Raw genomic sequence first — 107,330 nt, forward strand, 5'->3', positions numbered from 1 at the left:
AGGCGGCAGGCGCAATCACCTGCAATGCCTGCAATACGTCTTCCATACATTCTTTCAGCTACCCTATGAGTTTGAAGCACCGCAACGCTTGCCCGACCTGTTCCTCTTCCATCCGGAACGGGGGATTATTCTTTCGGGGGAAGAACATACCATCGCGCCACAACATGCGTCGGGGAACGCGGTAATCCTTGTATATCAAACCCATTACCTGGCGGATAATCTGGAGCCGGTATATTACCTGGCCACGGCGCTTGAACAACAGGGTATCAATCCGGTTATTGCCTTCGCCAGCAATCTCCGCGATCAGGCCACCTGTGATGAGCTATTCAACCTGTTACAGAGGATAGGGACCAGCATAGACGTGATCCTCAATACCACCAGCTTTTCTATTAAATCACTGCTGGATACAACAGACGATCAGTTCATTTTCCGAAAGATGAATGTGCCTGTCATACAGGCCATCTTCGCGTCCTGCACAAAAGAGATCTGGCAGGAGAACCTCTTCGGCCTGACCCCCACAGATGTCGCCATGAACATCGCGCTGCCGGAGATAGATGGAAGGATTATTACTACTGCCGTCTCGTTTAAGTCTTCCTTAGGAAGGGATGCACTGACGGATTCAGACATCCTCAAATACACCACGCATGAAGAAGGTTGCGACTTCGTAGTGGCATTCGCCAGACACTGGATAGCTATCAGGAATAAAGAAAATAAGGACAAGCGCATCGCACTCATCATGCCGAACTATCCGAACAAGGATAGTCGTCTGGCCAATGGTGTAGGTCTCGATACGCCTGCCAGCATGATAGAGATACTGCATGCACTAAAAACATATGACTATCATGTAGGAGAATTCGTTCCGGCAGATAGTGCAGAGCTGATAGAACTGATCACACATTATATCACTAACGATACGGATACTGCCTTATACAGACCTTACCAGGTGAGTTTGAAACTGCCACAGTTCTATCAATACTATAATGCACTTTCTTCCGTGCTGAGAGAGAAGATTGAACAGCAATGGGGACAGCCTGAAGATTCTCCTAACTATCATGCGGATGAATTTATTATCCCCGGCTTCCTGCTGGGGAATATCTTTGTAAGTATCCAGCCTGCCCGTGGTTATAATCAGGACATTAAAGCGATCTATCATTCTCCTGACCTGCCACCTACCTATGCTTACCTGGCTTATTATTGCTGGGTGAACAACGTATTCAATGCGGATGCAGTAGTACATGTTGGCAAACACGGTAACCTCGAATGGCTGCCAGGCAAGAGTGTGGCACTGAGCAAAGAGACCTGTTTCCCGGCGGTGTTGTTAAACCCCATCCCACATTTTTATCCATTTATCATCAATGATCCCGGTGAAGGCACACAGGCCAAACGCAGGAATCATGCTATTATCATCGATCACCTGATACCGCCTATGACAAGAGCGGAGAGTTATGGTATACTGACCAAACTGGAACATCTCATCGATGAATATTACGACGCCTACAGCATAGATCCCAAACGAACAGCAGTGATCAAAACACAGATCACACAACTGGTAGCGGAAGCAAATCTGGAAGCTGATCTGCAATCGTCTGTGAAAGACATAGATGAATTGCTGCTAAAACTGGATGGCTATCTCTGTGAATTGAAAGAAGCACAGATCAGGGATGGCCTGCACATCCTGGGTAAGGTACCGGAAGGAGAACAGCTCACCGATCTACTCGTAGCCTTACATCGTGTGCCTGTAGCTGGAAAAATGGGGATCACACAAGTGCTGGCCCAGGACCTGGGTCTGGCGCTGGACCCTTTGAATTGCGACTATCAAGCCGCTTTCATAGCAAATAACCCACATACCGCATTTTCATCATGCCGGATCAATGGAGATGTAATAGCTGTGCTTGAAGGACTGGCGAAGACACTGATCAGTGAGGCGCTTACCGGAACTCATAGCCCGATTGCTGCCCTGTACCCGCTTACCCGCAAATACTGTCAGTTTATTATCGACAATACATTACCTAAGATACAGGCTACCAACGAGGAGATCACCAATCTGCTACAGGGGCTGAACGGTCATTATGTGCCTTCAGGTAGTTCAGGTGCGCCAACCAGAGGGCGACTGGATGTATTACCTACGGGACGCAATTTCTATTCCGTAGATGTTCGTGCCATCCCCACACAAACTGCCTATAACCTGGGTGTGAAGAGCGCCAACCTGATCATCGACAGGTATCTGCAGGAGCATGGAGATTATCCGGAATCGATCGGACTGTCTGTATGGGGCACTTCCACGATGCGTACCGGTGGTGATGATATTGCACAGGCACTGGCGCTGATGGGCGTAAAACCTGTATGGCAGACTGCTAACAGGCGGGTAAGCGATTTTGAGATCATTCCGCTGATCACTTTACGGCGTCCAAGAGTAGATGTGATGCTGCGCATTTCCGGCTTTTTCAGGGATGCTTTCCCCGATGTGATTTCACTCTTTAATGCAGCAGTAGAGAAAGTAGCACAGCTGGATGAGCCTTTTGAGCAGAATCCCGTCAGAAAGCGTTTTCTGAAAGAAAAAGAAGAATGGCAATCAAAAGGGCTCAACGAGGAAAAGGCCCATAAACGTGCGCTATTCAGGGTGTTCGGTTCCAAGCCAGGTGCCTACGGGGCCGGCCTGCAGGCAGTCATCGATGAGAAGAACTGGCAATCAAGAGAAGACCTGGCAAAAGTCTACATCAACTGGAGTGGTTATGCCTATGGCGCAGACCGCATCGGCGAATCAGCCCACGAGGTATTTGAAAAACGGTTGTCTGATATACAGATCGTCATGCACAACCAGGACAACAGGGAACATGATATCCTGGATTCCGACGACTACTACCAATTTCAGGGAGGATTAGCCAATGCCGTACAGACCATTACGGGTACACAGCCTTCTATCTATTTTGGGGATCATGCCCGCCCGGAACATCCGCAGGTAAAGACATTAAAACAAGAGCTGTTAAAAGTATACCGTTCCCGTGTGATCAATCCTAAATGGATTGCGGGCGTAAAACGACACGGGTACAAAGGCGCTTTTGAAATGGCGGCTACGATGGATTATCTGTTTGCTTACGACGCCACCACCGACCTGATAGATGACTTCATGTATGAAGGTATCACCCGGGCATATCTCTTCGATGAAGAGAACAGGCAATTCATAGAACAGGTAAATCCATGGGCATTGAAAGACATGACGGAACGTATGCTGGAAGCTATTCAGCGGGGAATGTGGAAACACCCGGAAAAAGAAACATTGGAACGCCTGCAGCAGCTGTTTGTAGACCAGGAATGATCTTAGTCATGTACATCACTGTCGGTGAGATCTTTTGATTTTTCTTTTCCCTGTCCATTCTCCGATATGCCTGGGTTTCCCGTTTTGCCAATGGTGAAGACTTTAGGCTGACCGGGGCTATTTAAGTTTAAAAAACTCCTTGGATTCGCTCTTGCCACCTGGTCAAAATCTTCAACCGACAGTCCGCCCATCATATCAGCCAGCATATTCTTGTCTGATTTATGATTGCGTACCACAAAGAAATCAGTACCATACAAGACCTTCCCTCTCAGGTCCTTGTTCTGTAAGGTCTCTTTCAATAAAGGCAGGATGCCGGCGTCATTGTGGAGTATATAGCTGATGTCCGCATATACATTGTCATACTGCAGCATCATACTGGAGATAATGGAATACCAGTCAGTATAACGCCAGATCTGTTCCGGCTTGCCTGGTGATGGCGTCCCGTCCTTCTTTCTGAGGAACTCAATACCGCTGTGAGGATGTTTAGTCAGCTGACTACTATAATTGTTCCTGTCCTTCTCAAAGTAACGGAGCCATTCATCATCTCCCCCGAAATGTCCCAGGCAGATCTTTAGTTTGCTCAGGTCACGGGTTAATCCGGTATCACTATATCCGAAGAGTTCCTTCACCCGCTTAATGTCCTTTTCACTGGCTATCTTCCTTGATGCTTCACCACCGATCACCTTATGTAACAGCCCTTTGTCCAACAGGCAAAGGAAGTTCATAGGATGTGTAAAGTTGGTAGTAAAATCAATGTTCTTCGTTTCCGGCAGGTCCAGCGGTACATAGTCCGTTTTCAGACTGTCTTTGTTTTCTTTCTCTTCATCTGTTTCATAACCATCATACCCATTTTTCCCGTTCTGCTGTTTGCTCATAGGTTGCTCAAATATCGGATGCTGATACCACGCTGTTTGCTTCCGCCCCCTGTAAAAAATAGTTCCCTTGATACAATGTGTCAGTATGGGGATATTATTATCCGCCGCATACTTCCATAAAGGCAGCAGCCTGATATCAAAAGGGAAGTAACCCAATGCCGGATAGATCTTGATCCCGCTGAATTGTTTGTCTTCCAGGTAATCCTTAATGAAACAATCTTCCAGGATAACCTTAACTCCCACCTGCTTCCATACAAAGAAAGGTTTATCTCCTTCCATGGCCCGTTTTTCCTCTCCTACAGGCACACATCTCCTGGGGTCCACAAATACAAAGGGAAAAAGGGTTTCTTTATTTTCCTCTTTCAAGGCGGCCAGTTCCTTCATCTGATCGCGATACCTCGTTCTACTCTTACCGGCGTCCATATAGTCCATATCCATCGGTAGCACCACAAAGCCAGTCCCAGTAGGATACTGGGATTTCAGCTTTGAGAAGATAGTACGCTGATGCCGGTGAAACGCATAACGACCGATATTCAGATAACGGGCGAACATCTCTTTCGTCTGCTTGCCGGGCAACATCACCAGCAACTTCTTTAAGCCACTGCTCATCCATGACAGGAAATTCCTGATAGTTGGGAATAACAACAACACAAAGATGACAAAGCATCCCTGTAGGAACTTGCCATGAATGGGCAACATATAGGGCGAAAGCCATGCGATAAAGTTGCTGGTTACTTTTGACAACCAGTTCTCCTTCGGCAGCACAGCAGGTAATAATTTATTCAATAGAAAAAAGGTCTGGAAGAAAAGATAATATTCCAGGATCGTTGTGAACGGCCAGCATTTATTATAGACCAGGTTCACATGCGTGAACCATCTGCGTAGTCTTTTAAACCAGAGCCTATACGGTATCCTGGCCGGCCATCTATACCACCAGCGAAAAATACTGACCAATACATTGAGTGAAATAAGATAATGGAATGGTTCGGGCACAAAAGTGCGCGCCAGATAAGGAGGCACATGATCACCTGTAAATACATGCGTATGACAGTTGATAATGGGGGCTTTTTCTTCCGCCATGACAATCATTTTAATGGGGTTCCCTGATGTATGCAATGTAACTGTATTTTCGCCGATAGGAAATACAAACTAGTTGGTATTTTCAAATGGAGAAGATGCATGGGAAAGGATATATATGTTTTCTTCTCAATTCAAAAATCATTTTGATACCTACGGAAAAAGTCTTTATCTTTAAAAGACCTCGAATTGACCGGCTCATTCTAAGTACATTTACTAATAGACAAAATAACTATTACAAACAAGTCATGTGAACCGCAGTATTGCAGGTTAAGATCTCTATTGTTTCATTCCACTCCGACTCACTAAAATTCTAAACATCTACTCATCATGCAACGTAATTTTGAACGTTACCTGGGACCCGTATTTAAAAGAGCGCAACTCAACCGTCTGCGGACAGAAGCCCTGAAGTCCGTCCAGTTTACAGGAAAAGGCATTCAGCCCATGGAATACTCCACTTTTGAAACTGATGAAGCGCCGATTTCCATTCCTCCTGAATTCAATGGCAAAGACTATGTTTCATTCCTCTTATGCATCGATGCAGAGATTGAACACGGCCTGATGCTGCAATACCTGTATGCTGCCTATAGTCTTGGCGGTTCCCAGGTACCACCGGAACATCAGCAAGATATACGTAATGCGCAGGAGGTGATCCTGGGTATTGCCAAAGAAGAAATGGGACATTTCATTTCTGTACAGAATGTCCTGAAGCTGATCGGTGCCCCCCTGCATTTCGAAAGACAGGACTATCCATGGGATACACCCTTTTATCCGTTTCCCTTCAAACTGGAACCACTGACTTTAAACTCACTGGCAAAATATGTATATGCGGAAGCCCCTCAGAGCTGGCTGGACAGCACCGATCCGGACGCTGAGGAAATAGTCGCCATCGTTAAAAAAGAAGTACCACACCCCAATACAGTCGGAGCATTGTTTGAGGTGCTGCTCAAGTTGATCAAAGATCCTGACGTTATTCCTGATGAAGCCTTCCAGGCAGAAACATATCCATTCCAGGCCAAGTTTGATGAATGGGGCCGCGGCTACCAGGGCGGACAGCGGGGCAATACCATGTCTGGCGTACCCGGTACTCCGGATGTACTCGTGATGCCACTTGCCAGCAGGGATGATGCCTATAATGCTATCAATGAAATAGCGGAACAAGGCGAAGCCACCTCGCCTGAAAACAATCAGGATTCACACTTTGTACGCTTCCTGAACTTATATAAGACCCTTAAACAGATAGATAGCGATGGAAGCTGGTCATTCTCCCGCAACCTGGCGGTCAACCCCGAGATACCTACCAGCGCTGATAGTCCTGAGTCATCACCTTCCGAAGGACAGATCTCCGATCCTACTGATGAGCAACTTGATTACATCACCAACATAGAGGCGCAGAACTGGGGACATCTGTTCAATATCCGTTACCGGATGTTACTGAATTTCCTTACACACAGTTTTGTACTGGACAATGGCTACAACAATGCCGGCGCCATCTCCCCACGCGGTATGATCATCAATTCCACTTTCGGGGAAATGTACAATCTGCGCAGTATTGCCACTGTCATGGTGCAATTACCACTACTGCAGGATCCCGGGACCATTAATGCAAATACCAAATATGCCGGTCCGCCTTTCCTCGTGCCTTACACCTTATCATTACCTACAGGTGAGCATAACAGGTGGCGTGCACACAAAGATCTCATTCTGGCATCAGGACCAATTATCCAGACCCTGCTGAACCAATCCAAAGAACACAATCATCGCTACCTCTACTCCCTGCTCGAAGCAGATGCAAAATTATTACAGGTAATAGAAGAGCTCACAAGCATCTGCAGCTGTTAAGTAACCAGTAAAAACAAACGTTATGCAAATAAAAGAAATCCGTATCCTACCACCCATCGCAATAGGGCGTCTGGGCGCTTCTCCGCTTCCTGTAGACGCATATGACCTCGTTATTCCGGATAACAAACCGCTTGATTTCAGACAAATAAAACCTGCACCAACATTCACTGTAGATAATCTTTATCATACTGTCACCGCCAGTGTGCCCGACAGGATCGAATTCAAGGACCCTGCGCAAAACGACGGCTACATTCGTCCGGTAGCACCTTTCCTCGAACTCTTTGCTATTACTTCTGATAATCCGGATATGCTCGTTCCCCTTACAGAAGCATTGTTGAAGAGTGCTGGTCTCTCCCTTGACAATATCAGCTGGTCAGTGACTGTAGGCAACCTGAAACTATTCCGCAGAACAGGTAATGTCAAAGACCAGATCATCGCTACCGTGGAGAACATCAAAGATTCTTATGTATACAAGCTGATTGGAGAGTGCACAAACTTCAAGGACGGCAGAACATTGCCTCTCGGTTCTGTACAATTCATCAAACCATCAGACGACTTTCCGGGCTTACGGTTCCGCTTCACGCCAGCTGCTGGTAACGTATATGGCTCCGCGACCAAAAGAATAGAAAGCGAAGGTGCGCCACCAACTGACGATCCGGTTATCACCAGCGATCACCAGGTACTGTATGATCCGACTAAAGGCGGTTGGCAGGGGTATACGGAGAAGGCTGACTTCAATCCCAACTATACGATGCCTGCACAGATATTTGCAGGTTACAGCACAAAGGATGGCGACCAGGTAAGCTGGGGCTACCTCGATGATGAGTGTGATGGTATTGTAACCGCCACCTTGCAACCAACTGATAACAGTATTGCGCCACTCAGCGCTACCGCACATATAGTGGCAGGGCCGCCGGCATTCGCTCCGGACATCCTGCCTATCCGCGCCGTGTCTGATGAACTGGAACAGATCATCAAAGGCACAGCACCTGATACAGAAGTGCCTATTGAAGTGGCTGAAGAAGTAGTCCGCCGCGCCTTTGAATCCATTACGCTCATGAACACCGCTGTCATGAACGGCAACCCCATTAATGGCAGGGAGAATGTGGCCAGCACCATGGTAAGACAGGATACCAACGACTTTGGCCGCCTGTTTGAACCTATCATGGCAAGTTCTATCGTAGACAACCTGGCCCTTCGCACCCTGCATGAAAGAGTGTTTAACGGTCTGAGCACCGGAGCAGCCACCTGGTTTGCTTCTGCTCTCCGCAAACCGCATAAGATCGGCGACCTCTCGGACTCAGAGCGCCGTAAGATGCCCGGTCTTATGAGGGGCGCCGACGGAAGAGCCCTGACACTTACTCACCGGATGATCAATAACGTGATACAGGCAGCAGCCAATGCTATGTTCCAGTCCAGTGACAACGCTACGCCGGCGCCATCAGCACCTCCTGTTCCCGGGCAACCGCTGAAAGCTGATGACCTCATTGCGCAATTACACTACCGCGGTGAAGGTAACCCATACAGCGTATTACCCAGGGCTGCGATCTCTAACTGCTTTCCCGGACTGGAGTTCGACTTCAGGAACTTATGGCGGCATACTTTCCAGAATGTGACCATGAGTGAAAATGATAACTATGTGCTTGATGATACTACCGGCTTTAACTTAAAAGGCCGGCGCCTGGTAGCCGTAGAGGGACAACCTACTATGGTGCCCGGAGAAGGACCAGTATTCCCCGGAGGAGACAATGTCCATCTGACCACGACAGACAATCCGAATGGTGCTGCGTTTATGGAATGGTCTAATCTCATTGCCGGTTTTAATCTGAAACCCGGACAAACTGTGCGGGTACAATTCACCGCAGGTGAAGCAACCCTGCCGGTGCTAGTCAAACCAGGAGAACTAAACGACAAGGTAAAATATCCGGAGTTCACGCTGACGGTAAACAGCTATATGACGCCTAATACAGCGGCATTATCGCCCACTATCGTTGCTCCCGGAGAACTGACACATGGCCTCTGTGCCCCCTGGCAGAACGACTACCGGGAATGTGCCTGCTATTACTGGGCCGCCAGCCGGCCTGACTATGTGAACGTGGAACCGGGTGAAGATGGCCTCAGTCATGGCGATATGTGGCTGGCTAAAAGACGCACAGGAGAATATATCCCAGACAATCGTACAGACTCCCGCCTTTTCTCTTACGATGATCTTTTCAAAGACTGGCAGGGAGAGCTCAGTTTTATTATCAACGGCCGTGATGCAGTAGCCTCTCCGTCTACCTCCGGAACATCAGGAGATACCAGCGGACAAAGTGATAAAACCGCCAAACCTAGTACACAGGTGCATCCAAACCCTTCACTAATCGATAAATAAATGTCTCCTGCTATTACACAACAATCAGGGGCTGATTCACTGGCAGTGATTGCCAGTGAATTGGCTTCGCTGATCAACATAAAATCAGTCCCACGCTCTCCACAGATTCACCTGGTGCCCACCGCGCACAATACCCAGCTGTTTGTTGTGAATGGCAGCCGTTTACACAATATCTCTTCTACCGTTGAAGCCCGTATAGAACAACTGCTGCAGCAACGGGATGAAGCAGGTATTGCCAATGAACTGATCGCCCTCGGACTGGACATGCCGGTCCTCATCAACGACGAGCCACTGCAAAGCCCTAAGATCTATGCACTGTCGCTGGCCATTGCCCAGAAATGTAACATGGGCTGTACTTATTGTTACGCTGACCAGGGCGACTTTGGAGGTCCTATGAAGAATATGACGACTGATACTGCCCGGCAATCAATAAACCTTTTATTGAAAGACTGTGAGCCTGGCAGCAAGGTACAGGTCACCTTTCTGGGTGGCGAACCACTCATTAACAGGAAAGCATTAAGGGATACTACTGTATATGCGTTTGAGGAAGGCCGCCGGAAGAATGTACAGGTCAATTTCTCCCTGACCTCTAACGGTACCCTGCTGAAGGAAGACGATGCCGCTTTTTTTGAGGAATATGGCTTCGCCGTCACCATTAGTTTAGACGGCATCGGCGAACAGCATGACCAGCTACGTCCCATGAAGAATGGCGCCGGCACTTACCAGCAGATCATTGAAAAGATCCGCCCATTACTGGCCACCCAGCGTAGGATGCAGGTCTCTGCCCGGGTAACGGTCACACCAGCCAATATGGACCTGACAAAGACACTGCAGGAGTTTGTGGACATGGGCTTTCACAGCGTAGGCTTTTCCCCCTTGCTGCGTTCCAGCAGTGGGAAAGGCGAAATGTCAAAAGAAGACCTGGACCAGATGTTGCAGGGCATGATAGCCTGCGGACTGCTCTTTGAACAGCATGTCATCATGGGAAAGCGTTTCCCTTTTCTGAATATGGTGAACGCCTTGAAAGAGATCGCCAAAGGTACACACAGGCCCTATCCCTGTGGCGCCGGCGCCGGTTATATGGGCGTATCTGCCGATGGTGAGTTAGCTGCCTGTCACCGTTTCGTGAATGAACCCGCGGGCCATATGGGTGATCTTATTAATGGAATAAATCCTACCTTACAAAACGACTGGCTTGCATCAAGACACGTGCATCACCAGGAACCCTGTCACCAGTGCTGGGCCAGGTATCTCTGTGGCGGCGGTTGCCATCACGAAGTACTGGAAAGAGGCCGTACTGCCTGTGACTATATACGTGGCTGGCTGCATTATACGATGCAGGCCCACGAAAGGCTCGCCAGACTGGCGCCCCATTGGTACAAGTAGCTATTCAATACATATTATGACCCCGGAACAAACAACTGACGTGCTTATCATTGGAGCTGGCCCCGCAGGTACCTGCGCAGCATTACGCCTGCTCGCCCTCGGCCACAAAGTGGCGCTGGCAGAAAGTGAACCCTTTCCCCGCCCGCAGATCGGCGAATCCTTGTCGCCCGGTATACAGAACATTTTCGACTACCTCGATGCGACAGACCTCCTTAGCACCCGGAACTACCTCCATCAGCTAAACGCACAGGTAATATGGGATACCACCTCTCCTCAAACGGTCAGCGCCGCACAACGGGGTTCCGGTGTAATGGTAGACAGGGCACAACTCGACAAGGACCTGCTCGATCTGGCCGTCCAACGCGGCCTGCAGCTCTACCAGCCTGCCCGCTTTGAAAGCTGCAAACAGGTAGATGGCAGCTGGCAATCCCAACTCCGCCAGGATACCCGGACTATCATTGTCAACAGCAGGTTCATACTCGATGCCCGCGGGCGCCGCGGTAACAATATGCAGAACAGGGTACTTACAGCTCCCCCTACTATCGCAATATGGGGCCATTTACCGGCACATCTCATGCCGGCTGACACTTTGGTCGAAGCAGGCAAAAAAGGCTGGATTTGGGGCTCTCCCACCCCGAACAGGCAATTCAGGATCATTACCTTTACAGACCCCAGGGAATTAAGAGGTAATATCGTTGCCGGCGTATTCCATGACCTGCTCTCCGAAACGCAATTATTCCAGCAAGCAGCGGGAAGCTGGGAAATCGATGAACTGCAGACCTGCACTGTCTTTACCTACGCACATACGGCCCCCTGGCAGGACAACTACCTCCGGCTGGGTGAAGCGGCCTTTTCCCTGGATCCCCTTTCATCTACCGGCGTAGAGAAAGCCATGCGCTTCTCCCTACAGGCGGCCATAGCGGTCAATACCATTCTCAAAACCGGTCATACCGACATGGCGCGGACGTTCTTTGAAGACCGTATGATCGAATCCATCAGCAATCATACCCACTGGACCAGCGGCTACTATGCACAGGCCTGGCCTGGACAGCAGCACGCCTTCTGGAAAGAAAGGTCTGTCCCGTTCATCGATCAGCTACCATCACCAACGGCGTTCTATGAAAAACTCAGCCACAAATTCACCGCCCCCCGTGAGAAAAGTCCCGAACAACTGATCAATGTACAACAGGAACTGCAACGTCTGTGGCATGAACCCGTACATCTTTCGGCTGAACTGATATTCAAAGAAACACCCTGTGTAATTGATGATATACTGGAGTTCCGCACAGCGATCCAACACCCTAACCTCGAACGCGAAATGGCCTACCTGGAGGCAGTTGAGATATCTCCTTTGCTCTCTGCAGCCCCAAAGGAGGCCACTTTTGGCAGTATTGTACAGCAATGGAGCACAGTACTGCCGTTCGAACAGGCTGTCCGTATTGCCTTCTTTTTGTGGGATAAGGACATTCTGTGTACCATTGCATAGTAAAAGCGTCCGGAAACGGACGGAACTCATGCCGAAAGCGGACAATTAAACAGCCTTGTAAACATACATTCCATTGACTATAAGCTTATTGTAAGGTGGCATTGGCTTTGATCCCTATCGGGACATCCTCCACCTAAACGTAACCTATATGTTCAGGAACTACTTTGTTCTCGCAATCAGGCATCTGAAACGCAATCTTAACTATGCCACACTGAATATCATTGGGCTCACCCTGAGTATTGCCGCCTGCCTGATCATCTTTCTGATCACTAAAAATGAACTGACCTTTGATACCTATCACCGTAAGGCTGACAGGACCTACAGGGTTACGATGAATGCGCTGGACTTTAACCCAAGTGTATCTCTCGCCATTGCGCCCGCCATGCGTAACGCTTTTCCTGAACTGGAAACTGTCTCGCAGTACTGGCACCGTACCGATGGTCTTGTGAAAGTAGGCAACGACCGTTACATGGAGAAAGAATATGCGTTTGCAGATGGATCTTTTACGAACATCTTCGACTATGAATGGTTGTCCGGTAATCCGCACACCGCACTGTCAGCGCCCAATACGGTCGTTCTGACGGAAAGTATCGCCCGTAAATATTTCGGCGACCAGTATGCCCTGGGCAAGACATTCCAGCTTGACAACAACTACCTGCTGACAGTCACCGGTGTTATCAAAGACCTTCCTCCCAATACTGGTATGACCTTCGGATTCCTGGCATCCTTTGCTACTATTGAAAAAGAGATGAAGGAGGCCATGACCGAGTTCTATGCCATCACAGGCGGCAATACATTCATTGTTGTTCCTCCTCACTACGATATCAGAAAGATCGAAAGCCGCATGCCGGGTTTCATTAAGCAGAACTGGGGGGCTCAGATAGCGGCGGAAGCTAAACTGCTGATGCAGCCTCTGAAAGAGGTACACTTTGATCAACGTTACATACAGAGCGCCACTACTTCCCGCAATACTTATCGGGCATTGATTGCCATTGCGATCTTTATCATTGTGACCGCCTGTATCAACTTCATCAACCTGGCTACAGCACAGGCCATGAAACGCGCCAGGGAAACCAGCGTCAGAAAAGTACTGGGCGCTCACCGCTTTCAACTCATCCGGCAGTTCCTCGGAGAAACAAGTGTGCTGGTGCTCGCTACGGTAGTATTCGGCCTAGGCATCGCCTACCTGGCATTACCACAGGTGGCATCCTGGCTGGATGTAAACATCGGTATAGCACAGCTAAATCAGCCGCTGGTATATGCTCTGCTGGCAGCCCTCACCCTTATCATCATTTTACTGGCAGGTCTGTATCCTGCTTTCGTACAATCTTCTTTTCAGCCTGCCCTCAGTCTGAAAAGTACCACCGGTCAATCATCCCGTGGCTTAACCCTCCGCAAATCACTGGTATTTGTTCAATTCCTGGTATCACAGGTGCTGATCATCGGCACATTGGTGGTAGCCAAACAAATGGACTTTTTCAAAAACCAGGATCTGGGATTTAACAAGGAAGCAGTGATCTCTTTTGGTATTCCCGACAGAGCCAAGCGGGAAGTACTGGAGCAACAACTGAAGGAGAATATCGGTATCAAAGAGATGTCTTTTTCAACCGGCGCGCCCTCCTACAATCAGAATTTCGCTCCCTTCTCCTGCCCGGCAAGAGGTATCACAAAGGATGATGTAGTGGAGCTGAAATTCGTCGATGAACAGTTCATGAAGATGTTTGACATGAAAATGCTTACAGGCGAAGGCATTACCCCCTCAACACGTAAAGACTCTGTCCCCCGCGTGGTTGTGAACGAAGCCTTGCTCCGGAAACTGAGCATTACCCGCCCGGAAGATGCTCTAGGCCTGACCATTATGCAGGGCCAGGCGAAACTGGAGATCAAGGGCGTAGTGAAGGACTTTCAGAGTGAATCCAAACACAAGGAAAAAAGACCCTGCATCCTCTTTAACAATCCGCGCGCGTTTAATACTGTCAGTGTAAGACTGTATCCACAACATATGCCTGCTACCATTGCCCACATAAAGAAAGACTGGTCAGCACTTTTCCCGGAAGATCTCTTTGCATATGAATTCCTGGACGACCATATTGCAACCATGTACAAACAGGAACAGAAGCTCTACACGGCATACAGACTATTCTCAGGACTGGCCATTATAATCGGTTGCCTGGGATTATATGGACTGGTAGCCTTCGCAGCTGTTCAGCGCAATAAGGAAATAGGGATCAGGAAAGTATTGGGCGCCTCTATTCCTGATATTGTTGTGCTATTCGGTAAAGAATTTATGTTGCTGATCGCATTGGCATTCCTGGTAGCTACACCACTATCTTATTACCTGATGTACAACTGGCTGGGCAACTTTGCTTATCATATTTCACTCAGTGCGGGCATCTTTATTGTTGCAATTGTACTATCAGTGCTCATAGCAGCAGTGACGATCGCTCATCAATCTATCAGAGCAGCATTGTCCAGTCCTTTAAAGAGCCTGAGAACAGAGTAAAAACAACAGACCATCAATAACAAAAGGAGGCGCATCACTAAGAAATGATGCGCCTCCTTTTGTTATGCTCAGCCATTTACTGCCATCCAGGCGTCTGCCTGAATATCTTATTCCCATACGCAGCCGCTATATCCATTTCAGACTGTGGTACCGGCCACAAGGTATCGCGCAGCGGAAACTTTCTCGGAGAACCACTGGGATCTATCAGGGTAGGAATAATTGTCCTGTCAGTCCCCCAGCGCTTCAGATCAAAATACCGCTGTCCTTCCATTGCCAGTTCAATCCTTCTCTCATGACGAATAGCAATACGCATGGCATCCTGAGAAAGTCCCGCAGGTAGTACCGGCATTCCCACGCTCGCCCGGGTACGTACAGCTTTCACCGCTTCATATACACTGGCATCAGCACCGGCAATTTCGTTCTGTGCTTCTGCATACATCAGCAGTACATCTGCATAACGCAGGTAAACCCAATCCTGGTCACTCTGAGTACCAATAACAGTTGCCCGGGTAGAATCAACACCTTTCTTATTCAGGAAGCCAGATGAAGCAGTAATGGCTGCAGGATCAAACGCAATCCCTCCTTTGTACAATACACCTGGCACCAGTATAGTGGCCAGTAGTCGCGGATCCCTGTTATTATATGGGTTCGCCGGATCATATAGCGGTGAAGTGGTAATAGGTTGTCCGTCGATGCATTCATAGTCATTTACCAGGTACCCCATCGGCTGGAAGCTGGCACTGTAAGTATACAGGTAATCCGCAGGACTATAAGCATTCGGCACCTGGTAGCGGCCCGAGAACATAATCTCAGGATTGTTATCCTGCCCCGACTTCAGGAACAATTTACGGTACCCCCCTGTATACAAACTAAAACGGCCTTCCGTCATGATCGTTCTGGCCGTAGCAGCAGCTTCCTGGAAGTTATGGACAGTGAGGAATACTTTCGTGATATATCCCAGGGCAGTGCCTCTTACTACATGTCCCTTGTAAGCGGTATTCGGAAGGTTAGCAGCCGCAAACCGGAAGTCGCCCAATACTGAGTCCAGTACCACTGCTTTCGGCGATCTTCCCAGCTGATAGGATGCAGCTTCCTTTCCTAACGGCTGAAAGGTCAGTACCACATCTCCATACAACTGTGCCAGCAGAAAGTAATAGTACCCACGTATGAACCGGACCTCTGCTATATAGGTATTCCTTTCTGTATTATCCATCGTCACATTGCCAATGTTAGCCATGAATACATTACAGGCTTCTATAGCCCTGTATGCAGTGTTGTACGCATCTGACTGAATAGTGCCGGTAGTTGGTTCTATAGAGCCATTAGCAACATTTGAAAAAGCGCCGCTGTATGCATTGTCTGACAGCGTTTCCCAATACGGCGTACCTGCACCCCAGCCCTGCCCCGTATTGTTGGCATTGGTGTAATTGTATCCCTGTATCAGGTAACTGTAAATAGCCGTCAATGCCTGGTCTGCATCTGCTTTCGTTTTCCAGAAAGTGCCCGAAGACTGCTGATCGAGCGGATTACGGTTCAGAAAGTCTTTCCCGCAACTATCAAAGAGGATGATCATTACTGGCAACAGGATGATCCAATATTTTATGTTGTATTTCATTTTTCGTAAGATTAAACTGTTTTAGAAAGCTGCTTTAATACCAAAAGCAAATACCTGGTTCTGTGGATGCGACACAAATCTTGTATTGTTTGAAACCCTTTCCGGATCGAGCCCTTTAAACCCGGTAATGGTGAACAGGTTATCACCCGCAAAGAATATACGTAAACTGCTTAGCGACACACGTTTTACCAGGGAAGCGGGTAATGTATATCCCAGTTGTACATTCTTGAGTCGTAAAAAAGAAGCGCCTTTCAGATAGTAGGTAGATGCAGTACTGATATTACTACTGGCATCTCCCTGTCCGGTAATATAAATCAGCGGCATAGTAGTGCTCGGGTGTTCCGGCGTCCATGCGTTCAGCCAATCTGTTGTAGGCGGAGATCCCTGGTTGAAGGGCTGTACGCCCCAACCATTCACAAACAGTTTCTGCCCATAAGAACCATACAGGAAAACAGAGACATCGAAATTCTTCCAGGAGGTGCTGGCATTGAACCCATAATCAAACTTTGGAAAAACACCCGGTACGATCACCCGGTCACTGGCATTCACCGTATCATTACCAGTTACATCTTTGAATTTCAGATAGCCTGGTTTAGGATTATACTGTTGAATGGGAGACCGGGCCACCTCATCGGCCGACTGGAAGATGCCGGCATACTCATACATGTAAAAGCTACCATAGGGCTGTCCTTCCTGGATAATAGTATTATTACCGGTATTGATGGAGGCTGCGCCAAACCTGATCACCCTGTTTTTATTTGTCTGAAAAGTACCACCCACAGAAAATCGTACACTGCCGATCTTGTCCGTATACTGAAAGGAAGCTTCCAGGCCCGTGTTCTTCATTTTACCCTGGTTAAGAGTAGGAGCGTTCAAACCCAGGTACGCAGGGATCAAAGGCGTATACAGGATATCATAGGTCAGTTTATTGTACCAGTCGACGGTGACGTCCAGTTTATTGAACAGGGCAACATCTGCACCGAAATCAAAGATGCGGGTGGTTTCCCATTTGATGTTTCGGTCTACCAACCCGTTCTGTCCCACGCCTGAGTTCAACGTATTGCCAGAAAATGAATAGGCGTAACCTGTATTTGGATTATATGCGTTCGAAGTGGTGTACACATCCTGATAAGGGTAGTTACCAATATTCTGATTACCTAATTTACCCCATGATCCACGCAGCTTCAGGTTATTCAGCCATGCAATGTTGTGAAGGAATTGCTCACGTGTAAGCACCCAGCCGGCGGAGACAGAAGGGAAAAGTCCCCAGCGATTGTCAGGAGGAAAACGGGAAGAAGCATCGTAGCGGGCATTGACTTCCAGCAGGTATTTTTCATCATAATCGTAATTCAGTCTACCATAGTAAGAGCGCAAAGCCCATTCTGACGTAGTACCAGTCGCAATCTGGGAGCCTGCAGGGCCTGCATTCAATTCATGCAGACTGTTGCTGGGGAAAGGGGTATTACGACTGGCTACAAGTCGCTGCGCTTTGTTATACTCTGCCTGGGTACCAGCCAGTAACTTAAAATTATGTTTGTTGATTGCTTTGGAATACGTAAGCTGGGTATATCCCACCGGGTAAACCATGTTACTGTCCGTCACCACAAGCCCCTGCCCATTTACGTCCAGCGTACGTTCGAAAGGATCGTTCAGTTTGGCGAACCAGTTATACTGGTTGATCACAGGCTTGAAGTCATACACCTTGTTGAAATTGAAATTAAGCCCTCCGCTTGTTCTCCATTCCAGCCCTTTCAGGAGACGGATATTCAGGAAGAGGCTACTTTGCAGAAAGTAGTCATTGCTGTTCACAAGCGCATTCTCTGCAATAGCGACAGGGTTCTTATTAGGCGTTTGCACACTCGGATATACCGAGTTCACATAACGGCCGCTGCCATCAGGCAATTTAGGTCCGTACATGGGCGATTGAGAGAGCGTAGACAGAAACATATCCTGGCTGCCCCTGGAGGCATATGTTCTCTTCCCATAGTTGAGTGTGACGCTGGACCCAAAAGTAGCCCAGTCATTGATCTTTGAGTTCAGGTTAAACTGCAGGTTATACTTTTTATAAGAAAATCCGATCATGATATCCGGCTGATCTACATAACCAATGCCTATGTTATACACCGTTCCGTTACTCCCGCCCGTCATGCCAATATGATGTGTATGTACCTGTACGGTTCTCATAACGGCATCCAGCCAGTTGAAATCAGGATAACGCTCAGGATCGGAAGGATTAGTATAGGCAGCGATCATCTCAGGAGTAAATAGGTTCTTATAACCGGAATTGGCGGCGGCTACATTCCACATCTGCATATACTTTGCAGAGTTATAGATCAGGTTATCAGGTAATGCCGTAGGTTTGGTGATGCCAAAACTGTAATCGTACGACAACTGAAATTTCCCGCTTTTCCCCTGCCTGGTAGTTACCAGTATCACCCCGTTGGCAGCCCTCGTACCATAGATCGCAGCGGATGCGGCATCTTTCAGCAATGTAACCGATTCTATATTCTGTGGATCGAGCACAGTAAGACTTCCCGGTAAACCATCTACGATCACCAGCGGACTGCTTCCTGCAGAACTGTAGGTGCCCAGTCCTCTTACCCGCAGTACGGAGCCTTCGTTACCAGCTTCGCCAGAGCCCTGTGTGAGGGACAAGCCGGGTAGTTTTCCCTGTAACAACTGTACAGGATCTGTTGCTATCCTTCTGTTCAGTTCAGCACCATTCACTGAGGCAATGGCGCCTGTCAGGTCACCCTTCTTCTGTGTACCATAACCTACTACCAGCACCTCGTTCAATCCTTTACTGCTTTCAGCCAGTGAAATATTTATCTGCTGACGGCCATTTACGGGCAGCTCCTGTGTCTGAAACCCAATGGCTGTAAATACCAGCGTGGCATTGGCGGGTACGTTTGCGAGGGAATAACGCCCCTTATCATCTGTAGATGTACCGGTGTTAGCGCCTTTTACTCTTATGGTAACACCAGGAACAGGTTGTTTATCGCTATCGCGGATGATTAATCCGTTGATTGTTCTCACCTGGGCAGGTACTGCCGTCCAGGCAAAGATCAGTGTAAAGCACAGGAATAATAGCCTGAAGCGGGGAATGTAAGCATTAGTCATAACGTATGGATTTAGATGAAGAAAAACATGTTTAACGGATCAACAGCTGCCAAAAGAAGGCAGTCTCAGGGTCATATTCACCAGGCGTGCAAACGTTTGCATACAGGTAGCTGGATTTTGACGTGGGAAATGGGTAACGTGCCGTAAAGTCTGTGATTGATATTACTGACGAGCTATAATTATGGTGCCAGATACGAAAGAACCAGATATTGGGTTAAATAGCTCTCATGATTTTCTCCAATACATGTACTTTTTTCGCTTTTTTAAAGGAAGTTGTCGGGCGGGCCTAAATAAAATAAAATAAAAAAGGCGCCTCATTCATTATGAGACGCCCCTTCATGGTTGGTATCTGTCAGAATCTTAGTTCTTTCTCTCCCATCTTTCTGATCTTCACATTCAGCTCTTTCAGGTGGCGCTGGGTTTCTTTATCCATACGCGGATCAGCCTGATACCTGGCAATCAGTTGCTGTTCCTTCAACAGCACTGCCTTCACAATATCACTCATATCTGTCAGGTAGTAAGAATACATCTGGTTCATCGCACTAAACATCTGGTCCATATTATCATTAGGATATACCATATCCAGCAGTTTGTTGATATAGATCTTCTGTAAGTTGCGCTTGTAAAAGCTTACACTTTTGCCTGCATACAGCTCTTTAAAGATCATCTTATCCAGGTCTTCCAGCATTTCCTCCACTGTATATGTCTTTGCCACCTTATCATCATACTGTGCCGCCAGCATGGAAGTGAGGCGCATACGGTTCAGCAGTCCGTTCATGGCGGAGCTGTACATTTCGGTCATGTCGATGCCAAACTTATCAGGTATCCGCTCCATCAGCGATCTTTCGTTCAACCATTCAGGTACGGTAAAGAGTTCCCTCCCCAGGAATGCCATGGCTTCCTTCTGACGATTATACTCGACCTGCTGGTATACAGGCCCCGGCTGACTACCCACCTTTTCATTGTGATACTGTCCGCCGATATTCTTTATCACATGCCCTACGTAAGTCACATACTGGTTATACACGGCCGACAGCATTTCCCGCATATCGGTAGCATCCTTTTCCGGTTCATAGGTCCATTCTCCCAGATGTTTAATGATCCGTTTCAGGTTCATGATACCATAGGTACTAGCCTTCACGGCATCATCTCCCAGATCTTCATTCTGACTGCGGGGGTCCAATGGTTCCATCTCATTACCAAACCAGAGCCGCCTGTTCTTCAGGCTATCTGTTACTATAGCAGTCAACGCTTTTTGCTCTTCCCACTCATCTTTAAAACCAGGACGCCATTTGTATCCCCATTCGATAGCCCACTTATCGTAGTCATTGATGCGTGGATACAATCCTGCACGACTGATATTATCTTCCGGCTGCGCCACATAGTTGAAACGTGCATAGTCCATGATGGAAGGCGTATGCCCATATTTCTCTACCCAGGCTTTGTTGCGCAGGTTCTCTACCGGCACCGTAGAACTGGAGCCAAAATTATGCGCCAGACCAAGTGCATGTCCTACTTCATGGGAAGACACAAAACGGATCAGTTCTCCCATTAGTTTGTCATCAAACACCAGTTTCCTGGCGCCGGTATCTACGGCAGCACACTGTACAAAATACCATTTCTGCAAAAGCGACATCACGTTATGATACCAGAACACATGGCTTTCCAGGATCTCTCCCGAGCGGGGATCAGTTACACTGGGGCCCATCGCATTCGCAATAATGGAAGGACGGTACACAATAGCAGAGTGTCTTGCATCTTCCAGGCTCCAGGTGCTGTCTTCCTCGTGGGAAGGCGCTTCCCTTGCATAAATAGCGTTTTTGAAGCCAGCTTTCTCAAAGGCGGCACTCCAGTCGTTTACCCCTTGTATCAGGTAAGGCACCCATTTCTTAGGCGTTACAGGATCTATGTAGAATACAATCGGCTTGACAGGTTCTACCAGCTCACCTCTTTTATATTTCTCCATATCTTCCGGCTTAGGTTCCAGTCGCCAGCGGATAGAATAAGCGGCATTTGTCACACCCTGTGGATGCGCGTCAAAGTCTCTGTGTGTCACCGAGAAAAACCCAACACGTTTATCCTGTAAACGGGGTCTCAGCGGTGTTTCGGGCAGTAATACCATGGACGAGTTCAACTCCACACTATAATTGGAAGACGTAGGATTTCTTCCCGCGCTGAATGTTTTAAAGGCACGCACTTCCAGGTTGGTCGTATAAGGATGTACATACTTGATATAACTGCGGTCATTCTGTTGCGCGCCCATACCTGCACGGTCTTTGAATGCCTGTTTGGAGAAGTAGAGCACATCATTGTCACTATTGAGGAACTCTCCCATATTCAGTACAGCAGCCGTCGAATCAGGACTGTAAGCCACAACAGGGAAAACAGCCGCAATTGCCTGTACATTGTTCTTTTGTACACTGGCATACATAGCCTTCGTACTATCGCCTGTGTATTCTGTAAAGGAGATCCTGCGCAGGTAGATTTTATTACCCCTCCCTCTTTCAAAACGGTATACGCCCTGTCCAATATCATCGCCTACCAGGCCCCATATCCCATTACGCATGTCCACTGAGGCCTCGGCCACACGGTTTACGATCAGGATGTCTTTCCCCATCAGCGAAAACGGCACTTCAAAGTAATAGTCATCTTCTTTGGAATGCACAGTAATGAAACCTTTGGATGTAACCATGTCCTTAGTGATCACCTCACTGTATTTCTTCAGTTTGGGAGGTTCCGGCTTCTTGTTGGTGCTATCAGCTTTCACTTCGGCTGAAGGTGCAGCATGGTCCTTTTTGTCTTTCTTCCTTTGTGCTGTAACATGTACAGACGCGGCCAGCATGGTGCATGACAACAGCCATGCACCCGGGCTAAATTTTAGTTTTAACATATGTAGTCCCTAGTGTTTTTTACCTTGGATTTTGTGAGATTTCAGGATTGAATTGAATATATGTTGTGGCTATTGGAAATACGTACCGGTTGCTGTTAGGTTCCAGCGTATAGGTCTTACCCATATAGGTGCGCGTAACCGTTATGGCGAAAGCCGGCTCCAGGTTCAGTCGCTTCTGATCAAACCAGCGAAGCCCTGTGCCCATCAACTCCCGGCGGCGTTCATTCAGCACCAGGCGTAACGCATCTTCTGGCGTTGCAGCAGTCAGGTCTGCATAAGCTTCTGCGGTAAAACGCTTTACACGTAAGGCATTCAACAACGATAAAGCATCCGCTGTCTTACCGCTGCGGGCCTCACATTCTGCCTTTATCAGCATCATTTCGGCCACACCGGGACCTGTCCATGCCCCTGTATTGGTGAGCATAGGACGCCAGAATCCCCTGCCATTGAAAGGTGCCCACCCATAGTTTGATCCATCAGCAGTGAATATCGTATAACGGAGATCTCCCGTAGTAAAGAGCTGTACCAACGCAGGATTCAGCGCATACACCTGCGTCATGCCACGTACTTCCTTTGCCAGCATCACCTCCGGGTCCTGGTACAACAGAGGTAACGTGGCCACATTGTCAACATACTTCCGCAGGTCAAGCAGGGTTGACTGCCTTGTCAGCGCACTATCCGCATATCTTGCTGCATTGGTATAGTCTGCCATATAAAGAGACGCACGCGCCAGTAAACCATACGCCGCCGTAGCAGACGGCACCATGTTGATGATGGCATGATCCGGCAATGCGGGGATTGCGGCTTCCAGATCGGCTATTACCTGTTCATATACCGCCTGTACAGAGGCCCTGTTCAGCGTTGCATACAGGTCTGGGCGCAGCAATACCGGCACGCCGGGGTCAGTGGCGGCAGTTGTTTTGTTATAATGCTTAGCATAGCTATTTACCAGTATCAGGTAGGCATAGGCGCGATGCACCTGCGCTTCTGCACGTATAAGGTCTTTTTGTACCGCGGTACCACCCGCGCTGCCAGGCACTCCCTCAATAATCTGGTTACAGACATAGATCTGTTTGTAAAACCTCTCCCAGTCCTGGTCATCCCCGTCTCCCACAAATGTGACCGCCCAGCTATATGCCGCTCCCAGTATCTTATTCATATTCGTCTCAAAGTTTGTGTCACTGATACCGTAGTCGTCGGACGTATAAGCGGGAAACGATGCCGACGGCTGGAAGTCGTTTGCATTATATAAGAGCTGCTGATAATCGCTTGTATTTACCAGTGCCCGCTTCCCAATGGGTGTGACCTCTACATAGTCCCTGCATCCTGTACTCCAGCACAGCAATACACTACCCAGTGAGAAATATATTAACCTGTTTATGATAGACATGATCTGTAAAGATTAAAATGAAACATTGAAGTTGAAGGTATAAGTAGGTGATGGCTTCAGACTACCGAAGCTGTTTTCCAGCACATACATAGGGTCAATACCTTCTTTATTCTTACGCCATATAATGCCAAGATTGCTCACAGTGGCACCCATATTCATACTCTTAATGAACGGCCATTTTTTAAATATACGGGGGCCTGCCATATAATTCAGCGAGAGCTGTTCCAGGCGCGCATGTGAGGCACTAATCACGTTGATGTCTGCATCTCTGTAGCGGGCAAGACTAGTGAAATTGGAATGGATAATCCCGGGAATATTGGTAATAGCTTCATCACCGGGTTTCCGCCAGCGGTGCACCAATGCTTTTGATGTACCAGCAAATCCCGGTGCATTACCACTCTCCGGATAAAGACCCGGCACCACATCCTGCTTCATCATACTATGTCCCATATAGAAAACCATCCTTGCAGAAAAACTCAGTTGTCTGTATCGTATTGAATGCATAAAGCCTCCGAATACCGGCGGATTTAAACGCCCTTTAAACACCCTGTCTTCAGGTTTCAATATTTCCCCGTCTTTTGATGTCAGGATCTTACCGGCATTGTTGTAGATCAGTGACTGTCCCTCCTGGTCCAGGCCTGCCCATCTTAACGTTGTCAGGTAATCGACCGGGTGCCCAACCACTGGCATGCCGCTTTCCAGTGTACCTGCACTCATATTAAACCGTGTGTCCGTAACCTTATTGGTATTGAAAGCCAGGTTGAAATTTGTGTTATATCCCCAGTTCTTCGTACGTATGATATTGGCATTGATGCCCAACTCAAAACCATGACTGTTCATTGAAGCTGTATTATATAACAGTGTACTCCAGCCATAGGTGGCATTGAAAGGTAGGGACGCCAATATACCGGAAGAGTGTTTGCGATAAATATCAAATGTGATACCCAGCAAACCGTGCAGGATATCTGCATCAACACCTCCATTCAGAGTGGCAGTTGTTTCCCAGCCCAGGTTCTGATTGCCGGGAGAGCCAATACTGGAATATGTCAGTCCCGTCATGGGGTCGGCGGGCATCACATTTACCACAGGGAAATTTGCGCCACCGTTAGGAGCAGTACCTGCTGTACCATAGGTAAGACGCAGGGCCAGTCCTGTCAGCCATCTCTTAGCCGGCATGAAACGTTCGCTTCTTATATCCCATTTCAGCCCTGTCGACCATAAAGGAATAGCCCTGTTACGGCGATCTATACCCAACATGCTGAAATCATCAAATCGCACACTACCAGATATGAAGTACTTATCATACAGGGAATAGTTGACATTGGAAAAATAAGAGAGAAAACGTTGTATATCCGACATCAGCGCTCCATCGGCATATCCCAGCGTACGCGTCCCATAGAAGAATGTCCTGTAAGGCACCGTCGGATTCCAGGCCTGCGCAGAACCTGTATTAGGATCGTACCCATAGTGGGTTTGCCTATAGCCTTTTGACTTCGTCTCACGGATATCTGTGCCAGCAAGGAAGTTGATATGATGGATCAGCTTCCATTGCTTATCTATATTCAATTGCGCCCTGAGGCCATAATCGGTTGACCAGGTATTGGTGTGTTTCATAACAGCACCTATCGGAATGCCATATACCAGCTTACCATTCTGGATAGAGGTCGCGGTATTCAGCAGGTCTCTGGTATTATAGCTGTTCAGTTCATCCAGCATCTCCATCTCCTGTGAACTACGCTGGTACATACCTGACAACTGCAGATCAGCCCAGGGCCTCAAACGGGCGGTCAATGATATCTGTATGCGCGTGGTCTGTTTGAGGAAGCGGGTGTCGGAATAATTCAATTGATCAATGGCGTTATAAGTCCAGGGTAGCAGGCCTAATCTCCGGAGGCTGTCTTCCACGCCCGGTTTGAATACAACACTGTAGTTCTTTGGCTGCCCATGTTCATCTACCAGAAGATCGTAAGGACGCAGGCCGAAGGCGCCAGGATTCAATGCGGTCAATGCAGCTGAATTCACCACACTGTTTGAATAATTGTGGTTGATCCCGGTAGACAGTTTCATTATTCCATCCAACAGGTCGGTATTGAAATTACTGTTCACAAAATAGGCGCTGGTCTTGTTCCCTTTGGACACCGGTAGGTTTTGGGAATAGTTACCGGACACATAGTAGCTGGAATTCTTTCCGCCACCGGTAACAGACAGATTATATTGTTGTGTCACCGCCTGGCGTAACAGATATTCTCTTATCTGGGATTGATTGTTTGTATTAGCCAGCCTTTCCAGGGCCTCATCGCGCTGCTGTGGCGTAATATCGCCACGTTTGCCCTGGAACATATATTTCACCGCCTCACTGGGATTAGTATAACGCCAATGTGTAAAAGGGTCCTGGTAAAAGTTCGCATCAAACATCTCCCGTTCAAAGTCAATATACTCGCGACTGTTCATAGCATTCATGTTCTTCATGTTTGCAGGTGCCGCAATACTGAGCGTTCCTCCAATGTTAAGGGTTGTCCTGTCCCCCTTCCTTCCCTTCTTTGTTTCTACCACGATCACACCGTTGGCTGCACTGGACCCCCAGATGGAAGTGGCAGCAGCATCTTTCAGGAAAGTGATACTTTCAATATCTGCAGGGTTAAACGCATTTAACACATCATTGCTTGTTCCCGCCTGATCGCCGAGGAGTGGTGTATATCCCGGACGTAAGGCCAGGTTCTGATCGATGGCGGGGAACCCGTCAATGATAATCAACGGAGCACTCGTACCGAAATTATTCACTCCTCTTATCTGGATACGGTTGTTACGAACGTCGAAACGAACGCCGGGCACCTTTCCTTCCAGTCGCTTCATAATATTAATATCAGGTGTCTCTTCCAGCTCTCTTGCCGTAATTAAAGAATAAGAACCCGTTGTAGCTCCCTTTTCGATCTTCTGAAAGCCCGTACTGATCACTACCCCCTTCAGCTCCCGCTGCTGTGGTGTGAGGGAGATCGTGACCTTCACGTCCTTATCGGCAACCACGATCTTCTTCTGTGCCGGCAGGAAACTCAGGTGCCTTACTTCCAGCGTATAGCTACCCGGTGGTACTGCTGCCATCATAAAGGAGCCATCTTCTTCAGTAAGTGTGCCTCTGTCTTCGGTAGGCAGCAGGCGTACTACCGCTCTTGCCACCGGCCTGCCTTTTTCGTCTGTCACAATACCCGATACCAGCGGTATCTTCATTGGCATTACATATGGCACTTTATCCGGCACTGCCTTCCTCGATATAATGATCGTTTTATTCTCGATAGAGTAATCCAGTGGCTGATCGTCCAGCGCTTTCCTGAGGAAAGGTTCCAGTGCCAGGTCTTTGACATTGAGCGTGACATGTCTGGTCTTCAATAGCATGTCCTGGTCATAGAACACGACAAACCCGGTTTGCTGTTTAATGACTTTAAATACCTGTTCAAGCGGCGCATCTTTACAGGTATAGGTGATACTTTGTGAATAGCTGTTCCTGGCACTTGCCTGCAGGACGCAGACCAGCAAGATAATGGTTGATAATCGCATAACTCGTAGCGTTTGGATCAATAACCGGTAGTCCTTCCGGACGGGCATAGGCTTCCCCTGCCGGTTACAAGAAGCTTGAAAAATCATACTTTTGTACTGGTTGTGGTTGATGAAATAAATAAGCGTCTGACGAAGACTGTTTGTTTGCCGGCCACGGCTGTCGTCGTTCTACGGGGGTAGAACGACTTTTATTTTGGTTGATATTCCTGCTACATTACAATTAGTCTGTTCCCATTTTCAATCCTGCATTTTACATCCATCCTTTCCAATATGCGTAGTACCTGCTGCAGGGAAAGGTCACGCTGCATTTCGCCACCGAATTTCCTGGTAGGGATCTTTCCTTCGTATACGATCTCCACATCGTACCACCTTGCTAACTGCCGAAGTACGGAAGGCAGGTCCATTCCTTCGAAGTTGAACATCCCATTCTTCCAGGCCATTACCTGGTCCATGTTCACCTGTTTACTGAGTATCAATTGTTCTTTATCTGCTACTGCCTGCTGACCGGGATCCAGCACAACGCGCCGGAGTGTTGCGTTACTCTTGGTCATCACTACTTTACCTTCCAGCAACGTTGTACTGATCTGGTTTTCATCGGAATAGGCATGGATATTAAAGTGAGTACCGAGCACCTCTACCGCAGTGTGTTCATCTATCTGCACGCGGAAAGGTTTGGCGGTATTTTTAGCCACTTCAAAGTAGGCTTCCCCGCGTAACATCACCACCCTTTCATTGCCATTAAAGGCGGTGGGATAACGTAAGGAAGTGGCAGCATTCAACCAAACGGCAGTACCATCCGGTAATACCACCCGGAATTGTCCGCCACGGGGAGTACTGAGCGTATTAAAGCCAGCTGCATGTACATCAGCGCTGTATTTTAACAGACCCCCCTGTTGCTGTATGGCTGTATTTCCCTGCACGACTTGTCCTTTACCGGCGCTGTCCAGCGTCACCACCTGTCCATCTGCCAGTGTCAACAAAGCCTTATCTGTACCCGGCGCCTTATCGTCAACAGCCAGCATCGTTTCATGCCGCTGCTGACGGCTCATGAAGAACCATGTACCCGATACCAGCAGGAAGAGAATAGCAGCAGCGGCCGCCCACCGGTAGCGCAGGAAAGAGAATATTCCACGGAATCCCTGCTGCTGCTCCAAATCATCCGTCAGGAATGAAAGGTTGCTAAATACCTTATCAACAGCCGGTTGGTGCAGGGCATACAATTCCCCGGCAGTTCCTTCCACCTCCACTGTTTCCAGCAATTCCTCCCATACAGGCTTCAACCGCCCTACATCAGCATAGGCTATTAACCTTTTTACTTCCGCTTCTGAGCACTCTTTTCGCAGGAATTTACCGAACAGGCTACGCAGTTCCTCCTCATGAAAAATATCTTCCATAATAGCTATTACGAACAAGCTTGAATAAATAACTACTCCGGGGAAAAAATTTATTTAAATAAAAAATAGAGCAGGAGCATCCCGGTAATATCCGGACGACCGGCCAGGTATTCCCGCAGGAATTGGGTAGCCTTAACTACGTGATTATTAACGGTAGATGTAGAAATACCTAATAACCGGCTTACTTCATCATGACTCTTGCCCTCCAGTTTACAGAGGGTAAATACCAGTTTACGTTGCGGGGGTAAGGCGTCAATGGCTGTCTGGAGCAGGAATGCATTCTCTTTTTGCTCCAGCCGTTCTTCCGTATGTGTATAGTGATCAATACTGGCCTCCAGCAGGCGGTTGATCAGCTGTGTGCTACGATTGGCCTTCCGAAAAAGATCTATAGCCAGGTTATCTGCTATTTTAAACAGATAGGACCGGAACGAACGCCCGGGGTCGATCAGCGCATGTTTTTGCCAGACGATAATAAATACCTCCTGTAGCAGCTCTGCGGCCAGATCTTCGGAATGTAACAGTTTCAGCAGCTTGCCGTATATTCTTGGGGCATAATGATAATAGATTACCTGAAAGGCATCTTTATCACCCTTCGCCATTCTTTCGAGTAATGCTGTTTCATTGTCTAGGATCTCCGGCATGCGACCTCCATTCCCTCACTTTTTGGTTGAATTTGGGGGCTAATGTAATAAAAAATGCTGCTTTGTTATAATAGAACAAAAAAGCCGCTCCCCGGAAGAGGAACGACCTTATAATAATATGATCGTTAGTGCAAGACTGGCTAATGCTGTTCTGACAGCTCTTTCACTTTTTCCAGCGCCTTCGGCCAGGTGTTGACAAAATAGTCCTTATACTCATCCACAATATCCATGTCTACCACCAGTTCTGTATGTCCGCCCACACTTTTCAGTGTATAGTTCTCATGTGCGCCGGTCCATTTCTTCACCTCCTCACTTTCCCGGTCTTCCACACCATTCTTTACGTATCCGAGATGTTCTATTGACATATACTCATTAGGAATATTCTCTTCTATTCTTGATAACATACCGTCATTCTTTTCATCGAGAAACCGGACTTCACTGCCTTTCTTCCAGTCTGTTTTAGCGCATGATCCGGGGGCGAAGACGGATGTCCATTCACGATAGGAAGCATCGTCCCAGAGTGTCTTCCACACCTTTTCGCGGGGTCCGTTGATAGTGATCTTGAATTCATGTTTTTCCATAACATGTGTTTTAAGTGTTTGTAAACGTATGAGTAATGGAAAGCTTTGTTCGCACAACAAAGATGAAATTCTTTTCACTTCAACAAGCGGTGCAATTACGACATTTTAAAGGGGCAAACCAGTCACCTGGAATGCCCCTTAGTCCGCTATAGATAGAACAGGCTGTTCCTTATTTTCCCGTTGTCTGTACCACTTTCTGGATGGTACCGTCTTCATTATAGAAGAGTTTATCTACACAGATCGACCTCAGCCAGTCGTGATGTGACAATGCACTGTTATGATAGAATGCATACCATTGACCTTTGTATTCGACAATAGACCCATGGTTGGTGTAGCTGTCTGTAGGGTCCATATAAATTCCCTTGTACGTCCAGGGGCCTAGCGGACTGTCACTGGTAGCATAACGCATCTGGTTATGTTTACCATCCTTGTCATTATTATCGGAATAAGATAAATAATAGACTCCGTCCCGCTTATGCACCCAGGTGGCTTCATGAAAATCTACCAGTCCTTCCATTGGCTGCAGGGTGCCGTCTATTTCCATCATGTTGTCCATCAGCTTACCGCCTTTACAAACGCCGCCACCGCCATAGTAGAAGTAGGCAAGACCGTCATCGTCAATGAATACACAGGGATCGATCATCGGTTCAAGATCAGGTAGATATCCCTGTACTTTGAAACCACCCGCCGGACTGTTGCTGGTGGCCACGCCTATTTTCCAGGTCTTATTCCATTCGTCTCCGCTGGGATGAGGGAAGTAAAAATAATAGACGCCTTTCCTGAACACACAGTCAGGCGCCCACATAAAACCGCCGTCTTTTCTGCCCCAGGGTACCTGACTGGCGCGCAGTATCTCGCCATGGTCTTTCCAGTGGACCATATCATCAGTAGAGAACACATGATACTGGTCCATCAGGTCGCAACCTCTTGGTGGGGCAATATCATGAGAAGCATATACATACAATCGTCCGTCTGACCATACATGTGCCGATGGATCAGCCGTGTACATTTCTGTAATAAAGGGGTTTTTCTGTGCCGTGGATGAAAAGGCCGACAGTAGAATTAAGAAAAATAAACGCGCACGCATGCTGTTGATCTTTTGCATAGTCCTGAAACTTTGTGACTTATATTATGGTACTTTAACTTCAATGACCTGTGAATAATTAAACTGCTTAAAACTATCATCCACCCTCACCCCCACTCTTGCATAGAACGTTCTGGCCGTCTTCAGATTGGGTACCCGTAGTTCATAGGTCTTCGCAGCAATATCGGCCGACCAGCTGCTGTTGATATCAACCTTGTTAGCATCTGTATACTGACTGATGGTGGCGCCGCTGCCTACATAGTCACTCGTATTCACGAAAGGCTTGACATCCAGTATCCTGGGGAGACCTGTTTCCACCGGTGCAGACAGCTTAAACCGCATGATCAGCGTGGTACCTTCCAACTCATGCGTGAACTGGGTAATGCGCAGGTAAGGTGTCAACGTGAAATCGTGTGTAGTGGTACCATTGATGTCCATCTCAACACCTTCTACCGGCCAGAAAGCACCATTGACTGGCGTTACACGGTAATGACCGCTGAACAGCTTTGTATCTTCAAAGGTGCCATCAATTTTGGAAGGAATATACTGAGGTGTAGGTGTAGCGCTCCAGCTCAGTTCTTCCAGTTTGATCTGCACGCCACCTGTTTCGGTCAGGAAGTTCTCTTTCGAATCATTGTCTAACAGTCTACCCTTAAAAGCGGCATCAGGGCCGTCGAAATTATCTTCCTTACTACAGGAAGATACCATTACGACAGTAAGTAAGATAAACAATCCTTTTATGATCTTTTGCATGGTAGTCGATTTAATTTAGTGGTTAGGGTTATTAGGATAAAGGTTTGGGTTCTTACCCAGTTCTCCCCCTGGGATAGGCTCGTAGTAATACTTCTTCTCAAAGTTGTAGGAACGCTGGAAGGGCTCAAGCTCTCTGAGGAAAATGTATTTCTGCTCATCAGCAATATAGTATGGCATCATTGCGTGATATTTGGTATTATCCAGCAACCTGTCTGCTATACGCCACCTCCTGAGATCCCACCAGTATTGTTTTTCGAAGGCCAGTTCTTTACAGCGCTCATTACGCACGGTGTCTATTGTAAATGCACCGGTCAACAAAGGCGCCCCCGCACGGTCTCTGATATCATTGATCATATTTCGGGCATCAGCGAGGTTATTCAGTTCAAAAGCCGCCTCTGCCCTGTTCAGCAACACTTCCGCATAACGCATATCTATCCAGCTCTGGGTGCTCATATATAGTCCGCATTGGGATTGGACACGGTTATAATCTATGTATTTCCGTATATAGAAGCCGGTACGGGTAAAATCATCACCATCGGTACTGATACCAGTGAATCCTATGATACGCATACCATTGAATAAGGTCTCTGTTTTACCTGCCAGGTGTCTGAATGGCCTGTTCGGAGGGTTCTGTCCCAATTCATCCGCAGCAGTACCTGCAAAGTGTTCATAAATACCGCGCTGCATATCGAACTGCTTACCCCTCAGTGTAGCCCCCGGGAAGTATATGGTTGCCAACAGGCGCGGCTCCAGGCCTTGCGCCAGCTGGCTGGTATTATCAAAACGGCGGGGCGTACCATCGGCATTCACTACCGGCAGCAGTCCTGTAAAACGTTCTACCAGCTCCAGGGTCGGATATGCGCGGGAAAGACCATCCGCAGTCATAAAACGGCAGGTCATGGTAGCGTCCCAGCTGTGTGCTGTACCGGTGGTCAGTGAATAATCTCTCACGAGGATATTCTCTGTGCTTTCCTTATCCAGGAAAAGGTCTACATAGTTCTGTTCTTTATCCGTCTTCTTACGGTACAGACTATAATGCCCTTCCAGGAGTTTGGCCGCATCCCAGGCCCTTTGGAAGAAACCGGGTGCCGCTGATGCCGGAATACCGGCATATCCCAGGTCACGCGCTTCACCGGCTACAAAGTTCTCCGAACCATACCTGGCAATACTACCTGCGTATACCATCGCCCTCGATTTCAGCGCCGCCGCCACATAACGGTTAGCACGCCCTCTTTCATTGTTTGCCGGCATTTTATTGTAAGCGCTGTCCAGGTCATCTGATATAAAATTCCATACATCCACTTCCTTATCCCGGTGCACCTGCAGCTCTTCCAGGCTTTGCTCAGGATAATGCTGCACTTTCCTGATAATAGGGATCCCACCGTAACGTTTCACCAGCGCGAAGTAGAAGTACGCCCTGCAGAAGTAGGCCTCTCCTAACCAGGCATCGATCTGCTCCTTTGAAAAGCCGGTACCGAAAACAGGCAGGTTCTCGATAAAATAATTGACCGTACGGATATCCCCATAGGGCCAGTAACCGAAACCACCAGCACCGTCGTAGGTACTACCGTAAGGCCCTACCAGCTCTCCGCAAAGCGCACCGGGATGATAAAAGTGTTCCCACTGCCTGTTAAAACCGGAACCTTCCTGGCGATAGTAGAAATCTTCTATTGGCAAAGTCCTGTATACAGTAGCCAGGTATCCCTTTACACCTGCCTCCGTACCGAAAACGTCCTTGTCCTGGATCACGTTCAGCGGATCAATATTCAGGTCCCTGCAGGAAGGCTGTAACAGTACTGCCAGTATAGCGATGATGCTTATATATATCTTGTTCTTCATGTTGTTTTCAGTTTAAAAAGTAACACTGGCTCCTACACTGAATGTCCTGTTCATAGGATATTTATATCCCCCCTGGGAATAGTTCCAGTCAGCACCATTGGCCACAGAACCGGGATGCTCAGGATCGCTGTTCTTTAAACCGGTGAAAGTGGCCAGGTTGTAACTGTTGATGTATGCTCTCAGATTGCTGATACCGATATGGCTGAGCAGTTTCCTGGGAATAGTATAACCAATCTCCAGGCTTTTAATCCTCAGGTAACTGGCATCCTGCACAGCCTTGGTGCCTTCTGCCACCGGCGAACCCATAGCAGGATATTTACCGGGTATCCACTGCGTATTAGGGTCAAATACATCTGCATTGGGATCAGCTGTATGCCATCTGTCCAGGAAGGGCGTGAGCGCACTACGGCCATACATCAGTGGCTCCGCCATCTGCTCGGCATACTGTACATAGAAATCGGTAGCGCCTTGCAGGAGCATATTGAAGTCAATACCTTTCCATGCGGCTCCAAGGGTCATCCCGAAGTTGATCAGCGGAAGATCTCTGACTGCGATCGGCGATTCATCTTTGCCGTCAATCACGCCATCATTATTCCAGTCCTGGTAATAGTAATCGCCCGGCACCACGTTCTGGTTACCACCACCGGTATTGACATTGTACTGGTAGATCTGGTCATAGGAAGTAAACTGACCACCATATTGTTTTCCCCACCAGATATTGGTGTAGCGGTTTTGCTGGGAGTTCTTCCAGTTCTCATAGGAGTTACCTGCACGGGTTTGCTGCACAGTGCGCAGCATCGTGCGTGTGGAAGCTACATTCGCGCTGATATTGTAACTGAAATCACCGACAGTATTACGATGTGTAAGCACAATCTCAATCCCCCTTGTCCGGTCGCTGTTCAGGTTTTCCTGTGGCAGATTGGTCCCCACAGTACCCGGCAGCGTAGTGGTTCTCGTAGCCAGCAGACCATCTCTGTTCCTGATGAAATAATCCACAGAACCACCGATCATTCCTTTCAGGAGATCGAAGTCGATACCCATATTGAGGGTCTTCGCCGTATACCAGGTCAGGTCCGGATTCACCACACCCCGGGAAGCCATGCCGTTCACATAGTTACCGCCGAAGAAATAACCCGGAGAAGGGTAATTATACCCGGATATGTACTGGAAGCCGGTAGCGCCATCATCCCCCGTCTTGCCATAGGAAGCGCGTAGTTTCAGGTTGCTCAGAATATTGGGAGACACCAACCGCTGGAAGAAAGGCTCTTCAGTCAAACGCCAGCCGCCCGATATTGCCGGAAAAAAGCCCCATTGCGCCCCTGGTTTGAACTTACTGGACCCGTCATACCTAAAACTGAAATCAAGCAGGTATTTGCCTTTAAAATCGTAATTCACCTTACCCACGATGCCCTTATTCACCGTCTCCCACAGGCCATTGCCATCCATGCTACCCAGCTGATTGCCTGCATCGCCGGCAAACAGGTAAGGAAGGCCCAGGGAGAACTCGCGCTGTGCGTAGAAGTTATCCGCCGTGGAATGACTTTCTTCATACAACACCAAGCCGGTCACATTATGTCTGCCGGCGAATTTCCTTGTATAGTTCAGTGATAACTGGTATAGCGTAGAAGTGTTGTTACCATAAGTGCGGTTAACAGTGGATGGAGCATTGACCAGCGTTCCGATGTATTTATCATTCTGCCGGTCGTATTCAAAGAGTGAGTAAGACTTCTTCACCATCGTATTGTCTACAATATTGAAACCGTAGTTACACATTCCCCTGGCCATCAGACCTTCAATAGCCGGTATATCATACTCCAATGCCAGCTGTCCCTGGAAGTTCTTGTTTTTAAATGCCTGGCTGCCTACATAGTTCGCGTTTGTCATTATCACCGGATTGGCATTGTCAGGCATCAGGTGAGGATACTGAGGATTGTTATTCGCATAGATCTGGTCGGTCGGCAGCTGGTTCCAGGTATATTTAAACATCTCCCATATACCCCTGCCACCCGGCTGGTTTTTGGTATCGGTATACCCTGAGAGCAGCAACTGTGCCCGCATTCTATCCGTGATCTTCGCGTTGATGTTCGAACGGAAGTTCCAGCGGTCGTAATTCATATCCCCGCTGCGGAATAAACCATCCTGGTTGAAATAACCCAGGTTAAAGAAGTAGTTGGCCTTATCGTTACCACCATTCACGCTCAGAGTGTGCTGTATCTCCGGCGCAAACTCCTTCATAGTAGCACCTACCCAATCGGACGATTTTAGTGTACCATTGCGGTACAATTCCATATCCGCATCAGAGAAGGCAGGCGGCATCTGGTTATAGAAGTTGTTGCCGAAGTCACGCTTCTGTTTTTCGTTCTTCAGCATCATATACTGCAGTGCATCCACCCCTTGTGGTACATTGAGGAATTGCTGCCAGCTCTGGTTCACGGCATAGGTGATGTCAAACTTACCCGTCTGACTACGGGTGCCTTTTTTGCTGGTCACCAGGATCACGCCGTTTGCAGCCCGCACCCCATAAACAGCCGCCGAGGCGTCCTTCAGGATAGAGATACTCTCTATCTCATTGGGGTCCATCCTGGAAAGGTCGCCGCTACTCCGTGGTACCCCATCTATGACCACCAGGGGATTGCCCATCCCGCGGATGTCAAACACATTGTCATAGGCACCCGGCTCACTGCTTTTTTGCACCACACGCAGGCCAGGCAGTTTACCCGTCATCATGTTGATGACGTTCTCATTCTTGGTCACGACCAGCTCACTGGCCCTGATCACAGAAACGGCGCCCGTTACTGTCGCCTTTCGCTGGGTACCATATCCTGTTACGATCACCTGGTTCAGACCAGCAGCCGTAGCAGGCAGGCGTACCACTACATTCCCGGAGCCAGTATAGGGTATTCTCAGCTCCCGGTAGCCCACCAGGCGAACGTATAGGGATATGGGTGCCCCCTCCGGCACTTTGACCGTAAAGCGACCTTCCCTGTCGGAAATAGCCCCTAATTGTGTACCGGCAATACCGATGGTCACCCCCTGCAGGACATTCCCGTTAGCCGAATCGACGACCTGGCCGGTAATGGTCCTGGACAATACCTGGCCGGCGTTATCCCTTTTTTGTGCGGCGCCCTTCTCCACCCCGGATAAAATGAGGGCGCCGATAAACAGTAACCGAAACAACAGGCTCTTTCTGCCCGTATTTTTCATAACATGGACGCATGCGTCAAACGTGGGTCTTTTCATATTTGCAAGCTTTGCTTTTAACAAGGAGGTCTGTAGATCTCTGATTTCATAACAGGAATAAACTCTTTATGCGATTCAAATACTATTAATGCTGATCCAGGAAGACAAAGACATGACATAGATTAATAAAGTCCCCTTCAAAGAGAACTGATAATCAGACCTTACGCAACTGAGTGTAATAAACTATCCGGGAGATTAAAAAAGGCTTAACAAAAGGGTTAATGCGCGGATTAATTGTGAAATTCTTTAAAAAAAACTTTCATCGGAAACGGGATCCGGGGAATCCGGTAACTATAACAAAACGCCAATTAACCCCGTTAGGGGATGTTTTGTTTGTAGCCCAGGTTTCCAACCCCGGGGGAATTCGAGAAACCCCGGGATATCCCGCGTATAAATTCGGTACGTATTCGGTGGAGATTCGGTAGAAGCTATATCCTATAGGCCCTCTACTATAGCATTATAGGCACTTCCTATAGCGATCGCTATAGAATAGTGCCTATAATGTAGGACTAGAGAGCCTATAGGTGGGAACCGGTAGGATACTCGCACCGAATCCCTATCGAATACCAACCGGACTAAAAAACTACCTGATCACATCATTAAACGACTTATAAAACTCATCCCCATAAATATCCCTGTAATCTTTTACGAATTTTTCGTAGGTATTATTCGCTAATGAATACCGCTTTAACTGTATCAGACTCTTACACTTATACTCCAGCGCCTCCTCATTCAGGCGATCAAAAAGGAAGACAGCATTCGTCACCCGTATCACAAATTCCGGGTCTTCCCCCACCTGTGTGTCTTCGTTCAGGTATCCCAGGCTAAGGTCAATAACAGCATTGCTCACTTCCGCTTTGATATCATCCAGCCAGTCGTATTCCGTCTTAGCCAGAAAAGCCCCTGTTTCAACCACCTTCAACAACTCGGCTATAAACGGCCTGTCTATCGCAGCCTTTCTTCTGGTCAGGCTGACAAATCGTTCATAATCAAGATAAAAGTTATCCTCTGTATATTGGAACTGCCAGTATACTGACTTCTTATTGACCATACAGTTTCCGATCTTCTCCAGGATGCTTTTCAGCTTGGCGAGGTTCACCGATCGGTTATTCTTGGCATCCTTGGCCGACTTCCCATTCCAAAGGATCTCATTCAGCTCATCAGCAGTGATACCCTGACCAGTCCTTACCGTGTAAATCAGGATCAGGAGCAACAGTTCTTTCATCAGTGGGGTAAATAGTCCGGTCAGCTCCTCTCCCTCGCTATTAAAGGCTTGAAAAGGGCCAAAAAGGCGTATACATGACCTGAGAGCTTCCGGTACTTCCGAAGGCTCGTTTTCAGGTGTTGTCAACTCTTCTGAATAGGGGGCTTCTGCTAAAGGTGCTGTAACCGTTTGCGGGAGTTCCGCTTCCGATTCTCCTTCCACCTTTTCCACCTTATTAGCGACGTCGGTTTCCCTGCCCTTCTGCAAAACAACTTTCCTGAACCGCCACCATAAAGCACCTATGGCAAGCACAAAAAACAACAGTATGAAAATGAGCCACTTAGACAAAAGCTCCTTGCTGCCGCTTGTTTTCTCTTCTACCGGTCCAAGATCGAGCGGCGGGAAATCAATCGTATAAACGTTCACATTTGTTTTCCGCTGGCGGAGTTCCTGATCATCATACAACAGGGTCACGGCGATCAGCTTACCGACACCGGGAGCATAATACAAGTCGGCGAAAGACTGCACATCATAAAAGGAATAAGGAATAGTCGTAGCAGTCAGTTTATATACCGGCCTGTCTAGTGATCCCTGGATGAGTTGTAAACGGGAATTAAAGCTATCCTTGGAAAATACCAGCCCGTAATATTGTCTTCTCTTCGCATCTATTATCAGGCTATTGGCAAACGTGAAGCTGCCATACACAGAATCCAGGCTAAAGCGCTTCCTGAACGTCCGGCTGCGTACGTCAAAAGCAAAAAGGTCATAATACCCGCGGGGGTCCAACATCTGATCGCCAGTCATACTGCCATAGCCGCCGAGAATAAAAGCCGTGTCGCCACTGGCATTCAGCCCTAAGCCCGCCAGATAACGTGGCGGGAAAAAGTTGCCACCGGCAGACAATAGCTCCCATTTACCCGTACGCGGTTGCCATCGTTGTACAACGTTTTTATATTTCAACTGCCCATATCCACCAACGATGTACAAGGCAGTATCTACCGGAGAAATGAATTTATTGGCATGCCAGAATTCGGTAAGTATGGTATCGGGGAAAGTGGTTGTCCACTGCGGATGTTCGGGGCTGTACACCGCCACCTTCTTCTGGTCGATGTAGACATTATACAACTGGTTACTGAGCGTATCGTAGATGCTCTGGCACCCTATCAGGATATTCTCCTGCCCTGCAGCCTTTGCCGTTCTGGCATGCTGTTGCTGGCGCAAATCATAAGTGACAATGGAATCAATCCCTGTGAGGAGCAGCTGTTCGTTTCGTTGATCAAACGCTACCACTGCGTTCCCGTTCATCTGAAAAGAACCAATTGTCTTCCAGTATTGATGACCCGGTTTCAGCCATACACCGTTCTTCACCTTCGCAGGCTCCTGGCGGACATCGTCATAACAGAGCGTATCAGCTACTTCCTCCAGTGGCCAGTGACAGTTAAGCTGTTCATCCTGAAAGATCCGGATATCCTTGATGCGCATAGGTGGAATATCCCGGGTATGAAATCTCTCGTCGTCATTCGCCCCATACAGAAATTTGAAACAATTCCCTTTGAACGAGAAGGTGGAGCTGCCTACGCTCTTATTATTAACAGCCAGCGATATCTGCTTCTTTTCCAGGTCCATGGTAATTGATACCCTGTTCCATTCATTGTACAACTTCCAGGCATCACAGGAGAAGGATATATTGAAAAAATGCTGACCGGAAATCACCCGGAATAGGGAAGTCTTCTGATCATAGATCAGGTCAATATTCTGGTTGTCATTAATAATACGAAGTATGTAACCAAAATAGATATGATTGTAGGATACGAAGTTCAGATCAAATTCAAGCCGTATGGTACCGGAGAAACAGAGCGGTTTTTCAGTAGCAATTTCAAACGCGGTCCTTTTCTCGGCAACAGCCTCATGTCCATTGAACGCCAGTCCATAGGATAAATAAGATTGTGCCTGTCCTATGGTATTAAAAATGAGTAACAAAAATAGTGTAAGGAGGGATCGATACATACTTAAGCAAAAAAACAATATTAAGTTGTATTGCGCAACCTCACACGTATTTTTTTATCACCCGGCTTAATAGACGACAAGTACTGCCCCTTTCTCCTGAACAGGATGCCCCAGGATATCAATTCCCTGCAACATCCAAACATAGCCACCCGCTTCTACTTTCTTACCACGATAAGTACCATCCCATCCTGTGTCAATATTTTTAGTAGTGAACACGACATTACCCCAGCGATCCATCACACTAAAGTTAGTGTAGGCCGCTACACCATACCCTTTCGGTTTGAATATATCATTATGGCCGTCTCCATTGGGTGAAAAGGCTGTCGGCGCAACCACTTTAATGGCATCAATCACATATACCTTGACGGTGGATGTCGGGCTTATGCAATCCCCGAACTGATAATTCATTCCGAAAGTCGTGGTTTCAGTAATACCGGATATCCTGAACAGACCCGTATCATTGGTTTCCGACCACTCTGTACCAGGCTTGAATAATGTATAGTTACCGACACGTTTGTCGTTGACTTTGATCTCTGCTGTCATTCCTTTTAAGATAGTCACATCTTTAGGCGCGGGAGCCAGTAAGAGGATGTCTACCATCAGCACAGGAAAAGGACGGCTGTAAACAATACATCCGTAACCATCCGTTACCTGCAATGTATAGTCGCCACCCGGCAGACCATCTGCCCGCAGGAAAGTCGAAATGACAGTGCTGTCGGCATTCAACCAGGCATACGAGAGTGGTAGTTTTCCCGCCACGCTGATACCGGTTATCATGCCGGAGGTCGTGTTACACACATCATCGATCACGTACGCGGATTTATCATCTATTACAGGCAGATTGGGCGTCTTCAGATTGACAGTTGTCACCAGCTGCTCACATTGTTCTATATCAGTAATATATACCCTGTAGGTACCATCCCCTACATTTATCAGGTCTTTATTCTGACTGAGCAGCGTACCGCTCTGGTCAAACCATTTGTAACTGGCGGGAGTCCCACCTACAACAACCAGGCCGGTCACGCTACCGTTCTGCAGATTACAAACCGGATTCTGTGTGTTGATCTGGGCAACGTTCATCGGCAATGGCTTGTGTTTGGGAACCGTGAAATCAGCCGTTGCAGCACATCCTATGGTATTGCTGATCTGTAAAGTATATATACCTGCCGGCATATTGGTCAGATCAAGACTGTTGCCTACGGTTACACCGCTCTGATCTACCCAACGCACAGTCTCCGCATTAGTGGCTTGCAGGCCGGTCACGCCACCATCATCTGCCGCGCATGACGCTTCTTTTATCACGACCCTGCTCTGGTCAATGGTGATCACACCAGGCGCATTAACAGTAAACGCCGCTGAAGGTAAGGCCGGACAATTAGATTCATCCGTAAAAGACAAAGTGTATACACCTGCCGGCATATTGGTCAGGTCAGGGCTTGTCCCCACTACCTGCTGATTGGCATCTTTCCAGGTATATGTAATAACGCCTGTACCGGTCACTTTCAATCCTGTAATACCACCGGTAGGCTGACTGCATATCGCATCTTTTACCACTGCACCAGTGGCATCCAACACCGGGGCGGATACTCCCTTGATCACAAACGGTCCTCCGACGGCGGTACATCCGTTAACGGTATCTGTAATAGTCAGTGTATAGCTATCAGGCGCGAGATTGTTAATGGTCGGCCCAGTCCCCACTACAACGTTTGCGGCATTGCGCCATGCGAATTTCAGATTAATCCCCTGTAACTGTAATCCGTTAATACTCCCGTTGTTGGTTCCACAAGTAGCAGGTGAGATCACAGCTGTAGTTGCGTTTACAAGTGGGGTTTCATCCTTTACTTCAAAGTAAGGAGAATAGACGATACACTCAGGTTTGTTACACCCGCCTCCGTACATGACCAGCCTGTATTTACCGGCAGGGACATTCTTCAGTGCCGTATCTGTTCCGACAGTATTGCCGGCAGCATCTTCCCAATGGAAAGGTGTGGCATTGTAGAGTAATTTATTGGGGATGCTACCTGTGCTTTTACCACAGGCAGTATGCGTAATACTACGTTCGAGTGCAATTGTCTCACTCCATACAGGATTACTATAATCCGAGGTCGCTCCCGCCGCATCGGTGGCAGATAGGATGACACCGTCCCTGCCTTTCAGTGCATATGTCCACTTGCCATCTGCTCCTGCAAAAAAGGTCTCGATATAGTTCCTGCCATCACACTTCTGTGATCCGCTGCATCTGTAAGGAATGAACGCTTCCATCTTCGCATTAGGCGTCGCTGTTCCGCTTAATGTGGTAGCAGTACAGGCAGTGACATGTACAAACGGCATTGGTCGGCCATCCGATGGATTCCAGTTCCCCATCCGGATGCTGTTTGCAGGATTCTGATTAAGGGAAGTAACACTGTTACAGAACATTTCATTCTGTGATACCGTTACGCGATAAGCATTAACAACAGTAACCGGTGCATCATAACATCCGGCAATGATATTCTTGTCGGCCAACGAACCGCCTATAATCCCCTGATTACAGTCAGTGATCAATATCCCTGAGGAGCGTTGTCCCAACACACTCTGACCTGTCACCTCTGTTCCTATCTTGTTTCTTAATATCCTGAAAGAAGCGTTCTGCAAGCCCACTATTCCGATACCGTGGATGCTGACACCTGCTATCTGGTTATCAGTGATCTGCACATTGCTGGTGGTACTGCCATATATCCCCAACATATCATCAGTGATACTGAAATTCATTACACCGGTACCGTTGACATCAGTACCGATCTTATTAAAAGATACCACCACATCACCTGTCTCGGTTCTTAATGACACCCCATAAAAGTTCCCCATGATCACATTGCCCAGGCCAGGCAGATTGCCACCCAGCGTTACACCATTCAAATGCGTCAACAGGATAGGCTGATAGCTGGATAACTGCGCAGTGGCCGTTACACCATCCTCTTCAAAACCAATGATATTACTTTGTATGAGAAGGTTGCTGATAGTTTTTGGATCGAAATTCCCTGAATCACCGTAAATGCAATACTTATAACCGTTGATGATATTTCCTTTCCCGGAGCTGCCGATAATAATATCTGAACAGGTCCCGACCAGTTCAATACCATGGCCTTCTATATTGGCATTCAATGTATTCTTGATAGCCAGTCCGTATATCTCCACCTGCTGTGCATTGTCGATACGGAGGGCATAATAGGTTGCGGGCGCACCCGTTACCTGCCGATACAGGATGACCCTGGCCCCACTGACGCCCAATAAAGGAGCCGCCTGTGTAGAGGCATCAACAGCAATATTGCTGCTTAGTCCTGGCAGATCGGTAAGCAATGTAATAGTCACATCAGCCGGCTGAATGCCGGGAAGATTAAAATAAATATAGTCTTTTGTAGCAGTACCGTTACTGTTAGCTTTAGTGATTGCATCTCTTAAAGTTCCTGGTCCGCTGTCCGCATTGGAAGTGACGATGAAATTGGCGGCCATGGTTGGAGTAAGCACACAAAAACAAGATATGGTAACGAGCAGGAGTAATACACCTGTTGTAGGTTTCATGTTAATCGATATTCGGGATATACTAGGTAGGGTCTTTTGTCTACCTGGCCGAAAAATACATATATTTATTAAGAATATAATATAGAAAGCGGATTCTGCAGACAAAATAACATTAAAAGACCTGCAACAAGCCCAAAACGTTGATTTGGATAGCACAAAAGTGTTATACCCCTATACAGAAAGCGGACATACGTCATGTCCGTATGCCCGCTTTCCGGTATTTATCCTGTAGTTTACAGGGGCCTGAAACACCCATATTCATTTTCATACCAGGACAGATCACATTCCAGCGACTTACGGTCCCAGTGGCCTGTATTCGCAGCAGCATCATAGGTAGATTGCAAAAAGGCCAGTAAGGTCCTTTCCGGATCTTTCGCCTGTTGAACAATATCGTAGTGGAGGAAGAACTCGCCCATCTCCTTGCTGTAAAAAGCACCTTCCGGTTTGACAGGCTGTTCCCCAAATGCCTCATTCACCGGGTAACAATAAGAGTAAAAGACTATGTGCGGATATTGTTCATTACCTGGCCAGAAACCACAGGAGCTTACTTCCTTAGAATAAGCCTCCTTCATTACGTCAGCCGGCATGTTAGGCGCCTGGCCTGTGTGCGGAGGTGCATCCCTGCCAGAAAACCGGGTAACTACCAGGTCTAAAGCGCCCCAGAAAAGATGTACGGGACTGCATTTGCCGGTAAAGCTTGACCTGAAACGTGTAAATACATTATGGACCCTGACAAGCGCCTGCCAGTAGTCTTCCATCTTCTGCCGGTCATAGGCACGCGGAGCATGGTCTTCCTCAAAAGGAACAGCATTTTCCATTTCACTGGGAGTTGTATAGATGGTAACGTCTACGCCTGATGCATCTAATTTCTCAAACACCTCCCCGTAGAAGTCTGCTATTGTCCGGGGCTTCAATTCAACCGTTTCTCTTTTACCAGTGCTGGTGACGATCACCAACTGATGACGCTGGAAATCAAAGTCTATCTGGAAAACACCATGCTCATAAGGCATGCTTTCCGTGCTCAGACCATAAGGCGTAACATATAGTGTAACATGCCAGGAATGGTTCAACCAGGGCATCTTCCTGAGGCGGATCTTGCCTACTATCTGCGTCCACAGATGAACCGCTGCCAATGTATCTTTGAGTTCACCATAATTTAACACTGGCCATGTGTCTTGTTTTAAAGCAACATCTTGCATAACGAACTATTGAAAATGAAGAGAGTAATCTTTCTACAGTAATTTAAAGAAATAATCAGTACCGCATTCTTTCCCCGAAGAAGTAATTTTATGACACCATAACGAATAATAATCAATTTTCGTTATATCATTTTGTTTGTACATTTGTCCCGAACAATGAGCACCTGATAACCTAAACAACTTCACGGGCCCTTCACATACAGTGAACATTTAATCAAGTCAACATTAAAGAAAAACCAAGTATCCATGAAAACCAATTACCTGCGCAACTTAGGCATAACTGTTTTAATGACATTTATTTTCGCCGGTTGCCAAAAAAACGAAACAACAGACACAGGCATAGCAAATACTGATACCGCCAGCGCTACAGCCGAAGTAGCTGCCGCTGCAACAACATGTACTGCACAGGCATGGGCATCTGTTAATGGAGGCACCAAAGGTGGTGACACGGCAAAACCTACCGTAGTTGCTACATATGATGCGTTAAAAGCTGCTATTCAGAACACGGCCATTAAAGTAATACAGGTAAATGGCACCATTACCATCCCGTCCGGCGGCAGGATCTCCTTCCAGGACCAGACAGGCAAGACCATCTTTGGCAGCCCGGGCGCTACGCTGGTATCGACCGACCAGACCAAGGATAAGTCAGGCATTATCTACATCAAGAGATGTAAAGACATCATTATCCGCAACCTGATCTTTGATGGTCCGGGTGCATATGATGTAGATGGCTGGGATAACGCCACATTAGATGCATGCACCAACGTATGGGTAGACCATTGCGAATTCAGAGATGGTGTAGATGGCAACTTTGACATTAAAAACACTTCAGATTACATTACCGTTTCTTACTGCAAATTCAACTACCTGAAAGCGCCAAAGGCAGGCGGTCCTGGTGGCGCAGATGACCACAGGTTCTCTGACCTGATCGGCTCCAGCGATGGCGCTACCGCAGACAGAGGTCATTTCCGCATCACTTTTGTAAGATGCTGGTGGGCACAGGGCTGCGTTGCGAGAATGCCACGCGTACGTTTTGGCCAGGTACATGTTGTCAACAATTATTTCAGCAGTACTGTCAGCAAGAGCTGCATACAGGCTGGTTTCGAAGCAAATCTGTTAGTGGAGTCCAACATCTTTGAGAACGTTAAAAATCCGATCGATCTGATGGATAAAAATGCTACTGCTGTGCAGCTGAAGAACAATGTATTTACAAATACTTCAGGTACAGCTGCAGGCAATGGTGTTACAGCATTTACACCGCCTTACAGCATTGCAGTACTTGATACTGCTGTTGTAAAATCAACTATAACAGGAACAAACGGTGCCGGCGCTACTTTAGCAGGCAATAGCTGCTCATCTTTATAGTGATAGAAGGGTCCGGAAGTTATTTAAAAAAAGCAGGGATACAGTTAACTGTATCCCTGCCACCAAAACCACAGCAAGGGCTGATTATTCCACTACTAACTTCTTCGTCTCAATCGACACATTGGAAATAGTTTTTACTAAGTAAACACCCGGTGACAGATTACCCGTAGCTACGGATATACGTTGTTCTCCCGCCGCAATATGTTGTCTTAAAGTCTTTACCAGCACGCCATTTGAATTGTAAATCTCTATCACTGCATCTGTTGCCGCTGGCAACTGGTACTGCAATGTTACCTGCTCTCTTGCAGGGTTGGGATAAAGCTTCAAACCGGCCTTTGTCACTTTGTTCGCCGTCTCCACAAGCGCCAATCTCGCTGCAGCGGTAGTTCCCCATCTGAACGTTTCCCATCCGCCAATAGCCGCACGGTTACAATTCATCGGTTTAGTACCATTCTCAGAAGAAATATACTGGCCCTTCAAACTCTGGAAAGCCACAGTATTGCTGCTCAACACGATCCATTTAAATCTGGTGGTGCTGTCAAGGGTCGTGCCTGTGCAGTACATCGGGCTGGTAGCAGTTACATAAAGGCCGTTATTACCTTTCAGGGCAATAGTGCTATTACCTGCATCCACCACTACAAATTTCTCCCATGGTCCTAAGCCAGTGCGGTTACAGTTCATGGCCTGTGTACCATTCTCTGAACACACCAATAGCGTATCATTATACAGGTAAATAGTACTGCCTATTGGCGCTGGCGACGGCGGATTGGTGATGGTAGTATCTTTTGCATCCTCAATGATGATATCATCAAAATAAGCCGTAAAGTTGCCACTCAACGCTGCATTATCATAAGCAATACTGATACCCGTGATCTCATCCCCTATCAGTTCTCCCCTACCAATTTGGCAGGAAAACTTTTCCCAGCTGCCTACAGTACCGCGCCCTGCATTCGGATGCATGGCATTACCGTTGTTGTCCTTATAGGCTGTCAGATTACGCAGTACTTTACCCGATTTGAATGTCAGGTCTACAGAAGTATACCTGCCGGGATTATTCACCGTATATTTCCAGAAGCTCAGTTGCATATTGGCTTTCACTGCAATCTTTGTTTCTGATATTTTATAATAGTAAGAGGATGCTCCTGCAGCCGTACCATTGATCCTTACAGTATATACGCCACTTTTCGAGAAGGCGGCTGCATTGTCAATAGTTACCGTTGTATTGCTCACACCCGCAGACGACAACACGGCATTCTTATAGAAGCAGGCATCAATCGGTGAAACAATATCCTGCGGCACATTGTTAATTAAACAATTCGCTACCCTGCTTTCAAAGCTGTTCCGGTAGTAAATGGGTCCCAGAGAATAAGGGATCGGTATTTCCGCAGGTGTCTCTGTACTTGTCAGTAAACGGGCTGCTTGTCCAGCGAGACGCAGGTAATAGTCAGACGAGGTCCAGACACCATCCATCGACAGTGTACCAAAATACTGGTCCGTCGGGATATCAAAATAATCCACCGCTGAACTGATAATATTCGTCGACTCCTCGAACTCATCCAGCATTGCGTAATACATAGACTTCACACCTACACTCTTAATATTACGGGCCTGTTTCCAGAGGAACTTACCCCCCAGTCTGCGGGTATCGTTCGGATACCCTGATACATGCTGCGACCAGGCACTTCCCGGGAATATCACCGGATAGAATCCCATACCGTTCTGATCACAATACTGTTTGTCAGGGATCAGGGATTGCGTCCTGAAATTATCTGCGCCTGTTGTATCGCTGTACACGCCTACTGTCCAGGGAGAGATCATGTTATATGCCTTGTACACATCCTCGAAATCAGGACGGGAGCCCGCATCTCTTAATCTCCAGTCCCTTGGTACGCCCGCAATCACATAACAACCGCGGTCTTTGAAGAACTGCGCCAATTCCAGTGCCTGGGCCTTATCGACGAGAATGGTTGAGTAGCCTAATCCCCAGAGCTCTACGACCGGCTTGCCATTTACCGTAGCATAAGCGCCGGACTTAGTCAGTTCGTAGATCTGTTCCATCTGGTACACCCAATCACGTTTAATGCCTTCCACCAGGTCAATGGAATTCACTTCTCCATTGTTCTGATCAGGCATACAATACATCACATAGAACAACCTGCCATTAGCTTCACAGGCGTTTTTGATATGCACATAATAATCATCCGTAGAAGTATATTTCATATTCCTGCCAACTGGTGCATTGCGCTGAATAGCCACACCATCAAAACCTGTTCTCTTCAGCAGCGCCATCTGCACGTCTATGACACCTTTATCAGTAGAATTATACAGCTTCGCCGGCTTCCCATTACCGAGATTCGCGAAGTTGGTAGCATACATTGGCACATTGGGATTATTCTCATAATCCGCCAGCAGGGGGAATGTCTCCGTATTGTGATTACCTCTTCCGGCAGCCGGTACTTTATCATACGCCCAGTGGCTCCAGTCCTCCGCCTTAGGACCTGCTTCATGCCATAACTGGTAGCCTGCGAAGGACTTACCGACAAACTCAGAAGCTGGATTATTAGGTCTGGCAGGAACAGGCTGCGCATCCGGGTTCAGTGATCCGACATAAAACGTGATGTCTTTCACGTAAGTATCCTCCGAGCCATAGCCCAGGCGGATATCGCCACCATATCCCATGCTACCGTCTAAGCCCGCATCTTCCAGAAATACCAGTCGGGTTACCCACTTCCCGGTATTAGACTTCTTAAAATCTGCGCCACCCCAGCCGGTACCGGAACGAGTGTAGTTCAGCCAAACGAAATTCATACTGTTGTCATAATAGGTGACAGACATGATCACCTTTTTAGCCGTGGTGGGAACAGCGGCTCTGTCGCAACGTACATACATAAACTTTCCCGCAGGGATCTTTCGGCAGGGTACACCATCCACAGTAGCGATTTCCGTGTAGCCTTCACCGCTCTGGTTATTTTCAATGCCATAGGATAAGCTGCCAGATTGTACGGGATTTGTGAACTTAATCCAGGCAGATACCGGTGGCAGGACAATATCACCTGCCTTGAGGATGCATGCGCATAACAGGCATGCAAATAGTAATAGAGAGTGTTTCATATATAGTATTTAAGTGGGAAAAGATACTGGGCGTTGATGGGTTTACTACAGATTGAACTGTAAATCAACAGGTATGGAATCAGGTAATGGGTTTACAGAGTTTAAAAGAATATGGTTTCGGGATAAAGATACGATTTCAGCGAATTTCTCAAAGTCATAATGGCTGGATAAGCTTTTTCAGGGTCATTGCTTATATAGCAAATTGTCAAAATGTATTTATCTTCGTTTTGTATTTCAATGAAGAACATTCCTGCTACTGCAATATTATGAAGACACTAACCGGATATGAACTAAGTCAGTTTTTGAGCCTCATCTTAAGACACAAACCTGAAACGATCAATATTGCTTTAGACGCCTATGGATATGCAAAAATTGACGAAATAACACAAAACGCAAAGAACATTGATCTGGTAATTACTGAAGACGCGATAAGGAATGTTGTCTTATATAGCGACAAAAAGCGATTTAAGGTAACTGGAAACAGTATCAAAGCTATACAAGGACACTCCTTCGAAGTTAATATTGATGAACAAAGTCAAAAGCCCCCTGACATCCTTTATCATGGAATAAGATTCAAGCTGAAAGAAACTGTTACACAGCAGGGATTGTTGGGGACTACAGGAAAGTTGATTCCTTTATACCCAAACTACTATTCTGCTTTCATAGTAGAAAACACTAATAAAAAAGGACCCGTGGTTTTCGAAATAAATGCAGGAGAGATGTATAACGACGGGTATGAATTTTATTTAACGGACAACAATGTTTGGCAAACAAAAACTGTTCCTGTCAAATACATGGTAATTAAGTCACTTAATGAAATAGATCGTTTAAAGAAAATAATAATAACAATAAGCAGCTTCTTTACTAAAATCACAAATGCCGACATTGTATTAGATCCAGGATTCAATCGAGATCCATCCATTTATGTTGAAAACTGCTATTTATGTAACAGTAAAAGAGCATTGTACTGGTTTTATGACGGAAGATTAATATGCAACGAACTAACCTATGAGCGACCTGCAAAAAGCCATAGATTGCTGGGAAGAAAAACAGGCTTTGAACAAATCCAGAACGAGAAAGAAATTATTCTCAGATCTGCTTTTGAAATAGAAATCCGGGAAGATGCTGAACTACAGATCAGCAAAAATTCGCTGTCCCATGGAATAGGAATCAGGTTTCATTGCCCTCATTGTAATGAACTAAATATGGCCGCAAATGGGAAAAAAACTGGAGAAGAGATAAATTGTATAGTTTGTAACACTCCTATTTTCAAAATTGATAAGCTAACGGAAATACATCAGGTAGCTGTGCCGTTGTAGTGCCAGTTGCACGCCCCTATGTTACCTGCAGTTAGTTCAGTTTTGCTTTTAGCATTTTTAGATAGCCGACACTTGACTCCAGGAATTCGCTGGCATCCTCTTGTTTTGTGCTTTCATGTCTTACGCCACTAATGATGGCATCAATCAGTTTCCCATTACTAAAATAATATCGTCCATTAAAAGTCTTGTCTAACTTTGAATAGTCAAAACTTTGTGTGCTATCATTAAACCGGTATCTGCTTTCGGTTGAGTATACAAAAAACAATTTGTTCTGCTCAAAGTAGTACTCGCTTTGAATAACCCTGTTAGAAAGTCCAACCCATTCTACAACTTTTTTCAAAGTGTCTCCTTTATAGTAACCAGTCAAACTGCCACCATTGTCTGTAGCATGTCCCAAAAACTCTTCGGCATCGTCAATAGTGATGGTCTTGTAGTTTTTATAGCTATTGATTTGCTGATATAAATTTCTGATTTCCAAAAGTGTATTACTTTTACCATCCCGTCTTTGCCCGAAGGTCGTTGTCAAGGTAATCAAAGCAACAAATGTCAATGATAGATGGTAGCAGCGAAGTCTCATTTTATACTTTTTAGGTCAGCGGTATGGGAGTATATGTAAGTTAACGTCACCCCAATTTACAGCGTCAAACTCAGATGTCAAAATAGATTTAATAACACATTCGGCTCTCTCCCTATTATATCTCTTTGGAAGGGGCCAATAGACACCATGTACGTTATATAAACTTTAACATATACATTTTAAATATTTGCCCAATTTTGCAGCATTAAAATACCTATATCTATGTTTAAGAAGCTTATTCTGACTAAGCTCTGTTGCTTTCTTATGCTTTTTATCGCAACAGCGCAGTCAGACGCCCCCTCCTACACCCGTAGTTCAGGATTTGAGGAACCTGAAAGCGGTTCGAGCAGAATTATACTCATGAAAAATGGCAACACCCTGTTTTTTCATTTTACACCCAAAAAAGGAATCGATGTTACCGTTTATGACCAGAAGCATCGCGACAAAGGAATCGTAAACAACAAAGTAGACTCCTGGAAACAGAAAAAAATGAGAACCGCCCTTCTCAAAGGCATATATGAAATCAACGGCCAGGCAGTGGTTTTCATAGAGCAGTTTATCAAAAAACGCCCTACCCTGTATCGTATGGTGTTTGACGCTAAGTCCGGTAGGAAAATAAAAGAAGACATCGTCGCCTCCATGCAGCGTATTACCATAGGAAGAGCTTATGGAATGGCATTCGGAGGACTTCCCGTACCTGATTTTTCTGTAAGTAAAGATCCCTACTCCGACTATTATGCTGTGGGCGTCTTTAACACCATGACTTCTGACCGTAATGCCAGATTAGAAGTGATACATTATAGTCCGGAGCATAAAGAGATCAATCGCTCATACTTTGAATCCCCGGAAAATAAATATAAGTACCTCAGTCTTACGGACATGTATGTCAATAAGGACGAATTTGTATTCATCAGCAGCTACGCATTTAATACGAAATCATCCGGTGGCGAAGATTCCCGCATTCTCATCGGCCGTATGCAGAATGGTACAAAAGGCTTCCAGTATAAGATACTGGACTATACTGACGACTACAAACAAGTAGAGACCGTAATGAAATACAGTCAGGCGAACAAGCAATTGTACATGCTCACTGCAATCGGTGCTGAAAGCGTGAAACGTATGCCGACCATGGACAAAGGCAAAAGATCTACAGGTTTCGTACTGCAGATGAACATCTTCGATCCGGTTTCACTGGAGCTGAAGATTAAATACTTCGTAGAACATCCGAAGTTAACTGCCTATGCAGATGAACACCTGAAGACGAAACGTAAATACCTTGGCATCATCCAGGACTTTAAGTTGAATGAAGATAATACCATCACATATATGTTTGAAGAGATGGATAACTACAGTGTCACAAATACCTCTACATCATGGACTAATGGTCATATGAGCACCCATACATCTACCCGTTACTATACAGACCTGGGCGCTATGGGCATCGTAAATACGGACCAGGGTGGTAAGGAACTACGTAGCTACGCCATTGCCAAAGACCAGACTGCTGAAGCAACACTATACATGTTTGACATTTACAGCCGTAAAATGTCAAACTGGAACTTCAGGGGCCGCGGATCCAGTTACAACAACCTGTCCGGCTTCTACTCATATGACTACATGTTTGTAAATGACAAAGAATACGTCATCTATAACGACAATGTAAAGAATACTGAAAGTGAAAAGGAAACTACCAAAGACAATAAAAGTATGGGACGTATCAGTCTTACCAACACGGTTTACGCGTACTTTGATGGTTCAAAGGTGGTTAAATCATACCTCTTCGGAGATCCGAAGAATAAAGATGAAAACAGGTTCTGCCAGCTGGAGATGAACACTGCATCTGAAGATGGTAAATCTTTTGCAACAATGATGATCGAAAGAAAAGGTAGAGATAAACAAGCGTATGTCGTATGGGTTAACTTCTAAGGAGTTGGCATTATATACATAAAATGAAAAGAGGTGTGGCATTCATTATACTACACCTCTTTTCGTTTTTATGCACAACGAAAAAGATGAGGCGCATCAAAGATGCGTGCTGACGCTTCAAAATTGATAAGCTAACAGAAATACAGCAGGTAGCGGTGCGGTTAAAGCCACCTACACAAAGTCTAAAATACTTCTAACCGCTTCTATGTTCATCATTCCCCCATAAATAGCTAAGCTGCGCTACCCAACACATATGAAATATTTTATTAATTTTGCGTAATGAAAAAATACTTACTCTTAAGTACTATTGTAGCTTTTATAGGATTTTACTCCTGTACCAAAAATGGTGACAACGTCAAAAGATCTTCTCCTGATTCTTTAGCAAGAATAAATCCCGATGTATTGACTGCAGGCATTAAAGTTGCCTACGGAACCAATATCGTAAATGCAGTTTTTCCGACTACATCCAATTTATCCTCAGCTCCGGTATTAGACACCCCATTCACAAAGATTTATGGAGTGTTTAAAGGCGGCTATCTGACTATAATTCCTCATAATTTATCTGGTAATGTAGCTGGTTATTATGTACAGATCGCAGGTGCAGCATCTTATTTTAAAGTTGATTATACAAAGGCCAGCGGCTTTAGGAGAGCCGGCGTAGATGATAGAAATACAGCCCGTGGCTTGGGAACAGGTTTTATCGATTCAGCCATCGTAATAAAACTACCAGCTTCTATTGAATCGGGTACTTTCCATTTAATATACGCCGCTTATGATACATTAAATCATGTCAGCAACGTAACCACAGTACAGGTCATCGTGCTTGACGGGGAAAACAATGCCGTAAATGATTCATTAGTAGGCACATGGAGATATTTATATGGCAGTTGCAATCCTGATGAAAAATTGCCGTGTAGTTGGTCACCAGATACAGGTTATAGGGTAAGTTATTATTACGAATGTGTAAACGGCTTGCTCGTTCATAACAATACTTCGACCGCTATGGCCATTCCTTATGAGGTTGGCCATTTCGATGACAGAATCACTTTCCGCAAAGATGGCTTTACGGCAGATTACAAGGAATACGTGAAAGTGCTGAACGTGGAAAATTCAACCTGCAGTAACTATGTTTATGATTACGAAAATAGTGATAACGATACAACGCTGACTATAGGAGCGCTATCATTTGATGCTGCCAGTAGAAAGCTGACACTTATTTTCAAGTCACATAGCAGCGTTGGCCTTACATACAAAACTTTTACTTTAGCTGAATTGACAGATTCCTCGTTTACATTCCTTTACGGTTCACGTGCCCTTAAATACATCAGACTATAACTTATCATAGGAACACTGTGCCGGAGACAATCCCTCACAGTGCGTCAGTAATATAACTCGCTGCAGAAAACGCTAAAGCCTTCAGACTATTCATCTGAAGGCTTCTTTCGAGAATATCTATCTTAAAGTTTTGCCAGTTTAGGCCTCTCTGTCTATTGGGAACGCTTTATTTTCAACCAATTACCTTACTTCTAACCAGTACTGATAATATTCCATAGCAATGCGATTTCGAGGAGCGTTCCCGGAAGCTTTCACAATATTAAGTAAAACTGAAAAATACTCCTCGAGCGCTATCCTGGCTGCAGATTTCCAGGCTACCTTATTAATTGCGATTCCCTCAAAAAAGCGATCACCTCTCCTTCTCGCATAAGACATCTCACGATGTTTATAACTAAGCAAAAGCGTATCTCCGTTCAAATTTTCGAGCCGTAGCGAGTGACCGGCTGTACTTTTAACTACCACATCATTAGGAAAATCCTCATCAATAGAAAATATACCAAACGAATCCTTTCCATTTAGCAGGTATAGGCTATGAAGTAAAAAGTCAATGATTTTAAATAAATGGTGAAAGTCTACAGAATCGAAAATAATACGATACTTATCAAACACAATACGAATTCCACCGCAAGCACCCCAAAAGCTCTCTATTTCGTAGTCTTCTACATCCATTATATCCCTATTCCCGATTAAATCCACGAAAGGAACTACTGCGCCGCCTCGTCTTTCATACAAAACGAAAATCTCAAGTTCATTCATATTATCTCCTATTATCCCGCCGCATTCAGCGCCTTATTCAACAGCATCTGCCCAACATCACTATAACTAAGAGACAAGGCCACTTTCCTTCCCTCTTCACTCATTTTTGCCCATGTCTTTTGCAGAATATTAATCATCTTTTCTTCTGCATGTTTTTTTATAAGATCATCATACTGGAATGACAGGAACACCAGGCAAAGCGCATCCTCCATCGTCTGGACCTCAGTATCTGTCTTAAGTCTTTTCTTCAGTACAATCTCATTGACCCGGGCAATGATATCCGCATCATACCCCACCGACTGCAATATTTCTGTCGCTTTCCTGGCGTGAAAATGTGACTGATCATTTCTCCATGTCAGATATCCAACTCTTCCCTCCGGGTACGTTTTCCTATCGATTTCCCATCTCCCTATGTGCTGGCACCTCGAAGCAAGTAAAAGCGGCTCGCTGGCTTCCGGATTCAGTTTCTTCACCCATTCATACAACTGAATGGCGTAAAAATATTCAGATGGATAATGCTTGCCGTCCCACATTATCGTGGAAGGGTCCTGTTGGTTATAAGCATCAAACAATTGAAAAGCCTGTTCTATTTTTGTCATAAAGACTTATAATTTTAGTACTGTCATCGCTCAAGTCATTGCAAATATAATAAAGAGAATACCATATATCATGAGTAAAGTTCCTTGTCGTCACTGTCTTAAAATTCGCCACTATTCAGAAAAACGGCGGCAATTATCGATGAACCATAAGTAATACTTTATTTTATCATATAAATAAAAAAAGTATATTTATCCCGACATTTAGCCCTATAGACTCCAAGTCTGAAGCTATTAACCTTAAATACCTTAAATAAGTAATCTCAAATCAGCATGACACCCATGATCCGTCTAACTTTTATCGCTTTGGTAATTACGTTTTCCTCAACGGCTGTTTTTGCAGGCATTAGAATTCCTTTTGGGGAAAGAGAAGTATTAGACAAAGTGTATGACTTACCCAATACAGATGAATTTAAAGCAGACGATGGCAATTTTATTGACCTGGCAACATTTCATAAAGAATACAACATTGCTTACTTCCTTCCATTATACGTCACCGAAGAACCTAAATTGGTTCTTTTTGATGAAAAAAAAGACGCTTTCTATGACCTGCCTCAAGACAAAATAGATGCGATCCTGGCGTCACAAAAGCTAAATAAAGAACAACTTAATAAATTGCCTTTCTACACAAGATATGGCGGTAAAATAGTTGCGCTATTGATTATTGGGGCATTGATCTGGGGCCTTATTCCTTCAAAAAATGAAGAAGTAGAACCTAAGGAAGTCTAAACTTAACCTTTTTTCAAATGCTGTATTGATGTTGAGGTGGCACCACCTCAACATCAATACAGCGTTACAATTTTAAGCGCTTTTTTGGAGCGGGTTTTAGATTTGCTTTTCGCTTTATCCACTTCCACGTCAGCACCAATCCGGTAACACTGACACTCAGCCCGCCAATCATCAGTACCCCAACAACGAAATCCCACAATGGTCGTCTGTAAACCAGCCATTTAAAATCCAGGCTATGGAGCCCGTGGTACAACCATCGTTCAAGCCTGCTCAATTTCTCATGCTTTAAAACCACCTGGCCGGTCTTTAAATCTACATAGTACCAGGTTTCCTGCAGCGTAGACATCTTCACACGCAGAACTGGCAATCGTTTTTCATTATACTTCGAGTAATAGTAATCGTCATACTCACTAAGTACCTTGCTTTCCTTGATCCCTATGCCCGGATTCAGTGCCTGCACCATTTTTATGAACGGTCGATAATCGAACTTTTCGAAAGGTGTGCCACTATCAACATCTGCCGGCATCAGGCGTGTATGATCATCGTCTTCATATGCCAGATAGTAAGGTTTGCCGTTTAATTGTATCAAATGAATTTCCTTAACTGAGATCTCATTATTCAGACGCTGGATGACCTTCGATGGGGACAAGCTGAATAGTGCCGCTTTCATCGGTCCACCTGTCCATTGCGCTGTTTCCTCTATGTCAAGCCTGGTCATTGGGGCCCAGTCCCACGGCGTCATTGACAACAATCCGCTGAATACCCAGGTGAAAACAACAATGCCGAATATAAAGCCAGTGTAATGATGCCAGCGAAACCAGCGCTTTTTGTATGGACTGAATGCGAGAGAGGACTTATCCTTTCGCTTATACCTGACCAATCCCATAACAATACCTGCAATACACATAATGACACCTAACGAGGATATCCAGATGATAATATCATTCCAGAGCGACCGGTTCCTTAGCAGCACAGTCAGATAGATCCAATGCGGTATGGGGCCTAACCAGGCCAGAAAGCGCTGGCGGGCGTTAACTCGCTGAACAACTTCTCCGGTTTGCACAGACACATACATGTAAGTATCTTCATCATCATCCATCTGCATCTGGTACACCGGTGTAGTGTAGCCCTGCGACCGCGCTCCTGCCATCCACTGATCAATTTGGGTCAATACGGCTGTCTTGCGCACCCTACATGGCTTCCCGAAGGTGCTGGCCAGCTTATCCGCCAGCACGGAATCTGTTCCTGAAAATAGCTCCCCGTTGTCCGCAAATACGGCTTTGTAATCGCCCCTGGTGGTCGTAAGACGGTAAACCGGCCGGCCGAGCATCATACCCAACCGAACCGTCCGCATTGTGTCTTTCACGCCAGCGATTACCAATGCCTCATTTAAATTCAGCTTACATAACTGCAAGTCCACCGGTGCTAGGTTTTGCAATTTTTCATGCTGCCGCATCGTTGGATACCGCACGTACATCATCGCGAAACCTGACAGAAACCATACAACGAAAAGTAAGCTCAAAGCAAAGCCCAGGTAGCGATGAACCAGCAAAAAAAATTTAATAGTAGTTTTCATGCATTAAAGACTGTAACGTACTGTAACAAGAAAGTTTCTGGTAGTTCCCGGTGAGAACTGATTAGCGAAAATCGCGTTGGCGAAGTATTTCTCGTTAAAGACATTGTTCACATTCACTCTCAGTCCGATCCGTCCAACGCGATAGCCCAGCGCAGCGTCGAAAACGGTATAAGCTGGCAAAACGAAGCTATTGGAGCTGTTTGTGAAAGTTTCACTCATATAATTAGCACCGCCTCCAATGCTGATTCCTTTCGCAGCTCCGTTCTGGATCTCATAATTAACCCAGGCATTAACAAGATGCTTCGGAGCAAAGGCAACGGTCTTACCAGCTACCGCATTGGTTTCGCCAGATGAAAAAGGAAGGATCTTCGCGTTCGAGAAAGTATATCCCGCCGTTACATCTAACCCCGGTAGCAAGCTGCCGTTTACTTCCAGCTCAAAACCTTTTGATTCCACCGAACCAATCCGCTTGTAAATTCCTTCCGGAAGCGCTTCCAGCTGATTGTTCTTTCGCATGTAATAACATGCAAGATTTCCCGACCATTTTGTGGAAAGCTCCAACCTACTGCCGACTTCTCCCTGATACCCGGTTTCCGGATCGAAAGTCTCACCATTCGGGGCCACTCTACGCGAAGGTTTGAAATAGGTAGAGAATGACCCGTAAACTGACAATGGCTCGATTGGCTGATACACGAGTCCCAGTCTGTAGGTCAATGCCGATTTCGAAATGTTCGACTCTACACCGTGCGCTGTTACGTGACGGCTTGCATCTACTTTGTCAGTGTAATAAGTCCCATCAAAGATGTCATAACGAAGGCCAGCGACACCTTTCAGTTGATCAGAAAAACGAATAAAATCCTGCAGATAGATCCCATGGACATTCTCCATGGTCGCGCGGTAGTTCACATCAGTATAGCTCAGGTAACCCTGGTTCAGCACCGGGCTCTTAACGGGGATAGTTGCATGGAGACCAGGGCCGGAAATATCTCCGTTGTAAGTCTTTCTATCCAGTATGCTGACCGAATATCCTGCCAGTAACTTATGTCCGATCGGCCCTATGTTGAAATCATAAGTCAGTTCCAGCTGATTTTGCCAGGGCTTTGTCAGGTGGTTAAAGTAAAACGGGAACGACCGCTGCAATGAATCCATCGTCGCGTTAAAGCTCAGCTCTTCCGTTGAGAAATAGTTGATATTGTCATCGTAGTATGAGAGCTGGTCTGACAGTCGCAGGTTGTTTGCTAACTGGCGGGTGTATTTCAGCTGAAAATCGTAGCGGGTATGTTTGAGAAAATCCTGGGGATCGTTGTAACGGGTATTGACATCCATTCCTGGCGCTACTTTACTGCCTTCCAGCATCGGTATGCCAGCATCAGTGTCGTAAATATCCTTATTGGCGCCAATGGTCAGATAGAACTGATCTTTGTTGGTCGGCGTATATTCCAGTGCCAGATAACCGTTGTTGGTATTCGATCCGGCATGTCTGTACCCATCGGTGCCGGAGATGCCAAAATCTACACGGTAACGCAGTTTATCGTTGATAGGGCCGCCTGCACCCGCACGGATCCTTCTCGTGTTGAAGCTACCATAGCTGGCAGAAAAATCTGCTTTGAAACCTGCAGTCGGTCTTTTTCTGACAATGTTGATAATCCCTCCCAGCGCTGAATGCCCGAACAAGACAGAAGCTGGCCCTTTTAGCACCTCAATAGACTCGACATTCGCCAGATTAGTATTCGGAGCACTGGTGGAAATGTTATGACGTTCGTCACGCACACCATCCACCAACAACACAAAATTCGAAAAGCCCCTGATCGTGAAATGCTGGAAGCCGCCGTAGGTATTATTGGCCCTCACGCCGGTAGTGTTCTTCATTGCTTCGCCCAGATCGTCAACTCCGCGTTGCTCAATGGTTTTTACTGATACTGTCGATGTAGTGACCGGCATATCGCGAAGCGGTACGTCAATCTTGTTGACCGTTGAAAAAGCTTGTCGTCTGACTGTGCTACTCACTACCTCAGAGAGTTCGTTCGTACTGATATTGAGCTTGTAATTCAATTCGAGCACCTGTCCTTCCTTTACGACGATGTTTTCCTTCTTCGCCTGGTGGCCTATGCCACTGGCCAGGAACGTATAACTTCCTGCCGGAACATTCCTGATGTCAAACCGGCCATCTCCATCGGTGACGGTAGCATAGCTGGTACCTTCCAGCCGCACACTGATACCAGCGATGGCGTCTCCCTTCTCACTTTGAATAGAGCCGCTGACCCGGCCCGGTGCAGCACCGAAACTCAGTACAGAAGACAATAAAAAAAAGACCGAGAGAAGGAATGAAAATGAATTTTGTGCCTGTTTGCTGTTAGTCCGCGAACAGCAGAATGTAGGTGTTTGCATACTTCTAACTTATAGATTAAATGAGTTAAAAGCTCTTTGCAGCATTTTACGGCACTTTCGGAAATGAGCAGGAGGAGGACGCGCCAGACTGCGCTGGTGTTGAGGGGTATCCAACAACCATTATAAATATAATCCAGACCGACCTGCTCTATTGCGCGAAAGCGTCGTCCACTGGAAAAGGCAGGTCTCCTGACTTGTAACATTTATACCATCCTTCCCATCCGCCTGGTGGCGGACAGTGGATATGTTCGATATAAACTTTGGTAGTTACTTACAGTTGCGCGACAGCTCGTGATTTACACACGATTCCCTATTAATCTACTGAAAAGCAAAACCCTTCCCGTTGGAAAATAAAGTAAAGAACTTCTTTGGGTCGCGAAGATATAGGAATAAATCAAGATTGAGATTAAAATCCGGAACAAATACTATTCTACAAAAGGAGAAGACTAATTGATCATATTCTATAGGAGTCTGAATCCCTCTACTCTCCGCAAAGCCGGGAGCTGCTTAAATCAAAAGACTTGAAGTCCTCTTTCACTCTGAGTATAAAATCTGCGATCATTAACACCTAATTAACAATATTGCATTAGAATAAATCTAGCTTTATCATGGTTATATAGATGCAATGGGAAAATGATTTTCCAGCACTTTAATTGTTTATGGCCATACATCAATTCTAACATTTCTATTGACCAAATTGTCGGGGCGTCCAAGCGGCCTACACATTTACAACCATCCATCATTTCAACTTATTAATGCTTACAAAAATGCGAAAGTTCATGTTGGCACTGACAACACTGTGCCTATTATTTATATCTACCAAAGGCCAAGACCATACCTTATATCATTCAGTACACCAAAACCTCGACAGTAATTTCATTATTTCTGCCAGCTATAAGCCACTTTCAAAAGACGGTGTCGTTATCCTGGAAGAAAATCACATGAACCAGTACAACGCTATTAACCAGTTGTTGTCAATTAGTAAAAATAACAAGGGTGAGATCCCTATTAATAAAATCGTCCTGGAAGGACTATATTACCCGCTCAGATCAAAAGTCATTTCTTTTGACGCCGCGCAGATAGAAGAACGACAGATTTATCTAAAACTATTAAAGTCACTTGTAATTAATGAGTATAATTACGATGATAGTTCTAGTATAAGCAATGCAGAATTTCTTCATCTAGGCTATGGATTCGAATTATTGCCTTCAGAAAATCCAAGAGATTATCAAGCCTGTAAAGAGCTATCAGACAGCCCTTTGATCTACCTATTAAATATGAATTACTTTGCGGCATCCACTGCTGTTATAAGTACTGAACAGGATATTGAAAATCTCGAATATTATTTTCGTAGTAAAAAAGACAACAACTCTTTATATAAGCGTTGTTACGATAGACAACTAAACTTTTTAAAGCTGGTCAGCAAACGAACAGATACGATTGCCTACAATACAAAAAATCACTATGAAAAATATAAACGCGTATTTTGTATAGAGGGCATGAGGCATACGTCTTTATTAACTGCCCGTCTTGAACAGCAGAATATCCCGTATGTTGTTATCACCGAAAAAGTAAACCTCGTTGATACAAGAAGGACTTTAATAAAGCCAACATTAAAGATAGATCAATTCAGGACTAAATTATATATCGAAAAAGAATACCTCAAATGTCTGTTAGCAAATGCAGAAAGCAAAGGTGTAAAACCGGAAAGATACTTTTCGTTCTTGAATGTAAAAAAAATATTGGATCAGTTTGAAATAGTAAAAAATCCATTAATCAGTGACGGCCTATTGTCTTTCGATGTTCACAGTAATGAACAGCAACTCTATTATAAAGACCAGATTAACATAGGAAATCTGCCGGACATTTATTATAGCATGGTAAAAGAACCAAATGAGGATCCGTCTTCAATGCTGACCGCTCCAATTGTAAAACAGACAATCTTAAAGGATAATTTATCATTTAAGCAGGCCAGAGAATCAATTTATTCAACTATTAAAACATATCTGGATTCTGATCTATATCGTTCAAAAAGTAATTTTTTAAAGTATCATTCTGTAGAAGGAGGCCCCTCCAAAGAAATACATTGGAGTGACAACATTCTGTTTAATAAAATAAAAGACCTTGATTTAAATATTCAGGCTCAATGCTCTAAAGCAAAAAACAATCGTCCTGACTGGTATTATGAAGGGAATGAAGGCAATTTGATCGGTGAGGTAAAATACATAAGGAACAGGGCCACATTTTCCTATGTTAAAAAACTGCTGGTAAACGATCAGATTGAAAGCTATTTGAAGGATCCGAGGCTAAATGCACAGGCACTTGACTTATACATCCTAATTGACGAAGAAGGGCTCAAAAAACAAGGCGTCAAAATTGAACAAATAAACATATTTAAGAGAATGCTGGATTTAAGAATGCGAAAATTAAATTTAAGCTTGGAGAAGAATATAAATGTGTACTACCTGATAGTCATTAAGAATTTTAAATATGCTAAGGCACGTCAAGCGGCATAAAGAGGTCAAAGTCCTTTCAAACTAAATTAGATACCCGGAATTTCTGCGTTTATTTGGACCGGGTTATCAGGTACCTGTCAATGATATAATAGCTATCTTTGCAATGGCTTTTTTACAATCGAAAAGAGAAGTATGAAGAAAATCGGATTTTTATCATTCGGACATTGGTCCAATCATCCAGGCTATCAAACCCGTACGGCAGCCGACACATTGCTTCAGTCAATTGATCTGGCTGTCGCTGCCGAAGAAATCGGTTTAGATGGTGCATATTTTCGGGTACATCATTTCGCAGCTCAATTAGCATCTCCATTTCCTTTGCTTTCCGCCATCGGCGCCAAAACGAGCAGCATTGAGATTGGAACGGGCGTTATTGACATGCGTTATGAAAACCCCCTCTATATGGTGGAAGACGCCGGAGCCGCCGATTTGATTTCGGGCGGACGATTGCAACTGGGAATCAGCAGAGGGTCGCCGGAACAGGTAATCGACGGATGGCGTTATTTTGAATATGAACCAGCGGAAGGTGAGACTGACGCTGACATGGGACGCAGGAAAGCCTTGCAGTTTTTGGATAAACTGAAAGGTGTCGGATTTGCACAGCCAAACCCCCACCCGATGTTTCCTAATCCACCAGGCTTGCTACGATTGGAACCCCATTCTGAGGGATTGCGCGAGCGCATCTGGTGGGGCGCGGGCTCCAATGCCACTGCTATCTGGGCTGCCGAAAACGGAATGCACCTGCAAAGTTCTACCCTGAAATTCGACGAAAGCGGGAAGCCATTCCACATACAACAGGCAGAACAGATCAGGTTGTACAAAGAAGCATGGAAAAAAGCAGGACATCAGCGCGAACCAAGGGTTTCAGTGAGCCGATCTATATTTGCATTGATAAATGACCAGGACAGGCATTTCTTTGGGCGCGAAAGCAATGGAGCCGACAAAATTGGTTTCATTGAAAAAGATAAACGCGCCATTTTCGGAAAAAGCTATGCCGGGGAACCAGATCAGCTCATTAAAGAGTTGGCACAGGACGAGGCTATTCAGGAAGCTGATACACTGCTTTTGACAATTCCCAATACCCTGGGAGTTGACTACAATATACACGTGCTCTCGTCTATTCTGAAGTATGTCGCACCCGGACTGGGCTGGCGTTAAATTGTATGGTGGCGAAGTTCATATTTTGCCTGCGGGAAATTAAAAAGCCTTCAAATCTTCGGACTTGAAGGCTTTTTATTACTATCTATAGTGCAAGGTTTAATGTTCCCTTCACCATATATCTGTCACTTAGCCAACTACTATCATCACATGCAATAAAGATGCCTCGCAGTACCTGCTAAGGCTTAAGAATGATACTGCCGGTAGTCTTCCGGGATTCCATGTCAGCATGTGCTAAAGCTGCATCAGCCAGAGAATAGACTAAAAGATGTTGTACATCGAATATGCCCTTCTCAACCTGTTCGAATACCTCTTTCATCGCTTCGCCTTTCTTATGCTGATACCCCGGATAGTTATTGAGCTGAGCCTGTACGAAATGAATGTTTTTTTGATCAAGCGGCAGCGCATCTACCTCTGGCCAGCCGGATGCGCCGCCATAAGATACAAAGGTGCCACCCGTTTTGATCAGATCCATGGATCTGTCAAAGATGTCTTTGCCAACACTGTCATATATCACATCCACACCGGCACCGCCTGTGATAACATTCACACAGGCAATAAGATCTTCATTTTGTAAATCAATTACATGCTCATAACCCCGTTGTTCTGCCAACTGCTTTTTAGCCGGACTCCCTACCGTGCCTATAACAATAGCGCCCAGCGACTTCGCCCATGCACTTAACAACGTACCTACGCCTCCCATCATTGCAGGAATAAGTACGTACTGCCCGGCTTTAACCGCATAACCATCCCTGATCAGCATTTTGGCCGTAAGGCCTTTTACCATAACTGCAGCCGCTACATCAAAAGTGATATTATCAGGTAATCTAAAGATATCATCAACGCTGATCACTCTTTTTTGTGCATATGCCCCCGTGGTGGCATAGTAGGCCACCCTATCCCCCACTGCGAACGATGTTACACCCTCACCAATGGCTGTTACTATGCCAGCGGCTTCCAGGCCGATTGGCGCAGGATATGCCGGTAGTGGGAATCTCCCACTTCTGAAGAAAACATCCAGGAAGTTTACGGCAATGGCTTTTTGCTCAATTAATACTTCATTCGAACGCGGGCCGGCTAAATCAATTGTTTCATATTTCAGAACTTCCGGCCCTCCGGGTTGTTCAATAAGAACAACACCACTTTTTGTTAAGATACTCATCTAAGGTTTTTTTTGTTCCTGCAAATCTATTCGCACTCCACCTTATGATGAATGCCAGGTCCCTTTAAGGAAGTACTTCCCTCCAGGGAAGTGTTTTTCCCCCGCGGAAGTAGTTACATTTGTCTCATGGGAACATCAAGGCTTACTGAAGAAACGTTGTCAAAAGCATGTATACAGCATTTTAAAGCCATTGAAGATACACAGTACATACTGACCGGCAAATGGAGGATATCCATCATTGCAATGCTGGTATTCAGGAAGATGCGCTACCTGGAACTACAGCGCCTGTTAAATGGTATTGGCACTAAAATGTTATCCAAAGAATTACAGCATCTGGAAATTAATGGATTGGTCAGTCGCACCGTCCGGAATACGAAGCCTATCACGGTAGAATATGAGCTTACAGCATATGGAAAATCGCTGAAACCTTTATTAGACGAGATGGCACGTTGGGGTACAGCACATAAAAAGCGTATTGTAAAGGAAGTCGGCACAAAATAAGTGCTGCCCCAGGTCATTTCTTTATGACCTGGCCTTATAATATAGGAAACTTAATAATGTAAAAGAAAATTTCCCGGTTTTAACTACTTTTGCGGCAAAACTGACTTTTGATCCAGGTCTGATCAGTAAGTCAGGCATAAGCCGATATTCCTAAACGTTCCAATTCTAAGCAAACCATTGATAATGAGGAAAAAAAAAGAGAATGTACGAGAGGTGTTTCCTGCAACTATCGATAGACTAATAGAGCGGGCACAAGACGCCGGTATAACCCTGACAGATGCGGCCATCGCTGCCGAACTTGGCATCCCGATAGAAACTTTTAAAACATACTATCAGAAGGACAAAGCACCTTCTGAAATTTTCGACCTGATGCGGAAGAAATTCAAGCAATTTATCGGTACACTATACATTGAGTGTGTGATCCTCCCCGATGAATTTGATGAAGCTGATGCAGATGAGGAAGAGTAGGAAAGTGAAGATGGATCAGCTGCTAAACAGACTTATTCCACTTTGGAAATACCCCGAAGATATCCTGGTGTTGTCTTAATAAGCTCCGCTTTAAAACTTCGGGGCAATCTGTATATCCGGTATCGCACGTTACGTACCAGTATATATTTAATGCCTCAATATTTTCCCGGGTCATCTGCTTTTTCCATGCTATATGTGCCGGCGTCTTACCAAACTGCTGGCCTTTGATGATTTCATCTTTCAGACCACTTATTCCTTCCTTTCTGTTTGAGATTGAACCATCCTTTTCAATTTTTCCGGAATGTCCGATGTAGATCAGCTCCACTCTCCCCTTTTTTAATGCATAGATGACATATACGCCACTCTTACCAGCTGGCGCATTACATACCGTCTGGAGATCCTGTTCCGGAGTGAGGAAGAAATGGCCCTGCTCTTTGTATTTATCTAGTATGTCAAACATCCTGTAAAGATAGGTTGTACCTGCATAAAGGTCCAGTCAAAAAAAAAATTGGTAAAGTATAATCGTTTATGCATCTTTGCACCCTCATTGTGAGGTAGAGCAGAGGTAGCTCGTCGGGCTCATAACCCGAAGGTCAGAGGTTCGAATCCTCTCCTCGCTACAAAAAAAGTCCCGGTTCACGAAAGCGCGATGTAAGTCGCGCTTTTTTTGTGCGAGAAACTTTGACTGGTGCGGGTTTCGGAGGGTTTTGGATACTAAAGTAGCTTAAATAAAATCAAGTGAAATGGTGCCCCTTTCGGTGACCTTTCTGGTGCCTATCTTTGTGGGGCACGCGGCAAAATGATATGCTTTGTGGTGGGTTTGAAGAGCGAATTTTTTTAACGCTTAAATGTGACAAAATGAACGTAAAGCAGAATTTGTCGGTACTAGTCTACCGCAAGAAGAAGAATCCCGCAAGCGGGATGGTATTTATTTATCTCCGGGTTACCATTGATGGCATTTCTGATGAAATAACCTCCGGAATTAAGATCAAAGACGAACACTGGGATAAAGAACGAAAACAGGTCACCGCCGGTAACCCGGACTACAAGAAATATAACAAGACCCTGGAACTAATGAAGGCCGATCTCCAGCGGCATTTTGACCTCGTACAGGCGTTACATGGCCTGGCAACCCCGAAATTGGTATTAGACTCCTACCGCTCCCCTATTAATGGTAAAGATCAACAGCAACAAAAAATTGCCAATCTGGCTTTTAGTGAACGACTGGATGCGCTGATATGCGATTATATCAAATATTGCAAGTTTGAGAAGAAGGCGTATGAATTTGATGCGGTGCCTTCATCAGAGAAAAGGATCATTCTTGAAGATCGACGGAATGGTATTAAAAAAAGGCTGGACGTCGTTACCAGAGAGGCAAATGCTATCTTTGATAACAAGAGTCATCACAAGACACTCGTCTTGGCGATTGATGAGTATCTACTAAACTTCCTTTTGCTGGCGTTCAGCGGCAATCGTTCTCCGAATAGCCTGGAGAAAATGATCGGCAGGAAAAATCGGTATCTCTCCTTTATTAGATACCGATATAAAGCAGATGATCTCGCTGTTGAAAAGTTGGAGTATAAATTCATTACTGACTTGTTTAATTACCTGCTGGTTCAATGGGAAGTGAACGAGAATTCAGCAACTAAGTACTGCCAATGTCTGAAGGAGATTATTGACCGGACGGTGGCAAATGGTTGGCTACAAGCGAATATTTTCGGCCTGTTTAAGTGTAGCTACATTGAGCCAGACAAACTCTGGCCGAGTATGGACGAGTTCGTGACATTGCTTAATGCGGATCTGTCTAAGCAGAGCCTTCGAGAAATCCGGGATATTAATATCTTCTGCGGAATGACAGGGCTAGCCTATCAGGAAGTATTTGATCTTAGCCCAAAGGACATTGTGAAAGGATCGGATGGAGAGCTGTGGATTGAGAAAAAGCGACAAAAAACAGATGGAGATGTAAGCTTGCCTCTCCTACCCCTCGCACTGGAGATCATTGAGCTATACAAAGATCATCCAATATGCCTACGCCGAAACCGCCTCCTACCAGTGCCCACTAATCAGGCGTATAACCGGGGAATTAAAGAGATTGCTACTGAGACAGGGGTTAATATTATTAACCACAGCCATCAGTGGCGGTACTTCTTTGCAAATGAGGTTGTGTTTAATAACGGGGTGGATATTAAGACCACCGGAAAAATGCTGTCGCATAAGTCAGTGAAAACGACGGAGATCTATGTTAAGGCGAATAAGAGGAAGATTAGTGAGAGTATGGGAATGGTGAAGGAGAAGCTGTTTGGAAAGGGGACGAAGTTAACTAGGAAGAAACATATTTCCTATCCAGATCATTCAACTGACAACAAAGTGGAAAATCACAGTATAACCACCCCGCTCCGCATAGCATACGTAGCTGACGACAAATAAACTTATAAACGGTCAACTTCTATTCAAAATGGTTGACCGTTTATAGTGTTACCATAGTTTACATTAACTGACACCGGCATTTGTTCCTTACATAACCAATTTTTCCCACCTACTAGGCATTACAATATTGGGTCATTACAGAACGCAACAATAAATGCGTAAAAAGTACACATTTATAAATATTTTTGTGTAGTTTGAAGCAAATAGTTTGTGAATAATTCTTGCGAAAGGGATAAATGAAAAAAAATGAATAGATTGATATTAATTGGAAATGGATTTGATTTAGCTCATAATTTAAATACTAGTTATAATAGCTTCTTACTCGGGCACCTTAAACATTCCTTTAGTGGCTTACAACCAACCAAATCATATCAAAGTGGCTTATTTGACATAGGAATACCGATACATGGAAGAGGTTTTGACTTTGATTCGCTAATTGATCACTGCTATAAAGAAAACACCCTAGCTGATTTATTAGAAAACAAAGTTCGCATTAAAGGATTTGCGTATCCCAGAGACGTCTACACTGTGTCTTTGAAATCGTCCTTCTGGCTTCATCTTGCGAAACAATGCTCTTTGGCGACCTGGGTTGAAATCGAAAATGAATACTACAGTCAATTGAAAAACATAATATCCCCTCCTATGCATAGATCGGGAAAGGGAGAATCAATTAAAAAGCTAAATGACTCAATGGGTGAAATAACTTCAGCACTAGAAGCCTATTTATACCGATTACCTAAGCCCCTTCGAACAGACAAATATTCCGATTTGTTTAGTCAATCAATTAATTTGGAAGAGATACCTGAAATGTCGGCTGTTGGCGGAACAATTGAACCCTCGCGCACGTTAATCTTAAATTTTAATTACACTTCTACTCCTGAGATATATCTTGATAATATTCGTAACTCTGGCAATTTTTCCATTAATTATATACATGGAGAATTGCAGAAACCTAGTAATCCTATCGTATTCGGATTCGGAGATGAAGTGGACTCACATTACAAGAACATTGAGAATTCTGGAATCAACGGGTGCTTTGATCATTTAAAATCATTCTGGTATACTCGGACAAAAAATTACCATGATTTAATAAAGTTTATCGGTCAGGATGCTTATCAAGTATTTACCTTAGGGCATTCTTGTGGCTTATCAGACAGAACTATGCTCAAAATGATATTTGAACACAAAAATTGCGCTGCCATTAAGATCTTTTACCACGGAAATACTACGAAAAATAACTTTAAAAGATTGACTGAAGACATCTCCAAGCATTTCGATTCTAAAGCTCAAATGCGTGAAAAAATTACTCCCTTCCCTTATTGCGAATCAATGCCACAAGCTAACCAAGTTAACTAAATCTAAATAACTGGCTGAGAGGTCCACCCACCGTCAACATTTTTTGTAAACGTTGGTTGACTAATTAAGGTATTCCCAATGAACTAACATAACATGTCACTAAAGGATAATGTTAAGTCTATGACCTCGGAAAAACCAATGGACATAATGGACCGGATATTTGTATTGAGGGAAGGACGCATAATATTGATATAGAAGTGCAGGCATCGGTACTTACTCCGCCTCAAATCCTAGAGCGCACTAAAGGTATTATAAGTTGACATATTTATATTACGGGCTGTACCGTTTGAAAAGAAGCATTTAATAACGTTCGGTCCAAAACAATTAGGGGTCCAGGTCAGTTTCCATCAGGTTGAAAGAATACGAGCGTGTTATTTCGCATATGTATTATAAACGATCATTCTATATAATGATTCCGTCATCCGGCGCGGGGCTTATGGTCTTTAAACCTGTGGATAACTATACCCATGCCTACGAATATTATGATAGTGATCGTGAATATCAGTATGATGCACCCCGGCCTCATAAAATATTAAGAATTATTGCGGAAAAAAGGAAAGTATACAATTGTCTGAATTCGGACCTTTTGTTCGCAAGGAATATCCGGTCCCAAAGGCGAGAGTATACTTAGCCGCAGAGGTCGATTTTGACTTATCAGTGAACAAAGTCTAGCCCTATCGTCTAATGTTAATATCTGTATGGATTCTTTATATTGGTTCTCCTTTTCGGAGAAAGCATTTGAAAACCGTGATTTGTCAATAGAAATCTATCAATAGGCTTTGCAATTGATTCTTTATGATATCCGGCCTCAAGGGAGACAAATTCAGCAGCTAGTAAATCTGGTTGACTTATGAATCTATTATATAGCATATCATATTGTGCGTCGCTAAGCTGATCTATATGAAAGCTTTCCCCCAGAACTTCTAGTGTTTGCCTATCATCACATTTTCGTTTACTACATTTAATTTTTGGCTTACCCAACTTATCTTCCTCCAACAAAAAGTCTAATATCTCTAACATCGGTTGGCCATTTATAAATGTGATGAATGCAACCGACCCCAAACGATTATTTAAATAACCCAAGTAGCTATTACGGTTGTGTATTTTCTCGCTGCTCATAAGTCCTGAATAGCTGATTTTCATATTTTCTTCAAATGCTTTGACTGCTTTATCAAATACGCTTATTTGTCTAAGGCTAGAAGTGGCCATTTCATATAGTTGTTTGTCAAAATGTCCGGCAATGGCAATTACGCATTTATTCATTTCATGCACTTTGGTGATAGTGTCATACGTTATTCTTATACCTTTAGACGTATTCTTGGTGATTCTCCTTCTCGAATCAGAAGCTATATATACTTTATCATTTATCCGGATAATTACAATACAAGTAGACTTAAGTGCAATGGGTATAAGCAGCATTGAGATAACTAGTAATAAGCGCATATATAATAGTGATTTGTTTATGAATATGGTTTCTGCCAGGAACTATGGCTAATATACTTTCCGTCTATATTTAGCTATAGGCGTATGACTGTGAAAAGAGTTATTGAGATTTGGGAAGTTGAAGTTACCACCATTTAGAAGTGACAATCTTATAATTTAACTGTATTATAGAATTTTGAGTAGCTTCTCATAGTTTGCACTGTATGGTTATTGCCAGTGAAATAGTCCCCTCTTGGTTTACTTTCTTGACCTGCCCTAAAAAGGAATCTTTTAAGAATAGCGGTCTTACATCATCTTTTGCCGCATGATCAGCTGTCTCCTTTACTAAGCGGTATGTTGCAACGGCTTCTAAAAAGAGATAACAAGTAATCGGTTTCATTAAATAGTCGATGGCATTTAATCCATAGATCTCCACTGCAAATTGACTGTGACCTTGACAAAAACATCAGCTATATAAAATTTAAACACAAATACCTTGGAATATATTAAAGAAAGAGATTTTCCCGACTATGAGGAGCTGCCATACACCGAAAATACATTGATTGAGAGTATTGCTTGTCTCTTTTCTCCTACTATGTTAGGAAATTTTGCTTTCACCGAGAACGTATACTGTATGGGTCCTACATGAGCTTACAATCATTGGAAGGCCAATTATCATATTGTTCCAGCTATACAATTTGCCATAGCCACCTATAACTGGTAAATTCACAATGACATATTAAATATACTTACACCCTAAAGTCTATACATTCAATAAATGCCCTTATATGAAATACTTACTTATTCTGCTAGGTAACAACGAAGAACCGAAGAAGTGGCTGAAACATTTAAGGTATGACAACTACTAAATGTTTCTGCTGGAACATTACAAACATTACGATTAAATAGAACATTGCCGTATACGAAGCTTGGAGGCGAACTACACTATGACTATAAGGATATTGAAAGGCTTTTGGAAAAAAAGAAAAGGAACTTACGCAATCCGCGGGGAAATAGATAAGTATCAATAGGACAAAGACGCACCGACAATGCGGACTTTTAGAGGTATGCTATTAGTTAGTTTCAACTGTAGCATTTTGTGAATAGGAATAGAACATTTAGGTGATAACATTTTTCGGATCATACTGGTAACGAAAAATCCGAGTGTGGAACTAAAGTATATAGGCATCGGCCGTTGCTAGAAAAATTTGTTGATAACTCTTTTTAGCTCATTATACTCAAGCGGTAATACTGAAAACTTTCTTTTAAGGTTGAACAATAATGCCTCCTTCATCTTCGCAACGTTCCTGCCGGAAAATGCCTTGGCCACAGCATACTCGGCTATGTCAGTCCGGGGGCCGATCACCCGGTTGGTGCTGTATAACATATATAAGAACTCGATCAAAATACCCAAGACGTTAGGAGTATCACAATATAAGGAGCTTAACATATCAAGTGAGTTCATGACCTGCCTAGTTAAGAGACGACTGTTGTGAACAACAATTTTGTAAAGAATATCTGCTGACATGGGAACCTCCCGATAGTTAAGCAGGGCTAAACGGTATAAATAATCCCTGTTTTCAGCCAAACTCATTTTACTATCATTCGTCAGCAACTCTAACAATACTAGGGTTGACATGCAGCTCACCACCTGTTCATTGCGGATCAGGACTTTAAACACCTGATCGTCGGCATATAGAATCGCGTTCTTATCTTTTGCGATTCGGGCAGTCGCATTAAAACTTGCTCCTAATGTACGGTTTCTTTCTCTATCGTTAAAAAAGTCTTCACTGATTTCTGGTGAGATAATATCACATCTCCTTTTTATAACCTCCAGCAACTCATGCATACTTTGATACCTCGATTCCAGCTCCGCCTGTTCTTCGAAAGTAGTCACCACCTTACCATTCACTTCTTCGGTATGACTAACAAACTGACCCGTCTTTAACTCAGCAAGTTCTGCAATTTCCGCTTCAATATGAGCCACCGTTAGAGAGGATATATACATTTGACTGGAAAACAGCTCTAACAACTTTAAACCGTCGATGTAAAAAAGTGATAGTAGCGCCGTCAAATCAATGACCATCGACGCGCCTTCCTTGAAGCTTGTGACAGAAGCTCTTATTGTCTCATTATCATCCAAGGAATAAATTCCCGGCTCAGGCGTACGCGTAAGCTTCTGCCAGTATTTATAAGGCGACATGCCCAGGATTGTGGCATTACAACCAATCGTGGTAATACCTTCTTTATAAAAATCTTCCAACCGTTTTGCCTCCTCCAAAAAAGGTGTGATGGCCTTTCTCATTTGATGCAACAGGTCGCCTCCAGAATCCGGCCTCACTTTAAACGATTTGATCGGGCTCTGATCACCATAAAATATTTCTATCTGCGCCAAGGAGTCCTGCAAAGCGTGTGCTTCTATGCTTAAAATATTGATAACCTTGTAATCATCCCCTCCAAAAACAATCGTATCGCCTAGCTCTTTGCCCAGCACCTTCTGATACAAACCTGAAGATGGATCTATTTCATTATGTCTGGAGGCCTGCGCTACAATAACCTTTTCTATCGTCTTAGCATCATCAGTGTCTATTTTGAAAAACGTGTTAAGACCGATGACCGCTGGCTTAGGTTCCATCTCTGCTTTACGTCGGCGCTTGAACATATAATTACAATAGTAATGATGGGCTTCTCCATCGTTATATTTGTCATTTCTTATCTGAAGAGCAAGCGATGAAGCCTTTGCATAGTTACCGGACTTCTCAAAGATATCCACGATCAGAAACTGAAAACTAAGCGGAATACCTTTGAAATCGACAATGTTTTCCACCAACTTGAGCGCTGATTCGAATTCCTCAACTTTTGTATGTAATAGGGCCAGATTAACCCTGATCTGACGCTCGTCGGCACCTTCTGACAACTGTTTCTCCAATAATTCAATTGCCTTGCGGTATAAGCCAGCAGCATCATATATCTGTACCAAATACTCGATCAAAAAAGTATTGTTCTCATCTTCCGCTAACAATGGTTCTGCAATCTCAATACAGCGCTTATGGTTACCTGCTCCGAAATAAGCTTTCAGTAATTTTCTAGTTAACTCAGAACATTGGTGAATATCAGTATGCGGGAGCAACACCGCAATAGCCTTCTGATAGTCCTTATATAACATCAGCATGTCGGCAATGTCCACAACCGTTATTATGTCGGCTGTGGTGCCGAGCTTGGAATTGGCTGCATCCAGTTCCTGAATGATCTTTTCTTTACTATCCTTGTTCAGGTGGTAAATTTTGGCTCTGATCACATGACCGCTACTAGCACCGAATTCATCCTCGATCATCTGCGTGGCAAAGATCATGGCATTATCCACCAATTTCCGGGCTAATAACAGTTCTACCAGGATATTGAGCCAGAATAATCTTTCCTCAGCAGATGTAATACTTTCCAGCTCCACAGTAAATGCAGATATTAGTTCATCACTTATCTGGCGATGTTGTAGGGCCAACTGCGCTTTTGAAATAAGCAACTGCTGACGTTCCTGATCTGTAAGGAACAGACCTTCCATCTCTGCAATTAATTCCTCAGCCTTACCCTTATCTTCCTGGCAGAGGTTAAACAGGTGTCTGTACGTAAGAAAACTCTTTCGGAGCTGCAAAGAGGCATTAAAATCGGCTATTGCGCCTGCTTTGTCCTGCAATGCTCTTTTGACAACACCCCGATTGGTCAGCAGATACCATTTGGAAGCGGCATACTCTGTGTTTTTAATGATCTCCAGGGCGCCATTGAATTTTTCCAGTGCGTATAACAATAGATCTTTGTCCTCTTGATTGAACTGGCCCAGCCAGTGGGCTCCTTTTAGTGAAAGCGTAAGAATCCTGTTATTAGCCAACTGGCTCAAGATCTCACATTTAACAATATCGATCTGTTCATAACTATTATCCAGGTCCTGATAGATTCTAAATGCTTCCGCCAAATATTTCCGTTTGTCAAGCGCTAACCCTATGTTGATACCTACCACCGGGATTTTTTGAAGCGCTACCGGTATCAACTGATCTAAAGTAGCCGGTGTAATGTTCCCCTTATGTATAAATACCAATGCTAGAGCCGCATTCTGGTTTTCCGGATCAATGGTCAGTGATTTTTCAGCTAGGGCGGCCGCATTTGTAAAATCCTCTTTAATCGCGTATCCTAAAGCAATAAACCCCAGGGCTGCAGCGTCATCTTTGGAAGCGTAGTTCTGGAGCTCTATGAAATATTCTGCTCCCAGCAGTTTTTCATCCAGATTAAAATAGGCTATCCCATAATTAAGTGTCAGCTTGTACCTGGCCTGATCAGATAATTGGCGCCAGCGATTTTTTTTGACCTGCTCCAGGGCTGCAATAGCTTGGGAATAATTATGGGTTTTCATCAATTGGGCCAGATCATCGATGATATCAGAGACATCCAACAGGTCCTCCGGTGCAAATCCCGTTCCTCTAAGCACGCTCCATACCGCTTCTGGCTCCACGATTCCCTTCTCTATACTTCCAAGCACCTTGGCTTTCTGTGTGTCCGTTTGGGCCTTCTGCCGAAAATCGTTGATTAATTTACTGATCGCAGGATATTTGCTTTTGGCAACTTCATGATAGTGGCGGATGGAACTAGATTTATATATCAGATCACCCTTTTGTAAGTTACAATGACTGTGTACGGGCACTAGATTCTCAGGACTGTTTAGGTCATAATCAGGGTTCAGTTCAAGGTCCTTCAGTATATTTACCAATTCCGGTCTTTGGGTATAAGACTCCGGAATAACGTGATCTATATGCACATTATTTAGCTCCAGCATGTCCCCGCAATAGCAACACTTCCGGTTATGTCCCAGCCATATGGCCCAGCGGTCAATGTGGCTAATCTTTGTCTTACTCATCTATATCAGCAATATAAAAACGTAATTTACACGAAAACGTGCATTTTTATAGCGGTGTTTGTCCAAACACTAGGTTGAATAAGGCAATTCAACTGCTAGGCAGTCGGGGCGCGGATTCTTGTGATTTTTTTTTCCACCTGCATTGCTATCCACAAGGACGCTACGCCACCGCTCAATCACTTCGAATGGAACTTCAACGGCCTACTTTAGAGCTATAGCTATAGTCAGTGTATAGTTAGCGGTCATATGACACCTCAGCATGTTACGGCCAATCCAAACGCTTTTCAAGACAACTTGCTTATACATAAAGATAAAGAAGCTTGAACGAAGTTCATTATTTCAAGGGACCGGCTGCACATCCTCGGAAATTATTTAGTAGTCGGTACAGACTGCGTAATAGGCTCAACTATAGGAATGAGTTTCAACAAAAACTCATTCTTTTTTCATTCCTCCTCTCCCAGAAAGTATAATATATCCCCTGTTGTGCGCTCGGCTAATTTATAGATACTAACAAGTCTTAGGTCTTTTTTACCCTGCTCTACTTTAGAAAGCCAGGAATGGTCTAAGCCAGTATCAGCAGCAAGTTGGCGCAATGAGAGGTTATTATCCTTGCGGTATTTTATCAACCTGACCGCTATACGGTCTAAAATATACTGATAGTCTTGATCTTCCTTGTTTGTCATCAAATTGAAGTTGAAATGTTTTTTTAAAAAAAGTGTAGTCCGATCTTACACCGCATTGTATTTTTTCTTAGCTTGCAGTTATTAAACTGAGCTCGAATGGATTAAAGTCATTAGCAATAAAGAATTTTATATAGCTTTGCGATCTTCATAAAGATTTTCGCATCGAAATTGTCTTGGTTCCCGAAACTGCCCATTTCTAACGACCACAAGGCAACGTCGAGTAGCGCCATGCACTAGCGTGGGCGCTCGCGTTGTTTGGTCAAGGCGCTGGGCAGTGCCAGGGAACATCAACGTAGAGGCCCACGTTTTCTTTTAGACGTTGGTTTCTGCATTCATGTGTCCTGTTTAAATGCAAAATCAATGAAAAAAGTCAAAGAATCAGCTTTGAACGCATGCTCCTTCCTACAATCGGTGCATTGTGTTTTTTATGCCATTCCCAACAAATTCAGGGACGAAATAACGAAAGAATGTGGCATCAGCATCCCCACGTATTATCGCCGCGTAAGGCATGATGGTCCTAAATGTAGTAATGCAGAGAAGGACAAAATTGCTCAGATAGCCATTGAGAAGCTTAAAGCTGCTATCTCAGAATGCGAAGTCTTAATTTCCAAACGCAAACAGTTGAATTGACTCGTTAGCGGGTCCTGAACTTGAGCTCGGCACGTAGACTCACGCCGGACAACAATTATCCAATAATAAAGATGCAAAGGGTATATAAGAGCCATTAACGCTGGCTCCGTAACAACATGGCTGCAGGGTATCTACCCTGTACCACTTTCCTATTCCATCAACATCCAAAACAAAGTTTTATGAACGCACCACAAGTAGCAGTTGGGGAGGTCTTTCCTATTCCCATGCCTGATGGTACCACAACAGGTGGCCACTACCTCAACTTCACCACAACGCTCTTTAACATTAGCTATTATACCCAAACCCCCAAACAGCATGCAATGCTTGTAAATAAGGGAGGGTTTAAAGTTTATTTCGCAGCCATTGGGCCCATACCGCTGGTAAAGATACAAACACCATTGGGACCACTTTACTTTGTGCCTAACCCGATGGCATTAAGCGATAAGGAATTTGCCGATTGGACTTCAGAACGGAAGTTCGCACCTACGAGAATAACATTTTATCTGCTCAATATGAGAAATATCGTAATAGACAGCCACAATATTATTGTTACTCGCCAGTGGCATATATACGATACAACTAAACATCTACTAAAAGTCTTCAATACTCCGCAGCAAGTAGATGAGGAAGTCGATTGTATTTTTAAAACCTATTCACACCAAGCGCTGGAAGAACGGTTTATAATGATCGGGTAATTTGTACTTCTGCTCAATATTAAGAAAAGGAACAATTCCAGCTTTTGCAACGGCATGATAGTCCCCTGAGCAAAGAACGGATCAGGGCCGATGAACTCATTGGAAAATAAGCTCACCAACAATCGCATGCTGCAATTGCTAGGTCAAAGTCATGATGAAAAAGAGAACGGCCCTGCTTAGGGCCGTCATCCTCTTTTTTTATTTAACTAATACATCCTCATTTCAATCCACGAACAAAGATCCTATCTAGCAATATTGTAATAAATGCTGTCCAGTTGCCTCTTTTTCGACTTGCTTTGCTGACGATAATAGATTGTCCAAGCTTTACGATATTGATCCACCTCTAATTGCCTAATAATAGCTTCCTTCCTGTCATCAGTCCATTTCAAAAAAAATCTATAGCTATAATTAAGGAATACCATCATTATAATCCAGAGAAACCAACGCCCAAAAACAACTTTGTAGAACAATTTATGATCCTGCTCAGGGAATAGTAATACCTGAAATTTGTGTATTACATTGTGCCGCTGCTTAATGATTGACAGTTTAAAATCTAACAGCTCCTTTTTCAAAACCCTTTGAATAATACTGCTGTCTAATCTATCATTGGACGATTGGGTAGCAAGAAGCTTTTCTTGCAGCTGGTCAACCTGCAGCTTTAAGTCTTTTACAGCCACCACTATTTCACTAGCGGCATTTGCCTGCTTTTTCTGTTCATGAGTCAATTCTTCTAGAACAATAATTAAGCTCTCTTCCTCCATAATAACTCCTTTTTTCTGTATATACTAATTAATGCCCTAACCCACGGTTGTATCCACGCTTCTTCTTTTTTTTCTTTCTCATTCCAGCCTCTATCATTTCAAATGGGATATGATTGTCTATATATTCTGGCCTCAAGAGTAACTCTAAAATATTCTTAAGTTCCCTAGTAATATTCGAGTCCTCTAATTTATATACTGTTTCCCCTCCACTGCTATTACTGTTCGCTAATAAATCAGCGGCAGATGGTCTGTTACTTTCCGTCCGAGGATCAGCAATGAGAACGTCATTTCTGTTTTCAATATCACTTCTATGGCTAAAAAACCTTTCGATTATTGACAAGGAAAAGCCAACTTCACTCCCTTTTATCCTCACTTTTTTCTCATCAATAAAAACAATTCCCCTTCCTTTTACCAACACATATCCGAGTTCTTCCATAGCTTTAGCAAATTCTTCCCAAGACTTCACTTTCACAAGCGTTCGCGTTATATCATTTGCTAATTTAATTCTGCGAGTATCACCCCTCTTCTTGACCCGCTCATGAGGAGGCAAAAATGCCCTTGGACTCAGGACTTCTTTAAGCTCAAATTGCCGCTCTAGCCGCCGACAAAGTGCCGCCATTTTCTTATAGCTATTGCTATCACTGGCCACCCTTCCATCGAAGCCAACTCTGTTAGCAACTACATGTATATGCTGCTCCCTGGTATCCTTATGAAGGATACAGATATATTGATTCTCTGCAACCCCGAATTCCTTCGCACACGCCGCCCCGACCTCCATCCACTTGTCCTTATCTAACAGCTCGCCCGGGGCCAGTCTAAGCGCAAAATGAAAGACTGGATTCTCCACACGCTTGCTTAACCTGGATACATCCTTAAACTCTCTAGCTAATTCATATTTATTGCCAAAACATTGATTATAAAACAGCACTTCGGCCCTATTCTTATGCTGTACATTTTCGCGCTCCGAAAGATACTGTTTGTCATCCTCAGACAGTCCTTTTTTGTCCTCCAGGCAATACCTGATGCATTCATAAAAAGACCCTCCGGTTCCCACGTATCCAATCATAAAAAATAAGTTTTTACCTCTCCAGCCAATTCTTTTAATCTCATAGACTGAACCTTCAATTCAGCCCTTTCAATAACAGTCAATTCGTCGTTACTATTTCGCTTCCTGGCAATCTGATTAAGATTCGCTGCCATGTGATTTAAGATTGCCGTGATAGACAATATTTCGGAAGGCAAGGCCTTCATCCGCATGTCAATTTTTCCGGTCAACGCCAATTCTCTCAGATATTCAGATATAGAAAGACGGGCACTGTTTGCCTTGATTTTAATCAGATCTCTTTCAGCAAGCGTACACTTAAGCGAAAGCAACTGATTTCTCTTTTCTGCCTTTATAGGCCTTCCGCTTCTTTTTCGGGACTTAAGATCCTTCCTCTCCATATTCATTGCACTTAATATTCCCATTGAATGCGGCCGCATGAAAAAAGAACGAATGCGAAGCCATGAGTGAATGAAGGTTTTGGTACTACCAAAACATAGCTGGCTACCTACATTTTTTCAAGACCCTTTTGCGACCTTTTGATTACCGGGCCTAGTATCATCCTTGGAACGAGGACATACAGCGAAATGTCTTTACATCTACATCTACTTATATAAAGCAACCTTTTCAGAAATCTACATTTCTAAGGGAATAGTCAATAGATCAATTATTCTTGTGATGAACATGAAAACTAGCGAGAATAGAAATGCTTCGGGAGCGAATTTAAGGGCAGACAAATTGTCCGCAGCAATTGATAATACGCTTAAACCACCCCAACATTTTTTGCAATAAAAACGGCAAGTATAGCCGTAGCAAATACTTGCCGTTATGGACATTTCTCGCTACTTCATTTTAATAGATCTGACCTTTCAACTACGGATTTTACTGGTAGAAAGTAATCGCTGTATGTCCTCACGATCATAGTAAATAGCACCGCCTATCCGAGTATAAGGAATCGTGCCGTTTGATCTAAGTTTTTGTAAGGTGCCAGGAGATAGATTTAACATATGCCTGACTTCGTAAGACTTTAGCCATTTGCGTGGCATTACCGGGGAAATTTTCTCGTCAATTAGCTGTTTAAATTCTGACATTAGGCGCTCTCTGAATTCATCCAAATCTTCGAGAGTAACTAACTGATTTCTGATTACACTTGTCATAATCGTACCCACATTTTTCAACTTCACTTTTTCCATTTCACGATATTTTGAATTAACAATAACTGCGTAACTAACACGAGTCGGAGATAGAGCTACCTGGTGCGGGTGATGACTCCATATAAGAATAAGTAATATCAATAATAAATAAATTTTACGAAATATCCAACGGAATGAACTCTCCTTGACCTACCTTATACCACTTTGATATCATTTGATCCAACAATTCACTAAAACGAGTCATCACTATGAAATAAATCAACATATAAACAAAACGCCTAACCATTGTTTGGAACCCCGCCGGGAAGGGGTACGGGGAATGGCGCGGCGGCAGCGCCTTCCCCGCTTAAAAAAATACGACCTTCAGAATAAAAAAGGGGCGCTCGCTATGAGTAACAAAAGTATCCACTTCTCAACCCACATTTTCCTGTTGCGATCATTGGGACGAACAGATCAGTTTAATTTATACGTATCATATTCAGCTCTCATTTTTTGAGCTTGCTTGAAAATACCAACGTTTTAAACACGTCACAGATAACATATGAACATCTTGTTCCACGGCAACCGCATGGTATAAATCCAATTGTGCTCAACGAATATATGCCTGGACAGTGCCGAACAGTCCGAAAAATGGAAAGATTAGAAAACAAGCCAACATAACTGGAGAAAGTAGCCCTTCAAAAGGCACGACAACGGCCCGAAACACTGCTGAAGGACAAAATCGAAGACCGAAACGTTAAAAATACAAACTAGTTGGTATTGTTATCAGCACCTAAAGTACGTACTTTTATCTTCACGAAAGTAGCACCTAGGAAGGTCGATATAGACAACAGTAAGAAACAATGAAGTATGATACCGTTAATGTAAAAGGGCGCTGAAAACGCGAAAAAAACTGGCTTATATCCAATCAAATATTCGTACTGTAATAATTACAGTTTGATCATGCTGTAATTGACATATTGTAGGAACAACTATTGAGATTAGTTACATTCATTTAATGAGAGCATTAGACCTAGCTTAAAATTCATGACGGCCTACACAAAAACAACATACATTACTTTTTAAAAACAACAACATGGACCAAGATTTAGAACAACTGCTACAGTCAAAAACTGAAGAAATGGCAAAAAGTCTTGAAGCTGAGGTTAACCAAATTATTGAAGAAGGTCAAAGAGACATCGACCAAATTAACAAAGAATATAAAGATGCAAACGCTATTGAAATAACCACAAAAGCAAAACTTGAAGTCGAGTGGCGCACGACATCAATCAAATTTGATATTCCAAAAATAAGAAAGCGTAGAGAAGATGTTTCGTTTTACGTACCAGAACTTCACACGGATCTGGAAGAAATAAAGTTTAAAGGTCCAGCGACTCGAATGGTTGAAAAATGTGTAACTAAAGTGCCTAAGGTTATAAAGGTATTTCCAAAACCAAAAGTTGAAATGGTATGTCTAAACGTTATGGTTCCAGAAGTCTACATGAAGGACGTATCAATCAAGTTAGATATGCCCAAACTTCGCAAAAAACGTATCGCAATCAAATTTGACATCCCTGAAGTACATATGGAAAGAATTGAAATCAAGACGAAAGTTCCTAAAATACGGGTAACAGACGTGGAAACTAAAATGGAAGAAAAAAAAGAAAGATCGAATATCTATCAACACGCATGACTGCACGTATCGACAGGGAAACTGAAAGCTTTCAAAATATCTTGCAAGAAGAACTTGTGAATATTACTAATCAGTATTTTGACAATGAACGAAAAGCTGTGCTTGATGAACGAAAACAAGTAGAGGAAGCTTACAATCAAAAAATTGCTGAATACAAAAGAGCGATCAACACCTTAAAAGAAAACAATGCGGTTGAGCAATTTTCAGCTCTAGAAAAAGATTTGGAAATGACTGTAAAAGAGTATGAGCAAAGTTTAAAGGTGTTTGATGACAAACTTACTGAAATAGCGATGCTGCAGACACAGGTTTTAGCATACATGAAAATTTCCCCCGCTGCTTGACCTTTGCAATAAGAACATCGCTGCAAGCAGGAGCGAATTCTGTGGATGATTTTTTTTATAAAATCGAGGCATTCAGAATACAATGTACCAATTCGTCGACAGTCAGTATATCACGAATCTTCCTACTATCAAGTGCGACTGAACTTCGGCAACTGACCAATCAAGACAGGTAAGCAGACAATAAAATTTCTTGTGTTTAACGGCTTATTGCGTCGTGCTTCACAACGACTTTAGAAACAGGAGAAGGCGCTGCTGACGCGCCATTTCCCTTCCCTAGCCGGCATGGTTTCCAACAATGGGAAAGGCATTTACATAAAAAATTAGATACTCACCCAATTTTAGTTAAAATAGCAGTAGCCATCCAATTTCAATACAAATTTATAATTTTACTATTTGAGGTCTGGCTTTTCACACTCTTTCAAATGTCAAACTGTCCGCTTACCGTGATTTTGCTCCATGATTAAATTGTGCACATTTCCCCCATTAACATTGAGTTAACAATTTCGTGGTATCCATTCTTTAACTTTCCAGAAGCAATAGTTATATAAATCTATATCAATTAACATTCACACCCCGAAGCTATGAAGTTGTTCCTCATTATGCTGCTGGTTATAGCCTCTCATGAAGCTCGTCCCAAAATAGTCCATCACCAAATTATCTGGAAAATATCTGTCTCAGATCCGATTAAAATCGGAACATGACTGGTCTGTTTTAGACCAGCGATCTGAAAAAGCGCTGTTTCGCGTGCTCTATCTGGAAAGTAGGGTGAAAACACATTTACACCGCGACGGACAACGGAACTTTCAGGAGTCACCAAATGTTATACCATTTGTCTTCAAACCAAATAAATATATGACAAGAGAAGGAATAAAAACGGCCTGGATTACTGGAATCTGTGCAATAATATCAGCAACGATTACGGGAATAATCCAAAATGGCTGTAATAACAGTAAATCCCAGGAAAAAGAGCCAGTGCATCAAGATTCCGACTTAGGCTCAAATTATAACGCGGGCAGAGATAACATTGAGTCAGGTTCTGGATCTACTGTGTTTACTGCTAATGATTCGTCCAAAGTGAATATTACAATAAATCCTGTAGCTACGGAAAAAATGAAAATCAATAACGTGAAGCCAACCCAATCGATAGTTAATGACCAAACTGTAACGTCCTATAACCAAAGTGGAGGTATTACTGCAAAAGAGGTAACAGTAAATGTACCTACTGAGGAAGACCTATCCGATATCGATATGCCTAATAATTTTATTACTGATACCTCTACAGTGGACGGATATTTTGTTTTTAAAGTAAGACCGAAGGTTGGTAAATGGGATTCTACATTTATTGCATTTCCCTATAAGGAAAAAGACGAGGTTAGTGCTAATTTCAGTAACGGAAAAATTGTCATGGCTGGCACACTTGAAGGATCGATGCCTATAATTCTAAATGAGAAAATTGATCCTTACTATTTCTTTTTATGTTATGGTGAGCAAGCTACTCCTAGAGATGGATTTATGATCTCTTGTAAAAAAAGGCCCTCCATAATTATATTCGGAAGTATGACGAAAAAAAATAAGCAATACGTTTTTCCAATTACAAGCATGTAGTTTGCGATTGAGTAAATGGCAAGGCTTCGAAGCTACAGAAGCACCCAAAAGCTAGCTGTCTTACTTTAAGAATCAAAAAGGTAGTAGAAATACATAGAAGGGGCATTTTCAGCTTTGGGATCGTAACTTTTGAATTATACGATAGTTTTTGAATTGGTTAAACGAAAACAAGAAGGAGATTAATATTGTTATGCCAATTCTAATTGACTTTGCCTATAGGCATCAGCAGTTAACGCCTTAACAGTATTTCTTTTCGTTATCTTACAATAAACTAAAAAAATGGATACATCAAGATTTGAGATTGCTAACTTTATAGCAGAGGCCATTAAAAAAGACTTCACCAACTTGTTTATTCATTGTGAAAATGAGCTAAAATGGCTTGATGGCATCAAATTTAATACGGCAAGCCAATACAGGGATTGGGAATGGAGAATAAAAGAATACCGAGAATTTATTCACGAATTTACATATATCCTACATACCGGAAATAAGCCTAGTGGAATGAAAGAATCTGATTTTAAACGGACAAAGCCAATAATTGAAGCCTTAGTTGAAAAGGGTCAGCTAAAATCCACTATTCTTAACATTTATAGCCCAACTACTTAGCAATTCTTCTCTACCGCGTCCCCCAAACGCTCGCTGCCTCGTTCTATAGAATACCTATATAAACTTAAGATCTGCAATGTCGAAAAAACGAGATAAGATGGCTTAATTGTAGTATCAGGTCTGTACTAATGCAGTACCAACCAAAATACGTACGGTACACAATAGCAACTTAGGAGTTAAATCTTTGAATTCTTGAATATCTGTCCCCATATGTCACTGGTGAGTTTCGCAAATGGCCGCTTATGAAATTCATCAGGAGATATAAAAGTTCCAAGGAAAAGATTCACAAAATCGGTAGTATCCCTTAAAAGTAACCCTCCCGGGACCTTCAATTTAGACAGCTGCTTTACCAGCTGTTGGGAATACACATGATTATAGATGCGTTTCTTCTTAAGAAGCTCTTGTACCAGGTCGCGGTGCTCTATATATAACCTATCGATATACATATTTTCGATTTGGGAGGTGAATCCGGGTGGATACTTCAGATCTATTCGGAGGTGATCCAAATTCTCAAAGAAATTACTTCCGAGCAATGTAACATGAAAGGAGGGTAAATTTTTTACTGATCCATCATATGGATTATAATAATTTCCGGGAGTAGCGCCCTTGCTATGATTACAGGGTCCACAAGATGGAACCAGGTTAAACAAGGAAAGAGCCAGAAGTGGATACTTGTCCTTACCCCAAATATGGTCAAGCTGCGAAGTTCTTTTCTTCGCATTGGGAACATTTATTACATAATTTCTATTGCAATAGGGACATACGGTAACACCCGTCCTGCGAACGAAAGAATAGGCCCCATATTTATTGCTGCCAATCTTGAAGGGGGTTTTCTTCTCGCTTGCAAATTTCTCATATAGCTCCCGCAAGCTCCGTATCGAGGCCGGAAGCTCTTTGGGGATACTTTCCAACTGTTTGGCCATATTTCTCAGGTCGGCAGGTGGGGCAACCAGAATTTCTACAAAGGTCTGTTTTATTATGGCATTTCTTTTTAGCCAGGTGTCGATGGCAGCAAGTTTTCGCCTTCGGGATGGCGCTCCCATGTAGTCCATGATAGCATTCTGGTGGTCTGTCTTAAACTCGGCTACTTTGTTTATTCTAATTGGTATCATAACTATTGGTTATCATTCTCCAACATCTGAAGCAGCAAATTTCTAATAATTGGCTCTCCAATAATTTCAATTAACTGCCGGATCCTGGAGGAAGAAATGGAGGTCCCTCGCCGGTTCAGTGTCTCAATTATTGTATCGATCTGCCTTCTGGCAAATTCACCCATCAAGGTATCCGGGATAAAAAAAGCGCTGGTATAAAGGGAATGTATATTAGCACCGAATGTCTCTCCGATCTGCTCAAGCTCATCACCACTTAAGACCTTACATTGGCCATTGTCAACCTTTAAAAAGTTAATTTTGGACTTTGGGATATCGGACGCTATAAACGGGGAATTAGATGTAAGTATCAGTTGAATTTCCTTACCTTGAAACAGGACGCTCAGATATTCTATTACCATTTCTAAATACCTTCGCTGCCATTCCGGATGAAAATAGGTTTCCCCCTCATCAATAAGTATAATTAACTGCTGTGCTTTTATCAGCTCCGGCTTATTTCGGATAGAATAAAATCTGGAGTAAAATACCAGCATGTTATTTTCACCGGAACTTAAACCCTCCCAGTGAAATGAAAGGAAGTGATATCCCCCAACAACCAGTTTGTAGTTTTCAAGCAACTGATATAATTCTTGGCTATCATCCTTGTCCAATCCCACTATTATTTGAGCCATATCTTCCCAGATATTCCCAGTATGAAAAACAAGCCAGTGTTCCGGAACCTTAGCACTATAGATAACTTTCAATAACGTAGATTGTATCGTTGACACGGCTTCCGCCAGTGGTTCCTGTAATAGACCACGCAAAATTGTATCATCATCATTCAATACAAAATCCTTGCACTCCTGAAAGCTTATCCTTTTCAAACTTTCTGGATACTGAACTGCAAGAACCACCAATAGGCGAAATCTGAAAAGCCAAACAAAAAACTGCTTAAAATCATGGAGGCTGATACGGCGACCAGACACTCCATCGCTAATATTGTTCAGCCATTCCTTCACCTTCATTATTCCCTCCAAATCATTATTTCTAAACCATTTATCATCTTTTCCGAAATTAAGCGAACGCTTATCATCAAGCGCCAACACGATTTGACTGGGCAATTTAAAGGGCGCGGTTACGATCTTAGACGAAATAAAGTCCATCTGTCTGCGCAACTCCTCCAATTTGTGAGCGGTTATCGGATTAATTCTTTCACTGGCTTTTGACAGTGTTGCAGTGCGGAAGCCAGGCGCTTCGTAGGCATCAATATACAATAGCTCTTTAGTGGAGATATTCAAAGACGGTTTGGTATCGAACACATACTGCTGGTCAAATACATTACTGTAATATACCATTAAATAATCATAGATATTATTAGCCTTCTTAGCGATCTGTGAAGACTTTCTATTAGAGCTGATCTGAGCCAAGGAATCATTAAAGTACTGAACAGTATATCCCCCACGTTCTAATACAGCTTCATTGCTGATCTGCAAGTTGTCATGGCAAAATATTTCCTTATCAAAAATGACAATACACTCAAGTCCATATTCATATGTAACGTATGCATGATCGCTGTGGGTTCCTAATCTAAGCAGAAGGAATTCCAGTAGGGACGATTTGCCGGCGCCGTTCATTCCCAGCACAGCGCTAAGCGCGGTAATATTTGTACCATACAGGTCTGGAATATAACGTTCATTGTCCTCAATAGTTAGTTCACCGGTCAAGTCATCATAGTAATATCGAAATTCGTCGGACAGAGTAAATCCCTGTTTTGCTATATTTTTATATGAACTAATCCAGATGTAATTAAGGCGCATGCTAGGGTTAGGTTAAAAGGCATTTCCGATAGCCACGGCCAAATCGAAAATAGCGTTATTGAAATAAGGCTAATATCGTTCATTTCTGTCGTATTAAACAAATATGCGGTGATAAACCCATAAATGTGCATGAGGACCTTTTCAGGAGAAGTTGCGACCTCGGCTTTGAAATTTACATTCCATCTGTTCCCCTCGGACGACCTACACCAGGAATAGTTACAAACCCGCACATTATACGATCTTAAGCCACTGGAGGATGCTCAATTTTGAGTCAAATCCAAGTCAGTGACCAATACAAGAGAAAATGTAGCCTTGCGTTCTTGTTTCCGTAACTTGCAAGCAATGGAAAACAACTCTGTTAGTGAATGATGGGAAATAAATCCTACATTCGCTCAGTTGGAAAAATTTACAACCGATTATATTAGGCGGGATAAAAACTAAAAATTTTACCTGCCGCATGCGATCTTGGAGGAGAAGTCATTTTCGGCTAAAATCACTCTATCAACCCATATTCTCGCTTCATTTAACTCAGGACATCTTAAAATATCTTTTTCCAAAACTTCATTTACCCATCTAGGTCCATGGCCTCCTACCGTTTTGTCGAAGGATTCGATTTCACCAATCTCTAGTACAAATAAACCTTTTTCTTCGAAGGCTTGCTGTACGCGACCAAAAGCTTTCGATGCTTCACCATTTGGCAAATGGGACTTTCCTGAAGCTTTAGCTTCTGACCAGGGAGAAGATCTCTTCAAAGCGTTTTTAATTTCTTTTATCTTACTGTCTGGCATTATATTGTCACTTATCTGCAAAAAAATTCCATCAATCTCTTGCTTTAGTTGCAAAGGATTCAAACCCGGGCGCTTTTCGTCGATTGCTCTCTTGACCTTCATAAAATCAGATTGAATCACACCCCAATTACCGCCTAATTCTTCAAAAACCTCTCGTGCAGGATTTTCCTCGTGATAAAAATCGAAGTCACCTATTGCAATAATAGGAACAGCAAGCTTTTTTAAGGCTCTCACCACCACAGGGAACCTGTGTTTCCCGCCACTTTGTATAAATAATAAATCAAGAGATTGACCATTCTTCGACTCAGATAATGTGGTTGATAGGGTATTATAGAATCTGCTATCAGAATCGCTTTCTACCAGAACGACTCTTTTATGGAATAATCCGTCAAGTACATTTGAGTGTCGAAGAAGTGAATCTCGGGAGATATCCTGTAATTCTACATTATTGAGGATATTTATTTTATTATCAGCTTTATCACGCTCAATCCGAACCATTGTTATGCGTTCCGAAGCAACATCCAACAGGCCTTTAAGCAAGTGCTCACTGTGAGTTCCTATAAAAAGTTGTTTGTCCTTGTTAAGTTCCTTACCCATCATTTGACCAAGTAGCAATGCCTGGGGAGGATGCAGGAATGCTTCTGGTTCATCAATGATGTTAACAGTATATTCTTCTGAATAAAGACTGAGAAAGACCCCGGCAAAACTCTTCATTCCATCGCCCTGGTCATGCAGGTACGGGAGTCTACGTAGTTTCTGTTGATATGTACCCGAAACGCGGTCTTCCCCATTCGTGATAGTAGGCTTTGTGCCCACATGTAAAGGAATGATTTCACCTGCCGCATGATTCACAATAACGTCTTCACCAAACGCCTTGCGAAAATATCGGGAAAATACCTCCTCTTTTCTGGTGTCTGCCTTAATTATATGTATAGGATTTTGATGTGGCCTTTCATGCAAATCAATATTCGGCGCTGGTTCCACCAACAGTAATCGGTCCTTGGTATCAAATTCTTTAACAAAGAAGGGAAGTATGCCAACATGGTTATCCCATCCCTGCGTAGTTGCTTCCTCCCATTTATTTAATAAGCCAAATCGGCTCATTTGAATATTATCCGGGAACGAATAAGAGTCGCCAAGTTGCCGATTACGCAGCATTTTTTCAACCTCGTTCTTTGTGCCTGAGGATGTAAAACTTATTTTGTCGAATATGTATTTATGTTGACTAGGTAATTTATTTCCTTTCGAAATCTCTCTTAACGCAGTGCTCTTTCCACCATTATTAGGTCCGACAAATATCACTATTGAATTTTTAACCAGATCAATGGTTTGTCCGCCCTTAAATTTTAGCCTACTAACCCAAAAAGAGGCTCCCATATCATTTGTTTATTTCGTAATAAAAAGATACTCACTATTATAGACGTCATCAAAAATCCGAAGCAATTCATCCATTTAATGAAAGTTTGTATTCTATAGGTTTATAACTTAATTGGTCGTAATTGACAATGAAAAGTACCCAAATGTTTCCATTATTTTTTCTAGCAATTTACCTCCGTATAACTATCCTTACCCCCAAAGGATTATATAAATACTCACAAAAATACAAACTAGTTGGTATTTTTTTTAAGCCCTAATTTGTTCATCTTTACCTGCATGATTCTTCGATCGACGTTCCGTTAAAGGCCGATAAAAGTGGTGAAATAGCAATAGTTTTTCGGTATTATGATTCGCTCAATAGCCATTGGATATACCTGTATGAATGATTTTCTCCCAATTCCCTTCTCGTTTGAAGCGCCTAGAGGCAAAAAAATAGGAAAAGGCGGTGCAGGCAAGTCCTTTTAGTCAAACTGTGTATAGATTAACGGTCATCAATTTTTTCTCCGCAATCGGTCACTGAACATCTTTAAAAACTATCCATAGTATACGGAAGTTTCGCTTCACACAAAGCAGAAAAGCATAGTATTATTTACTATGTTATAAACAATATCTAGAATTTCAATCTATTAACATCAAGTTAACGGATTAATACTTTCATTTAATTATTTTCCGGCACACAAAAGTGTAGGGTAACTTTTCAACCACCTCTCTAAACTATGAAATTGAAAGCATTTCATCAATTGTCATTATCAACTAACGTGATGGTATTTATTGCATCGATCGACTGCAATACAAAACAAAATGAAAAATCGAGCCCCAATTCAGTTGATTCATTGAACTCAATCATAGGCCGAACCTTTCACTCATAAGTTAATATTGATCTAGACAATGACAACTTTATCATTCGAAGAAGCCAAACTATATTTCAATCATAAATTGCCTGAAGTAATTAAAGAAAGGGCTATGCTTCACAGAGTAAGAGAAGACTTTGTAGCCCATTTTTCTCCTGCTAAAATCTCTAATATGGACATTAAAGAATATGCTATGGGATGGGGAAAGGATAGTGTGAAGAATAATTTCTGTCAAGGAATTGAGAAAAAGCTGGATGGCTTAGGTCGCATATATGGTTCGACTTCCCGGAAGTTCGGGATGTACTATAGAAAGGATGAACATGATTTTTATATTGCAAAAAAGTTTGGCACAGAACCAATAAAAGCCTTTGAAAATGTTCGAAGAAGCCTTATCGAACTGCTTGATGCTGGGGGGAAAGAAGATCTAGAAAGGCTAGCTGGTAATCCACTTTCATCAATGTTTAAAGGTAAAATACTGTCCACCTACTATCCAGATACCTACTTAAATGTGTTTTCTGATGATCATCTTACATATTTTGTAACGCAATTTGGTCTGGATCTTCAATCTCCTGCATTGACACAAACGAATGAATATGCAAAGAAATCTGCATTAGTTAATTTTAAAAATCAAGATGTTGCTATGCAGCATTGGTCGATTGATGTTTTTTCGCACTTTCTTTATCATTATTTTCCGGGCCGTCCGTTGAAAAATTGGAAGGATCACAATAGCGAATATTCCGGCAGTGAGAGGAGCTTCCCTTCTGACCCGAATTATTCCTTCGTCAATCTTGATATTGTAGAATCGGATACACGAGAAAGGAGCCAAATCAACAGGACTTGGGATGACAATACTGATTACGAAAAGGACGCTAAGTGGCTTAAGAAAATTGGCAATAGAGGTGAGGAAATTGTCTTTTCTGCAGAAAAGTTCAGGTTGAAAAAAGCAGGCAGACAGAATCTCGCAGCAAAAGTAAAACGCATTGAAGTTGATTCGGTAGGTTTCGACATCCTGTCCTATGATGAAAATGGGGCAGAAAGATTTATTGAGGTGAAGACAACAACTTCGAAACCAGGATACTTTAATTTTTTCCTGTCGGCTAATGAGCTAGCGAAAGCGGAGACACTAGATAATTATAAAATTTATGTCGTCTTTGATATTTTCAGCGCAAATCCTAAAATATGGATAGCTGGTAATCCTTTTAAACCTTTAAATGGTGCAGTCACTATGAAACCGCAACTTTATCGAATTGCTATTAATGTAGTTTAGAGGAAGATACACTCTATTCAATTAGAAATTAAGTTACATATCTGTTAGCACGCAGTCAATATGGCTTTCATATAGCGGCAGCACTTTAGAGTTAGAAAACACACAGTCTTTTTCTAGGCCAAATAGAATATATTGCGAAGCAACCTTACAAACCTATCCCATGCAATCAAAAGAAGATTACCTCCAGAAGTTAGAAGAGAATTTATTAAGTTCATTAAATGCGAATTATGAATCACTTAACAAGAACATCATTTTGTCTTACATTTTATTTTCCATATTGATGTTGCTTGAATTTAATCTCGCCAGTAAAATCTCAATTGAGGGGGCCGATTTGGATTTGAATGACAACACTCGGTGGATTTTCATACCTGCAATGATGTTAATCCCCTATATATTGATTAATAATTCATTGCTCAACATAGCTCGCATTGTAGATAACCTAAAAACGAATTCCGATAAGATTATCGAATTGAATCCCGAAGCCCGGCCTTTCCTTGTTCAAGATCTAGATGTGTATTCGCAGGGTATAGCTGGTATGCAATACCAGCTAAGTCAGTATATCATAAAAAGGTATTTTAGGACAACTGGCCGCTACTTTGGAGTTAAAGCTCCCAACTCCCGAGAGTTTTTATCAAAAATTGTATTCACATTTAAATTGCCGTTCCTGTTATTCAGAAGCGCCCATGACCTATCCAATTTTGTTATACTTATCGCTATGAATTTAGTCGTGTTGATCATAGTCTATGCTTTACCGATCGGCATTCTAATGATAATGATATATAACAAAAGCATTTACAAGATCGACTCCTTTTCTTCGCTTCTTGGGGTCATTGAACACTTTCTTGTATTTATTGGACTCATAACAATGACATTATTTACTGTTTACACCAATGGAAGATTTTATTCAGCATGTTCACATCACCTAGTTTCTTTTTACAATGAGGCCAAAACAGGATTGTTTTCGGGCATGATCAGGGTTATTTTAAGCATTTATTACTATTATGTTGGTCCACGTCCATAGGCCTATAATATCCTTTGTCAACAGATAAGGATATGAAGTAAGTGGACAAGCTGCCACGAACAGAGCTCCAAACTGTGGCACTACCAGATATCTAAAAAATCTTATCTTTACCCAGTCGGCAAAAGTGGAATTATTCCCCCGCACTAGGACCAAACAATTAAGCAATCATCAACCTACCTGCGCGGAATGACTACGAATCGACATTAACATAAATCGTATAAAGCTCTTTACGTCGTCTCCCATCTATACAGCGGTCAATAATCCGTGAGTATACAACAGAAGAGATATGCATAAAATTGATTACTAATTATTTGCGAAAGACTTCGAATCCAGTCTGCCCGACTGATGGTGTGTGTAATTCGAACTAAATTTAGTCAATAACGTCGAGATTTAAAGCGGTGAGTAAATCCGGGAGTAACCCAAAGCTCATCCGTGAAAGAAAGCCACCAGCTTTAAAATCAGAGACTAGTTCGAATCTTGTCATCCCGACGTTACACACACTTTATTTCGATCCAAAGCCCGCAAATAGTCAGTATTTGCAGGCTTTTTATTTTTCAGCCTGGCAAATTATATCAATTCCTATCATTCTTTTCATTTTTCAAGTAAAATACACAAGGTCCCTCACCACATCATATAGTGATAGCGCTGAGAGACTTTGCTGGCACGGAATTTCTAATTTATCCGCCTTTTACTTTACTATGGATAATCACACTTCCAGGGATACGTAAATAATTGTGGATCCACCTTGAGTGTTTCTAATAATTGTAGCAATTCTTCATCCGAGTTGAGGTAGTAGAATCTTTTATCAAGATGTTCTTCCTGATAGTGATCATTCTTCTTATTATTCTCGTAGGTACTCTTTTCCATCTCGAATTGAACTGCCATGTAAATATAGTCCAGGTGTTCGGTCCCAAATGGCTTTTTCGTTGTTTTACCAACTGCCATCCATCTGCGACGATCAGGGGTTGAAGCCGGCAATTCCGCAACAATTTCACCCCCACTTCTCAGCCTATTGTAAATCGCTAATTCAAATTTGTCTTTCATTTATTTAAAAAAAAATATAATAAACTAATTTTCTCGCAACTTCAATCTGGAGATGAAGTCTATCTCCGTGTGGATTGCCTATTCCATGCCCCATAAGCCTACCTGGATTCGCCGGGTCCCATACATCATCCCAATGATATGTTCCATCTGTTGAGCCATAATAGGCCTTGACTTCGGCATCAGTCATTCCTGTTGTGTTTATATATCCTTCATGCATGAACACGCCCCTGTACAGTTCTTCTGCCTCTGCCCGGCTTGCTACAGTTACTTCTGTGTGCCCGAGTTTAATTGCGTCTGCTGCCTGCTTAACCGTTGTTGAGCTCCACTTTAATTCGGTAATTACCCTACGAATTTTACCACCCAGCTCTACCAGCTTCACACCACTAAAACTTACATTGGGTGGAACACCATGCATCGGCACTCTACGGCCAGTCAGGTTTCCATTGTAATCAATGTAATGGTTGCCCAGTGTTCTCTGCCCAAATAGAAAGTCCTCAGCCCAGGTACGCTTCGTCGTTACTCTATAGTTAAAACCATAGGTTACACCAAAGTTCATACGATCAGAAAGATCTGATGATCCACCACTAGGAGTAACTTTTATACCACTTAACCTAACTACGTCTGTCTCCGGGTTAAAATGGTGCCATACCTTAGGTAAAAAAGGCATTATCGTTGTATCATCACCCAAAGGGTCTGCCAGTAGAACCGGGTTGTTAAACACATGATGGTAGGGTGTACTCTCATGATGACGTCCGCTTTCGGGATCAATCTGCTTCCACCTTCCAATTTGAGGATCAAAGGTACGAAAAAATGCATCGTACTGATTTAGGTCAAAATCATTGGTATGTTCTATTCCGTTATATTCCCTTCTGTTTTTGTAGTAATTTGCACCCTTTAAGGCATTAGTTGAAATTCCTGTCATTGTCAATCCAAATGGATAGTAATGCGTTTCCTCCAGCAGTGGTCCACTAGCTACTCCCAATATAACATTGTCAAAAAATACATCCTGCTGGCTTTCATTGCTTGTATACACATAAAGAAACCCGCTTTTCTCAACTGCCATTTTTTCTACACCGAGCTCTTGTAATTCGTCTGGGCTAGCATTTACCTGCCTCACACCACTGTTATCTTCCACCAACTTAAAATTATCGTCGAATAAAACGAAGTTTAGATAAGCCTTAGGACGATCTGGCAGCCCATTATCTTTGTTCTTTTCTTTTAGACGCTGATAATCATTATTATAAAAGTCGGGACTAAAAGGAGTTGTATTAGAAAGAACCTCTGACGCATGAGAACTACTTTCTGTACTAGTATTTCCAAACGCTTGTACTAAACCTGCCAACATATCCTCTACCGGAACTTTCGCTGTATTATTCGTTGGACCTTGCGACTTATAGAATGCCCGTGCGTTGATCTGTATTGTATCACCCGCCATAACACGCAGTGCTATTGATGGTCCTATCTTTTTCCCCCCATCTTTGGCATTTAATTTAGCAACAGCCCTGTTTCCGTCTGTGGTTTGATCATCCGGGTATCCAGAAGGTTTCTCGGTACGGGTCTCTTCCACGTTACTAAATAAAGCGGCCTCTTTCTCAGCAGCCTCTATTTCCATTGTAGCAGCGTACATAGTAAAATCTGTCTGATCAGTCAGCACCGTTCTGACATTCCCTAAGTGATCCTTTTCAAAATAATCATAAGCATACTGCACGGATTGTCCACTTTTGTAAACTGGACGAATACGTCCCTCCGTATGGCTTATAAATTCCAAACTATCCTGCTTGTAGACAAATAACCCTACATAATCGGTCACCGTCGTTTTGGGTGTACTCCCCGTATTGTCTAAAACTGTCTTGCTCAGTTTATTGCCAATGGCATCATATTGATAAGTTATCGTTCCCTTGCCCGTAATTGTAATTGTAGTGGGTAGGTTCAAATAGTTATAAGTAATCGACGCAATTTTCTTATTCAAATCTGCCGTCACGTTGCCATTAACATCATAAGAGTAATCGTCTGTCGTTATGTTAGCATCTATGAAATCACCCAGCATGGCCGATTTAGTAATAGATGAATCTATATCACGTACACCTCTTAGCTTATTGCTGCCATTACCATAGGTATAAGTCAAACTATCTATCGTTTTACTAGTGATGCCTACCATTCCCTTTTGCAGCATCGTTCTGATATTCCCATTGGCATCATAAGTGAGATTGCCAACGGTAAAATCTTTATTACCTAGCGCCCAGTTACTACCGTTTCTCTGGGTAAAATCAGCGGCCGCGAGTCGGTTAGCCTTATCGTAACCATAGCCATAGGCCCAGGCACTATCCGCACGGGTCTTCCATTTAATACCCGCAATATTTCCATTGAACTGGTTGGTGATAAAACCATAATCATAGCTAAGTTCCTGGCCAAACCAGTTTGAGGTATTATTACCACTGTTTAAAAAGTTCTTATTAATACTTTGCAGCCATCCCCGGATGTTGTATGTATAATTCAAGCTATCGATCACGCTTCCCGAAGAAGTCATACCGAGAAGCTTAAGTCTTAGCCGCCCGGATTCATCATAGCTATTGGAAGATATCATCTTTTCCTGATTTACGTCATCATTAAGCCTTTTCCTCACTGTAAGCAATCTGCCTCCATGATCGTACGTCATACTCGTGAACAACGTTGTTTGAGCCGTAATGCTTCTGGGATTTTGATGACGTAAATAAGTAGCCAACACATTTCCACTAAAATTATACAGTGTGGTCAAGATGTCTTTTCCTCCAAGATGGTTCTCACCAACCATTTGTATGATACGGCCTTTAGCATCATAATAGGTAGTTGTTGTCAACCATTTATCTGTGCCTAACACTCTTATTTTATTTCCCGTTACCAGGCCATTTGTTATAATACTTACGGGCAACTTCTCTGGATACAAGGTATCCGCGGCCTGGAGTTTTCCAGTATCTGAGCCAACAAATGCCAGCTTACCGGCGTAGTCGTAATTATCGTAAAAAGTGTAAAACAGAGGTGTTAAAGCTGATGCTGATATATTAGGCAATGGGTTACTGGCAGTTAAGATAGTGGTATCACCAACGACGGCAGCATCAATCTTTATATCAGTTTCACCAGCCGCACCAGTATCAAACCCGTCCAGCATGCTGATACTGTTGGATGCTGTATATAAAGGACTTCCATCGTGGCTATACAAAGCCAGATCCGGCTTTGCAGGAGCTACGTAAGAAATTGACTGGGTAGATGTCGATACCGACGTATCCATAGTCGCCTGTAAAGCGTCTCTCGTTGACGTCCCTTTATATATTGCCATCATTGTTGGCCGGTTCAACACGTCATAGAAAGTCACCATCCATTCCATAGGCGATTTAGCACGCTGAACAGAGTCTTGCGTAAAAACTAACCTGTCTCTTACATCATAAACCATAAAAACGCGCCCGGCTCCTGGCACTTGTTTAATAGTCATACGTTGGCGGTCATCATATTGGTACTGAAAACACAGCTCATTAACAATGCCCGAACTTATTATCCAACCACCTTTGACATTTTCTACCGCCAATGGAGGAAGAACGAAACGCAAATTCCCCAAGTCATCATATACATAGTAGGTACATAGCCAACCTATGTGTGCAGTGCCGGGATTTGCAGCAATCTGTACCTTTTTCAATATAATCTGACCTTGCTTATCCCTATATTCTACTTCTTGGCTACCTTGCTCGTCAATAGTTACATTCTTTTGTAATTGTCCTGCAGTGTAAATGCCTGTACTAGCAGGTATCCCAGTTGCTATATTCCATATCCTCACGGAGTCTGCAACAGTATTAACCAAAGATTGCTTTTCTATTGGATGTGTAGTCCAGCTATTACCCGGTGCGTAAGCTTTAATTTGTCTGTTAAGTGCTGAAGATTCAAATTGTTGCCGACCATAAAAAATACTCTCTCCAGCAGCGCCCGGATTAAGTATTCCGTTCAGGTAGAATGCCTTCTGCGAATTAAACGGATCAGTTTTAAACTTTCCATCACTGACATTGTCCGATTGTTGGACATATGGCAGATAAATATATTGTTCTCTGCCATAGTCATCATATAAAGAAGGAGACACCAGATCTTTACCTTTACTGCTAATCCCTTTTGATACGATTTGAATAGGGCGGCCCAGACCATCAAGGTACTGTGTCAGCTGTTTCACCTCACGTATACTCTTGCTAATAGAAGTTACAGCAGCAGTGTCTGTTATTGGCTTATCCGGCTGCCAAGTCCTGATATAGTTGATTTTCGTATTGGTATAAGCGGCTGGAACCGTTACGGCCGTTGCTGTGGTTCGCGTTCCACCTGGTTTATTCTGGGCCGAGACAGCGCCTGAAATAACAGACATTGCCATCAACGCTCCGGTATATATTACATATTTTAAATTCATGGTGTTATGATTATTTAGTAAGAGGAGCCTGATATTGGTAATCAATTTGTTTCAGGACATTTCCATCATGGTCTCTTATCACCTTCAGTCTACCCAAACCATCATACTCGTAGTAAGTAGTTCTTGAGTTCTGATCTGTTTCGCTGGTTATACCTAACCCAGGATTGTAAGTGTAAGTAGTAATTAACACTTTTTGACCTGCAAGTGCTATGCGTAGGCTATTCAATGCCGTTCGTAACTGCTGGTCGTCTGCAGGAGCATCTAATACCGATTGATTAACCAGCCCTTTAATATCTGAGTATGCCTTTCCTACCACCTTAGCAACCGGATACTGGGAATTGTACCCCCAGATAAATGCCGTTTGTATTCCGTCACTAAGTGTTGTCAACACCCTGCCTCTGGTATTGTACTCAAGGAATTTTCCTTTTGAGAAGGCAGCTCCGTTGCCAACCTTGAAGAAGATCTCAGCAGGATTGACTATGCCATTGCTGAATTCAAGAAAATCATAGGTTTTAGTTATTTTGTTTGCGCTGTCAATTGTTTCCGACTGAGATACTATCGTTGACAATCGCCGTTGCGTTATTAGTTTCTGCATAGCAGTCGAGGGATTGACAATATCCTGAGGATATTGATAATGCTCGCTAGCTACCTTAAGATTACTAAGTGTCATTCTTTTGTCCGTTAACAACTTATGTATCACATTCTTATAAGAGTAGTCTGTCTGAACAGTTATTGACCTGGAAGTATCTTCCTCATAAGATGTTTCAATCGTTTTATTCAGAGTAACCCAATTTCTCCTGATAGCAGGATAGTAATTCAAATGCATCCCACCTTTTTCTGGATACGATGGATCTCCCAGTGCACAAATGGCTTTTAAATCAATTGCCCAGATAAGTGAATTCAGATTTTTATCCTCATATTCGCTACGCGTCTCAGTCACTTTACGAAATGGAGAATTGAAAGCATTTTTAGCATATGCTGTCTCTCTGATCAATTTTCCATTAAATGGATTGGATATAAACGCACATGCCCCAGGCCATACATCGAAACCCTGTTCCCACGCTCTTAACGTACCATTTATAGACACTTGCACTGGCCTTTTAAGAAAGAGGAGTGGACTGTAATTGAAGACTGGATATGGTTCATTAATAAACTCATAATCCTTCCTGATAGAATCGCCCTGCTGTGAGATTACATACTCTGTTACCTTATCATAAGCAACAGACACTTCTGGTAAAACCGGATTGCTTGTTAAAAAGATGTCGTTCGTACCTAGGCTCTGACCTGGATATGGATTATAATCAAAATATCTGGGTCTTGCCAGTAGCTTTCCATAACTGTATTTTATACCGGTGGCAGGATCTGTATATCCATATACCAGTTTAGTTTCCTTAGTATTGTTGAAATTGTCTGACTGTATAATTTTGCTAATCCGGACGCCAGCACCAGACTCATAAGTAAGTCCTCCAGCTGGCCTCAACAAGCTCCAGGACACATCTAAAAAAAGCTGATCTATATTTCTTGCCTGGTTATCTTTGAGCACCACCTCTACTGTATAGTTTCCAACAGTCAGGTCAGCTGAAAAAATCAACTTCTGATAGATATCAGTATTTAGCAGATCCAGATCAGCAAATTCATCGAAAGAAAACGTCTTTACAATCACACCGGAACTATTCTTTAATGTAATAGTTGAAGGTGTCATACCTGTTATAAATTTCTCTGCTCTTCGCACTCTAAGGTCAAATCGTGCGGTAGCTTTACCACTTATCTGATCAGACTGTGTGACTGAAATAGAATAGATTTTTATAGGAGCATAAAAGTCCGCGGGGGTATTAAAGTCTGATATTCTCTTATAGAACGAATTATAATATCTGGTTGCACGCGAGTCATTAGCCACAGACTTGTTATAGTCATAGTCGTTTGATTCATACTCGAAAGTTTCTGTACCGCCAGTTGGATAGGTCAACTTTTTCAACAAAAATACGCCGGCATATGTCGCATTTGGTGATCTATCCGCACCTTCTGTTGTTACGATATAAGGATTTACCTCACCTATGAGCGGATATCCGACAATCAACCTCGGAACAAGGCAAGGATTATTCAGCACACCATTAAAATAACCCCAATGATCTTGTCCGGTTGATATCTTATTTGGAACATATGTCTCATTATATTCAAAAGAATATCTTTCGTCGCTAATTGTCTGTGCCGCGTCCTTTGTAAGTACACTCTTTAATTTAAGTCTCCTATTAGTATTGTCAGTTGTATAAGGAAAGTACAACGATGGGTCATAGCCAAGATTCATATTATTTCCCGTTACATTTGGAATGAAGTAATCATACTCAAGATTTACATTCTTGATCAGCTGATTCCGACCATTAAATATTTTAACTGTATCTAGCTTACTTTCTCCATAAATATCCGCTCTGGCAGAATATAAAAATTCAATCTTACCGTTTGGATAAATAATATTTTTGAGTAATTTTTTGCTATACTGATAATATGAAGAAACTTGCCTGTTGGTAACAGGATAACCCGGTGTATAGAAGTTAATTTGATTAAGCTCCGTAGCTCCGGTGACATTATAGGAACTTCCGACTTGTGAATCATACATAAACAGAATGGTGTCTCTATCGATAGTTTCGATTTTATCCAGAAACCAAGCCGTAGCAGCAGGAGGTATCGCCCCTACATACATGGACTGCATTTCCTCGGAAGTGAAATAATATTTATTTCCATCTTGCGTTGTCACTTTCCAGGAAACGGTTGCGTTTCTATCCCCACTTCTTGTAAACTCAACCAAAGTTTGGTCCTCATTTTCCAAAATAACAGAAGACTTCGAGCTGATTATAAACTTATTACTATAACCGGGGAGCTGCAGCGTAAATTTATCGGGTTGAAAATCGAAAAAATTCTTTCCGTTAACTACTCCATCACCACTGACATATGGGTACAACTGAATATTGCTTGGATTAAATTTTGCAAGCGGCACAGTATCTTGATACAATAATGGATAACCGACTAGTTCAGGTTTGCCGATATCAAGATATCTATTGCTGTCGAAGTCGTCATAACTATAAATATTTCTGCTTATCTGTCCTCCAGCGTTTAATGCCCACCCCAGTCCAACCCGGCCCGATTCCTCTTGTACATGAACCGTAGCTGAATGATACATAAGGTTAATAGGAAGACTGAAATTTGCGAGCTGAATTTCGTGGATGGGTACAGTTATATTTGTCGTTCCCGTATAGTATGAAATTGGCACATCTGAAAATTTCTGCATGGCCTTTACAGCGGGGGACGGGGGAATGATTTTGGGCAATTCAAAATTCTGTCCTTTGGTAACTATCGCACAACATAAAATTGTACTGGCCACCCCAAGCACCTTTCTTTTATTAAGCATAAAACTTTTAATTATAAGCGAACCTACGTTTATTTATTTCTCAGTATTACAATAACCGCCTCTATCATTTGGTTCCTAGTTGCAGCATCTTCTCTTTAAGAGTGGCAATTTCCATCTCTTGTTCTTTATTGCGTTTATCCTGCTCAATCAAATGCAGCGTCAGCTCCTCAATCTTCTTCAACAATATCGCATTCATGTCCGCCACATTTATCCCCTCTTTCTGGATCTCCTTCACTGACGGCACTTCCGGTAAATGATTGTTCTCCTTCACATATGCCTCTAGTTCCTGCAATGACATCAGCTTATAGCTCTCTCTAAACACATAATCCGGCCAGTTAGCAAACGCTTTCACCTGAATCCTCGTAAACATCGCATCTCCATTAACCGCCAGCTTATACCCCTTGGTATCAGTGGTCCCAATGCCCACATTACCATTCACAGCATTGCGGGCCCCGGCCAGTATAACATCTCCGTTTGCCTTGAAAAGCAGCGGGGCGAAATACCCACCCGTTATAGCTCTGGTGCAATAAAACTCAAGTGTCGGTCCAGTCAGATCATTTGTGAAATAGCCATCTTTTCTTAAAGATATCAGCCACATGTTCGGCTTGCCTGAGGCCAATCCTGTTGTTGTCTTTATACTGAATTTCATATCTGAATAGGCAGCGGCATCACCATCACTAATCATATTGATTGCACTCCTGGTAGTGCCCATATCGATAGTCACTTTGTCGGCCCCGGGAGCAGTCCCTATACCAACATTGCCTCCTGTTGTTAATGTACCCTTCATATTCAGGTTACCCGTGTTATCAAGGAACATCAACTGGTCCGTATCTGTGGTATAATCAATATTTCCATTATCATGTGCTAACCAGCGAAACTTAAAGCCAGTGGACTTAGGACCAAACAATCCGTAGTTTATAGAGGCATTGGACTGATGAATAAATCCGGACCTGTTATTGGATGTATACAAACCTGTGGTGATCGTATTTGTATAGGTGTTGGGAAAGTCTATAGTAGAGAAAGTCCCCGTTTGCCCGTTTACGTAAAGAGATAATAATAATGCTACTAAGCTTAAAAGTCCCTTATTCATGGTATATAGTTTATATTAAATGTAAATCTTCTGAGCTTCACCTATAGAACGACGGTCCAGGATTAACATCCGCTTGTTTACGATAAATATGGCATGGCAGCTCCATTATAAGATGCCTTATAACAGTCCAAAGCCACTACAGACGAAGATCCGAATTGAGAATTATGACTATGCTCGAACAAAATATAGGAACCCTACGAAATGGGTATGGGCAACATCAAATTTCAACTAGTCGCAAAGGTGCTAAAATGACACTACAAAATACATAACACATTAGTTGTATACAACATCCCATCAATTACTCACTTCGATCACAAAGATCGATACCCCCTGCGCATTGTATCTGCGTATAGTCAATCAATTCTTTGTCAATCCAGATGGTTATATATAAATACTTTTATTCTGAAAGTCATATCTTCGCAACAGCTCTTTAAATCACTGCAAAGTACATCATTTGAATATGGCCTCACTTGAGTGCACTACCGACACCCGATCATCTCAAATGAATGAATATTAAACACTTGCATCAAAATATACTGAACCAATCCGGTTCACGAAAGCGCGATGTAAGTCGCGCTTTTTTTATGCGGTTTAGTTTGACTGGTGTAGGTTTGAGGGATTTTGGGTGCTAAAGTAGCTTAAATAAAATCAAGTTATTTAGTGAGCGTTCATTGAGCAAATAGGTGAACTATCTTTGGTGCTCACTAGTCAAATAATGTGCTTGCAGTGTGGTTTGAAGAGCGATTTAATAACCGCTTAAATGTGAAGAAAAATGAATGTAAAGCCGAAATTGTCAATTCTGGTCTTTGGCCGGAAAAGAACAGGCGTTACTGACAGCCTCTCCCTTTATATTAGAGTTAGTATCGACGGATTTAAGGAGGAAATCTCCTGCGGGATCAAGGTCCGACCCGAACATTGGAACATCACCCTCGTTGCCCCGCCTTTTATACAGTTTCTGTTCGTAGACTCGAACTTTTGCCGCTGGCTTCTTTCAGATTCCGCCTCGCGATGGATACCCTTGCCTTAAGCTAACACTCCTTACTGTAAAGCGTGTTCGGGACTTACACCCTATAGTGAATATACATGCCTGACACACAAACCGGGTGAGGCGCTGTTGTCGCGCCGTCCCCCTTCCCCCTTCCGCAGGATTTCAAACAATGTCGGGAGGAAATTATGAATAAACGATTCTTATATAAAACTTCTGGTTGCCAATCAATGCAGGGGGGTATGTGGCTTAGCAATAAGACCACTCTTTTGAGTTTGCATGTGGCACCTATAGAAAATAATACGCGAAATTGCAACTTGCATAACAATGTCTGCTTAGAGAAGATTGTTTTTATAGGAACAATAAAGGCCCGCTCCTAAGAACCAGCCCTTATAGATCTTTTTTTATTCTTTTCATCTCAGGGCTTGTTTTTCAACCGCCCTCTTGGAACTATAATCCATAAAACCCAATGTCCAATTTTTTAAAATGAAACGTCCTGTTTTTCAGCTTGTCAAAATTCCTATAAATAAGCCACTGATAAGGCGTTGCTCATTTACAGGAGTTAAATTCTGAATACCTAACTGTCACACCAACTGTAACCCCAATCCATTAAATCAAGTAATATCAAATATTTATTCCCCGGATGATCAATCGTTATCAAAGACGCTTTTCTTCAATATTAGGAGAAACGTGACATTTGGTTTTATCCCGGGAATATGGTTCTATCATACAAAATTCGCGACAGTAAAGCATTGTAAGACTATTCACGAAAAATGCTTTTGGGACATTTCGTTTTACGGTTTATACCTGCAACTCGTCCGGACTCTCTTTCTTACCTATGTAGAAGCGATTTCCTTTTCGATACTCATTACAAAATAAAGACGAATCATCTTCCCCTTCGGGCAGAGAACGTAATCCGTCTTTATCAATCAAGATTAAATATGATATGGGCTGTCTGCATTCACCAATATTGAAATTAGTGCTTAAGAGTCACCATCGGCCAACCATTATCTCTTGAGCCATACTTAAACAAGTTTTCCTTTATAAAGTAAGAAAATATTGCAAGGCCATTAACGTACTTTTTGTCGACATCATTTGAAGCTCTGCTACAACAATCACTTAGTTGCCTCTTCAAAAAAAGTTATATAAGATTTTAAACACGTTGAGAATGGGCGCTCCATATTATTTAGGAATACAGAATTACATATCTCCTTCAATTCTACTGAAGGGTAATTAAATGAGACGAAATAGCTATAATCATGGCTAGGCATTCCCAAAGGGTCTGCCTTTGCTGTATATATAAAGGAACTATCCTGAACCAAACATTTCAACCATGTATTTGTCCGTTTATCGGTAACAATTCTATATTTTTTTGTTCTAAAATTATAACAATAAGCCTTATGTAGATTATTTCTAGTGACGATAACAGTCAACATTGCAGCCGCAAAGCCACGACTTCCTATCACTTGAATAACATCCTTTTTATCCTTTCTAACATTTCCCACAATACTATCTAGAGTCGATTTATAAGATTTGATATCAAAGGATGAGGAATAATGGCATTTGCATCCTAAATTAACCTGTGCTCTAATATCCTTACTTAAGAATATCAGCAATATTAAACCACATAAATAACGCATATTTTCTATTTTATCTTAGCAATCTCATTATTTTGAGTATTTCCTTAGTATCCTTATAGTACTGTGGTATGTCATTAGCGACTTTGGGATCAAGAGGCCCATATCCATGTTGCCCACCATCTCTGTAAACATTTGTTCCCTGCGATCTCAAATATACATTACTCATCTGAATAGCATCTTCTTGGTGAAACACTGGATTTCCTAAAGACCATCCCACACCATGCCCAAGTACTTCATGCGCAATTACCTCTCCAAACGATGGTCCTCGTGGTATATAATTACCGTTTTCCTTATAGTCATGAGTAGCGATTGACTTTGAATCCATAACTATACCAGTAAATGTACTATTATCACCATATTTCTTATTGATTCCACCACCACCGTAGTAATCAAACATATCTGCCGTCGATTCACCTATTAATTTCTCTGTTCCTGGTTCTACCGTCTCACCGCGTTTCAAAACAGAAACAACATGTGTAGCGTCCTGATTTATTGCCAATAAATAGGCGCCCGCAAGCGTTAGTTGATCCTGATTCAATCCACTTGAGGCATCAATAAAGGCATTGATGTCAATGCTATTAAGTGTGCGCCCATCCTTACCAAGCTGAAAAATCGACTGCATACCTTTGTTTCCAGCAAAGGAACCACGAATCCCTTCCAGCATCCTTTGCGCAGATCGTTCAGAATATCCTCGTATCGTATCCCCACGAAAATCAACATTAAAAATTGGATTATTCCCCATACTCTGCTCATTAAAAAAAATCAGGTACGATGAAATAGATTTTGCAAACGGTCTTTCAAGGTTGCTCAATATTACAGAGTGGCATATTTCCTTT

General features: G+C 43.6%; 66 protein-coding genes, 1 tRNA gene, 1 pseudogene and 1 riboswitch (1 of these 69 running past the window's edge). Of the genes and pseudogenes, 28 read left to right on the forward strand and 40 right to left on the reverse strand.

Annotated elements, in window-relative coordinates; all coding sequences use genetic code 11:
* Positions 1 to 3,316, forward strand: partial view of a cobaltochelatase subunit CobN gene (gene cobN, locus CLV42_RS23415; protein ID WP_106604356.1) — the 3' portion only. Its footprint begins 482 nt before the window's first position; only the last 3,316 of its 3,798 coding nucleotides appear in the window; the start codon falls outside the window, past its left edge; its stop codon occupies positions 3,314 to 3,316.
* 2 nt (positions 3,317 to 3,318) lie between these two features.
* Here cobN and CLV42_RS23420 read toward each other — a convergent pair whose 3' ends face one another.
* Complete coding sequence (locus tag CLV42_RS23420; RefSeq protein WP_106604357.1) at positions 3,319 to 5,271, reverse strand: amidohydrolase family protein; 1,953 nt, start codon at positions 5,269 to 5,271, stop codon at positions 3,319 to 3,321.
* A 327-nt stretch (positions 5,272 to 5,598) separates the two neighbouring features.
* On the opposite strand from CLV42_RS23420, the gene CLV42_RS23425 reads away from it, so the two are divergent.
* The 5 genes from CLV42_RS23425 (at position 5,599) to CLV42_RS23445 (ending at position 14,859) form a co-directional block, all read left to right on the forward strand.
* Positions 5,599 to 7,110 carry a ferritin-like domain-containing protein gene (locus tag CLV42_RS23425; RefSeq protein WP_106604358.1) on the forward strand — a complete coding sequence of 504 codons (1,512 nt, stop codon included), beginning with the start codon at positions 5,599 to 5,601 and terminating at the stop codon, positions 7,108 to 7,110.
* Positions 7,111 to 7,132: 22 nt separating this feature from the next.
* Positions 7,133 to 9,484 carry a hypothetical protein gene (locus tag CLV42_RS23430; protein WP_106604359.1) on the forward strand — a complete coding sequence of 784 codons (2,352 nt, stop codon included), beginning with the start codon at positions 7,133 to 7,135 and terminating at the stop codon, positions 9,482 to 9,484.
* A complete protein-coding gene (locus CLV42_RS23435) occupies positions 9,485 to 10,870 on the forward strand; it encodes a radical SAM/SPASM domain-containing protein (RefSeq protein ID WP_106604360.1) in 1,386 nt (461 codons plus the stop codon).
* 16 nt (positions 10,871 to 10,886) lie between these two features.
* The gene (gene qhpG, locus CLV42_RS23440) at positions 10,887 to 12,356 is read left to right on the forward strand and encodes a flavin-dependent monooxygenase QhpG (RefSeq protein WP_106604361.1); all 1,470 of its coding nucleotides are present in this window, start codon (positions 10,887 to 10,889) and stop codon (positions 12,354 to 12,356) included.
* Between the two features lie 148 nt (positions 12,357 to 12,504).
* Complete coding sequence (locus CLV42_RS23445; RefSeq protein WP_106604362.1) at positions 12,505 to 14,859, forward strand: ABC transporter permease; 2,355 nt, start codon at positions 12,505 to 12,507, stop codon at positions 14,857 to 14,859.
* A gap of 76 nt (positions 14,860 to 14,935) precedes the next feature.
* On the opposite strand, the gene CLV42_RS23450 is transcribed toward CLV42_RS23445, so the two are convergent.
* The 15 genes from CLV42_RS23450 to CLV42_RS23525 all read right to left on the reverse strand — a co-directional run bounded on the left by CLV42_RS23450 (position 14,936) and on the right by CLV42_RS23525 (position 44,929).
* Entirely contained in the window at positions 14,936 to 16,474 is a 1,539-nt protein-coding gene (locus CLV42_RS23450; RefSeq protein WP_106604363.1) for a RagB/SusD family nutrient uptake outer membrane protein, read from the reverse strand.
* Between the two features lie 21 nt (positions 16,475 to 16,495).
* Positions 16,496 to 19,594, reverse strand: a complete 3,099-nt coding sequence (locus CLV42_RS23455; protein WP_106604364.1) for a SusC/RagA family TonB-linked outer membrane protein — start codon at positions 19,592 to 19,594, stop codon at positions 16,496 to 16,498.
* A gap of 352 nt (positions 19,595 to 19,946) precedes the next feature.
* Entirely contained in the window at positions 19,947 to 22,484 is a 2,538-nt protein-coding gene (locus CLV42_RS23460; RefSeq protein ID WP_106604365.1) for a zinc-dependent metalloprotease, read from the reverse strand.
* Positions 22,485 to 22,503: 19 nt separating this feature from the next.
* Complete coding sequence (locus CLV42_RS23465) at positions 22,504 to 23,874, reverse strand: RagB/SusD family nutrient uptake outer membrane protein (protein WP_106604366.1); 1,371 nt, start codon at positions 23,872 to 23,874, stop codon at positions 22,504 to 22,506.
* A gap of 12 nt (positions 23,875 to 23,886) precedes the next feature.
* Complete coding sequence (locus CLV42_RS23470) at positions 23,887 to 27,426, reverse strand: SusC/RagA family TonB-linked outer membrane protein (RefSeq protein WP_170117619.1); 3,540 nt, start codon at positions 27,424 to 27,426, stop codon at positions 23,887 to 23,889.
* A gap of 209 nt (positions 27,427 to 27,635) precedes the next feature.
* On the reverse strand, positions 27,636 to 28,820 hold the full coding sequence (locus CLV42_RS23475) for a FecR family protein (protein WP_106604368.1): 1,185 nt from the start codon (positions 28,818 to 28,820) through the stop codon (positions 27,636 to 27,638).
* A gap of 50 nt (positions 28,821 to 28,870) precedes the next feature.
* On the reverse strand, positions 28,871 to 29,461 hold the full coding sequence (locus CLV42_RS23480) for an RNA polymerase sigma factor (RefSeq protein WP_106604369.1): 591 nt from the start codon (positions 29,459 to 29,461) through the stop codon (positions 28,871 to 28,873).
* Between the two features lie 140 nt (positions 29,462 to 29,601).
* Positions 29,602 to 30,042: an SRPBCC domain-containing protein gene (locus CLV42_RS23485; RefSeq protein ID WP_106604370.1), complete on the reverse strand. Its 441-nt coding sequence runs from the start codon at positions 30,040 to 30,042 to the stop codon at positions 29,602 to 29,604.
* A 169-nt stretch (positions 30,043 to 30,211) separates the two neighbouring features.
* A complete protein-coding gene (locus tag CLV42_RS23490) occupies positions 30,212 to 31,147 on the reverse strand; it encodes a family 43 glycosylhydrolase (protein WP_211303519.1) in 936 nt (311 codons plus the stop codon).
* A gap of 24 nt (positions 31,148 to 31,171) precedes the next feature.
* Positions 31,172 to 31,879, reverse strand: a complete 708-nt coding sequence (locus CLV42_RS23495; protein ID WP_106604372.1) for a DUF3823 domain-containing protein — start codon at positions 31,877 to 31,879, stop codon at positions 31,172 to 31,174.
* A gap of 15 nt (positions 31,880 to 31,894) precedes the next feature.
* Entirely contained in the window at positions 31,895 to 33,718 is a 1,824-nt protein-coding gene (locus CLV42_RS23500) for a RagB/SusD family nutrient uptake outer membrane protein (RefSeq protein ID WP_106604373.1), read from the reverse strand.
* 12 nt (positions 33,719 to 33,730) lie between these two features.
* Positions 33,731 to 36,958, reverse strand: coding sequence for a SusC/RagA family TonB-linked outer membrane protein (locus CLV42_RS23505; RefSeq protein WP_106604374.1), 3,228 nt, complete (start codon positions 36,956 to 36,958; stop codon positions 33,731 to 33,733).
* Between the two features lie 583 nt (positions 36,959 to 37,541).
* Positions 37,542 to 40,142, reverse strand: coding sequence for a Kelch repeat-containing protein (locus CLV42_RS23515; RefSeq protein WP_170117620.1), 2,601 nt, complete (start codon positions 40,140 to 40,142; stop codon positions 37,542 to 37,544).
* Between the two features lie 93 nt (positions 40,143 to 40,235).
* Positions 40,236 to 43,730: a gliding motility-associated C-terminal domain-containing protein gene (locus CLV42_RS23520; protein WP_106604377.1), complete on the reverse strand. Its 3,495-nt coding sequence runs from the start codon at positions 43,728 to 43,730 to the stop codon at positions 40,236 to 40,238.
* A gap of 233 nt (positions 43,731 to 43,963) precedes the next feature.
* Positions 43,964 to 44,929, reverse strand: coding sequence for a DUF5996 family protein (locus CLV42_RS23525; protein ID WP_106604378.1), 966 nt, complete (start codon positions 44,927 to 44,929; stop codon positions 43,964 to 43,966).
* A 246-nt stretch (positions 44,930 to 45,175) separates the two neighbouring features.
* On the opposite strand from CLV42_RS23525, the gene CLV42_RS23530 reads away from it, so the two are divergent.
* Positions 45,176 to 46,294 (forward strand): pectate lyase family protein, encoded by a 1,119-nt coding sequence (locus tag CLV42_RS23530; RefSeq protein ID WP_106604379.1) that lies wholly within the window; start codon positions 45,176 to 45,178, stop codon positions 46,292 to 46,294.
* A gap of 84 nt (positions 46,295 to 46,378) precedes the next feature.
* Here the strand turns inward: CLV42_RS23530 and CLV42_RS23535 are convergent, their stop codons facing one another.
* Positions 46,379 to 49,405, reverse strand: a complete 3,027-nt coding sequence (locus tag CLV42_RS23535; RefSeq protein ID WP_106604380.1) for a T9SS type A sorting domain-containing protein — start codon at positions 49,403 to 49,405, stop codon at positions 46,379 to 46,381.
* Positions 49,406 to 49,671: 266 nt separating this feature from the next.
* Between CLV42_RS23535 and CLV42_RS23540 the strand changes: the two genes are divergently transcribed.
* Positions 49,672 to 50,724: an RNA 2'-phosphotransferase gene (locus CLV42_RS23540; RefSeq protein WP_170117621.1), complete on the forward strand. Its 1,053-nt coding sequence runs from the start codon at positions 49,672 to 49,674 to the stop codon at positions 50,722 to 50,724.
* A gap of 31 nt (positions 50,725 to 50,755) precedes the next feature.
* On the opposite strand, the gene CLV42_RS23545 is transcribed toward CLV42_RS23540, so the two are convergent.
* Positions 50,756 to 51,301, reverse strand: coding sequence for a hypothetical protein (locus CLV42_RS23545; RefSeq protein WP_146154463.1), 546 nt, complete (start codon positions 51,299 to 51,301; stop codon positions 50,756 to 50,758).
* Between the two features lie 222 nt (positions 51,302 to 51,523).
* Here CLV42_RS23545 and CLV42_RS23550 point away from each other — a divergent pair, with 222 nt between their 5' ends.
* Both CLV42_RS23550 and CLV42_RS23555 read left to right on the forward strand, forming a co-directional pair.
* Positions 51,524 to 53,227 carry a hypothetical protein gene (locus tag CLV42_RS23550; protein ID WP_106604383.1) on the forward strand — a complete coding sequence of 568 codons (1,704 nt, stop codon included), beginning with the start codon at positions 51,524 to 51,526 and terminating at the stop codon, positions 53,225 to 53,227.
* A gap of 279 nt (positions 53,228 to 53,506) precedes the next feature.
* Positions 53,507 to 54,562 carry a hypothetical protein gene (locus CLV42_RS23555; RefSeq protein ID WP_106604384.1) on the forward strand — a complete coding sequence of 352 codons (1,056 nt, stop codon included), beginning with the start codon at positions 53,507 to 53,509 and terminating at the stop codon, positions 54,560 to 54,562.
* A 180-nt stretch (positions 54,563 to 54,742) separates the two neighbouring features.
* Here the strand turns inward: CLV42_RS23555 and CLV42_RS23560 are convergent, their stop codons facing one another.
* Together CLV42_RS23560 and CLV42_RS23565 are read right to left on the reverse strand one after the other, a co-directional pair.
* Positions 54,743 to 55,318 (reverse strand): hypothetical protein, encoded by a 576-nt coding sequence (locus CLV42_RS23560; RefSeq protein ID WP_106604385.1) that lies wholly within the window; start codon positions 55,316 to 55,318, stop codon positions 54,743 to 54,745.
* Between the two features lie 11 nt (positions 55,319 to 55,329).
* Positions 55,330 to 55,917: a DUF4202 domain-containing protein gene (locus CLV42_RS23565; RefSeq protein WP_106604386.1), complete on the reverse strand. Its 588-nt coding sequence runs from the start codon at positions 55,915 to 55,917 to the stop codon at positions 55,330 to 55,332.
* Between the two features lie 279 nt (positions 55,918 to 56,196).
* Between CLV42_RS23565 and CLV42_RS23570 the strand changes: the two genes are divergently transcribed.
* Positions 56,197 to 56,643 (forward strand): hypothetical protein, encoded by a 447-nt coding sequence (locus CLV42_RS23570; protein ID WP_106604423.1) that lies wholly within the window; start codon positions 56,197 to 56,199, stop codon positions 56,641 to 56,643.
* Positions 56,644 to 56,707: 64 nt separating this feature from the next.
* Here CLV42_RS23570 and CLV42_RS23575 read toward each other — a convergent pair whose 3' ends face one another.
* Together CLV42_RS23575 and CLV42_RS23580 are read right to left on the reverse strand one after the other, a co-directional pair.
* The gene (locus CLV42_RS23575; RefSeq protein ID WP_106604387.1) at positions 56,708 to 58,219 is read right to left on the reverse strand and encodes a PepSY domain-containing protein; all 1,512 of its coding nucleotides are present in this window, start codon (positions 58,217 to 58,219) and stop codon (positions 56,708 to 56,710) included.
* Between the two features lie 3 nt (positions 58,220 to 58,222).
* The gene (locus CLV42_RS23580; protein ID WP_106604388.1) at positions 58,223 to 60,607 is read right to left on the reverse strand and encodes a TonB-dependent receptor; all 2,385 of its coding nucleotides are present in this window, start codon (positions 60,605 to 60,607) and stop codon (positions 58,223 to 58,225) included.
* Positions 60,608 to 60,769: 162 nt separating this feature from the next.
* A riboswitch (cobalamin riboswitch) is annotated at positions 60,770 to 60,961 on the reverse strand.
* Between the two features lie 425 nt (positions 60,962 to 61,386).
* On the opposite strand from CLV42_RS23580, the gene CLV42_RS23585 reads away from it, so the two are divergent.
* A complete protein-coding gene (locus CLV42_RS23585) occupies positions 61,387 to 63,123 on the forward strand; it encodes a hypothetical protein (RefSeq protein WP_106604389.1) in 1,737 nt (578 codons plus the stop codon).
* A gap of 132 nt (positions 63,124 to 63,255) precedes the next feature.
* Positions 63,256 to 64,278, forward strand: a complete 1,023-nt coding sequence (locus CLV42_RS23590; RefSeq protein ID WP_106604390.1) for an LLM class flavin-dependent oxidoreductase — start codon at positions 63,256 to 63,258, stop codon at positions 64,276 to 64,278.
* A gap of 178 nt (positions 64,279 to 64,456) precedes the next feature.
* Here CLV42_RS23590 and CLV42_RS23595 read toward each other — a convergent pair whose 3' ends face one another.
* Positions 64,457 to 65,440, reverse strand: coding sequence for a quinone oxidoreductase family protein (locus CLV42_RS23595; RefSeq protein ID WP_106604391.1), 984 nt, complete (start codon positions 65,438 to 65,440; stop codon positions 64,457 to 64,459).
* A 126-nt stretch (positions 65,441 to 65,566) separates the two neighbouring features.
* On the opposite strand from CLV42_RS23595, the gene CLV42_RS23600 reads away from it, so the two are divergent.
* Positions 65,567 to 65,941, forward strand: coding sequence for a winged helix-turn-helix transcriptional regulator (locus CLV42_RS23600; RefSeq protein ID WP_106604424.1), 375 nt, complete (start codon positions 65,567 to 65,569; stop codon positions 65,939 to 65,941).
* 183 nt (positions 65,942 to 66,124) lie between these two features.
* On the forward strand, positions 66,125 to 66,409 hold the full coding sequence (locus CLV42_RS23605) for a hypothetical protein (protein ID WP_106604392.1): 285 nt from the start codon (positions 66,125 to 66,127) through the stop codon (positions 66,407 to 66,409).
* Positions 66,410 to 66,431: 22 nt separating this feature from the next.
* Here the strand turns inward: CLV42_RS23605 and CLV42_RS23610 are convergent, their stop codons facing one another.
* Positions 66,432 to 66,869, reverse strand: a complete 438-nt coding sequence (locus CLV42_RS23610; RefSeq protein ID WP_106604393.1) for a hypothetical protein — start codon at positions 66,867 to 66,869, stop codon at positions 66,432 to 66,434.
* Between the two features lie 88 nt (positions 66,870 to 66,957).
* On the opposite strand from CLV42_RS23610, the gene CLV42_RS23615 reads away from it, so the two are divergent.
* From CLV42_RS23615 to CLV42_RS23625, 3 genes are all read left to right on the forward strand, one after another.
* A tRNA-Met gene (locus CLV42_RS23615) sits at positions 66,958 to 67,029 on the forward strand.
* Between the two features lie 238 nt (positions 67,030 to 67,267).
* Positions 67,268 to 68,836, forward strand: a complete 1,569-nt coding sequence (locus CLV42_RS23620) for a site-specific integrase (protein ID WP_170117622.1) — start codon at positions 67,268 to 67,270, stop codon at positions 68,834 to 68,836.
* Positions 68,837 to 69,082: 246 nt separating this feature from the next.
* Positions 69,083 to 70,192, forward strand: a complete 1,110-nt coding sequence (locus tag CLV42_RS23625) for an AbiH family protein (RefSeq protein WP_106604395.1) — start codon at positions 69,083 to 69,085, stop codon at positions 70,190 to 70,192.
* A gap of 687 nt (positions 70,193 to 70,879) precedes the next feature.
* Here CLV42_RS23625 and CLV42_RS23630 read toward each other — a convergent pair.
* On the reverse strand, positions 70,880 to 71,455 hold the full coding sequence (locus tag CLV42_RS23630; RefSeq protein WP_211303520.1) for a hypothetical protein: 576 nt from the start codon (positions 71,453 to 71,455) through the stop codon (positions 70,880 to 70,882).
* Between the two features lie 1,030 nt (positions 71,456 to 72,485).
* Here CLV42_RS23630 and CLV42_RS34620 point away from each other — a divergent pair.
* Positions 72,486 to 72,635, forward strand: a pseudogene (locus CLV42_RS34620) (hypothetical protein); the annotation flags it as partial.
* Between the two features lie 177 nt (positions 72,636 to 72,812).
* Here the strand turns inward: CLV42_RS34620 and CLV42_RS23640 are convergent.
* Together CLV42_RS23640 and CLV42_RS23645 are read right to left on the reverse strand one after the other, a co-directional pair.
* On the reverse strand, positions 72,813 to 76,436 hold the full coding sequence (locus tag CLV42_RS23640; RefSeq protein WP_170117623.1) for a PIN domain-containing protein: 3,624 nt from the start codon (positions 76,434 to 76,436) through the stop codon (positions 72,813 to 72,815).
* A gap of 524 nt (positions 76,437 to 76,960) precedes the next feature.
* The gene (locus CLV42_RS23645; RefSeq protein WP_106604399.1) at positions 76,961 to 77,200 is read right to left on the reverse strand and encodes a helix-turn-helix domain-containing protein; all 240 of its coding nucleotides are present in this window, start codon (positions 77,198 to 77,200) and stop codon (positions 76,961 to 76,963) included.
* A gap of 360 nt (positions 77,201 to 77,560) precedes the next feature.
* On the opposite strand from CLV42_RS23645, the gene CLV42_RS23650 reads away from it, so the two are divergent.
* Together CLV42_RS23650 and CLV42_RS23655 are read left to right on the forward strand one after the other, a co-directional pair.
* The gene (locus CLV42_RS23650; protein ID WP_106604400.1) at positions 77,561 to 77,830 is read left to right on the forward strand and encodes a hypothetical protein; all 270 of its coding nucleotides are present in this window, start codon (positions 77,561 to 77,563) and stop codon (positions 77,828 to 77,830) included.
* Between the two features lie 179 nt (positions 77,831 to 78,009).
* Positions 78,010 to 78,525 (forward strand): hypothetical protein, encoded by a 516-nt coding sequence (locus tag CLV42_RS23655; RefSeq protein WP_106604401.1) that lies wholly within the window; start codon positions 78,010 to 78,012, stop codon positions 78,523 to 78,525.
* Between the two features lie 242 nt (positions 78,526 to 78,767).
* Here CLV42_RS23655 and CLV42_RS23660 read toward each other — a convergent pair whose 3' ends face one another.
* The 4 genes from CLV42_RS23660 to CLV42_RS23675 form a co-directional block, all read right to left on the reverse strand.
* Positions 78,768 to 79,286 (reverse strand): hypothetical protein, encoded by a 519-nt coding sequence (locus CLV42_RS23660; RefSeq protein WP_106604402.1) that lies wholly within the window; start codon positions 79,284 to 79,286, stop codon positions 78,768 to 78,770.
* A 28-nt stretch (positions 79,287 to 79,314) separates the two neighbouring features.
* Entirely contained in the window at positions 79,315 to 80,352 is a 1,038-nt protein-coding gene (locus tag CLV42_RS23665; RefSeq protein WP_106604403.1) for a relaxase/mobilization nuclease domain-containing protein, read from the reverse strand.
* On the reverse strand, positions 80,349 to 80,729 hold the full coding sequence (locus CLV42_RS23670; protein ID WP_106604425.1) for a plasmid mobilization protein: 381 nt from the start codon (positions 80,727 to 80,729) through the stop codon (positions 80,349 to 80,351). The genes CLV42_RS23665 and CLV42_RS23670 overlap by 4 nt, the downstream gene beginning before the upstream one ends.
* Before the next feature lie 468 nt (positions 80,730 to 81,197).
* On the reverse strand, positions 81,198 to 81,521 hold the full coding sequence (locus tag CLV42_RS23675; protein ID WP_211303521.1) for a helix-turn-helix domain-containing protein: 324 nt from the start codon (positions 81,519 to 81,521) through the stop codon (positions 81,198 to 81,200).
* 1,036 nt (positions 81,522 to 82,557) lie between these two features.
* Here CLV42_RS23675 and CLV42_RS23680 point away from each other — a divergent pair.
* The 4 genes from CLV42_RS23680 (at position 82,558) to CLV42_RS23695 (ending at position 85,706) form a co-directional block, all read left to right on the forward strand.
* On the forward strand, positions 82,558 to 83,154 hold the full coding sequence (locus CLV42_RS23680; RefSeq protein ID WP_106604404.1) for a hypothetical protein: 597 nt from the start codon (positions 82,558 to 82,560) through the stop codon (positions 83,152 to 83,154).
* Positions 83,151 to 83,495, forward strand: coding sequence for a hypothetical protein (locus CLV42_RS23685; protein WP_106604405.1), 345 nt, complete (start codon positions 83,151 to 83,153; stop codon positions 83,493 to 83,495). The genes CLV42_RS23680 and CLV42_RS23685 overlap by 4 nt, the downstream gene beginning before the upstream one ends.
* 852 nt (positions 83,496 to 84,347) lie before the next feature.
* Entirely contained in the window at positions 84,348 to 85,100 is a 753-nt protein-coding gene (locus CLV42_RS23690) for a hypothetical protein (RefSeq protein WP_106604406.1), read from the forward strand.
* A 279-nt stretch (positions 85,101 to 85,379) separates the two neighbouring features.
* Positions 85,380 to 85,706: a hypothetical protein gene (locus CLV42_RS23695; RefSeq protein ID WP_106604407.1), complete on the forward strand. Its 327-nt coding sequence runs from the start codon at positions 85,380 to 85,382 to the stop codon at positions 85,704 to 85,706.
* A 176-nt stretch (positions 85,707 to 85,882) separates the two neighbouring features.
* Here CLV42_RS23695 and CLV42_RS23700 read toward each other — a convergent pair whose 3' ends face one another.
* From CLV42_RS23700 to CLV42_RS23710, 3 genes are all read right to left on the reverse strand, one after another.
* Complete coding sequence (locus CLV42_RS23700; protein WP_106604408.1) at positions 85,883 to 86,818, reverse strand: HNH endonuclease; 936 nt, start codon at positions 86,816 to 86,818, stop codon at positions 85,883 to 85,885.
* A 2-nt stretch (positions 86,819 to 86,820) separates the two neighbouring features.
* Positions 86,821 to 88,611 carry an AAA family ATPase gene (locus tag CLV42_RS23705; RefSeq protein ID WP_106604409.1) on the reverse strand — a complete coding sequence of 597 codons (1,791 nt, stop codon included), beginning with the start codon at positions 88,609 to 88,611 and terminating at the stop codon, positions 86,821 to 86,823.
* A 446-nt stretch (positions 88,612 to 89,057) separates the two neighbouring features.
* Positions 89,058 to 90,776, reverse strand: coding sequence for an AAA family ATPase (locus tag CLV42_RS23710; RefSeq protein WP_106604410.1), 1,719 nt, complete (start codon positions 90,774 to 90,776; stop codon positions 89,058 to 89,060).
* A gap of 888 nt (positions 90,777 to 91,664) precedes the next feature.
* On the opposite strand from CLV42_RS23710, the gene CLV42_RS23715 reads away from it, so the two are divergent.
* On the forward strand, positions 91,665 to 92,894 hold the full coding sequence (locus CLV42_RS23715; RefSeq protein WP_106604411.1) for a DUF3883 domain-containing protein: 1,230 nt from the start codon (positions 91,665 to 91,667) through the stop codon (positions 92,892 to 92,894).
* A gap of 160 nt (positions 92,895 to 93,054) precedes the next feature.
* Positions 93,055 to 93,915, forward strand: coding sequence for a hypothetical protein (locus CLV42_RS23720; RefSeq protein WP_106604412.1), 861 nt, complete (start codon positions 93,055 to 93,057; stop codon positions 93,913 to 93,915).
* A 696-nt stretch (positions 93,916 to 94,611) separates the two neighbouring features.
* On the opposite strand, the gene CLV42_RS23725 is transcribed toward CLV42_RS23720, so the two are convergent.
* From CLV42_RS23725 to CLV42_RS23740, 4 genes are all read right to left on the reverse strand, one after another.
* Positions 94,612 to 94,959: a hypothetical protein gene (locus CLV42_RS23725; protein ID WP_106604413.1), complete on the reverse strand. Its 348-nt coding sequence runs from the start codon at positions 94,957 to 94,959 to the stop codon at positions 94,612 to 94,614.
* A gap of 4 nt (positions 94,960 to 94,963) precedes the next feature.
* Positions 94,964 to 99,376 carry a DUF6443 domain-containing protein gene (locus CLV42_RS23730; RefSeq protein WP_106604414.1) on the reverse strand — a complete coding sequence of 1,471 codons (4,413 nt, stop codon included), beginning with the start codon at positions 99,374 to 99,376 and terminating at the stop codon, positions 94,964 to 94,966.
* Positions 99,377 to 99,386: 10 nt separating this feature from the next.
* Complete coding sequence (locus CLV42_RS23735; RefSeq protein WP_106604415.1) at positions 99,387 to 102,779, reverse strand: RHS repeat domain-containing protein; 3,393 nt, start codon at positions 102,777 to 102,779, stop codon at positions 99,387 to 99,389.
* 64 nt (positions 102,780 to 102,843) lie between these two features.
* Positions 102,844 to 103,869, reverse strand: a complete 1,026-nt coding sequence (locus CLV42_RS23740; RefSeq protein ID WP_106604416.1) for a hypothetical protein — start codon at positions 103,867 to 103,869, stop codon at positions 102,844 to 102,846.
* 772 nt (positions 103,870 to 104,641) lie between these two features.
* On the opposite strand from CLV42_RS23740, the gene CLV42_RS34625 reads away from it, so the two are divergent.
* Entirely contained in the window at positions 104,642 to 104,896 is a 255-nt protein-coding gene (locus CLV42_RS34625; RefSeq protein WP_394337225.1) for an Arm DNA-binding domain-containing protein, read from the forward strand.
* Positions 104,897 to 105,969: 1,073 nt separating this feature from the next.
* Here CLV42_RS34625 and CLV42_RS23745 read toward each other — a convergent pair.
* Positions 105,970 to 106,494, reverse strand: coding sequence for a hypothetical protein (locus CLV42_RS23745; protein WP_106604417.1), 525 nt, complete (start codon positions 106,492 to 106,494; stop codon positions 105,970 to 105,972).
* 10 nt (positions 106,495 to 106,504) lie between these two features.
* A partial coding sequence (locus CLV42_RS23750) for a hypothetical protein (protein WP_211303522.1) occupies positions 106,505 to 107,330 on the reverse strand: 826 nt, incomplete at its 5' end.

It is taken from the genome of Chitinophaga ginsengisoli (genome assembly GCF_003014595.1).
Lineage (GTDB): Bacteria > Bacteroidota > Bacteroidia > Chitinophagales > Chitinophagaceae > Chitinophaga > Chitinophaga ginsengisoli.

Coding starts and splice junctions, on each gene's coding strand:
- CLV42_RS23420 (WP_106604357.1), bottom strand. CDS start 5,271: ATGGCGGAAGAAAAAGCCCCCATTATCAACTGTCATACGCATGTATTT.
- CLV42_RS23425 (WP_106604358.1), top strand. CDS start 5,599: ATGCAACGTAATTTTGAACGTTACCTGGGACCCGTATTTAAAAGAGCG.
- CLV42_RS23430 (WP_106604359.1), top strand. CDS start 7,133: ATGCAAATAAAAGAAATCCGTATCCTACCACCCATCGCAATAGGGCGT.
- CLV42_RS23435 (WP_106604360.1), top strand. CDS start 9,485: ATGTCTCCTGCTATTACACAACAATCAGGGGCTGATTCACTGGCAGTG.
- qhpG (WP_106604361.1), top strand. CDS start 10,887: ATGACCCCGGAACAAACAACTGACGTGCTTATCATTGGAGCTGGCCCC.
- CLV42_RS23445 (WP_106604362.1), top strand. CDS start 12,505: ATGTTCAGGAACTACTTTGTTCTCGCAATCAGGCATCTGAAACGCAAT.
- CLV42_RS23450 (WP_106604363.1), bottom strand. CDS start 16,474: ATGAAATACAACATAAAATATTGGATCATCCTGTTGCCAGTAATGATC.
- CLV42_RS23455 (WP_106604364.1), bottom strand. CDS start 19,594: ATGACTAATGCTTACATTCCCCGCTTCAGGCTATTATTCCTGTGCTTT.
- CLV42_RS23460 (WP_106604365.1), bottom strand. CDS start 22,484: ATGTTAAAACTAAAATTTAGCCCGGGTGCATGGCTGTTGTCATGCACC.
- CLV42_RS23465 (WP_106604366.1), bottom strand. CDS start 23,874: ATGTCTATCATAAACAGGTTAATATATTTCTCACTGGGTAGTGTATTG.
- CLV42_RS23470 (WP_170117619.1), bottom strand. CDS start 27,426: ATGCGATTATCAACCATTATCTTGCTGGTCTGCGTCCTGCAGGCAAGT.
- CLV42_RS23475 (WP_106604368.1), bottom strand. CDS start 28,820: ATGGAAGATATTTTTCATGAGGAGGAACTGCGTAGCCTGTTCGGTAAA.
- CLV42_RS23480 (WP_106604369.1), bottom strand. CDS start 29,461: ATGCCGGAGATCCTAGACAATGAAACAGCATTACTCGAAAGAATGGCG.
- CLV42_RS23485 (WP_106604370.1), bottom strand. CDS start 30,042: ATGGAAAAACATGAATTCAAGATCACTATCAACGGACCCCGCGAAAAG.
- CLV42_RS23490 (WP_211303519.1), bottom strand. CDS start 31,147: ATGCAAAAGATCAACAGCATGCGTGCGCGTTTATTTTTCTTAATTCTA.
- CLV42_RS23495 (WP_106604372.1), bottom strand. CDS start 31,879: ATGCAAAAGATCATAAAAGGATTGTTTATCTTACTTACTGTCGTAATG.
- CLV42_RS23500 (WP_106604373.1), bottom strand. CDS start 33,718: ATGAAGAACAAGATATATATAAGCATCATCGCTATACTGGCAGTACTG.
- CLV42_RS23505 (WP_106604374.1), bottom strand. CDS start 36,958: ATGAAAAGACCCACGTTTGACGCATGCGTCCATGTTATGAAAAATACG.
- CLV42_RS23520 (WP_106604377.1), bottom strand. CDS start 43,730: ATGAAACCTACAACAGGTGTATTACTCCTGCTCGTTACCATATCTTGT.
- CLV42_RS23525 (WP_106604378.1), bottom strand. CDS start 44,929: ATGCAAGATGTTGCTTTAAAACAAGACACATGGCCAGTGTTAAATTAT.
- CLV42_RS23530 (WP_106604379.1), top strand. CDS start 45,176: ATGAAAACCAATTACCTGCGCAACTTAGGCATAACTGTTTTAATGACA.
- CLV42_RS23535 (WP_106604380.1), bottom strand. CDS start 49,405: ATGAAACACTCTCTATTACTATTTGCATGCCTGTTATGCGCATGCATC.
- CLV42_RS23540 (WP_170117621.1), top strand. CDS start 49,672: ATGAAGACACTAACCGGATATGAACTAAGTCAGTTTTTGAGCCTCATC.
- CLV42_RS23545 (WP_146154463.1), bottom strand. CDS start 51,301: ATGAGACTTCGCTGCTACCATCTATCATTGACATTTGTTGCTTTGATT.
- CLV42_RS23550 (WP_106604383.1), top strand. CDS start 51,524: ATGTTTAAGAAGCTTATTCTGACTAAGCTCTGTTGCTTTCTTATGCTT.
- CLV42_RS23555 (WP_106604384.1), top strand. CDS start 53,507: ATGAAAAAATACTTACTCTTAAGTACTATTGTAGCTTTTATAGGATTT.
- CLV42_RS23560 (WP_106604385.1), bottom strand. CDS start 55,318: ATGAATGAACTTGAGATTTTCGTTTTGTATGAAAGACGAGGCGGCGCA.
- CLV42_RS23565 (WP_106604386.1), bottom strand. CDS start 55,917: ATGACAAAAATAGAACAGGCTTTTCAATTGTTTGATGCTTATAACCAA.
- CLV42_RS23570 (WP_106604423.1), top strand. CDS start 56,197: ATGATCCGTCTAACTTTTATCGCTTTGGTAATTACGTTTTCCTCAACG.
- CLV42_RS23575 (WP_106604387.1), bottom strand. CDS start 58,219: ATGAAAACTACTATTAAATTTTTTTTGCTGGTTCATCGCTACCTGGGC.
- CLV42_RS23580 (WP_106604388.1), bottom strand. CDS start 60,607: ATGCAAACACCTACATTCTGCTGTTCGCGGACTAACAGCAAACAGGCA.
- CLV42_RS23585 (WP_106604389.1), top strand. CDS start 61,387: ATGTTGGCACTGACAACACTGTGCCTATTATTTATATCTACCAAAGGC.
- CLV42_RS23590 (WP_106604390.1), top strand. CDS start 63,256: ATGAAGAAAATCGGATTTTTATCATTCGGACATTGGTCCAATCATCCA.
- CLV42_RS23595 (WP_106604391.1), bottom strand. CDS start 65,440: ATGAGTATCTTAACAAAAAGTGGTGTTGTTCTTATTGAACAACCCGGA.
- CLV42_RS23600 (WP_106604424.1), top strand. CDS start 65,567: ATGGGAACATCAAGGCTTACTGAAGAAACGTTGTCAAAAGCATGTATA.
- CLV42_RS23605 (WP_106604392.1), top strand. CDS start 66,125: ATGAGGAAAAAAAAAGAGAATGTACGAGAGGTGTTTCCTGCAACTATC.
- CLV42_RS23610 (WP_106604393.1), bottom strand. CDS start 66,869: ATGTTTGACATACTAGATAAATACAAAGAGCAGGGCCATTTCTTCCTC.
- CLV42_RS23620 (WP_170117622.1), top strand. CDS start 67,268: ATGAACGTAAAGCAGAATTTGTCGGTACTAGTCTACCGCAAGAAGAAG.
- CLV42_RS23625 (WP_106604395.1), top strand. CDS start 69,083: ATGAATAGATTGATATTAATTGGAAATGGATTTGATTTAGCTCATAAT.
- CLV42_RS23630 (WP_211303520.1), bottom strand. CDS start 71,455: ATGAATAAATGCGTAATTGCCATTGCCGGACATTTTGACAAACAACTA.
- CLV42_RS23640 (WP_170117623.1), bottom strand. CDS start 76,436: ATGCTGGAGCTAAATAATGTGCATATAGATCACGTTATTCCGGAGTCT.
- CLV42_RS23645 (WP_106604399.1), bottom strand. CDS start 77,200: ATGACAAACAAGGAAGATCAAGACTATCAGTATATTTTAGACCGTATA.
- CLV42_RS23650 (WP_106604400.1), top strand. CDS start 77,561: ATGAAAAAAGTCAAAGAATCAGCTTTGAACGCATGCTCCTTCCTACAA.
- CLV42_RS23655 (WP_106604401.1), top strand. CDS start 78,010: ATGAACGCACCACAAGTAGCAGTTGGGGAGGTCTTTCCTATTCCCATG.
- CLV42_RS23660 (WP_106604402.1), bottom strand. CDS start 79,286: ATGGAGGAAGAGAGCTTAATTATTGTTCTAGAAGAATTGACTCATGAA.
- CLV42_RS23665 (WP_106604403.1), bottom strand. CDS start 80,352: ATGATTGGATACGTGGGAACCGGAGGGTCTTTTTATGAATGCATCAGG.
- CLV42_RS23670 (WP_106604425.1), bottom strand. CDS start 80,729: ATGGAGAGGAAGGATCTTAAGTCCCGAAAAAGAAGCGGAAGGCCTATA.
- CLV42_RS23675 (WP_211303521.1), bottom strand. CDS start 81,521: ATGGAAAAAGTGAAGTTGAAAAATGTGGGTACGATTATGACAAGTGTA.
- CLV42_RS23680 (WP_106604404.1), top strand. CDS start 82,558: ATGGACCAAGATTTAGAACAACTGCTACAGTCAAAAACTGAAGAAATG.
- CLV42_RS23685 (WP_106604405.1), top strand. CDS start 83,151: ATGACTGCACGTATCGACAGGGAAACTGAAAGCTTTCAAAATATCTTG.
- CLV42_RS23690 (WP_106604406.1), top strand. CDS start 84,348: ATGACAAGAGAAGGAATAAAAACGGCCTGGATTACTGGAATCTGTGCA.
- CLV42_RS23695 (WP_106604407.1), top strand. CDS start 85,380: ATGGATACATCAAGATTTGAGATTGCTAACTTTATAGCAGAGGCCATT.
- CLV42_RS23700 (WP_106604408.1), bottom strand. CDS start 86,818: ATGATACCAATTAGAATAAACAAAGTAGCCGAGTTTAAGACAGACCAC.
- CLV42_RS23705 (WP_106604409.1), bottom strand. CDS start 88,611: ATGCGCCTTAATTACATCTGGATTAGTTCATATAAAAATATAGCAAAA.
- CLV42_RS23710 (WP_106604410.1), bottom strand. CDS start 90,776: ATGGGAGCCTCTTTTTGGGTTAGTAGGCTAAAATTTAAGGGCGGACAA.
- CLV42_RS23715 (WP_106604411.1), top strand. CDS start 91,665: ATGACAACTTTATCATTCGAAGAAGCCAAACTATATTTCAATCATAAA.
- CLV42_RS23720 (WP_106604412.1), top strand. CDS start 93,055: ATGCAATCAAAAGAAGATTACCTCCAGAAGTTAGAAGAGAATTTATTA.
- CLV42_RS23725 (WP_106604413.1), bottom strand. CDS start 94,959: ATGAAAGACAAATTTGAATTAGCGATTTACAATAGGCTGAGAAGTGGG.
- CLV42_RS23730 (WP_106604414.1), bottom strand. CDS start 99,376: ATGAATTTAAAATATGTAATATATACCGGAGCGTTGATGGCAATGTCT.
- CLV42_RS23735 (WP_106604415.1), bottom strand. CDS start 102,779: ATGCTTAATAAAAGAAAGGTGCTTGGGGTGGCCAGTACAATTTTATGT.
- CLV42_RS23740 (WP_106604416.1), bottom strand. CDS start 103,869: ATGAATAAGGGACTTTTAAGCTTAGTAGCATTATTATTATCTCTTTAC.
- CLV42_RS34625 (WP_394337225.1), top strand. CDS start 104,642: ATGAATGTAAAGCCGAAATTGTCAATTCTGGTCTTTGGCCGGAAAAGA.
- CLV42_RS23745 (WP_106604417.1), bottom strand. CDS start 106,494: ATGCGTTATTTATGTGGTTTAATATTGCTGATATTCTTAAGTAAGGAT.